The sequence below is a fragment of the Pseudomonas sp. Q11 genome (assembly GCF_024494355.1).
Lineage (GTDB): Bacteria > Pseudomonadota > Gammaproteobacteria > Pseudomonadales > Pseudomonadaceae > Aquipseudomonas > Aquipseudomonas hefeiensis.
Window position 1 is genome coordinate 1 of sequence record NZ_JAKNQY010000027.1, and the last position, 83,733, is coordinate 83,733.

Below are 83,733 nucleotides of genomic sequence, written 5' to 3' on the forward strand. Positions count from 1 at the left end.
GGTTAACCCTGAAAAACCGGTGTGGGAGCAAGGCTTGCCCGCGATGGCGGCGGCATATTCAGCATGGATGCAAGCTGATCCAGCGCTATCGCGAGCAGGCTCGCTCCCACAAGGGATTTGCGGTGAACACCGAGTCGGTTAGCCCTAAATAACCATCTAAGACAGTTGCTCCCACAGTGATTTGTTGTGAGCACAGGGTTTTTCCGGGCGAGTGCTCAGCCAGCCGGGGTCAACAGACGGATCGGCTTGCCGGCGGCCCAGGCCTGCAGGTCTTCGATCATCAGGGAATAGAACTTCTGATAATTGTGCCGGGTGACGTAGCCGACGTGCGGTGTGGCCAGTACGTTATCGAGCGTTCGGAATGGGTGCCCGGATGGCAAGGGTTCCTCGGCGAAGACGTCCAGGGCGGCACCGGCCAGGCGTTTGTCGCGCAGGGCATCGATCAGCGCGGCCTCATCGACGATTGGGCCGCGTGCGGTATTGACCAGCAGCGCCTCGGGCTTCATCCAGCCCAGCGCCTGGGTATCCACCAAACCGCGGGAGCGCTCGCTGAGTACCAGATGCACCGAGAGAATGTCCGCCTGTTCGAACAGTTCCTGTTTACTCACGTAGGTCACACCCACTTCGCCGGCCCGTTCGGCGGTGAGGTTCTGACTCCAGGCGATCACCTGCATGCCGAAGACCTGGCCAAACTGAGCTACCCGGGTGCCGATACTGCCCAGGCCCAGGATGGCCAGCGTCTTGCCATGCAGATCGCCGCCCAAGCCTTGTTGCCATAGGCCGGCGCGCAAGGCATTGGCTTCCTGCACCAGGTTGCGGGTCAGGGCCATGATCAGCGCCCAGGTCAGTTCGGGGGCGGCGTGCTTGTAGCTTTCGGTGCCGCATACCTGGATACCCAGCTCGGCGGCTGTCTTGAGATCCAGGGCGGCATTGCGCATACCGCCAGTGAGCAACAGCTTGAGGTTAGGCAGGCGGCGCAGCAGGGCTTCATCGAATGGTGTGCGTTCACGCATCACGCAGATCACCTCGTAGCGTTGCAGGCGCGCGGCGAGGGTGTCGCGGTCGGCAGGGTACTCATGAATAAATGTCACCTGGCCGATGCTATCGAGCACCGACCAGTCCACCACATCCCGCGCTACGTCCTGCCAATCATCGATGACTGCTATTTGCACCGCCATGGAACACCTCGTCAGGGAATGGGTTTGTTCAGCCAGCCCAGCAAGGCCTGGTGGAAGCGGTCCGGTTCTTCCATCTGAGGGGCATGCCCCAGATGAGCGAACTCCACCAGGGTCGACTGGGGAATCAGTTGAGCCACCTGCTTGCCCAGCACTTCATACCGACCCAGTTTGGCTTTCACAGCCGGCGGTGCGATGTCGCTGCCGATGGCGGTGGTGTCGGAAGTGCCAATCAGCAGGAGCGTCGGTACTTTCAGGTCCTTGAATTCGTAATAGACCGGCTGGGTGAAGATCATGTCGTAGATCAGCGCCGAATTCCACGCGACTTGCGTATGCCCCGGCCCTTTGTTCAGCCCGGCGAGCATGTCCACCCAGCGTTCGAACTCCGGCTTCCAGCGGCCACCATAGTAGGTCTTGCGCTCGTAGTTGCGAATACCGTCGGCGCTGAGTTTCAGCTCGCGCTCGTACCACTGGTCCACAGTGCGGTAGGGCACGCCAAGGGCTTTCCAGTCCTCCAGACCGATAGGGTTGACCATCGCCAGCCGCTCGACCTGATCGGGAAACTGCAGCGCATAACGGGTGGCGAGCATGCCACCGGTGGAGTGGCCGAGCACGATGCTTTTCTGCACCCCGAGGGCCTTGAGCAAGGCCTGGGTGTTGGTTGCCAACTGGTGAAAGCTGTACTGGTAATGATCCGGCTTGCTGGACGTGCAGAAACCGATCTGATCCGGAGCGATCACCCGGTAACCGCCCTCGCTGAGCGCCTTGATCGAATCGCCCCAGGTGGCGGCGCAAAAGTTCTTGCCGTGCATCAGCACCACCGTGCGACCATTGACCTCGCCCTGGGCCGGCACGTCCATGTAGCCCATCTGCAAGGATTTGCCTTGGGACTGGAGGGGGAAATGCTTGAGCGTGTAGGGGTACTCGAAGCCTTGGAGTTCTGGGCCGTAGGCCGGGCCTTCAGGAGGGTTTTGGGCCTGGGCGAACAACGGCAGGGCGGCGGTCAGAAACAGGCTGGGTAACCAGCGAGCGGTGGAACGCGACATGGGCAATCTCCTGTGGGCATCCAGCCGATCCTGGCGCGGCCCGATTATGGCGACATTAACCACAGGCAACCCAAAGGCCCGAACGTTCAACCCATCCAGCCGAGAGTCGCGAGGGCGAGCACGCCATAACGCAGCCCTTTGGCAAGGGTCACGATCAGTATGAAGCGACGCCACGGCTCACCCATCACGCCCGCCACGAGGGTCAGTGGATCGCCGATGATGGGCATCCAACTGAGCAGCAGCGACCAACGTCCATAACGCTGGTAATGCACGCGGGCCTTGTCCAGATGGGCCGGGCTGACCGGAAACCAGCGTCGATCCTTGAACTGTTCCAGGCGTGTGCCCAGCCACCAGTTCACCAGCGAGCCCAGTACATTGCCCAGGGTGGCGACCCCCAGCAACAGCCAGGTTTCATGGCGCTCGCTGAGCAACAGCCCAACCAACAGCGCTTCGGATTGCAGCGGTAACAAGGTGGCGGCACCGAATGCCGCCAGGAACAACCCAATGTAAGCCTCGCCCATCAGTGGGCCGGGTAATCTGCCACCACGGTTTGAGTGCCGTCTTTTTCCAGGCCGATCACCTGATACGCATCACTCATGCCGTCCGTTTCCATGCCGGGCGAACCCATGGGCATGCCAGGCGCGGCGACACCGAGCAGGTCGTCCCGTTTGCTCAACGCCAGGACCTGGTCGGCCGGGACATGACCCTCAACGAATTTGCCATTGATTTGGGCGGTGTGGCAGGAGCGCAGGTTCGGCGCCACGCCCAGGCGCTGCTTGACTGAACTCATGTCGGTTTCAACATGGTCGTTGACCTTGAAGCCGTTTTCTTGAAGATGCGAAATCCACTTTTTACAGCAACCGCAATTGGCATCGCGGTGTACGTCAATGGTGATCGGTTCGGCGGCCTGGGCCAGGGTGGTGACAAAAAGCGCGCTCAGGGCGAGCAGGTGCAGGGGATTGGCCATGGGGGCAGTCTCGTGTCGAACGGTTTGGGAGGAGGATACCAGAGTAGCGAGCGCGAGCTGACAATGGGCTGAGGGGCGGATTACAGAACTGTCAGGTTGGGAGCGGTGCCGACTCGAAGTCCGGCGCAAATTCGCCAGCCACTGCTGAACCCTGTGGGAGCGAGCCTGCTCGCGATCGCGATGGGTCAGCTTGGCCAGTGTCGACCTTGCCGCCGTCGTCGCGAGCAGGCTCGCTCCCACAGGTTTTGCGCAAGCAGCCTGGGGCGTTTCAGCGCACCTTGAACCGCCCCATGATTGCATTCACCCGGCTGTTGGCGTCCAGCAACTGGCGAGTGTTGTTCTCGCTGGCCAGGCCGCTTTCCACCAGCTCTTCCACCATATGGCGGATCTGCACCATGCTGCGATTGATTTCCTCGGTCACGGCGCTCTGCTGTTCGGCAGCGGTGGCGATCTGAGTGCTGAGGCTGTTGATCTGGCTGACGGAGCCGGCCATTTCATCCAGCCCCGAGTTGACCCGGGAAGTGGCGTCGGCGGCCGACTGGCAGCTGGCCTGGGTATTTTCCATGGCTGAAACCGATGAGCTCACGCCCTGGGTCAAGCGGGTCAGCATTTCGTTGATTTCCGAGGTGCTGGCCTGGGTGCGGGCGGCAAGGGCACGTACCTCGTCGGCCACCACGGCAAAGCCACGCCCCTGCTCACCGGCCCGGGCCGCTTCGATGGCAGCGTTAAGGGCCAGCAGGTTGGTCTGCCCGGCAATGGCGCCGATCACGCCGAGAATCTCGGTGATGCGTTGAGCGTCTTGCTGCATGCTTTCGACTTTGCGGGTGGCGCTGGCCACCTCGTCGATCAAGGCCACCACGCTATTGGAGGCCTCTGCGACCACAACACGAGAATGATCGGCATGTTCGTTGGCGCGCTGGGTGAACGCAGCGGTTTCGGCGGCGTTCTGTGCGACGCTTTCGGCGGTGGAGCTCATCTCGGTGATGGCCGTGACGGTCTGGTCGGTTTCCGAGGCGTGGCGCATCAGGATTTCACTGGTGTGGGCCGAGGTTCGCTGCAGGTTGTCCAGGCTTGTCGCCATGGCGCCGGTCGCCTGGGTGACTTCACCGATCATGTTTTGCAGGTAAGCGATGAAGCCGTTGACCGAGTGACCGATCGCCCCCAATTCGTCTTCGGCACGGATGGTGATGCGCCGGGTCAGGTCGGCATCACCGGTGGACAACGCATCGATGTTGCTCTTGAGATTCTTCATGCGGTGGGTCAACTGACGGATCGCGTACAACTGCATCAGCACCAGCAGAATGACCATCGGGATCTGAAGCAGGCTCAGCGAACTCAGGACGTCGTCACGCTGGGCGGTGATGAGGCGGGTTGGCAAGGCGGTAGCCAGGAACCACGGCGAGCCTTCGATGGGGCGCATGAAAAACGTACTGGCCTCGCCCTTGTTATCAAACTCGACCCGCTGCAGCGGTTGGTCTCGTTGGGCCAGGGCAGCCTTGACCTGTGCGGCGAAGGGTGAGGTTGCCGCCAGTTCGCTGATGTTCTTGAGCACGATCGGGCCGCTGATGCGCGAACTGTTGCTGATGATCTTGCCGTCGCCTTCCACGATCAGCATCTCGGCGCTCAGGTCGGCTTCCTTGCGTGCCACCAGCTCATTGAAAAAGCCCAGGGTCACGTCGATGGTGGAAACGCCATAAGGTGCGCCGTTTTTCTGGATGGCCATGGCGCAGTTGGTCCGCGGCTCTGCGCTGGCATCGTCCTTATAGGCGGCAGCCCAGGCACACTTTCCGGCAGGCGTGGCCATGCCGCCCTTGTGCCAGGGTTGGTCGTAGTAGTTCGGCGCGGCGTCGCTGTTCCAGAAAGTATTGACCGTCAGTTTGCCCGAGGCGTCGCGGTGCCAGAATGTGCTGAATTTGCTACGCCCCTCGGCCCGTTGATTAGGTAGTGGCCAGATGCCGCCACCAAAGACTTTCAGCTCGCCGTACTGATCCACCAAACCGGGCAGGACCCTGTCTATGGCATCGCTGTCGAGCAGCGGGATGGTCTGGGTGATGCTGCGTTGCTGCGCCTGCACCTTGTTCAGTTCGCCTTGGATCTGTTCGGCCACCTCGCCAATGCGATTAAGCACCACTTGCTCTTCGGTGTGGCGCAATTTGGGTGCGACCAGATAGCTGATACCCACGACAGTCAGGATGGACAACAGCAGGATGAATAGAATCAGGAACAGCGTGTAGCGAGCCTGAATGGTTCGAAATGCGGGCATGTGGGTGTTCCTTGCTCGAAGGCGTCTTTCGGGAGCTGGCGCAATGGCCTGACTTTTTTTTATCGGCCCTTCGCGGGACAGCTTTAGGGACGCACACCTAGCGAGCATTACCGCTGATCGGGAAAGATCGCAGCGTGAAGGCCGCGATCTGCCAGCATTTCGAGGCAATGTTTTGTGTGGGTGCAAGTCAGGCAGCCGTCCTCAAGCCGCCGAGCCTGCCCCTGCGCACCGCCAGATGTGCGCTTGGGCTTGCACGTGTTCGTGGAGCCGTTGCATCGGTTCCGAGTGCAAGGTGAGTGGGTGATCCAGGGCGCCACGGTGAAACAGCGCCTGCCAGCCGGGGTTGCCTTCGGCAGGCATGATCCCGGTGAAAGTGAATCCGGCGTCGATCAACCGCTGATAATCGTCGGCAAATTGCTGGCGCAGTCCGAGTCGCACCGAAAGTGACCAATGGGCCGGCAAGCGCAGCAGTTGTCCGGCCAGGCGAAGGCCTATGTGCCCGGCGACAATGTCGACCCTTCCGGGCAGTTGTCTGATTTGAAAAGGTTGTGCCGAAGGTAAGGGCACATCGGGCGAGGTGCCAAACAGCGATGCCAATGGCTGCATCAGCCATTGGCATGCCGCGGGCCACTGAAGGTGCGGCAGGGGACGATGATTGTCGCTGATCACTTGGCTGCCGACTACGATGGTTTCGGCGTGGACAGTGGCAAAGGGCGAGGGTACATGGTCAGGCAACAGCCCGGTGTCATGGAAACCCAGTCGTTGTGCCAACCGCTGGCTGTAGAAGTGGCTGGTGACTTGCTTGATCGACAGCCTGGCAAGCCCAAGGTCCTGGCAGCTGTCCAGTAACCGCTGGGCCAGGCGCGTCGCAATCTGGCCGCCTTGCACCGCCGGATCTACTGCGATCAGCGCCAACTCCGCGTCTTCACCCTCGGCTGGCTGCTGGCACAATGCAGCATGGCCGACCACGCGATCGTTCACCACGGCGACCATGGAGTGCCAACGGTTCAGTAGGTTGTGCTGGCCAATCATGTGGGGCAGGTAGACGTCTGGCGAGACGTAGCGATCGCCGTAAACCCGGCGGAACAATTCGCTCGCCCCGACGCCATCCGTGGGCCGGAACGGCCGGATGACCACGCCGCTCATCCGGCGTGCCTCGCTGTCAGCGGAGCATAGATGCGGCGGTCGATGATCGACAAGTGCTTGCCGGAGCGTGGATGGCGTTCCAATTCTTGTAGACCGCAGGCCTGAACGTGCAGGTCGAGTTGCTCGATACCCGGATACTGTTGGGTCAGCGCGGCTTTCAATGTCGTGGAGAGTGATTGGCAAGCCTGCGTTTGCCCTCCAGGCACCCATTTGAGTAATACGCGGTCGTTGTTTTGTGCGTGCTCAATGATCAATTGCCATTGAAGGTCTCCGCCAACGCCGCGGATGATGTCGCTGATTTCCTGCGAAAACAACGAGAAGACGCCTACCCGCACCCGCTGGCTTTTCGCGCTGCGGCCTTGAAGCGCGAACTTGCGCCGCGGGGTGCCGACCGGCTCGCGCCAGCACGCCCGGTCACCCACCGGATAGCGCACGATGGGCATCAGGGTCCGGGTGAAGTTGGTCACCACCAGATTGCCGGGCCGATCACATGTCTGGATGACCTCACCGCTCAGTTCATCGATGATCTCCACCCTTATCTGCTCGTCGAACAGGCGGTATTCGCCGAGGTTGCAGTCCGGTGCACTGGCGCCCACCAGCCCTGCGTCCACGCTGGCATAGCCGATGGAGGCGAAGCGTGCCTGCGGGAAGGCGCGTTGCAACGCAGGCAATTGACGCTCGAACAGGTTTTCCCCACCGAACAGTACCGTAGTGATGCCTGACAGCGTGCGCCCCTGTTGGTCCAAGTGGTCGGCAAACGCCAGCAGATGTGCGGGCACACCGGCCAGTACATTGATGCGGTGACCGGTCACGGCCTCGCTCAGCACGTCGAGATCCACCGAGCCGGTGAAGGGGAATTCGGTGATGGCTACATCGACTTTGCCAAGTGCACCATGAATAAACAGGAAACTGGCGTACAGGTCTCCGGAAAAAAACAGGTTGGCGATTCGATCACCTGCCTTCAGTTGTGTTGACAGGCTCTGACCGAAGCAGTCGAGCATCCGCTGCCATTCCGTGTGGGTGTACACCGACAGTTTTCCCTGGCTGGTCGTGCCGCCGGTTTTGTAGATCAGCGCGTCTTCTATTTTGTCGGTCAGTACATCCCAGTTGTCCAGGTCATGACTGCCGGCCCAGTAGTCGGCGACGTCGACGATGGGAACATCCTCCAAAGCGCAATTGTGTGCTGGTAAATGCCGTAAGTACTTGCGGTAGAACTTCGAGTGCGTACGAATATGGCCGAGCCATTGTTCGAATGGTAAAGAGATGCTCATCAGGATTCTCTCGGACTTTAACGTCCGCTTATTCATTTACACGGGAAAAACAATCAGGCCGATACTCTGCAGTCAATCACCAGCGGAACTTTGCCGCTGTGTTTGTTATGTTCGAAACTTGCCGCCGGACAGGATTGAATATCCAGTACGAGCATTTCTGACTCCACCAGCGTGGACAGCAGTTCGAGGCCCATGACGTTGCGCCGAACCGTTTGTGCATCGCCATCGGCGCGAATCAGCAGGCGTTCGCAGCCGCTGCTGTGGTAATCAAGCACGATTTGAATAGCTGTTTGTGCCTGTTCGGCCAGCTCGTAGGTATTGATTAAGTACGTCACGATGCGTATCAGGGAGCCGTGGCGCTGGCGCAATTCGAACCGGGGTGACTCCAGGCCGCAGGGGCAAGGCTCGGGAAGCCAGCGCCCACAATCGCCGACTTCATAACGGTGAAGGGGTTGCGCATGGCGTATGCGAGACGTGAACAGCAACCGTCCGGTTTCCCCCGGGTCGACCGGAGCATCCTGTTCCAGCTGGACGATCTCCAAGTGTTGAATGTCTTCCATGAGATGGAAAACACCGTCGCCGCTGGCAGTGCAGGCATGGCCAAGGGGGCCCGCGTCGACACTGCCGTAGATGGCTGAACGGATACTTGTGGCGCCGCAGTCCTGAAGCAATTGACGGCAGCCTTGCCCCAGGCGCTCGCCGCCCAGCATGACTTTGCGCACACCGCCGTAGCTTTGAAGGGTTGTTCGCTGGCTGGAAAACAGGCGCTGCAAGGTACTTGGCATGCCGACCAGGGTGTTGACCTTGTGGGCGACGATCATCCGTGCGATCTCTTCAAAGTCCACGTCTGACGTAGCGCCCATGGGGTAATGCACAACATTCATGTGCTCCAGTATCTTCGAGAAACTGAAGAAACCGCCGTAGAGATTGCCACCATAAAACAGATTCATGACCCGATCTTTCGCCGGATCCAGGCCGGCTGCGCGTAGTCCATCGGCGGCGGCGCGCATGTGGCGATCAAAATCGCGGTAACTGTAGGGCGACAGCACCGGTGCGCCGCTGCTACCACCTGAGCGGAAGAACAACTGTGCCTGGGGTGCGGCAGGCAGCGCCAGGAATGCCGCTTTGTCCATGATCGGCGTCGAGGGCGAAATGGGCATTGTTGCCGGCGGTGCGTCCAGTGTCACACGATGAGTTGCGACCTCGGATTCAAGACCGACCGACACTCGGCGACTCAATCGTTGCAGCGCGTAGACACCGTCATGAGGCTCGCCGTCGTAGCCTTGCTGGATGTCTGCGGTTGCCGAGAGGCGGGTCACGCCGGCGGCTAATACGCGACGCGCCAGTTCAGGTGCCCGTTCCGGCTCACAGATCAGCACGCAACTCTGCAAAACGTTACGCCAGGGCAGCAGGGTTGCGGTGATCAGCCCATGGGGTACCGGCCGTAACAAAAGTGTGCGAAACAGCGGCGATGGCAACAGGTCGCGGTGATGCTCCCAAACAATGCGCCAGCCGTGTCCTTCCCAAATCTGGCCGGTTTGTTCCGCAAAGCTATGGTCAAGTCGGGCAAGTGCCGTGCGGGTGGTGATTTCACACGCTTCGGCTGCAGTGGTTTGCAACGCCGGCCATTGCCCGGTCCGTCGTTCGAAGGCGGCGGCCAGGGCGTTACCCAGTGCCTGCATCTGAGCCGGTTCGTCGCTGTCCACCAACAGCCATTGGGGGCTGGAGCAGGCTTGCTGATCGAGGCGACAGACCTCGTCCACCAGACTGTCCAGCGCCTGCGTGCTGGCGGCCTGTGGCGTGACATAAGCGAAGCTGATGCGATGCCCCCAATCGATCCAGCGGCAGCCGCTTGGAATTTGTTCGCGCATGGCCTTGAGTGCGGTCTCGCCACCCCAGGCGCTGACGCCTTGGGCCATTGCGAAGAGACGCCGGCACTCGTGGTAGGGCGCTGGCAGCACCGCAACGTAATCGCGCAACTGGCCACTTGGGTCGCAATTTAGAAACGCCGCTAGCACCTGCGCTGTAAGGTTTGCATCGCGTGTACTGGGTCGCAGCCAGTTGACGTTGCCCGCCAGCAGGCTTTCCAGCGCCGCGAAAAACCCCAGCAACGGTGCGTTGCCAGGGGTGACATGCACCACCAGCCCCAGGGGTTGCCAGCTTTCGAAAGGGCCATCGCAATAGTCGATTCGGCGCAACGAACGCGCGTCCGCCCCCAGCTCCCGTTCAAGTTTGCGGCTCAAGTGCCTGCGTTCGCAGAAGGTAATCAGCGCTTGGCGCTGCTCATCGTCCAGAAACGGAATTTGTGCTGCGTCCCGCAGCGTCTGTGCGAACGCCTGCGCACAATCGAGCACCCTATCGCTGGGCGGCGGTGCGCCCAGAAGCGTGGGCAGTTGCGTCTGCAAGCGTTCAAGGGCTGCGTCGAGTGGCAGCTCAGCGTGCAATTGGCCGTTGATGAGATACATATCAATTCTCCTTGATCATTTCGGCGGCGGCCATGGCGCAGCTTCGGCTGGCGCTGGTGCCGGCCCGACCGTGCAGTTCGAACCATTGAGTGTTCAAGCCGCACTCACAATTGGCCGGATGCAGGGTTGCCAGGTCGCTCATCACCACGGCATGGGCGGGACTGGAAGAGATGTAAGGCGAGACGAATGACAACAATCCCGCTTCGCCGAAGGGCTGGACGCTGAAATTCGAGGGGTGACGAACGAAAGCTTTCGAATAGACCGGTACATGAAACCTGTGGTGCGCACATTCGATGTACGGCACTGCGTGCTCAACTGCACCGTAACCGTCGCGGCAGCGGTGGGCCTCAATGCCCAGTTGCCGGGTGATGTGCTCATAGACCTCGTGGCGGGGGATCTCTTGGGCGGCCTGTTTTTTCCAGCCGCCTCCCAGAAACACCAGGGAGTCGGGGGCAAGCTTGAGGTTCGGCGTTGCGGTTTCGCGCATGCGCTCAAGTGCATGACAGAGCAGCGCCGGGAAGCCGAAAATCCTCACCGGCAAGCCTTCCTCGGCGAAATCCTGAAGGGCCCGGATCGCGCCAAAGACATCGAATTCATGACCTTTTCCGGTGCGCCGCAGCGCATGGAAAACCTGATTGACCGGCGCGAAGCTGCATAAGAACTGGTCCGTATGGGCGGTGCCGACGCGATTGACCTTCTCGGGTTCGTGACTGAACAACAGGTAGTTGCAGGGCGAGTCCGGTGTGGACCAGCCGTAATGCTCAAAGATGCGCGCCACCATGCCCTGGGCCGCTGCCATGCTGCGTTCGTCATAGCGCATGCGGCTTTTCTGGCCGCTGGTGCCGGAGGATGTCAGCTCCAGCGCGTTCTCGCCCGTGGGGCTGAGCAGCAAGCGCTGTTTGAAGTAGTTGGCGTAGATGGGCGGCAAGCGCGACCAGTCAGTCAAGTGCTCCAGGTCCTCGGCAGCCAGGCCGTTGGCATTGAGCCAGTGTTCGTAGCCGGGGGTGTGGTGGCAATGGAACAGGCTGATCTGGGCCATGGCCCGATCAAACAGACCAGGAGGTACTGAGTCGGGATCGTAAGGCTGCGCCAATGCGCACAGCGCATCGGCGTGGGGGAAATGAATCATGGGTAACGTTCCTCAGGGAGGGGATTTTCAGACGTGAGCGGGCGGTCGCGACAGGAACAGGCGCAACGCCACAAGGCAACTGAGCCCGGCAACGCCGACCATCAAGGCAAAGGCGTTCAGGCTCGTTCCGGCGCCCAGTAGCGCAAGCAGCGAGCCGGCTGCGCTCATCACGGCGATGGAAATCATCCCGACCATGGCCGAGACCAGCCCTTTGCTGTCGTCGCTGGCGAACAGGGCCAATCGATACAATGCCGCATTGCCCATGCCGAGCCCCAGGGCATAGAGCGCCAGGCCGCTGACCAGCGCGGGTAGACACAGGTTGAACTGGCTGGCAATCACCAGTGCGATGAGGCCGGTAGACAAGGGCCACAGGCTGTAGCGCAATACCCCGCGCACGCCCAGCCGCTCCACCAGGCGGTTCAGCAGGAGATTGCCAAGGATCACGGCCGAGAACACCGGGATCTGCCACAGGCCGTACACCAAGGGCGACAGGCCCTGACCCTGGATCAGTAGCAGCGGGGACAGGCCGATCCAGGCAATCAGCGGCAGGCTCATCAGCCCCAGCGCCACGCAGGCGGCCATGAATCCGGCATGACTCAGCAGCGCGCCATACCGCCCGATGAGCGTGCGCAGCTCGAACGATTCCAGCGCAGGCTGCCTGGCGTTGGGGGTTGCCAGGGCAGGGTTTCGGGGCATGAACGCCCATAAGGCCAACCAGCTCACTGCGCCAAGGCCCGCCAGCAGCACAAACAGCTCGCGCCAGGACAGCCATTGCAGCAGCAACCCACCCAGCAGCGGCCCCAGCAAGGGTGAGAGGAGCGCGAGGTTGCCCAGCAACGCCATGACTTTCACGGCGTTCGATTCGTTGAAGACTTCCTGTATGGCGGGGTAACTGACCGCAATCACGAAGCCCAGGCCCATACCCTGGATCAGACGAAGCCCATTGAATCCCTGCATATGGGTGACCAGAGTGATCGCCGCGCACGCCAACACAAAGCCGGCACACCCGGCGAGCATGAATGAGCGACGTCCATAGCGATCCGACAGTGGACCGATCAGCCACGGCAGCAAGACGCCGCCCAATAGGTACAGATTGAAGGCGTAGGGAATTTGATCTGCGGGCGCATTCAGTTCCTGGGTCACCGTGAGCATGGCGGGCATGACCAGGTCGCTGGCCATGTAAGTCAATAGTTCGAAAAGAGCGATAGCCAGGCAAAAGCCTGTCAATCGTATTGGCGAAAGAGTTGTCAGCAAGTTTTGCATGATTTCCAACGTTAATTTTCGGTAAGGAGGTAAGCGCCTCTTATTCGAGAATACGTTGGTGAAACTAAGGGTCGAAAGAAGCCTTTCCCTTTGTTTATGAGGGAAGTGTGAGTTAAATCTGTAAGAAAGATGTCCGCTAGGGGCGGACATTTGTTCGTGATGTGACTCATTAATCTGATAGGTGTCAGTTCACCAATGCGCAGGCGCCTCAGGTCTAAAGCGGGAAGTCCCTAGCGGTGCATGTCCAAACCTGGGCCGCCACGGTGTTCATGATGGTCCCCGTGACCGCGGTCATGTGGGAAGAAGAGGCAACCATCCAGGGTCAGGATGGACAACAGGGGAAGCAGCAGGGTTATACGTCGAAACATACAGAATTCCTCATGATAAACACCTCGGTTGCGCGAATACGCCCCTTCGGCTGTACCATGAGACCCCGTCTGCCGCCCGCCATCCCCAAAACACGGTATGAGCCTGGCAAGCATTCGGATACAGAACGGATACATTCAGGAAGTTGGCAATGACTCAATCGCAACGTTTGAAATACTCGATTCTGGTGGTCCTCGTCGTCCTGGCGATCATGCTGGGACTGTCCTGGATGCAGAACAACGGGATGATCAGCGAGAAGCTGTTTCAATACATCGCCATTGCCGTGGCGGTCATCGTGGTAGTGATCAACGGAGTGATGCGGCGCAAGGTCAAGCCTTGAGCGCCAGCGTCACCCCCTGGCCTCGAGTACGTCCATGGCCTTGCGGTGCAGGCTGTAGCTTTTATCGGGATTGAGGGTGACGACACCCTCGCTGCACAGGCGCTTCAACACCTCGCGCACGCTGAGGAAGGACAACGGAATGTCCAGCCCCAGCAATTGACTGTGTACACCCCGTACGCCCAGGCTGCGGTTTTCATCGGCGGCCTTGAGCAATGCATCGATGATTTTGAGGCGAATCAGGCTGGTCCTGAGACCGAAGCTCTTGAGCAAAAGCCTGATATGTTCATTGCTGCCTCGTTCTGCCGGCCTGTCAAACACGTTGTTGGTGGCTGTCGCCGGGACGCCGGTTAGCCTGGGCTTACCCTCCATGGGCAGATGCGCGTCATGCATGTGGAAACTCCTTACCAGCCTGATTAGAAAAGATCACGGGATACTCTCCTGTAATAGGACGAACGAACGTGGCCAATCATGAAGGCGATAAGCTGAAAAATTTGCCTGGATATGATCAAACCCCGTAGTCAGGCGGTTGCCAGGCGATTAATTTTTTTTCATCCGGTTCGTTTTCAAGGGAGGCACATTCCGGTCAGGCACGCGGTATGTGCGTTCCCAGGCCGGGCCAAGTGTTTTTTACTGCCTTAGCGGTAGCCGTCCTGGTTTTGAAAGTTTTCGATCAGGAGTGAACGTGAGAATGTCCGGGCAGTTATCGAGGTTTTGCCTTGCAGGCGTGTTTTTAGGGATGAGCCTGGGGCTCAGCTCCGTTGCCAGCGCTCAAGGCGATGGAGAACTGGCCAGCGCCGAAATCCGTCGCACCAGTTTCGGCGTGCCACATATCCGGGCTCAAGATGAGCGCGGGTTGGGTTATGGCATCGGGTATGCGTACGCTCAGGATAATTTATGCCTGCTGGCCAATGAGATTGTCACGGTCAATGGCCAGCGCTCGCGTTACTTCGGCCCGGAGCAGGTCACGCTCGAACAGCGGGGGAACCGTGTCAGCGATTTGTTTTTCAGCTGGCTCAACACGCCGCAAGCTGTCTCTGGTTTCTGGCAAGCCCAGACGCCTCAAGTACAGCAACTGGTCCAAGGCTATGTGGCGGGTTACAACCGCGCGCTGGCTGAACGCAAAGCCACGGGCCTGCCCGAACAATGCGCAAGCGAGTGGGTGCGGCCGATCACGACGTTGGACCTGATCAAACTGACTCGTCGACTGTTGGTGGAAGGTGGCGTTGGCCAGTTCGCTGAAGCTCTGGCGGGTGCGCAGCCGCCTCAGGCGACGGCGGTCGCTGGCGCCCTGAGGTCCGATTTTGCAGTCGCAGCAACCCGGCAGCAGCGTTTCGCCCTGGAGCGCGGCAGTAACGCGGTCGCCATCGGCAGTGAACGCTCCTTCAACGGGCGTGGGATGTTACTGGCGAACCCGCATTTCCCATGGCTGGGGGGCATGCGTTTTTACCAGATGCACCTGACCATCCCCGGCAAGCTGGATGTGATGGGCGCTGCCTTGCCAGGGCTGCCGCTGATCAACATCGGCTTCAGCCAACACCTGGCCTGGACCCACACCGTCGACACCTCCAAACATTTCACTCTGCACCGTCTGCAACTCGACCCAAAAGACCCGACTCGCTACCTGCTCGATGGTCAATCCGTACCGATGAGCCAACAGACGATCGCGGTGGACATCAAACAACCCGATGGTCAGGTGAAGGCAGTTTCGCGGGTGGTCTACGGCTCGCAGTTCGGCCCGATCGTGCAATGGCCTGGCCGTCTGGACTGGGATGACAAGTTCGCCTACAGCCTGCGCGATGCGAACCTGGAAAATGATCGGGTGCTGGCCCAGTGGTACGCCATGAACAAGGCCGTCACCCTCAAGGATTTGCAGAATGCGGTCCATAAGATTCAGGGCATTCCATGGGTCAACACCCTGGCGGTGGACGATCAGGGGCAAAGCCTCTACATGAATGTGTCGGTGGTGCCAAATGTTGACGCCGACAAGTTGGCCCGCTGCAGCGACCCTCGGGCAGGGCTGCAACTCATCGTACTGGACGGCTCGCGTGGCGAATGCGCCTGGGACATCGATCCCGCGGCCGTGCAGAAAGGCATTTATCCCGCCGACAAGCTACCGCAGTTGTTGCGCCGCGATTATGTGCAAAACTCCAACGATTCGGCCTGGATGGTCAACCCCGCACAACCGTTGTCCGGTTATTCGCCCGTGATCAGCCAGCAGGACCAGCCGTTGGGCCTGCGGGCGCGTTTTGCCCTGCAACGGCTGGGACAACTGGCCAAGGACGGGCCGGTAAAGGTCGGTGACTTGCAGCGCATGGTCATGGACGACCAGGTCTACCTTGCTGATCAGGTGATGCCGGACCTGCTTGGCTTTTGTGCCGGTGACTTGGGGGGCGATGCCGTGGCATTGACCCAGGTGTGCAACGGCCTCAAGACCTGGGACCGAACAGCCGGTCTGAACAGCGGATTGGGCTTCATTCATTTCCAGCACATTATGGAGCAGGTGCAGGGTGTGCCTGATGTGTGGCGTGTCCCGTTCGATCCGCGAGACCCGCGACATACTCCACGCGGCTTGGCGATTGAGCGTGCCCCGGTGCATAAGGCTGTGCGTCAGGCCATGCTGGCCTCGCAGGCCTCTGTGAAGGCAGCCGGATTGCCGAAGGGCAGTCGCTGGCAAGATGTTCAGGTTGCCAGCAGTGGCAGCCGGCAGACGCCAATCCACGGCGGCTCCGGAGAGCTGGGAATCTATAACGCGATCCAGAGCGTGCCGGGTGCCAACGGCAAGCGGGAGGTGGTCAGCGGCACCAGCTACCTGCAAGTGGTGACGTTTGACGGCAAAGGACCCCAGGCTCAAGGTCTGTTGGCATTTTCCATTTCCAGCGACCCTGCATCGCCGTATTCGGCAGATCAGACCCAGGCATTTTCGAAGAAGCAATGGAGTGCGCTGCCATTCACCGAGCAGCAGATCAAAGCCGATCGGCACTATCAGGCAGTGATCATCCGTGAGGGTGATGAGGCGGGCAGGGTGGTCGCGCAATAATCGCTGGTGTTTTGCACAAAAGCCGCGACCTGACCAGGTGGCGGCTTTTTCAGTTGGACGGTCGTTGACCGATGGAGTTGAGGACTGGATTGCCGTCCTTGTTCTGCGTCAGGTAAACCGGCAGGACTTTTGGTAACGAGGGCACCAGGTTCTTCACTTCGTTGAGGTTGTAGATACCACCGATACGTAGCGCGCCCGTGCTGTTGTCGGCCAGCATGACGGGATGCTCGAGATAACGATTGATCAGCGGGAGCGCATCGCTGAGGGCAAGGTTGTCCAGGACCAGCTTGCCGCTGCGCCACGCCAGTGAGCTGTCGTTGACGTCGACTTCCCGGACTTGCGGTTGGTAGTCGCCGGCTTTGTAGCTGGCCTGCATGCCCGGCGACAGTTGCGAGCCGTTACCGGCAAGCGCCTGGTTGCTGGTCACCCATACGGAGCCTTCCACCAGCGTGACCCGTACCTGATCCTGATACATCCATACATTGAAGCGGGTGCCGGTCACGCGCACCTGGCCCTGGCCCGCCCGAACAACGAACGGGTGCCGTGTGTCATGGCTGACGTCGAAAAACGCCTCACCCTTTTTCAGCGTCACCCGACGCTCATTCTTGTAATTGGCAAACACCAGTTCACTGCCCAGGTTAAGTTCTACCTGGCTACCGTCACCCAAGGTGATGTGACGTACGCTTGCATCGGCTTCGAATCTCTCGTAGGAGTTGGCAACCCAACCCAGGTTCCAGCCCGTGTAGGCGGCCAGGGGCACGCCCAGCACAAGCACCGCGGCTGCGACAGCCAAGCGACTCCAGCGGGATCGGGGGTGCGGTATCGGAGCGGGAGATGGTGGTGCTTCGACACGCGGAAGATGATCGGCTACGGCCCAGATATCCAGCATGGCTTGGTATTCGAAGGCGTGCAGGGGATCAGCATCGCGCCATTGCTTGAACGCCAACCGTTCGGCGTCGGTGCAGTCGACGGCGTGCAAGCGCATGCACCAATGCGCGGCTGCATCGGTAATGGCGTCGTATTCGGCTTCCGAGAGTGTGTGTTCGGTCATTGACTCTTCCTGGTTTGCCGCATTCTAACCTTCGGCATGTCCTGCCGAGAACAGCCATCATGGCGTTTGCACATCAAAATGAGCCTGTTTTTCTCCCGGTCAAAGGCTCGGGCACCGTTATGTCGTGGTTATAGCGTGGCATACATCTCGTAAAAAAAAGATCAATACCGTCCGCGCACTGTTGGCAAAGCCTGTTTAAGACGTGGCAGCCGGACTCATTGGCGGGAGTCGAGTTGACGTCCCAGCTCACAGATGAGCAGCGTCATGGAATCGGCGTTTCGCAAGATAACGTCGATGCGTCCTGCCGGTGAGTCTGGATCCAGAAAGATGCTGCGTGCCTCGCTCATGGGGAAATAATAACGGCGTGATTGCAGTGGTCATCGTTGCTTCTCGCCCAAGGCGCCGCGAGGCGGCACATTCGTGGATGAGCGGCCAGACTAGGCAACGATCAATGAGCCAAGGTGGTACATAGTTACCGCACGCACGCGCGGTGATCAGCGTAATCCTGCGCCAGCCCGCTTTGCTGCGACGGTGAAGCGGTGTTTAATCAGCCTGCTGGTCCCACTTACGCTGTTGCTACCTCCAACAATCATTCTGGAGCTTCAGATGTCTGCGCTATCCGATCATGCCGGTTCAAGCACTCTGTCTTTTGCCGCTTTGGTGACCTTGCTGGAGAAGGTTTTTCTGCGACACGGCACGTCGGCCGAGGTTGCTCGGGCCCTGGCCGAAAACTGCGCCGGGGCTGAACGCGACGGAGCCCACAGTCATGGGGTGTTTCGCATTCCCGGTTATGTCTCGACACTGCAAAGTGGGTGGGTCAATGGTCAGGCAGTGCCAACGGTCGAAGACGTGGCATCGGGGTTTGTGCGAGTGGACGCCGGTAACGGGTTCGCCCAGCCGGCCCTGGCCGCCGCGCGTCCGTTGCTGGTGGCCAAGGCCCGCAGTGCCGGAATTGCAGTGTTGGCGATTCGTAACTCCCACCATTTCGCTGCCCTTTGGCCAGATGTCGAGCCATTTGCCTATGAAGGCCTGGTGGCCTTGAGCGTGGTCAACAGCATGACGTGTGTAGTGCCTCACGGTGCTGACCGGCCACTCTTTGGTACCAATCCCATTGCCTTCGCAGCGCCACGGGCGGACGGTGAGCCGATTGTCTTCGACCTGGCCACCAGCGCCATCGCCCACGGTGATGTGCAGATTGCTGCACGCAAGGGCGAATCGTTACCGCCCGGAATGGGCGTGGACAGCCTCGGTCAGCCGACTTGCGATCCGAAGGCGATTCTCGAGGGCGGGGCGCTCCTGCCTTTTGGCGGACACAAGGGGTCGGCGTTGTCGATGATGGTCGAGCTATTGGCGGCCGCCCTGACCGGTGGCAACTTTTCCTTCGAGTTCGATTGGCATAACCATCCTGGGGCCAAGACGCCCTGGACCGGTCAGTTGTTGATCGTGATCGACCCGAGCAAGGCCGCCGGGCAGAACTTCGCCGAGCGCAGCCAGGAGTTGGTCAGACAGATGCATGGTGTCGGGTTACGCCGGCTGCCAGGCGACCGTCGGCACCGCGAGCGCAGCAAATCCGATGAACAAGGGATTGCGTTCGAAGAGCAGACATTGGCGCAGTTGCGGGAGTTGGCGGGTTTGTAGGCCGGTTTAGCATGAGGGCGTGGCGATCACACATCAGTGGCGAGAGGATAAATCCCCTCGCCGCGCTATCGGTGATCATTCAAACAAGTTTTTGCCAATCGATTAACGCCGTCCCAGCAACAACCCCACCACCAGCCCGAACCCGGCGGAAATCGCCACGGTCTGCCATGGATGTCCGCCGATATAGACTTCGGTGGCATCAACCATCGGGCGGGTCCGCTCCCGTGCGCTGGCAACCGAATCCAGGGCTTGTTGCAGTTTCTGGGAGATCTGGTCACGCAGGTTTTCAGCGTCTTCACCGACCAGCGAAGCGCTGCTTTTGAGCAGCTTTTCCGACTCTTCAATCAATGCCTTCAGTTCACTGAAGGCTTGATCCTTGATTTGCTCTCCATTCCCTTGCCGCGTGCTTTTGCGAACCATTGAGGTACTCCTTGCTGATGATGGCAGTGAACAATGGAGTGCTGCGCTTGGGCAAAAGTTGCAGCGTCTGGTATCGGCAGCACGGTCCATCATAAATCGAGGTTAAGACGTTTCCCTGCAAGGTGTAAGATGACGCCTATTTACGTAACAGGTAATTCCCATGAGTTTCAATCTGGCTGACAAGCCCCTGGCCGAGCGCGCCGCGCTGGAAGACGAGAAATCCCGACTCTTCGAACTGTGGCAAAACAATCTGGGCAAGGCCAAGGGCGACGCCGCCCGGTTGTTCGGCGAGCGTTCCAAGCGCAAGGGCAAGTGGTCGGAGTGGGTGCGTGCTGAACTGGACGGCATGTCACCACCGGAATACGCCAACATGGTGCGCAGTGAAATCAATCGTCTGATGGCCAACAAGTAAGCCTTATGCAAAGGTTGCGGCAATGGCCTCGCGAACCTTGACCACTGCCGGATCCATTTGTGTATGGGTTCGCCACCCCATCTCAATGGGGTAGCGGGGCAAGCCCAGGGGACAGGGCAACAACGCCAGGCCACTGAGCGAGGCGATGGCCCGGGCCGCATGCTCGGGAATGGTCGCCACGGCCTGGCTGCCCTTGAGCAAGAACGGCAGGGCGGCAAAGTGGGTGGTCGAGGCACACACCCGCCGGCTCAGGCCAAGCCCGGCCAGCCCTTCGTCGGTGATGCCGATGAAACCACCCGAAGACACGAGCAGATGCTCGCGGGCCACGAAGGCCTCCAGGGTGAGGGTCTGCTGGTCTTGCGTCAGGCTGGTCGAATCGACGCGACAGGCGTAGTCGCCTTCGCCCAATACCTGGCGGCTGAGCAAACGTTCTGTGAACCCTCCCGCCGTGATCGCCAGATCAAGGCTACGCTCCATCAGGGCCCGGCCGACGATCTGGCTATGGGTCTGGCGAAAAATCAATCGCAGCCCCGGTGCATGTCGTGCCACTTCCTCGATCAAGCGTCGGCCATAGGCAATTTCGAAATCATCGGACAGCCCGACGATGACCGAGCGGCCCTCGTAATGACTGGCGCCGGGGTCAACCATTGCCAAGCTCTGGCGACATTTATTCAGTGCGTCGCTGATCACCGGTTTGAGCTGATTGGCCCGTAAGGTCGGCGCCAGGCCGCGGCCGGTGCGCACAAACAACTGATCGTCGTACAGGTTTCGAAGCCTGCGCAGGGCCGCGCTGATGGCCGACTGGGTCACGCCCAGGCGCAGCGCAGCGCGGCTGGCGCTGGATTCGTCGTGCAGGGCTTCGAAGGTCTTGAGCAGGTTAAGGTCGACATCCACGATATTCATAAGGCTCATATCATTTAGCAGCGTATGGGGCTTTATTCATCATCGACCGCCGCCTGAGAATCAGCAACACCTGATGATCAAGGAGTTCAAAACCATGCCCAAATCCATTGTGGCCGCCCTGCAGATCGGTTCCTTGCCCGGCGGCAAAGCTGACACCCTGGCACAGATCCTTTCCTATGAAGACGCCATACGCCAGGCCGCTGCTCGTCTGGTGGTGATGCCCGAAGCGCTGCTGGGCGGGTATCCCAAGGGCGAGAGTTTCGGCACCCAACTGGGTTACCGGTTGCCCGAGGGGCGCGAGGCCTTTGCCCGCTATTTTGCCAACGCTATCGACGTGCCAGGCAATGAAACCGAGGCGTTGGCCGGGCTTTCGGCACGCACGGGGGCAAGTCTGGTATTGGGCGTCATTGAGCGCGACGGCAGTACCTTGTACTGCACCGCCCTGTACTTCGAGCCTGATGCAGGCCTGGTGGCCAAGCATCGCAAGCTGATGCCCACCGGCACCGAGCGTCTGATTTGGGGCAAGGGCGACGGCTCGACTTTACCGGTGATCGACAGCCAGGTCGGTCGCGTGGGCGCTGCGGTGTGTTGGGAGAACATGATGCCGCTGTTGCGTACCGCGATGTACGCAAAAGGGGTGCAGGTCTGGTGTGCGCCGACGGTGGATGAGCGGGAGATGTGGCAGGTGACCATGCGCCATATCGCCCACGAAGGTCGCTGTTTTGTGGTCAGTGCCTGTCAAGTTCAGGCCTCGCCTCAGGCGCTGGGCATTGACATGGCGAACTGGCCTGCCGAGCGTGCGTTGATTGCCGGTGGCAGCGTGATTGTCGGGCCCATGGGGGATGTGCTGGCCGGGCCGCTGAAAGGCACGGCCGGGTTATTGACCGCCGAAATCGATACCGATGAACTGGTGCCGGCGCGCTACGACTATGATGTGGTCGGGCATTACGCCCGGCCGGATGTGTTCGAATTGGTGGTGGACGAACGGGCCAAGCCCGGCGTGCGTTTCACCCGTTGATTACCAAGTGGCTGCGGTACCCGGCAAATCCAGGGTGCCGCGGTCAACGAAGCGCAGGGTGCCGAACAGTCCACCCGCCAGTTTGCCTTTGAGTACGTAAGGCAGGTTGTCCAGGCTTTGGGTCTGGCTCAGGCCCAGTGTCTGGCGCAGCACGGAAAAAGCCGAGATGCTCACCGGCACACTCAACACCGCTTCGGAGAACCGAGGGATGGAACCGGTCTGATCGCTGACCCCCGATGCCAGTGTCCGGCCGTTAACTTCGAGGTCCAGCGCGACGCCGTTGTAGTCGATGGCGGTTTCGTTGGGGTTCTGCAATCGCAGTTTCACGGCGAAGCGCATCTCCAGCTCTTGGCTGGGCAACGGTTCAATGCCCACCACGGTGATATTCAGCGGATCGCGGTGCGGGAAGAGGGCGCAGGCGCTCAGACTGAGCAACATCAGGAAAAGGGACAAACCGAGGGCTCTGCGCATGGATCAACTCTCACGATAATAGGTGGGGCAAACTGGCGAACTGTTGAGCACGATAACCCACATCCCGCGCAAACCACCGCACCTCACGCTGTTTCCAGTCCAGAGAGGGCGCATGGCTCCTGACAGTTTCTGACACCAGGCTCTGCTAATCTGCGTCAATCTTTTTCCGGATCGCCCATCGTGTCGCGTACCACTCGGCTGCTCACATTGTTGCAAGTCTTGCGAGGCAAGCGCTGCCCGGTTACCGCCGCGACATTGGCGGCCGAGCTGAAAGTGTCCGAGCGCACGCTCTACCGTGATATCGCCGAACTCTCGGCCCTGGGCGCGCCGATCCAGGGCGAGGCGGGTATTGGCTATGTGTTGCGCAGCGGCCTGTTTCTACCACCCCTGATGTTCACGGCTGATGAAATCGAAGCCATTGTGCTGGGCTTGCGCTACGTTGATCAGCGTGGCGACGAGGTGCTGGGCAAGGCCGCGGCTGATGCATTGGCCAAGGTTGCCGCAGTGCTGGCCCCTGAAGTCCGGGACGCCTTGCGCAATCCCACGGTTTTGCCCGGGCCGCCAGGCTATGGCTATCCGCAGAATAGGGTGGAGCTGAATGTGTACCGACAGGCCATTCGTGCTCAAGCCAAGCTGCACATCGATTATGCCGACGTGAATAAAATCCCCAGCCAGCGTCTGATCTGGCCGTTGGCCCTGGGCTTTTTCAATGAGGCGCGGGTAGTGGTTGCCTGGTGTGAATTACGCGGCGCCTATCGAACCTTTCGCACCGACCGGATTGCCTCTGCCACCGAGCAGGGCGAGCGCTATCCCGGTAGGCGCAGCGATTTGTTGCGTGCCTGGTTCAAGCTGATGGAACTGGACGAAACGGGGCGTTTCACTCCTGACAAAAACTGACACAAGGCTGTTCTAGCATAGCGTCAGATCGATTAAACAAGGAGCCGTACCATGTCCAATCCCGTCTCTTCCCTGGCCCCGGCCATCGCTGGATACATTGCGGCCGCCAATGCCCGTGACAGTTCGGCGGTGACGCGTTTTTTCGCCGAAGATGCCAATGTGTTCGATGAAGGCCAGCACCGCGTCGGTCCCCAGGCCATCGCTCAATGGATGGAAGACACCGCCCGGCGTTTTCAGCCTCGCGTTGAGGTGCTTGACGTGCAGCAACGCACCGGCAAGGTCTTGGTGCACAACCGGATCTCGGGAACCTTCCCCGGCAGCCCGCTGGAGTTGCGCTACACCTTCCGACTCGACGAGCAGGGGAAGATCAGCAGGCTGGATATCTCGATCTAGATGTTTGCACGTTGGTTCGTCAACACCTGTGGCGAGGGGATAAATCGCCCTCGCCACAGGGTTTTGCTTGGATTTACAGGCAGGTGAGGTCACTCACTCAAAGCCGCCGACATGGCATACTCCCGGACCTCGTTTTCCGGATCCGGGCTGTATGACTTTCGACTCCCCCTTGAGCGCCTGGCAGCATGCCATCGAACACCATGGTTTCGTCCAGGATGAAGCCCAGGAACTGGCCATCATGGCTCTGCAACAGTGCCACCAGGCATTGCACGAGGGGCGAAAGTCGATCCAGGGCGTTTATCTCTGGGGGCCGGTCGGACGCGGCAAGACCTGGTTGATGGACCGCTTCTACGAAAGCCTGAGGGTGCCGGCCCGTCGTCAGCATTTTCATCATTTCATGGCTTGGGTGCATCAGCGCTCGTTCCAGCTTACGGGCACGCCGGACCCTTTGCAGGCATTGGCTGCAGAACTGAGCCAAGCGGTCAGGGTGTTGTGTTTCGACGAATTGTTCGTCACCGACATCGGCGATGCCATCATTCTGTCCCGTCTGTTTCAGGTCATGTTCGAACGGGGCATGGTGGTGGTCAGCACGTCCAACCTGCCGCCCGAGGAGCTTTATGCCAACGGGCACAACCGCGAACGATTCCTGCCGACCATCACGGCGATCAAGCAGCACATGCAGGTCGTACCGGTGAACGGATGGCAAGACCATCGCCAGCATCCGGGGGCATTGCAGCAGCGCTATTGGCTACGCGACCCTGGGCAACCCGATCCATTGGCGGCTGTTTTCGCCCAGTTGACTGCTGGGCAGGCGCCCAACAGTTTGCCGATTGAAGTCGGTCATCGTCTGCTCGAGCCCGTGCGGGCGAGCGATACGGTGCTCTGGAGTCGTTACGCGGATATGTGTGAGCAGCCGTTCTCGGCCATGGATTTCATGGCCCTGTGCGACCGTTTCAAGGCCATCCTGGTCAGCGACATACCCAGTCTCAGCGCCGAGCAGCGCGAGGGGCGCATTGCCCGTGGAACCGAAGACGGCGTTGAACGGGTCAAGGCCGGCGATCGCGAGCTGCCGCAGTTGTCCATCCATGATGACGGCGTGCGGCGTTTCATCGCCCTGGTCGATGAATGCTACGACCGCAAGGTGCCGTTGTATCTTTCGGCACAGGTGCCGATGGAGCGGTTGTACACCGAAGGCTATCTGCAGTTCCCGTTTCGTCGTACGCTCAGTCGCCTGCAGGAAATGCAAATGCAGCGTTTTGGTCAGCCTGCCTGATCGTATCCCGCCGACGGCATCGGAGCCGCCGGTACTACCGAAGTGAGATGGAACGCCGTGGAAGAAACCAGGGACATTCTTGTATTGCAAGCCAGCTATACCAATGCAGTCCACGCCGAAGCAATCTGTTATGTGCTAAATGGCTATGCCGAAGATCCGATGGGCGGTGGTCAGTCGCTGCCGGCCGAAGTGCTGCTGCATCTACCCGAGGAACTGGCCAAGCGCCCGCATGCCTTCAGCGTATTGGCTTTCGTCAATGGCGAACCGGCGGGCCTGGTCAATTGTTTCGAAGGTTTTTCGACCTTCGCCTGCAGACCGCTGGTCAATGTCCACGATGTGGTGGTGATGGAGCCGTTTCGCGGGCTGGGGTTGAGCCAGAAGATGCTGCAGAAGGTCGAGGATATCGCCCGCCAGCGTGGTTGCTGCAAGATCACCCTGGAGGTGCTTGAAGGCAATGCCATCGCCCAGGCCAGCTATACCCGGTTCGGCTTTGCCCCAGGCATGTTCGACCCGGCCCACGGCCGTATGCTGTTCTGGACAAAGCCCCTGTAGAGCCTGCTTCCGGCGTGGTTTTCCTTGGGTAGCCGTACAAGTTCATGCTTCAAGCTTCTCCAGGCCACCGGCAAGCGTGCCGGCACGCAGCGTATGCCTGCCCAGCGGATAGCCGACCACGGCCATCACCATCGCGCTTTGGCGAAGGAGGCTTTTCCGTGGCGAGGGGATTTATCCCCGATGGTTGCGTCGCAACCTCTCGAGCTGACACACCGCGCACCAGCGGCAGGACCGCTACCCGCTCCAGCAGGGTCAAATGCCCTTGGCGTGAATGGGGCACCATGGAAATGACACCGGTTTGTCCGGTGTCACTTCCGGCGCCGCGCCTCTGCTCGGGTTACCGAGCCAGGGCCTGGCTCTGATGGGACAGCTGTGAGTGTTGCAACTGCATGCGCAATTGCGTCACCTCATCGAGCAGCAGATCACGCTCTTCTTTAAGCAGGCGTAATTCGTCGCGACGAATGGTCACGTAAAGGGTTTGGGGAGGACGTGCGGTAACTACGGAGTCCATTGCTCACCTCGCAAATGGCGTACATCAACTATAGAGATGTCGCCAGTATTTGGTCGACACCTCTACTATCGGCGCCGATTCTGATTTCTTTTGCTTGTGATTGGAACTTTTTTATTTTTCATGGTCGCTGTGTCTTCAGCCGGGTTTGGAGCGTTATCCCTTGTGATCGCGCGAATTACCCGGAAACTATGTAGCCATGCTCTGGACTAACCTCCACGCGTCGTATCGAGCTTATCGATCTAAACCTTTGGCATACCTTTATTTGTAGTAGGGAGCATCAGCACATGCAACTCGGGATCATCGGACTGGGCCGCATGGGCGGCAATATTGCACGGCGCCTGATGCTCAATGGGCACACCACCGTCGTCTACGACCGCAACGCCGCTTTTGTCGAAAACCTGAGCCAGGAGGGCGCCACGGGCGTCGCGGATCTGCCGGCACTGGTCGCCGGCCTGGAAAAACCACGGGCGGTCTGGGTCATGCTGCCGGCCGGCGCACCCACTGAAGACACGATTAACGCCCTCAGCGAGCTGCTGGAGCCTGGCGATGTCATCATTGATGGCGGTAATACGTACTACAAGGATGACATCCGTCGTGCTCAGGCCTTGTCGGAAAACGGCTTGAGCTACATCGATGTCGGCACTTCCGGCGGTGTCTGGGGCCTGGAGCGCGGTTATTGCATGATGATTGGCGGTGACGCCGAAGTGGTGAAGCGCCTGGACCCCTTGTTTGACAGTCTGGCGCCAGGGATGGGCGATATCCCGCGCACCCGCGACCGCAAGTCCGAGGATGATCGTGCCGAACGCGGTTACATCCACGCGGGCCCGGCCGGTTCCGGGCATTTCGTGAAGATGATCCACAACGGCATCGAATACGGAATGATGCAGGCCTTCGCCGAGGGCTTTGACATCCTCAAGACCAAATCCAGCGAAAGCCTGCCGCCTGAACAGCGCTTCGACTTGAATGTCGCTGATATCGCCGAGGTCTGGCGTCGCGGCAGCGTGGTTTCGTCCTGGTTGCTGGACTTGACCGCCGACGCCCTGGCCAGCGATCCGAAGCTGGACGGCTTTTCCGGTGAAGTCGCCGACAGCGGTGAAGGGCGCTGGACCATTGAAGCGGCCATCGAACAAGCGGTGCCGGTGCCGGTGCTGTCCAGCTCATTGTTCGCCCGTTTCCGCTCGCGCCAGCAGAGCACTTACGGCGACAAAATACTCTCGGCCATGCGCTTTGGCTTCGGTGGCCATGTGGAGGCACCGAAAAAATGACCTCGATCGGCAGGAAATCCAAAGCAGAACCCGCGCCGCCGACCACGCTGTTTCTGTTCGGCGCCCATGGTGATCTGGTCAAGCGACTGCTGATGCCTGCGCTTTACCACCTGAGTCGCGACGGGCTGCTGGGGGATGGCCTGCGGATCATTGGTGTCGACCATAACGCTATCAGTGATGTGGACTTCGCCAAGAAACTCGAGGAGTTCATCCGTCACCAAGCGGCGAGCAAGGGCGGCGATGCCGACCGGGCGCTCGACCCTGAGCTGTGGGCCAGCCTGGCCCAGGGTATCAGCTACGTTCAGGGTGATTTCCTCGATGACAGTACCTACGAAGCGCTGGCGGCGAAAATCGCCGCCAGCGGCACCGGCAACGCGGTTTTCTATCTGGCTACCGCACCGCGTTTTTTCAGTGAAGTTGTCCGCCGCCTCGGTGCGGCCGGGCTACTTCAGGAGCAGGATGATGCCTTCCGGCGTGTGGTGATCGAGAAACCGTTCGGTTCCGACCTGCAAACCGCCGAAGCGCTCAATGCCTGCCTGCTCAAAGTCATGAGCGAGAAGCAGATCTACCGGATCGACCATTACCTGGGCAAGGAAACGGTGCAGAACATTCTGGTCAGCCGTTTTTCAAACAGTCTGTTCGAGGCCTTCTGGAACAATCACTACATCGACCATGTGCAAATCACCGCCGCTGAAACCGTCGGCGTGGAAACCCGTGGCAGCTTTTACGAACACACCGGCGCCCTGCGGGACATGGTGCCTAACCATCTGTTCCAGTTGCTGGCGATGGTAGCCATGGAGCCGCCAGCCGCGTTCGGGGCCGATGCGGTACGTGGTGAAAAGGCCAAGGTGGTAGGGGCCATTCGGCCCTGGTCGGTGGAGCAGGCCCGCGCCAACTCGGTGCGTGGCCAGTACACCGCAGGCCAAGTCGGCGGTGGGGCGGTCACCGGTTACCGCGAAGAAGCGAATGTCGCGCCCGACAGCAGCACCGAAACCTACGTCGCCCTCAAGGTCATGATCGATAACTGGCGATGGGTCGGCGTGCCGTTTTACTTGCGCACGGGCAAACGCATGAGTGTGCGGGACACAGAAATCGTCATCTGTTTCAAGCCGGCGCCTTACGCACAGTTTCGCGATACCGAAGTCGATGAGCTGCAACCGACGTACTTGAGGATCCAGATTCAGCCCAATGAAGGTATGTGGTTCGACCTGCTGGCCAAACGGCCAGGTCCGGCCCTCGACATGGCAAATATTGAACTGGGATTTGCCTACAAGGACTTCTTCGAAATGCAGCCGTCTACGGGCTATGAAACCCTGATCTACGATTGCCTGACCGGCGATCAGACCTTGTTCCAGCGGGCCGACAACATTGAAAACGGCTGGCGCGCGGTGCAACCGTTCCTTGATGCCTGGCAACAGGACGCCGCGGTCCAACCCTATAAGGCGGGTGAAGATGGCCCGTCGGCCGCAAATGACCTGCTGACGCGCGACGGTCGCGTTTGGCATGGCCTCGGATGAGTGATCAGGTGAAACACCCCATCCGTTTTTTACTCAGTGACATGGACGGCACGCTGCTGCTGCCCGACCACAGTCTCAACCAGCGCACCATCGAGGCCGTTCGCTCATTACGTGAGGCTGGCGTGATGTTCAGCCTCGCCACCGGACGGCCGCCCCGAGCGATGTTGCAGCAGATCGAGGCCTTGGGCGTCGACTTGCCCACTGCCGCGTTCAATGGCGGCACGTTGGTTCACCCGGACGGCAGTTTCCTCGCCGTGCACTACCTGCCGCCCGAGGCGGCTTTGGCGACGCTGGCCTTGTACGCCGATCAGCCTGGCATCGAGGTTTGGGTGTTTGCCGACGGTGACTGGCTGGTGCGAGACGCCAATGGTCCGATGGTACCCGTGGAGACGCGCGGCCTGGGCTATCCACCGGTGCAGGTCGAGAGTTTCGAGCCTTATCTGGAGCGTATCGACAAGATCGTCGCGACCAGCGCCAATACGCAGCTACTGGTTGAGCTGGAGGCTCGGTTGCATCCTCTGCTCAAGGGCCAGGCTCAAGTCTCGCGTTCGCAACCGATCTATCTGGACGTGACGGCGATGCGGGCTAACAAGGGGGAGGCACTGGCGACTCTGGCAGAGTTCCTCGGGGTGCCGTTGGAGCAGACCGCCGCCATGGGCGACGGTGGCAACGATCCGGCGATGTTTCACCGCGCGGGGTTGTCGATTGCCATGGGACAGGCGGAGGTGGCGATTCAGCGCCAAGCCGATGTCATCACTGCAGCTAACACCGAAGACGGCGCCGCGCTGGCAATCGAGCGATTCATTCTGGCGCGATAAACCACGCAAATCCTCAGGCCCAGTACCGCGCCACCACCGCACGAGAGTTGCCATGCAGGGAGTAGCCACCCACCAGGATCTTCCCGTCTGCCTGGAGAGCCAGGGATGTGGCGGTGTCGAGGCTATAGCCGAGTCGCGTGCGGACCCAACCCTGGCCCTGACCGAAATCCGGGTCGAGGCTGGCGTCCGGCAAGTGCCGGGCCAGAACGAAGTCGGCCTCGATACCACCGATCGTAGCCCCGGCGGTCACCAGTTTTGCGTCAGATTGAACCTGGACTGCGGTCCATTGACTGGCATTGTTTCCAATTTCCAGGAGCCGACACTGCCCTTGATTGCAATGAGGGTCCGGTTTGCCGTCCTTGTCCACTCTTAACGACAGGCAATGCATCGGGTCGCGGCTGCTGCCGAATGCCTGTAGATCACCATTTTCATGTTCAGCGATCTGACTGACCATCACGCTGCGCTGTTGCGTCGTGATGGATAGAAAACCGTCCTCACCAAAGCTTTCATCGAGTTTGCCATTGGGGTCATAGCGCGCCATCAAGCCTTGTTGGGGCAGGTCGATGGCGCCGCCCACCACGATATTGCCGTCGGCCTGAAGCGTCAGACAGCTTAACCAGGTGTTTTTTAATAAGCGCCGGACCATTACGAAGCCGTGGCTGTTGAACGAGGTGTCCAATGCACCGTCCGGCAGCAGCCGGATCAGAATGCCGACATGGTCAGATAATTGGTAATGATGGTTGGCGAGGATGAGAATCCGGCCATCGGCCTGCACCCGCATATCACAGGCTTCAAGACCCGGTACGCCGGGCGGTAGCCAGGGATCGCGCAGCCCTTGGGAGAGATTGCCGCAGAGCCGTATGACCTGCTGCCCGGCTATGCCGAAGCTTTGGACGGCACGGCCCTGCTGATCGAACAGCGCCAAGGCGGGAAGGGTGCGTTCGGTGTTTTCGTAGTGCAGGCCGGAGAGCAGGATATGTCCGTCGGGTAACACGACGACTTTGCCCGCCGTGGCTTCGAAGCCGCGCTCAAAGGAGCCGATCACACAGCCGTGATTTGCGAAGCCCGGATCGGTAGAGCCGTCGTGGTTGAGTCGTGCAAGCCCGAATCGACTGCCCTGTGCCGTGTCGATCCTGGCTGCGACCAGGATCCGTCCGGCATGATCGAGTGTCAGCCCCGTGGTCAGGCTTGTGCGGCTACCGGAAAAATCAACCCAGGCTTTGCCGGAGTCAGCAAAGCCTGGGTCAAGTTGTCCGGCATAAGTTGCAGCAGTCGGAATCGCAAACGCGGATTGATCGAGCATGCATGCCTCTCCTTGCGCGTCGATAGGCCCGGAGGGGCGACGACTGCATGAGGGCAACATTCAATCCCTGAATGTGACAATGCACAACTGTCAGACTCTGCAGATACACCAGCGAATCGTGCCAGAACATTGGCTTTTCGACCCACTGCAAAGCCTGCAATCCATCATCAGCTTTACCGGTAAGGATTTACTCAGGCATGGACCAGGATTGCAGCGTGTAGCCTTCCTGGCTTAATTCGGCGCGGGCCTGCTTCAACAGGTCGGCCAACTGGGCCGGGTCGGTATAGGCGCTGCTTGGAATCTGAGTGCGGCCAATATGAGTATTGGTGCGGTCGATGACGGTCAGGCTCAGTTCACCATTACCGTCTTGAGGAGCCCAGGCCACGCATTGGAATGGACGAAAGGCGCGGTCGGCAATCAAAAGAGCTTCGTTGATACGGAGCGGGGCGTTCATGGCGTTATCTCTTAAGTGTGCCCAATCAAATGATGTGCCGTCGGTTGGGCGTACCGTGCGGCTGGTTACTTGTACTGATGTCCCCAATGGGGGCACAGGTCACACATTCCTTAAATAAATTTCGATTTTCTTTCAGACAGGGCTTTTGGACTTTTGTTTGAAAGCTTGATGAAAGAATTCAGCTGTGCGGTAACTAACGAAACGCTCGCTTATAACCACTTTAGAGTCGGCTCGATAATCAATTGATACAAGGACGTGTCAACTTCTTGCTACTGTTACATGCAGGTTCGCCAAACGACTGTTTTTCCTCATATTCCTAATTTTGGCGCCAAGGATCAGTCATGATCGAAGCCAGTACGTCGCGTCGTCTGCTCGTGGTTGATCCCTGCGATGATTGTCATCGCTTATTGCCCGGGTTACGCAGCATTGGCTGGGATGTGGACAGTTGTTCTCTGGAGCATGCAGGCGATCGAACATGCGATGTCGGTCTTCTGCGGCTACAACCTTTTCACTTGGAACGACCGGAAGCTGTCAAGGAACTGATCAGCCGCAGCGGCACCGAATGGATCGCCGTGCTTAATCAGGAAGTATTGCGCCTGAAGAATGTGGGAGATTTCGTCTGCGAGTGGTTTTTTGATTTCCATACCTTGCCATTCGATGTGTCCCGGGTGCAGGTAACCCTGGGCCGGGCGTTCGGCATGGCGCGTTTGCGGGGGCAGGGTTCGATTCACATTAATCAGCCCGAGCATGAATTATTGGGCGACAGCAAACCCATTCGGGAGCTGCGCAAATTGTTGAGCAAACTGGCACCTGCAGAATCGCCGGTGTTGATTCGCGGTGAAAGCGGCACCGGCAAGGAGTTGGTGGCGCGCACGCTGCATTGCCAGTCCCATCGTCGCAATAAGCCGTTCATTGCCATTAATTGCGGCGCGATACCGGAGCACTTGATCCAGTCGGAGCTGTTCGGTCATGAGAAGGGCGCTTTTACTGGCGCCCATCAGCGCAAGGTCGGACGGATCGAAGCAGCCCACGGCGGCACGCTGTTCCTGGATGAGATTGGCGATCTGCCGTTGGAGTTACAGGCCAATTTGCTGCGTTTCCTCCAGGAAAAACACATCGAGCGGGTCGGTGGCAGCCAGCCGATTGCTGTGGATGTGCGGGTTTTGGCGGCCACCCATGTGGATCTGGAGGCAGCTATCGAGCACAAGCTTTTTCGCGAGGACTTGTATTATCGCTTGAACGTGCTGCAGGTGTTGATGGCGCCTTTGCGTGAGCGCCATGGCGATTTGTCGATGCTGGCCAGCCACTTCTCTCATTTCTACAGCCAGGAAACCGGTCGTCGCCCCCGCAGTTTCAGTGAGGATGCGCTGCTAGCAATGGCCAAGCACGATTGGCCGGGCAATGTGCGGGAGTTGGCCAACCGTGTACGTCGCGGTCTGGTGCTGGCCGAGGGGCGGCAGATCGAAGCCCTGGATCTTGGCCTGGTCAGTCATCAAGGACCGGCTGCGCCAATGGGCACGCTCGAAGACTACAAAACCCGTGCGGAACGCCAGGCATTGAGCGATGTGCTCAACCGTCATAGTGACAACCTGAGTGTCGCAGCCCGAGTGCTGGGTGTATCCCGGCCGACGTTCTATCGGCTTCTGCACAAGCATCAAATTCGCTGAATCAAGCCTGCACCATTCAATGAGGGAGCGAGCCTGCTCGCGATAGTGGTGTGTCAGTCACTGACAGGTCACTGATCTACCGCTATCGCGAGCAGGCCCGCTCCCACAGGGGGGACAGCACCTAGAAGTAATACGGGAATTTAAGGCTGAAGGTGAAGTCCGGCGCATCGTCGGTCAGCCCGATGGACAGGTTGGGCACGATGGTCAGGTTGTCGCTGGCCGCTACGGTCATGCCGATGTTGAAGTAGCCGGCATTGGCATCGCTGGAGACCACCGATTCCCAGTCTCCGCCATCCTGCTTGAGCTTGCTTTTCTTTTGTATGAGGTCGGAAACCGAGAACGACATACTCATCTTCTCGTTCAGCGCGAAGGCAATGCCCGCGCCGATCTGGAAGCTGTCGCCGATCCGTACCTTGCCCGGTATCCTCTGGTTGACGGTGGAGCTGATGTCGTCGAATGATTCTTCGAAGTTGTGGGTGTAGGAAAGGCTGCCGAACAGCACCGCTGGATCGAACGTCTTGACCAGCGAGATCCCGGGCGTGATCGACCAGACGCCGTTGCCGGTGGGCAGGTCTTCAGGTACGAACAGGTTGGTGTTGGCCTGGGACTGGCGCAGCTTGATGCCGAACGGTTCCTCGCCGGTGGGCGCCTTGACGCGCAGGGTGAGCACCGCGTCCGGGCTGTTGATCGATTCATCCATGAACTTGTAGGCGATGCCGAAGTTAACGTCGCCGATGGTGGGGTCGCGGGTAACGGTTTCTTCGCTGGTCACCCCGGCCGCCCCTTGATTGGCACCGCCGGACTGGTAGGTGGACTCGCGGTAGATCACCGGTACGTTGAGGTCGAACTGCCAGCGATTGTTGAAGTTGTAGCGACCGGTGAGGTCCAGCGTCCAGGTGTCGGCCTTGATCCGGTCCAGGTTGATGTTGCCCAGGAAAATCGAGTCCAGGGCCAGGAAGCCGTTGAGGATCAGTTGCCGCGTGTCGTAGCGCGAATAAGTCACACCGGTTTCGAAGCTGAATTTGCCACCGCCGAAAAAACCGCTGGCCTCGTCATAGAGGTTAGAGACGCTCTGGGCTGGCTGTGAATCATCGGCCAGGGACTGCCCATAACCGCTGCCACCGGCCGCCGCACCGCCGCCGGCGACGGTCTGGTTGCCTTTCATGTCGGCCGGGGATTTGGCCAGGCGCTTGGGCGCGGGGACCGCGGGTTGATCCTCGACTTGGCGAACCCGCTGTTCGAGTACCGCCAGGGCTCTTTGTTGAACCTCGTATCGTTGCCTGAGCTCGAGAAGCTCCTGCTTCAGAGCCTCAATGTCGGCGTCCGGCGCTGCTTGCAGCAGGGGCGCCGGTAAAAGAGTGCTTACACACATTACAGCGCGCAACGATACGGATCGATACATGAAATATGCCGTCCCTATTTGCCCAGTGGTCGCAAGGCAGCGTAGTTCAATATCCGAGATTGCGCAGGCCACGCAGCTGGGTCAGGTTGCAGTCCAGCGCTCCGGCACTGGGGCCGTTGTTGTTCAAAACCACGTTGAGCTGCGTCATGTTGTTGACCAGATTGCTGTTGCCCAGCAACCGGGTGTTTTGCAGCAAACCACCTTGGGCGACTTGTTGCAGAGCGTTACCCTGGTTGTGGTTGGCCTGGATCGCCATTTGCACGCCGCTGCCGGTGGCCGTGACCGCGACACTGCCGGCGGCGTTGCTGCCGCTGATGGTCTGGCCTCTGCTCAGCAACTGGCCTTGAGCAGGCTCCAGCGCAGGGGCCTGGCTGCTTTCCCTGACGTTGATGCTGACGTTGTTATAGGCGGAGTTGCCATCGCCGGCAGCGCGTACGCTCTGGGTCACGCCCTGGCTGGTAGCCAGGCCCGAGCCCCCGACAATATTGCCGCGGCCCTGTTGCGGGGCGTAACCATTGCCGGTCTGCTTGATGGTTGAGACATAGAATTGCGGTTTGACGGTGGCGGCCTGTATTTGCATCGAGCTGCTGGCGCCGATCAGGTCACCGCTGGCGTTGCGCCAGGTGCTGCTCATGACGATACCGAAGCTGATGACCCGCCCGGGCATGACATAGCGCCCACGCAGTTCGGCAAGCTCCTGATCCTTGACTTCGATGGGTTTGAATCCGGCGTGGGCGTGGCCCGACACAGCCGCGGCAAGGCTGGCAAACACCAGCCAGCGTGAAGTTTTCATGTGCTGCTCCCGGAGCTTCCTGCTCCTTTTTGTACTTATCGTTGGCGATTGGTCGGCGATTAGAAAAAGTCGCTCTGTATGAAACCGAAATCCATCAGTTCTGCATCCTTGACCGGATTGAACCCGTCCAGCTTGTTGCGCGCTGTCAGCGGTTGCGGAGGAGTGCGCAGTGCGTTGGTCTTGTCATAACCCGGACCGACGATGGCAAAAACGATGCCGTTCCAGCCTTTGACGAAGTCATCATGGGCGTAGCGCTTGTGCCCCAGCACGGGGTCGGCGATGTAGACCCATTGCTGGTCGGCTCGCTGCAATACCACGAAGTGCTTGTAGCCACGGATGTCCATCAGGACCACCACCGGAATCGTCACCGCCTCGAGCTTTTCCGGCGGTATCCGGTAGCCCCGGGCGCGCATGCCGATGCTTTCCACGTAGCGCTTCATGTCGAGCATGGAAAATCCCTGGGTGCGGACCAGATCATGGTCGGCTTTGACCAGCATGCCCTTGATGACGTGCTCTTCATCCACATCAAGCCAATAGGCCTGGCGCAGTACCGTGGCCAGCGCGGCGGCGCCGCAACTGAAATCGGTTTTCTGTTCGACGATGTCGCTGAACTTGCGCTCGCGCACGCTCTGCACCGGCTTGTAGACCAGCATGCCGCCGGGTAGGGCGGCGACTGGCATCTGCGCCGCTTCAGCCACGCAGGCGAAGCAAAGGAGCAGGGAAAGGGCTGCCGCTCGCATGATCGATACGCCTTATGCAAACCTGGGAAAGAAGCCCCGTTCCCGGGGCTTCGTTTCGATCGCGCTTACATGCAAGCCCTGCAACCGGCCGAAATGGACAGCGAGTTGCTTTGCTGGTTGCCCACGCCCGCCGACACGTTGGCGCCGCCGTTACCGGAGAAGCCGTTCATGGAGTTGGTCATGGTGGCGTTGTTGATGACAGGGTTTTTCCAGCCATCGCGGGTCAGCACTTGTTGAGTGTTGCTGCCGGCCAGTTCGAAAGTACCCACGGCGGAGAACTTGAACTTGTCGTCATCGTGACCGCCGCCGTAGCCGCCTCTGTTGCCCCAGCCGCCATGATCGTCGTCTTCGGCGGTGCCAGTGCCTTTGGCTTTGAACGTACCGGAAGCGGCGTAGGTGCTGGTGAGGGTGTCGGTCTTGTAGGTCCGCACGCCTTTGTTGTCGACCACCAGGCCTGTGGAAGACTGATCGGCCGAGGCTGCGGCTTCTGCGACACGTCCACCCGATACAGCAATGGCCAGGTTGTTTTTCTGTTGGTTGAAGTTGCCGGCAGTCACGTTGATGCCGATGTTGCCGGAGCCATTGTTGCCCGCATTGGTGAGCGAGGCGTTGTTTCGGGTCGAGTTGTTTTTGACGTAGTTATTGTTATTGACCTGCATGGCGCTGGAGGTAGCGACCGCCGAGCCGAAGATGAATGCTTCGTCAGCGGTGGCAATGGCTGCGGCGTTGTCCTGCTGGTTGCCATCGCCAGCGGCGATGTTGGCGCCCATATTGCCGTTGCTGCCATTGAGCGAGTCAGCGGCTTCTGCGGTGTTGCGGGTGGCCTGATTGGTCACCACGTTGCCGTCGCTGTTCTGCTCATCCATTACGGCCGCGCTAGCCCCGGCGGTGATCGAGAGCAGTTGCTCAAACGACGGACCTTGCGGACCGTGATTGCCATGCCCGTTGCCGTGCCCGTTGCCACGTCCGTTTCCTTCAGCCTGTGCGGCCATTGCCATGACAGCGGCGAGAGCGAAAACCAATGGTTTGAGTGCCATTGTAGGTTTCATGGTGTTTCTCCTTGCGTGTCGTTGGTTAAGTGTCAGTACTTTCTTATGCCCACTGTTTCCGGGTCAGTCAGCGACCCGGATGCTCAGGGTGTTAGCCATGCGGTTCCCCACCCCGGCACTCTGGTTCACCTGGATGACCCCTCGGCTGCCGGTGAAGGCCTGGTCGCTGGTGACGACCTGGCGACTGCCGGTTGGGGAGCCAGTTGCTCCTGAGTTTGGTAACAGCGCCACGTTCTGTTGAGAAAGGGCGCTATCGTCGATGCTCTGCGGCCGGGCGCTGATGCCCACCCGCATGACATTGGCCATCTGGTTGTTGGCGCCGGCGGACTGGTTCACGCCCAGCACTCCGTTGCCGTTGCTGAATGAGCTGCCGCCGATGCGGGCCGTTGCGTTCATGGAAGGGTTGGCCGCTGTGTCCAGCCGCTGGCGCACATCGGTAGTGGCCTGGGCGTGGGTGCCGATAGCGATGGCCCGGGTGTTGGTCTGCTGGGTCTGGTCCCCGGCGGCCTGATTGACATTGAAGTTGCCGGTATAGCGGCTGCCGGAGTCCTGCAGGCTGGCGTTGCTGATCACCGCCACGCCTGGATCGGCGACCACAATGGACGAGCCGAGCAGGGCAAACAGAAACAAGGCTGGCTTCATGTCACTGACCTCCGGCCAGCCGGCCCAGTGGGGCCAGGCCGGAACTCAGCGAGCGATTGATCGTGCCGGAGATCCCGCCACCGCTGCCGCCACCGTGACCGGCGCGCATGCCCGGCAGGCCGTTGGGGTTGGTCACGATGTTCAGGCCTTGTACGCTGGTGTTGCTCGGGTTGACGGTGTTGCGGATCGTTGAGCCGCTGGCGACGCTGGCGAATTCGCCGTCGCTCAGCTCGATGCTGGCGGTCGCCTGATTGATTCGATCGGATGGGTTGGCGTTGACGGTCGTCGGATAGGGGTCTTTGCCACCGTTGCGACCGATGTGAATGGGTTGTACGTCACGGGTGAGCACAATGACGCCGTTGCCCTCGGCCTGCACGGGTAGGCTGAACGTCGCGCCAGCGGCGCAGCCGATCAACAGCAGACAGGTCAAACTTTTATCGAAAGTCCCCACGGTATCGGTTCCTTCTTCTGTGGGCTGGCCTTGGTCCAGCGTTGCGAAGAGGAAAGAGCAGGTGTTGTGCCGGTTTTAGAAAATATAAAGAAATCAATTGGTTGGCGTTTCACCCATGAACCACGCACCGCGACTGTTTCATCCGTGAGACGCACGGATAAAGACTAATGGCCGCGCGCTATCGCTTGGCTCGGGGTTAAGGCATTGCTGGCAGGTGTTTCAAGAAACTGACAGAGATGATGAAAATTGCATCAAGGCGCTCTGGGGGCGGGTTTGGCGCGGGAAGGGTGTTTCAACAATGCAACAGAACAGGCAGCTTGTGAGGAAGGTTCAGGCTTGGAGCAGTCGGGTTACGGCTGCGAACACCTGCTCCCGACGTTGTGCCCAATCGCCTTCAATGACCTGGAAGGGTTGTCGATGCCGAACCAGCCATTGCTCGATCGCTTCGAAAAACTTCATCCGGTCTCCCAGTTCGGGTTGGCACCGCAGGCCGTCACCGGTCCATTCGACCTGCTCCGGGCTCAGCAGCAGGTGCAAGTCGTAATGGCGTGCCAGCAAGGCCGGCTCCAGCCAGCTTGGGCAGTCGCCGAACAGGGTTTGGCTCCAGAGGATATTGCTCAACAGATGGGTGTCGAGGATCAACAACGGTGGTTTACAGGCGCGGGCAGCGTCTTCCCAAGCCAATTGTCCGGCGGCGATATCGGTGATGTCCGACAGGCGGGTCTCACGCGGGTTCTGCTCCATGAAGTGGCGCACGTATTCGTCCACCCGCAGGCCTGCGAAGTGTTCCTGCAGTTGCGCCGCGAGCCAGCTCTTGCCGCTGGACTCCGGGCCGGTCAGCACCATCACCTTCATGTGCGCAGGACCGGGTCGGCACGCCATTCGCGCCAGCCCTGTACGGCCAACAGGGTGAACAGGGCGTAGAGCGCGGCGGTCAGGTACAGATCCTTGTAGATGAACAAGCCCACGAAGATGATGTCCAGGGCGATCCACAGCGGCCAGCATTGCACGCGTTTTTGCGCCATCCACCACTGGGCCACCAGGCTGAAACCGGTGAGCGCCGCGTCGAGCCAGGGTTGGGCGGCGTCGGTCCAGTGTGCCATGGCTGCGCCCAGCATCAGGCTGCCTGCCGCACCCACGGCCAGGCCAAGCAGCACCGAAGGTCCACCCAGGCGTGTGATGCTTCGACCCTCATGATGCTGCCCGGCACGGGTCCATTGGTACCAGCCATAGAGTTGCAGCACGGCGTAGACCAGTTGCAGCAACATGTCCGAGTACAGCTTCACTTCGAAGAAGATCCAGCTGTAGAGCAGCACCATGACCAGGCCTATCGGCCAGCACCAGGGGTTCTGCTTGACGGTCAACCAGACAGCAATGACGCCGAGGGCTGCGGCAAACAGTTCAAGCCCGGACATGGCGGTTCCTTGGGAAGTAAGAAGAGGGCGGCGATTGTAAACGCTGGCGCCAGTTTTTCTATGGCTGGTAAACCTTCTTGAGCAGGCGCAGCAATTCTTCCCGTTCGGCACCCGAAAGCGTTGAGGTGGAATCCAAGTCGCTCTGTGCGGCGATTTGCTTGAGTTCCTTGAGCAGCGTTTCGCCGGTTTTGCTCAGGAATATCCCATAGGAGCGTTTGTCGGGCTTGCACCGAACTCGCACGGCCAGCGCTCGGCTTTCCAGCTTGTTCAACAGCGGGACGACTTGCGGCGGTTCGATTGCCAGGGCCTTGGCCAGATCGGTCTGCATCAGGCCGGGGTTCTGGTCGATGATCGCCAGGGCCGAAAATTGGGCGGGCCGCAGATCGTGGATGGCGAGTCGACCGATCAGGTTCTGGAACAGTTTCAACTGGGCGCGACGCAGGGCGTAACCGATCAGATCATCCAGCGCGGAGTCCAGCGGGGCCTGTGCGTCGGTACCGCTGGCCTGGGGCTCGACGGGTTCGGCAAGCTTGGAAGACTTGGCCATCGAAGGGAGCATCCTCAAGGTGAGTGATTAACAAGGCTATCCATTTTGCCGAGGTTCAAGCGCGATGGCTATGGTGGATATCGAATTCATGATCTGCCGCTCCGTCATGTCCGCGGGGAGAAATACAGATAAATCGATTAATAGTTAATTGACATAACTAGTTTTCGAGTTTAATTTTTGCTCATCTTCAGTCAAGAACAAGAGAGCACTCCCGCCATGAGCAATTACGAAGGTCGCTGGAAAACGGTCAAGGTCGATATCGAGGAAGGCATTGCCTGGGTCACCCTCAATCGCCCGGAAAAACGCAACGCGATGAGTCCGACGCTCAATCGCGAGATGATCGACGTGCTGGAGACCCTGGAACAGGATCCGGCCGCCGGTGTGCTGGTGCTGACCGGGGCGGGTGATGCCTGGACGGCCGGCATGGACCTCAAGGAATATTTCCGCGAAGTGGATGCCGGGCCTGAAATCCTCCAGGAAAAAATCCGCCGCGAAGCCTCGCAGTGGCAGTGGAAACTGCTGCGCATGTACGCCAAGCCGACCATTGCCATGGTCAATGGCTGGTGCTTCGGTGGCGGCTTCAGCCCGCTGGTGGCGTGTGATCTGGCGATCTGCGCTGACGAAGCGACCTTCGGCCTTTCGGAAATCAACTGGGGCATCCCGCCCGGCAACCTGGTAAGCAAGGCCATGGCCGACACCGTGGGCCATCGCCAGTCGCTGTACTACATCATGACCGGCAAGACCTTTGGCGGGCAGAAAGCCGCCGAGATGGGACTGGTCAACGAAAGCGTGCCTCTGGCGCAACTGCGTGAAGTCACCGTTGAGCTGGCGCGTAACCTGCTGGAGAAAAACCCGGTGGTGCTGCGAGCGGCCAAGCATGGGTTCAAACGCTGCCGCGAGCTGACCTGGGAGCAGAACGAGGATTACCTGTACGCCAAGCTCGATCAGTCGCGCCTGCTCGACACCGAGGGCGGTCGCGAGCAGGGGATGAAGCAGTTCCTCGACGACAAGAGCATCAAGCCGGGGTTGCAGACCTACAAGCGCTGAGACGACGGCGCGGCGGGTGTCTATCCTGCGCCCGCAGGCTGTTGTTCAAAGGCCCTTGGCGCTACTGTGAATGTGTTCCCTATAAAGACAATAAAGAGGAATCACCATGCTGGACGTGCCCCTGTTGATCGGCGGCCAGTCGTGCCCCGCCCGTGACGGTCGGACTTTCGAACGTTGCAATCCGGTAACCGGCGAAGTGGTGTCCCGTGTGGCTGCTGCCACGCTGGAGGACGCCGACGCCGCTGTGGCCGCCGCGCAAGCCGCGTTTCCCACCTGGGCAGCGCTGGCGCCCAATGAGCGACGCACGCGTCTGCTGCGTGCCGCCGAGCAGTTGCAGGCTCGCACGGGCGAGTTCATCGCCGCTGCCGGCGAGACGGGGGCCATGGCCAATTGGTACGGTTTCAACGTGCATCTGGCGGCTAATATGCTGCGCGAAGCCGCGTCCATGACCACCCAGATTAACGGCGAAATCATTCCTTCGGATGTGCCCGGCAGTTTTGCCATGGCCCTGCGTCAGCCTTGCGGCGTGGTGCTGGGTATCGCGCCGTGGAATGCCCCGGTGATCCTCGCGACCCGCGCTATCGCCATGCCCCTGGCCTGCGGCAACACCGTGGTGCTCAAGGCTTCCGAAATCAGCCCGGCGGTGCACCGCTTGATTGGCCAGGTGTTGCAGGACGCCGGGCTGGGAGATGGCGTGGTTAATGTCATCTGCAATGCCCCGGCAGATGCGCCGGCCATCGTCGCGCGGCTGATCGCCAACCCGGCGGTACGCCGTGTCAATTTCACCGGCTCGACTCATGTCGGGCGCATCGTCGGCGAGCTGTCGGCGCGTCACCTCAAGCCAGCATTGCTGGAACTGGGCGGCAAGGCTCCGTTGCTGGTACTGGATGACGCTGACCTGGACGCAGCGGTAGAAGCCGCAGCCTTCGGCGCGTACTTCAATCAGGGGCAGATCTGCATGTCCACCGAGCGGCTGGTCGTCGATGCCAGCGTGGCCGATGCCTTTATTTCTCGACTGACCGCCAAGATTGCCACCTTGCGTGCCGGTGATCCTGCGGCGGGTGATTCGGTCCTGGGTTCGCTGGTAGACGTCAGTGCCGGCCAGCGCATCAAAAGTTTGATCGACGATGCCTTGGCCAAAGGCGCGACGCTGGTGGCGGGAGGGCAATTGCACGGCAGCATTTTGCAGCCGACCTTGCTCGACGGCGTCACCCCAGACATGCGTCTGTACCGCGAAGAGTCTTTCGGTCCGGTAGCGGTGTTGCTGCGCGGCGAAGGCGACGAAGCACTGTTGCGCCTGGCCAACGATTCCGAATTCGGCCTTTCGGCAGCCATTTTCAGCCGCGATACCACTCGGGCGTTGGCCTTGGCTCAACGGGTTGAGTCGGGCATCTGCCACATCAATGGTCCGACCGTGCACGACGAGGCGCAGATGCCCTTCGGTGGGGTCAAGTCCAGCGGTTATGGCAGTTTTGGCGGCAAGGCGTCCATCGAACATTTCACTCAGTTGCGCTGGGTGACAATGCAGAACGGCGCCCGGCATTACCCGATCTGATATCCGTCGCATCGCGGGCGGCGGCGAGTGGAAATCGCCGACCCGATGCGGGCCAGACATAACAATAACAAGGCCGCAGCCAGTCGCTGCCACGCTCCGCTCGCTTCGCGCGGGTTTGGCGTGCCTTGATGGAGGAAATGTACGTGAGTTTTGAGTCCAGACCGTCCTCCCGACCAGACTCCGGGCGCTATCGCCAGGTGTCGATTGGTCATCCAACCGTCGAAGTCAAGGAAGAGCAGGGCATCCTGCACATGCGTTCCCTGGAACCCTTGGCTGAGCTGCCGACGCGCTTGCTCGATCGCCTGGTGCATTGGGCGCAGGTGCGACCAGACCAGACTTTCATTGCTGCTCGCGAAGACAAGGGCGAATGGCGTCACGTCAGCTATGCCCAGATGCTCGACAGCGTGCGGGCCATCGCTCAAGGCTTGTTGAGCTATGGTTTGTCGGCTGAAAGGCCCTTGGCGCTGTTGTCGGGCAACGACATCGAGCATCTGCAGATGGCCCTTGGCGCGATGTACGCCGGGATTCCCTATTGCCCGGTGTCGCCGGCCTATTCGTTGCTGTCCCAGGATTTCGCCAAGCTGCGGCACGTTTGCGATTTGTTGCAGCCGGGGCTGATCTTTGTCAGCGAGGCTGCGCCGTTTGAGCGGGCGATCAACGCCGTGCTACCGGCGGACATTCCCTTGATCACGGTGCGTGGCGAAATGGCCGCAAGGTTCGGGGCAAGCTTTGCCAGCCTGCTGGCGCAACCCGGTGGTATTGACGCCGAGCGCGCCTTTGCCGCCACCGGGCCGGACAGTATCGCCAAATTTCTCTTCACCTCGGGCTCCACCAAGCTGCCCAAGGCTGTGATTACCACCCAACGCATGCTCTGCGCCAACCAGCAAATGTTGTTACAGACCTTTCCAGTGTTCGGTGAGGCTCCGCCGGTATTGGTGGACTGGTTACCGTGGAATCACACGTTCGGTGGCAGTCACAACGTCGGCATCGTGTTGTACAACGGCGGCACGTTTTACCTGGACGACGGCAAGCCCACCGCCCAGGGCTTCGCCGAAACCTTGCGCAATCTCAAGGAGATTTCGCCCACTGCGTACCTGACGGTGCCCAAAGGGTGGGAAGAATTGGTCAGTGCCCTGGAGCAGGACGGCGAGTTGCGCGAGCGTTTCTTCGAGCGTATCAGTCTGTTCTTTTTTGCGGCGGCGGGACTGTCCCAAAGTACGTGGGACCGGCTCGACAAGGTCGCCGAACAGCATTGTGGCGAACGCATCCGCATGATGGCCGGGCTCGGCATGACCGAGGCATCGCCGTCCTGCACCTTCACCACCGGGCCGTTGTCCATGGCCGGTTATATCGGCTTGCCGGCACCCGGCTGCGAGGTGCGGCTGGTGCCGGTGGATGGCAAGTTCGAAGGGCGCTTCCGCGGGCCGCACATCATGCCCGGCTATTGGCGTTCGCCGCAGCAAACCGCCGAGGTGTTTGACGAAGACGGTTTTTATTGTTCGGGCGATGCGATCAAGTTGGCCGATCCCAGCGACCCGCAACTGGGCCTGATGTTTGACGGGCGGATTGCCGAGGACTTCAAGCTGTCCTCCGGCGTATTCGTCAGTGTCGGGCCACTGCGCAACCGGGCGGTGCTGGAAGGCACGCCCTACCTTCAGGACCTGGTAGTGACCGCGCCGGATCGCGAATGCCTGGGCGCGCTGGTGTTTCCACGGCTTGCTGAATGCCGGCGTCTGGCAGGTCTGGCTTCGGACGCCAGCGATGCCCAGGTCTTGGCCAGCCCGCCGGTACGCCAGTGGTTCGCCGACTGGCTACAGCGCCTTAACCGCGAGGCTGGCGGCAACGCCAGCCGCGTGGAGTGGATTGCCTTGCTTGATGAGCCAGCATCGATCGATCGTGGCGAAATCACGGACAAGGGCTCGATCAACCAACGGGCGGTGCTGCAGTGGCGCGCGGCGAAAGTCGAGGCGCTGTACCGCGGCGAAGATGCGTCGATCCTGCGGGCGAACTAGTCGGTCCAGACTCAAAACCCGTGACAGCAAGGCTTGCCATCAATGTTGGCTGGTCTGCCGCCATCGCGAGCCTGCTCGCGATAGCGGTCTGAAGTGCGCCGCTGATTTTGCTGACCCACCGCCATAGCCTTGCTGCCACAGCATTTTCCTGTAACCGATTGCTCTTGCGTTTGCTCCATACTCCGCCGTGACACACCGTCCCAAGCCTTCTACTATGACGACTCTGTTTTCTCTGGAAGAACCTGGATGAGTAAGCCCGGCCAAACGGTGCTGGTCGCATTGCGCAGGATGATCGCCTCAGGCGAGCTGGCGGGCGGTGAGCGCTTGATGGAAATTCCCACGGCCGAGTTGTTCGGTGTTTCGCGAATGCCGGTGCGTATGGCGTTTCGTACCCTGGAGCAGGAAGGGCTGCTGGTGCGTTTCGGTGGTCGCGGATTCCAGGTACGCTCAGTCAGTGCCGAGGAAATCGCCGGGGCCGTGGAAGTGCGTGGTGTGCTCGAAGGCCTGGCCGCGCGGCAAACGGCCGAGCACGGCTTATCCGAAGCGGGTCGAGCGGCGCTTGAACAATGCCTGGTGCAGGGCGACGAACTGTTTGCCAAGGGCTATGTGACCGAGGACGACCTTGAGGTCTATCACGACTTGAACATGCGCTTCCATCAGGTGATCGTCGAGGGTAGCCACAACCCGGCGATTGCCGATGCCCTGGCTCGCAACGATCACCTGCCATTTGCCTCAGTCACCGCCCTGGCGGTGGATCGTCAGAACATGGCCGGCGAATTTCGCCGCTTCAACTACGCCCACATGCAGCACCACTCGGTGTTCGACGCGCTGATCCATCGCCAGGCTGCCCGTGCCGAGGCGATCATGCGCGAACATGCCAATGCGACTTTGCGTTATGCCGAGGTGTTCGGCTCGACGCTGGCTGATGAGCGGATGACGGTGATTCTTCGTTCGGAGTGAGCGCGCGTACGGTTGTGGGAGCTAAGCTTGCTTGCGATCGCAGTCTGTCAGCCGATAGCAATGCTGACTGAGTCGCGGCCATCGCGAGCAAGCTTTGCTCCCACAAAGCTCTCCCACAGGGTATTGGTCAGATATCCAACACCAAAAGTGGCGTCTTCGAGCGGGAGCAGCACGGCGTGAACTGATCGTTGCAAGCCTGTTCAGCCTCGGTCAGAAACATGTCCCGGTGCTCCGGCACGCCTTCGAGCACGCGGGTCAGGCAGGTGCCGCACACGCCTTGTTCACACGAGATCGGAATCTCGATGCCATGACTCTCCAGCACCTGCACCACGCTTCGGTCGGCGGGTACTTCGAAGACCTGGCCGCTGCTGGCGACTTTCACCGAGAAGCTGCCGTCCGCGCGAGTGTCGGTGGGCACAGCGGCAAAGTACTCGCGGTGCAAGCAGGTTTCCTGCCAGCTCTGGACCTTGGCGGTGTCGAGTACATGCTGCATGAAACCGCCGGGGCCGCACACATAGAGGTGCAGGTCGTCACTGGGGGCGGCCAGGAGCCTGGCAGCGTCCAGCATTGTAGCCGGCTCTTCATCGAAATGCAGAAACACCCGGTCGGCATAAGGCGACTGGCGCAAGCGTTCGATAAAGGCCGCACGCTCCCTGGACCTGGCGCAGTAATGCAGCTCGAACGCCGCACCGCTCTGGGCCAGGTGTTCGGCCATGCACAGGATCGGCGTAATGCCGATACCGCCGGCAAACAGCAGGCTGCGCCGAGCCTCCGGGGCAAGGGGGAACAAGTTGCGCGGTTCGCTGATCAGCAGGCGTGCGCCTGGCAGAATCTGTTCATGTAAATTGCGCGAACCGCCTCGGGACGCTGCATCCTTGAGCACCCCGATGAGGTAGCGATGTCGTTCCTCGGGATGATTGCACAGCGAATACTGGCGAATCATGCCGTTGGGCAAGTGCACGTCGATATGGGCACCGGCGGTGAACGCCGGTAATGGCTGGCCGTCGACACTCGTCAGCTCGTAGCTGCAAATGTCCTGGGCTTCGTTGTGCCGAGCCGTGACCTGGACTTCAATCATGCTCGCTGCTCCCCTTGATCGGTGCTGGCAATCAATCCCGCTTGCGGCTCGCGCTCACGGGCAATCAAACGCTCCAGCACCCGACGCGACTGCACGCCGCCGGCATCGATATTGAGCTTGAGCAGGCTGCGTTGCGGATGGTCCAGCAGGTTGTGTTGCTGGCGTTCGAGCATCTCCAGGTCTTCGCTGAAAATCTTGCCCTGGCCTTCGCGAATGCTGGCAGTCAGCGCCTCGTCCTGCGGCTGAAAGTGCCGGGCCATGCCCCAGAAGTACCAGATGGACGTCTCGGTTTCCGGGGTGATGAAGTCCACCACGATGCTTGACGCCTTGAACTGCGGCGCGGCGTGGTACCCGCCGTTACCGGCATGGGCCACGCCGACTTCGATCAGCACGTGGCTGGGCGGGGTGAAACGGCAGATCTGCCAGCGGTCCACCGGCACGTCGTCGGCGAGGTTGTTGCCGCGCAAGGCCATGCGCCAGAAGGGCGGGGGCATGATGTTTTCCATGTGCCGGGCGGTGACCACTTCATCACCTTCGACCGTGGTCACCGGCGGCGCCTCGTCGATTTCCTTCTGGCCGATGCTGGAGGCGTGCACGTAGGTTTCGTGGGTCAGGTCCATCAGGTTGTCGATCATCAGGCGATAATCGCACTGGATATGGAACAGGCCGCCACCGTAGGCCCACTCGTCGCTTTCGGCCCATTCAAGCGGGTGGATCAACGTCGGGTCGGCCAGGGCCTGATCACCGGGCCAAACCCAGATAAAACCATGACGCTCCTGTACCGCAAAGGTCTTGTTGCAAGGGAATCCGCGTACCCGTTGCCCTGGCATTTCGACGGTCTTGCCGTCGCAACCCATCACCAGACCGTGATAGCCGCACACCAGGTTACCGTTTTCGACATAGCCCAAAGAGAGCGGGGCGCCGCGATGAGGGCAGAAGTTCTCGACGGCCGCGACCTTGCCTTCATGCCCACGATAAAAAACCATCTTCTCGCCGCAGATCTGGCGGCCTAGAGGTTTGTCGGTGATTTCATCGGGGGTGCAGGCTACGTACCAGGTGTTCTTGGGATACATGACGGATCTCCGGACGGATGTTGTTGTGCTTATGGATCCATTAACTCTCTTAACTATTTCAGTTGTCAATATTTTTGGCGTTCTGGTGGACGGTCGGTGGTCTTTAATGGATCCATTTGTTTTCGTTGCTGCACAAAAAAACTGCACAAATCTTCCAGACACCCTCGCCGCCAGCGGTTAACCTGCTCGTGCTGATGACACAAAACGGGACTGCCCATGACGGCGCGCAACTGGATCGATCTCAAGCAGGACGCCGCGTCCGGTATCGAGACCGTGCGCGCGCATTTCGAGGGGCATGCCTACGATCCCCATTGGCACGACGCCTATCTGGTGGGCGTGACCGAACAGGGCGTGCAGCAGTTCCATTGTCGCCGCCAGCAACACAACAGCACGCCGGGCAAGGTGTTCCTGCTTGAGCCCGGCGAGTTGCATGACGGCAATGCGCCCCACGACCACGGGTTTACCTACCGCACCTTGTACCTGGAACCCCAATGGCTGGAGCGCGAGTTGCGCTCCTTGTTCGACGTAGCCCCGGACAACGCCCAGTTGGGGTTCGCCGCCACCCTGACCGACGATGCGCGGCTGGCGAGTGCCACGGCCTTGGCTTTCCAGAGCCTGCATGAGCAGGAGATTCGCATCGTGCGCCAGACGGCCCTCGATACCCTGTTGGCCAACCTGACTCAACACTTGCAATGGCGGGCACGGATCAACCCGGACCCGCGGCTGCCGTTGGTGGCGCAGCAGGCCCGGGATTATCTGCACAGCCACCTGAGCGACGACATCGGTCTGGATGACCTGGCACGGGTTACCGGCGTGGATCGTTTTCGCCTGACCCGTGCGTTCAAGGCTGCTTTCGGCCTGGCGCCCCATGCCTATCTGATCCAGTTGCGCCTGGCCCGTGCCCGGCGCTTGCTGGCCTCTGGCGAGAGCGCCGGGGCGGTGGCGGCCATGCTCGGTTTTGCCGACCAGAGCCACATGGGCCGCTGGTTCCAGCGTGCCTATCGCCTGAGCCCGGCGGACTACCGCAAGCGCTGCTCAATTGTTCCAGACTGACCGCGACTTCGCAGGGATGATCAAGCGATCGATCCTTACCGAGAAGCCGCTCCATGGACCAGTTACTGCCGTTTGCCTTGTTCGCGTTTGTCGCCTCCATCACTCCGGGCCCGACCAATATCCTGGTGCTGAGCCATAGCTCGCGCTTCGGCTTGGCAACCACCGTGCCGATCATCCTCGGCGCCTGTGCGGCAGCGGCCTTGCTGGTGCTCTTGGTTGGCACCGGGCTGGGGGACATGCTTGCGCGCCATGCCACGCTTCAAACGTTGCTCTCATGGGCGGGCATCGCCTGGCTGACTTGGATGGCCTGGCAGATTTTCCGCGCGCCGGCCCAGGCCATCGACCCGGACCGCCCGGCCGAAGGCCCGCGCCTGGGCTTGGCGGGGGCGGCCGGGTTGCAGTTGGTGAACCCGAAAACCTGGATGATGGCGTTGGCGGTGGTCAGCGTCTTCGCGGGGGGCGAGGCCGACCGGACCGTGCGGGTCCTCTGGCTGTCCCTGGCGTTCTTCGCCATTTCGATCCCGTGCATGACCGTCTGGGCTTATCTGGGCCGCGGCGCCGCACGGTTCTGCCGGTCCGCCGTGGCGATGGGGCGGTTCAACCGGGTCATGGCGGTGATGCTGCTGGTGTCGGCGTGGTTGACGTTAGTGATGTAGCAGCGATCTACCTGCTCCCGGGGCACCGCAATCCCTTGCAACGGTTGGACGGTATCAAAACACTGTTGATTTGGAGAGCATCGGCCACGCCAGAACTAACGTGCTTTAGCGCTCGAACGAACACACGACCCCAAGGAAGGAGGTCCATCATGTCCACTCAAGATACCCCTATCGATTTTATCCGCGCCAGGCTACCCGCCTGGTTGAAGCGGACCACACGACACCGGCAGACGCGTTTCAAAGTGCTCACCCGGCAATTGCAGCGCGACAGTGATGCGCTCAATGCACTGCTCAGCGACCTGCCGGGGCCCTATGCGTTCACCCTTGATCAGCTCAAGACCCAGCCAGAAGTACAGGATTGGCACCGGATGATTGGCTCCGGCACGGTGGCGGACGCAGTACGCCGGGCCAGGGTCAGGCGAAGTTCCTTCGTCACCGATCCCTCGCTGTCGGTGGTCGAAGCGGTCATGCGCAATTACCCTCCCGCCGACGCGGTCGCTGGCAGTGATTTCGATAACAAGGGCGAACTGTTCATCCAGGGGCGGCGAGGAGAGTTTTCCCTGGGGGACACCCCGTCAGACAGGGCGACACTGGCCACGACCCCGGCCAGTTTCGCCAGCCTGTGTCGCCGCATGGATGTGGGCGGGGCCTATCGGCAGTTGCTCGAACAGAAAATGCCGCGTATTGCCGATGAGGTGCCCGCGATTGCCAAGGCCTACATGGCGTACGCCCGCAGCCAGCTCGCCTATGACGCCTACGAGGCCAAGCTGGATGGGCGCCTGGATGAAACCGGTGAGCGGTTGCTGGCCCATGTGGGCGTTCATCTCGAAGACCGGGCCGTCGCCCCCCTGGCCTGCGAGGTCAAGGTGCTGGAGTTGCTGTCGGCGCCCTTGTTTGGCGTCCGGGTGTATTGGGGGGTGAAGGGCGATGCCCAGGGTGTTCGCCCGATTGTCTTGCACATGCCCCATGACACCGTGGCGCCGCTCAAGCAGTTTCCAAGCTTGCAGGCGCTGTCGGCGGAGCTCACCGAACGGCTGCGCAAACGCCGCTATCGCCAGGGCCTGATGCATTACCTCCCGTTGCGTCTGCAGGCCAGCCTGGGCACGGTGCTGCACGATCAAGTGGAGTGGAAGGTGACGGACAACCTCAATCTCTTCCAGGAAATTCATGCGCGCATCAGCGGTTGGCGCGAGGGCGAGCCGGGTGAGGATGGCGATCAACGGCACATCCGGATACCCACGCCCAAGGTGGCCTGGGATCTGAAAGACCTGCGCGAGGATCATTGGCACGCTTGCTACCACGAATGGCGTGGCCATGCCTTGGCCAATGCTTCGGCGCTGATGGTCCCGACCAAGGACCAGGACTGGCGCGCGCTGCTGGCGCGCCTCGACTACTGGGAAAAGCTCGTTGAAAGTTCGCTAATGGTTGCCGCGACCTTCTTCCCGTTTTTCGCGCCCATCGGCATGACCGCCGCGGCGGTCGGTGGCGTGCGCCTGGTGTACGAAATCTTCGAAGGTATCCAGGCGTTCAACGAAGGTCACGCACAAGAAGGTATCGAGCATATCTTCAACGTGTTGTTCGGGGTCGCTCAGGGCGCCTACCTGGGCTTCGTCGGTGGATCCGTTGAACCCATGCCGGTACGTGACGGCACCACGCGTCTGTGGAATGGCGACGTCAGCGCCTTCGAAGCGCAACGCTTGCCCCCCGTGGAGGCCGAGCAGGACGCCTGGGGTGTCTGGCGCACGACCGACGCGGCGTGGGTGCGTATCGAAGATCGCTACTTCGAAGTCCAGGGCGCGGAGGACGCCTTGAACCTGCGTCTGCCGACCGGGCACCGAGGTGTGACGCCGCCGCTGGAATGGAGCCGTGCCCGCGGCTGGCAATGGGTCCATCGCAATCCGTTGCAGCGCGATAACCTGGCGTTGTTGCGGACCTTTGCCGAGACGCCCGCCGAGCTGGATGATACGGCGCTCCTGGCCGTGCAACGGCAGGTCGGCATCAGCGAGGCGCATTTGCGTTATCTGCAAGTCCAGGGGCGGCCGATGCCGGCGATACTGGCTGATGCCTTGGATGAAGCACGGAGCTGGCAGTGGGTGCGGCACACCATTGAACGCCTGCGCCGTGGCGAAGCGCCGGGGGGCTCGCATTTTCGCATCGTCCAGACCCTCGTCGATCTACCGGGATGGCCCGAGGGCTTGACGTTGCGCTACCACGATGGCGTGAGGCTCTACCCGGTGGGTGACATCGCCGACACGCGCTTTCTATGGTTGAGCAAAGCGGATCTGGAGCACGACGCCTGGGCGGCCCGCATTCTGGGAAACCTGAGCATGGACGAGCAGAATGTGCTGCTCGGGCAACGCAGTTTCGGCCTGCGCCCGCTGGAGCGCAGCCGCTTGTTGGCCGGACGCTGGGCCGGGTACCTGGAACGCAATGCCTCGCGAGTGAACGCGGCCATGGCCCGTCACGTCGGGCGTGATCCCTTGGCTGCCCCGGTGATGCGGACGTTCCCGAACCTGCCCGAATCCATCGCCAACGAGCTGGTCCACGGGATCGCAGGTCGTGACCGGTTGCGCTTGCTGGAAGGCAAGGTGAACGAGAACCTCGGCAAGCAGTGCGCCGAAGCCTTGCGCGAGCTGCGCCTGACCCGTGCCTTGCGTGCCCTGGAGCGGGGCGAAGGCACCGTGGATCGTGACCGCATCGTCATGGGCCTGCTGGGCAATGCGCCCCGGTTGCAAGGACGCGTGCATCTGCGCCTTTGGTTGCGCGAGCTGCAAGACCCGATAACGGTGGGGGAGGACGGCCCCTTGAAAACCCTTCGCCAGGAAGGTGACAAGTACCGCCCCTTTGACGAAACCGGCGAAGAATTGGCAAACCCCATGAATCTCGAGGATGCGCTGCTGCGGGCGCTATCGGACGACGCCCGCCAGGCGCTGGGTTTGAATATCTGGGAGGCGGACAAGCTTCGGTCCCAGTTGCTTGCACAGGCCCTGGAGGACCGGCAAGGCCTGCGCCCCTACCTGTTGATGAGGCGCCTGGGCAGTGTCGGATCGCGGCCGCAATGGTTGAACGGCCACTTGGTGTACCCCCTCAGCGGCCGTGGCAGGCTGTCGCTGCAAGACTGGCGCGGCAGCCTGGAGCAACGTCTTGAGCGGCTCTATCCCAGCCATGCGGGGCAGCGTCTCATGCAGCTACAGACAAACCTGACGGAACAGGCCGGGCACCAAGGCATCAGCCTGGGCGAGCTGGTCGACCGGCTGGAAAACGAATGGACCACGCTGGACGATGGGCTGCGCCAGTGGGTGGATCATGAGGGTTTCCACCACCCTAACGAACAGCAGTACAACCGTGAGACCCTGCTTGGGCAACGCAATGCCATCGCCAGTGAACTGCGTCGTGCCTGGCGGAGCGAGGCTGAACCGGGGCTGGAGGGTAGTGAGGTGGCATTGCGCTTGGGGGCTTTGGACGTCGGTCGGTTGCCACCCATCAGTGCACGTTTCGAGCACATCCGCTTGGTGGCGCTGAGCCATATGGGCCTTAGCGAGGACCCTTCAGACTTCCTGAGATTGTTCCCCAACATTGATACGTTGAACCTGCCGGGCAATTATCTCACCACGATTCCGGTGGCGGCAGGTGAGTTACGTTCGCTGGTGGAACTGTCAATGGAAGGCAATCCGCTCCATCTGCACGCAAATGTCTTCGCGCCATTGACCGGTGCTGAACCCACTAGAATAGGGGCCCTGGACCTGACGGGGATCAGTAGCGGTCCGGAGGCGGGAACCAGTGCGGACGTGATTGCTGCCATTGACAGCCTGGCCGCACTGCCGGCGTTGCGTGAGGTGGTGTGGGCCGAAAACTTGGATTTCACCCCCGATCAGTTGCAGGCGCTGACTCGGTTGCCGGGCTTGCGGACGCTGGATCTGTCGCGCTGTGGCCTGCGCCTGGATGAGGAGGGCAGTGCATTCCTGCGTACCGCGACGGCTTTGGAGGAACTGCGCCTGAACGGAAACAATTGCAGGGACCTACCCGATTTGCCAGAGCTGACGAGCCTGTACGAGCTGGGAGTGGCCAGGAGCGGGCTTGATCGGGTGCCCGCGCTGGCCTTGGCGGTGCTGACCAGGCATTCGTCCGATCTGTACGTCCTCGATCTTCGAGGCAACCGCATCACCAATATCCAGGTTGACTTGCTGCCCTCGCTCGACCGCTTGCCCGATCGGGGCTCGCTGGCCTTATGGCTCGATGACAATCCATTACCCAGTCTTCAGATCCAGGCCCTGCGCGCCATATATCCCGATTCTTTCCAGTACACCGTCGATGATTGGCTCTACATTTCCTCGGCTCTCAAGAGAGCACTGGAGGTTGCCCGCGACGATCCTGGGATGCGAGATTTCATCGACTGGTTCTCTGTTGGCATCCGCAACGCCGATAAGCAGACGCCTGCCGGGTTGTCTTTCAACGATCGCCAGAGGGCGGCCGCCGTCTTGAAGCACTACATCGGCTACCAGAACACTCACGACCCGCTGCCGATGCTGATTGGCGATTTCGACCAGCAACTGCAACAACTGCGCACGCGCCTGCAAGCCCGTATCCTGGATCGACAAACGCCAGACCTTGCTGAGCTGGAAATGCATTTCCACTTTTTCGAATCGGTGATGCGCGCGCGCCTCGTTCGAGGCGGCGTGCCCTTTTCAGCGTTTCTGGTCGAGCATTCCGCCTATTGGAACCATACGCTGACGGAGCGTTACCCCAACTTTGAGCAGCGCCAGGTGCACCTGACCCGCGAGGCGTTCGTCGACTGGCTCAGCGATGCCCAGGACACCTTCAACAGCAATGACCAAACCCCGCGTGTGGGAGAAATGGCCTGGCGGCCTTACCTGGGGTTGATGTCCCGCGACTGGTCCGAAGGGCTGGCCTTCTGGGAAACGCTGGATGACGATCTGGTGGATGCCTTCAGCGAGCCGGTGAATCCGTCCCGTTGGCCGCAAGTGATGCTGGATAACCTGGTGCAGCCGGACGCCAGCCTGCCCAGCCCGCTGGAGCCCGTTACCCAAGGCGACCGGATCGTCTGGCGCCGCGCGGGGCTCGAGGCCGTGACGGATGTGGATTGGAGCGCACGCCAGCCGGTGATGCTCACCGAAGACCAACTGCGGCGGACCATGGCGATCTACCGTTCGGTCAAGAGCCGGGAGGTCGAGTCGCTGGTGCGGCGGATCACCACGGAGCTGGTCAATGCATGGTGGCCGGTGCCGTAGGCGCTGTCGCCCTGAAGACCATGGCCTTCAGGCCACACTCCGGGTCGATGTCTGGAAATTCCGGCGGGTTGTCCAGGCGCGCTTCGAACACCAGCCCGGGCGCTTCGCGGGTGACGCCGTCGATGAGGAAGTCTGGACCGGTGGCCGGGTCGTTGCTGCAGGCCAGCACCGTACCGTGGGCGACCAGCAATTCCGGCAGGCGGCGCAGGACCCGTTGGTAATCCTTGGTCAACAGGAAGCTGCCTTTCTGGAAGGTGGGTGGGTCGATGATCACCAGGTCGTACGGCCCGCTGTTGATCACCTTGCCCCAGGACTTGAACAGATCGTGGCCGAGGAAACTCACCAGGCTGAGGTCGTGGCCGTTCAGGCGATGGTTGTCGCGGCCACGGCTCAGGGCTGCACGGGACATGTCCAGATTGACCACATGCTGCGCGCCGCCGGCAATGGCTGCCACGGAGAAGCCGCAGGTATAGGCGAACAGGTTCAGCACCCGTTTGCCATCGGCGTTGGCCCGCACCCAGTCGCGCCCGTAGCGCATGTCGAGGAACAGGCCGTTGTTCTGCTTCTTGCCCAGGTCGATCCGATAGCGCAGGCCGCCTTCGGTCAGGGTCCATTCGTCGATCGGCTCGCCTACCAGCCATTGGGTGAGGCTTTGCGGCAGGTAGCGGTGTTGCACGGCGAGTGTATGAGCCTTGCTGTGCTGCCAGGCCGGCGACGTCGTCAACGCCAACAGCGTGGCGATCAAGTCGTCCAACTGCGTGGGTTCCGGTTCCTTGAACAGCGAGACCAGCACCACCCCTTGCAACCAGTCGACAGTGACCTGTTCCAGGCCCGGCCAGCAGCGCCCGCGGCCATGGAACAGGCGACGGGTTTCTTCTGGCACCGATGCCAGGGCTGCCAGCAAATGGTCGTGAAGGGTTTGAAGGGCTACGCAATTCATTCAGGCAACGCCAGGGATTCGAAAGGCCGGCATTTTAACCATAGGTGAACCCGACGCAATCCCTGTGGTGAGAGCGCTTGTGTGGCGAGGGAGCTTGCTCCCGCTCAGTTGCGCAGCAACTGCCTGTTCAACCTCCGCTGGTAGCCAAAATGCTCGCAACCTGCTGAGGCTGGCAGTTGAGATAGGCCGAACGCTTGAGCCAGCTCGGGTCCGGATACCAGGAAAACATGAATTGCCCGCCCTTGAGCTTGTCGATCACCTTGCGCGCCACCTGCGGGCGGACGGCAGGGCAGCCCAGGCTGCGGCCGATGCGCCCCTGACGCACGCTCCACAGCGGATTCACATAGTCGGCGGCGTGGATCACGATCGCGCGATCGCGGGCCAGGTCATTGAAGCCCGGCTCCAGACCGTCCATGCGCAACGAATATCCGTGGGCGCCCTGATAACTTTCCTGAGTGCGAAACAGTCCCAGGCTCGACTGGAAACTGCCCAGGCGATTGGAAAATTGCGTGGCGAAGTTTTCCCCGGATTTTTGCCCGTGGGCCACCAGATCGCGCAATACCAGCTTCTTCTGGCGCAGGTCGAAGATCCACAGGCGGCGGGCCGTGGACGGTTGCGAGTAGTCGATGACTGCCAGATGGCGGGCCGGGCGAGCACCGTTGGCGACAGCGCATTGCATGGCGCTCAAGGCACTTTTGAGCGCCTGGGGATTGAGTTCCGGCGCCGCGTGGGTGAGGCTGTTGTAAAGCGGTTGAGAATTTCCTTTGTCGGCCAACGCCGGGCTGCACATGACGCCAAGGCCGGTGATGAGCAGGCAGAGTCGGCGCAAAAGGCTTGCTGAAGATGGAAAAATCCCACGGTGGTGTTCGTTTGCGGCATCCCGTCCGATTTGGTTTGTTTGCATGATGGCGGGTCGTACCTGTCGCAAAGTTGACCGTCAACGGGACGGCCATGGATTGGAGTAAAGCAGTTGTTCAAAAAGTCCGCATGTTACCTGAGCCTTTTATTGCTCACTGCGCCATTGGTCGCCACAGCCGAGCAAAGCGATCCGGCACTGGTGCAAACCACCCTGGCACAGCTGTCGGTCGACTGTCCCGAACTGGCCGCAGGCGTCGACTTTCCGACGATGATGAGTCTGCAGGCGTTCTATGAGCAAAACGCAGGCCAGGCTGTCTGGTCAGACGACGAGCGACGGATGGCACTGCGGGAACAGTTGCAGCAACTGGCCGATGACGGACTGGACCCGGCACGTTACAGCATGCCCGCTGAAGGAACGGTCGATAACGCCCATTGTGTCGACATCGCTATCAGCCAGCGCTACTTGCAAGCCCTGTATGAGCTGCGTTTCGGCTACCTGCCTCAGGATCGCCTGGAGCCGGTGTGGCAGGCCGACCCGCTGCCGCAGGATCGTCAGGCTGCGGTGTTGGCCATCGCCGGGGCGGGCCTGCAGGACCTGGGCGAGGCCTTCGAACAGGCCCGGCCGCGCCTGGCGCTGTATCGCAACTTGCGTGAGCTCTACGCCCGGCAACGGCAACAACCCTTACCCGAATGGCAACCGGTCCCCGGCGGCCCCTTGTTGCACCCGGACAAGCGGGACGCCCGAGTACCGGCCCTGGCCCAGCGATTGTTCAGCGAAGGCTATTTCAGCGCACCCCCGGTGATCATCGACGATCACTACAACCCTGACCTGGTGGCGGCGATGAAAAGCTTCCAGCTTCATCATTCGCTGCAAGCCGATGGAGTGGTGGGGCCTTGGACGGTGACGGAACTGAACATCAGCCCGTTCATGCGACGCGAGCAGTTGCGCGTCAATCTGGAGCGCATGCGTTGGTTGGCCCGGGACCTGGAGCCGGACAGCGTGCTGGTCAATGTGGCGGCAGCCCGGTTGACGGTCTACCAGGATGGCGCACCGGTCTGGCAAACCCGTACCCAGGTGGGCCGCGCGGACCGGGAGACGCCATTGCTCAAGTCTCGGGTGACACGACTGACACTCAACCCGACCTGGACCATCCCTCCGACTATCATGCGCGAAGACAAACTGCCCGAGATTCGTCGTGACCCAGAGTTCTTGAGTCGACATAACCTGAGGGTGATCGATCGAAATGGCTTGCCGTTACTGGCCCAGGACATCGATTGGGAGCATCCCGGCGGTCTCATGCTGCGCCAGGACCCCGGTCCGAAGAACCCACTGGGCAAGATGGCGATTCGTTTTCCCAACCCGTTTTCCGTGTACCTGCATGACACGCCCAGCCAGTCACTGTTCAGCAAGGAACCGCGGGCGTTCAGTTCGGGGTGTGTGCGAGTCGAACAGGCGCTGCACTTGCGCGACTGGTTGGTGAACCCGGCTGAACGCCTGCGCACCGACACGCTGCTGGCCAGCGGACTGACTCATGAATTCAGGCTGGCCAGGCCGGTGCCGATTCTGTTGGGCTACTGGACCGTGCAAGCCGACAGCCAGGGGCAGGCAGTCTACATCCCGGATATCTACAAGCGTGATCAGGTCCTCTCCGCCGCCAAGGGCCGCGCGCTCTGATGGCGGTCAGGCGCACTCGGTGCTTGCTTGAACCTGCGCTGTCTCCTGGCACAGCGGGAACAGCCGCTGGCCTATGTGATAGGCAGCGTCCAGATGACGCGCCGGTTCGAGGGTTTCCGATTCGAGCAAACGTTGGGAACTGACCACCCGGGCGCCGCAGTAATCAAAGATGCCGTGGTCGATTTGCGCGGTCATCGCCTGGCCATAACCGTGGCGCAGGAACGTATCATCATCAGCCCCGCCCACGGCCACCAGATGCACCTGCAAACGCTGCAGTTTTTTGATAAAGGGTTTATCGAGGCTGAAATCGAACGCCCAGCCGTTGGAAAACACCCGGTCGATCCAGCCCTTGAGCAATGCTGGCATCGACCACCAGTAGATGGGATACACCAGCACCAGTGCATCTGCACGGTCGATTCTGGCTTGTTCGGCCAAAACGTCCATGGGCGGTGAAGCCTCGCGGTGGTGTACCGCATGGTCGGCGAAACTGAACCGCGGATCGAAGCCTTCGGCCGCCAGGTCAGCAATTTCAAACGTCGCGGCGGGATTGGCTTGGGTCAGGCCTTCGACGATTTTTTTGGCCAGGCCGTGGGTAAGGGAGTGGGGATCGTGATGAGCGACAACGATGAGTGCGTGCATGGCAAAACTCCTCATGGCAATGACCGGCGTCAAGCAGGTATGCTTGGTTAAGTTACCTTTAGTAAGTTACGGTTGGTAAAGTTAGCATGTCAAGCCTTGATGAAAATTTGCGATCCTCTGCTACTCCCCGCCGACGCTTGTCCCGCGAGGATCGGCAACGGCAGCTGTTGGATGTCGCCTGGCGGCTGGTGCGGGAGGAGGGCAGCGAAGCGCTGACCCTGGCCCGGCTCGCCGAGCAGGCGGGGGTGACCAAGCCCATCGTGTATGACCATTTCACCACTCGGTCCGGGCTGCTCGCGGCGCTCTATCAGGATTTCGATGCTCGTCAGACGGCGCTGATGGACGCGGCCCTGGAAGCGAGTGAGCCGACACTGGAAAGCCGCGCCGAGGTGATTGCCTCTTCGTTTGTCGAATGCGTTCTTTTGCAAGGCCGGGAGATCCCGGGGGTCATTGCGGCGCTGACAAGTTCGCCAGAACTGGAGCGCATCAAGCGCGAATATGAGGCCATTTTTCTGGATAAATGCCGAGCGGTGCTGGAGCCGTTCGCTGGCAAGAAACGCATCCCCCAGGCCGGGTTGCGGGCGATGCTGGGGGCGGCGGAAGCACTGTCCAATGCCGCCGCCTCTGGGGAGATCAGCGCTGGCGAGGCGAAGGACGAGTTGCTGGTCAGTATTGTTGCGATGGTGACCAGGACCGTTGACACCTCTTCAAGCTGAGCCACCGCTATCGCGAGCAAGCTTTGCTCCCACAGTTGTTTTGTATTGAAGTATCTGCGCAACAATCCAATCTTTTGTGGGAGCGGGCTTGCTCGCGAAGGCGGCCTTACAGCCGACCTGTCTCTCCGGCCGTGCCCCGATCCCACTGTGGGAGCGAGCCTGCTCGCGATAGCGGCAGTCCATTCGACTGAATTTCAATGGCTTTGGCTATCGTTGGTGGCGCCACTCTGGATCAGAATAGTAGCAGCACCACGACAGGCGGGCTTTGCTCATCCATTGCGCTCGCTCCGCAGCTCCATGGGATGGATCAGTGAGGCCGCGCGACGCCACGCAGCAGGTTGGCGCTGAGCTTGTCGGCATTGCAACTGGCGACATTGGCCAGCGAGACCATGCCCACCAGGCGTTTGTCGCGATTGACCACCGGCAGGCGGCGTTTTTCGATCTGGGCCATGTTCTTGGCCACATGGTCGATCTCTTCGTCATCGAAGCAGTAGCGCACCTCATCGCTCATGATCCGACTGACCGGGGTGTTCATGTCCATGCCATCCGCCATGGCCCGAACCACGAGGTCGCGGTCGGTGATCATCCCGGCCATGCGGTCGTCCTGATTGATGATCAGCGCGCCGATATCGGCCTCGCGCATCACTTGCGCGACTTCGTGCAGAGGGGTATCGGGGGAGATCGTACGTACTTCCCGACTCATGATTTCATTGATTTTCATCGTTGAATCTCCTTTCTCTCCGGTTTGATAGCAAGCCACGGCCTGGGCTTCGTGAGTGGTTTTACGGCGGCCGGACGGGCTCCTCACTTATTGTGAAAATCCGGGTTGGCGATGGTTCAGGATTTTTTGCCGGCGGGTTTGAAAAGCTGCACTTTTATGAGGCCACAGGAGGAGTGATCGCACCATCGCAAGGCAGTTGGTGGTGCTTGCGCAGCGGTGGCGGCTGCCCGTCGGCCTGCGGTGGCTGAGCTGGATTTTTCGCGGGCAAGCCCGCTCCCACAGGGGGTTGTCGATGAATGCGCGACCGTGAATAGGGGCTGGACGAGGTTTGGCACGCTCGCTGCAAGAGGCTACTCAGGCCCGCCGCGAACACAGTCGAGTGGGCAACCCCGTCGGTCAACGTAGATCGAGAGCCAGCAGGCCGGGGATAACGGTAGATCGGGGCGCAGTCGCCGGATCGATACCGCACAGAACAGGCAAAGACGCCTGGAACCGCAAGGTTTCAGGCGTCTTTTTTTTGCTTTCAAAACCGTGATGGGCTTTTGTCGGGTGCTTTTATGAATTCCAACGTTGCTTCCCTGAACAAGCTGCAAACACTGATCGTGATCGGCAATGGCATGGTCGGCCATCATTGCATCGAGCAACTGATCGAGCGTGGTGCGCTCAACCATTACCACCTGCATGTGTTCAGCGAAGAGCCGATGCGCGCCTATGATCGCGTGCATCTGTCGGAGTATTTCTCAGGCCGTGACGCCGAGTCCCTGGCGCTTGGCGAAGCTTCGTTGTACCAGACGCCCGGTGTCACGTTGCACTTGGGTGTACCGGTGCTGGAAATCGACCGCCAGGCCCGCCAAGTGGTTACCACCCAGGACCGCATCAGCTACGACAAACTGGTGCTCGCCACTGGTTCCTACCCGTTCGTGCCACCGATCCAGGGCGCCGAAGGCGATTCCTGTCTGGTCTATCGCACCCTCGAAGACCTGGACGCCATCCGGTCCGCCGCAAGCAATGCCCGCCGTGGCGTGGTGGTCGGCGGTGGCCTGCTCGGCCTGGAAGCGGCCAATGCCCTCAAGACCCTCGGCCTGGAAGCCCATGTGGTGGAATTCGCCCCACGACTGATGCCGGTGCAACTGGACGAGCAGGGCGGTTTGGCCCTCAAGGCGCGCATCGAGAAGCTGGGTGTGGGTGTGCACCTGTCCAAGGGCACCCAGTCCATCAGCGCCGGTGAGCAGTACCGTTATCGGATGAACTTCGGCGATGACGATTTCCTGGAAACCGACCTGATCGTGTTTTCCGCCGGCATCCGCGCCCAGGATGCCCTCGCTCGCCAGAGCGAGCTGCAGATCGGCCCGCGCGGTGGCGTGGTGATCGATGACCATTGCCTGAGCAGCGACCCGGACATCTATGCCATTGGCGAATGCGCAGCCTGGAACGGCAGCATCTTCGGCCTGGTCGCTCCGGGTTACCAGATGGCTCGTAACGTCGCGGCTCGCCTGTGCGGTGAAAACACCGAGCCGTTCACTGGCGCGGACATGTCCACCAAGCTCAAGTTGCTGGGCGTGGACGTGGGTTCCATCGGTGACGCCCACGGCAATACACCGGGTTCGCGCAGCTTCCAGTTCATCGACCAAACCAGCGCCAGCTACCGGCGACTGGTGGTGGATGCCGACGGCAAGCGGGTGATCGGCGCGGTGCTGGTGGGCGACAACAGCTACTACGACACCCTGCTGCAATACATGCAGAATGGCATCGCGTTGCCCAAGGACGCTGCCAGCCTGATCCTGCCGACCTCCGAAGGCGCACCGACGTTGGGCCCGGCAGCGCTGCCCGCGGCGGCGACTATTTGCTCGTGCCACAACGTCACCAAAGGTTCGATCTGTTCGGCCATCGACAGCGGCTGCACCGACCTCGGGCAACTGAAATGCGATACCAAGGCCGGCACCGGTTGCGGTGGCTGCGCCGCCCTGGTCAAGCAGGTGTTCGAGCACGAATTGATTGCTCGTGGCGTTAGCGTCGACAAGAGCCTGTGCGAACACTTCGCCTATACCCGCCAGGAGCTTTATGCCCTGGTGCGGGTTGAAGGCATCATCAGCTTCGATGAGCTACTGGCCAAGCACGGCCGCGGGCAAACCGGTTGCGACTTGTGTAAGCCAGCGGTGGGCTCGATCCTGGCGTCGTGCTGGAACCAGCCGATCATGGACCCGTCCCTGGTGCCGTTGCAGGACACTAACGACACCTTCATGGCCAACATGCAGAAAAACGGCACCTATTCGGTGGTGCCACGCATCGCTGGCGGGGAAATCACCGCCGACAAGCTGATCGCCATCGGCGTGGTCGCCAAGAAATACGACCTCTACACCAAGATTACCGGCGGCCAGCGCATCGACCTGTTCGGCGCCCAGTTGCACCAGTTGCCGGATATCTGGGCCGAACTGATCGACGCGGGTTTCGAAACCGGGCACGCCTACGGCAAGTCGACCCGCACGGTGAAGTCCTGCGTGGGCAGCACCTGGTGCCGTTACGGTGTGCAGGACAGCGTGCAAATGGCCCTGACCCTCGAGGATCGCTACAAGGGTTTGCGCTCGCCCCACAAGCTCAAGTTCGCGGTGTCCGGTTGCACCCGTGAGTGCGCCGAGGCCCAGAGCAAGGACGTCGGCGTGATCGCCACCGAGAAGGGCTGGAACCTCTACGTGGCCGGTAATGGCGGCATGCGTCCGCGTCACGCCGAGCTGTTCGCCACTGACCTGGATGACGCGACCCTGATCCGCTACATCGACCGCTTCCTGATGTTCTACATCCGCACCGCCGACAAATTGCAGCGCACCTCGGTCTGGCGCGAAAGCCTGGAGGGCGGCCTGGACTACCTCAAGGACGTGATCATCGACGACAGCCTGGGCCTGGGGGGCGAACTCGAAGCCCAGATGCAGCTGGTGGTCGACCGTTATGAATGCGAATGGGCCAACGCTCTTAAAGACCCGGACAAGCTCAAGCGCTTCCGCACCTTCGTCAACGACGGTCGCGGCGATCCGGATGTTCATTTTGTCAGGGAACGCGGCCAGCGCCGGCCGGTTCACGCCCACGAGCTTCACCTGATTCCCGTCACCGAGGAGGTGCTCTGATGAGCCAGTCAAACGTCGTTCGTATCCCCACCCGCGACGCGGCCCAAAGTCCGGTGCAATGGCGTGCCCTGTGCAGCCGCGAGGATCTGGTGCCCAACTCCGGCGTCGTCGCCTGGCACGACGGCAGCCAGGTGGCACTGTTGTACCTGCCCGAGCAGCAGGACAAGCCGCTGTACGCCATCGACAACCGCGACCCCAAGTCCGGCGCGAACGTGATCGGTCGTGGCCTGCTGGGCAGTATCAAGGGTGACCTGGTGATTGCCTCGCCCATGTACAAACAGCATTTTCGCCTGGACGACGGTCAATGCCTGGAATACCCGGAGCAGCGCCTGCGGGTGTGGCCGGTGCGTTTGAATGGTGATGTGGTGGAGATTGGCGAAGACTGATCCGCACCTGAGCGCGGTGACACCGCTGTTGTGGCGAGGGAGCTTGCTCCCGCTCGGTCGCGCAGCGATCGTAAGATTTCAGGGCTGGCTTCGCACCCCAGCGGGAGCAAGCTCCCTCGCCACAATGAGTCAGGCGATTTTAAGTGCATTGGCTTGCCATTAACTGAAGTTGGGAATCATCAATGAAAACAGCCGCTCAACTGGTAAGACTCAAGAGTGTGCAGAACCAGCAAGTCCACAGCATCGCGCCGGAGCAAACCGTGCTCGAAGCGCTGCAGATCATGGCCGAGAAAAACGTCGGCGCGTTGCCGGTGATCGAAGCCGGTCAGGTGGTCGGCGTGTTCAGCGAACGCGACTATGCGCGCAAGCTGGTGTTGCAGGGACGCTCCTCGGTGGGCACTTCGGTACGCACTGTCATGAGCGCCCCGGTGGTCACCGCCGATAGCCAGCAGAGCATCGACCGTTGCATGGAAGTCATGACCGACAGCCACCTGCGGCACCTGCCAGTGCTGGATAACGGCCAGTTGATGGGGCTGTTGTCCATTGGTGATTTGGTGAAGGAAGCGATTGTCGAACAGGCGGATCTGATCCGGCAGTTGGAGCATTACATTCGCGGACACTGAACATTCGCAGGCACTGAACCCACAGGCAATTTATCAGTTATCTGTGGGAGCAAGGCTTGCCCGCGATGCAGGCGCCTAGGTTCACCAAGGACCGCGTCGTCTGCATCGCGGGCAAGCCTTGCTCCCACAGTGGTGCTCACCCCAACATCAGCAACTGCCGGATCAGATTCGGCGTACTGCCGGTCCAGCGCTTGAACGAACGGCGAAAATTCGCCGTGTCATTGAAGTTCAGGTACTGCGCTACTTCCTCGTTGCTGAACCCCTTGACCTGATACAAGTACAACGCCACATGGGTGTGCACCCGGTCCACCTGTTGCTGGAATCCGGTGTGGTGCTTGTGCAGTTTGCGCTTGAGGGTCGCCGGGCTCATGGCGAAAGCCTGGGCGGTCTGTTCCAGACTGGGTGTCTGCTGCACGTGGGTGTGCAGGTAGTCGTAGATGCAGTCCAGAAAGCTTGCCGCGAAACCCAGTTGCTCAAGCTGTTCCCGGGCTTGGCCCCGCGCCACCTGGCCGGCGGTGGCCGAAACGTTGGGCCAGGGTTGTGCCAGACAGTGGCGAGGCAGGCGCATCAGGTCCAGCGGCCGATTGAATTGCGTCTGCTCACCCAAATGCACCCAGTACTGCTCGACGTAACGCGGTTCCTCATGGCGAAAGCTGCATTGCCAGGGCAGGCGTTCGCCGCTCAGCCATGCACTCATGGCAACCATCGAAGTCATGCTTGCTTCCAGTACGAAGCGCCATTGTTGATCGGCACCGCAACTGTCCAGCCAATGGACGTAGGCGTAGTGCTCGTCCAATAGCAGGCGCGGCGCGGCCAGGGGGCTGAGCAGGGCTTGTTGGTCGATCAGGGTTTCCAGGGCCTGATGCAGATTCTGCGCGTGGCGCAAGGCGTGACTGGCTGGCCCGTAATGCCCCGGCAGCAGTCGCTGGCCGAACAGGAAACTGCTGTCACTGGCATCGAGCAGGCGTCGGCTGTTGTCGATCAGGCCAAGAAACTGTTGCGGGCTGATGCGGCTCTGGCCGGCCAGGATATCGTCGTGGAACAGTCCGGTGCCACGTAACAGGCGATGGCTGTCGATGTCACGCGACAGTGCCAGATCGATCAGCGCGGCAGGCTGATAGTGCCCCGGAATGAAGCGGCTGTCGGTTTCATACCAGCAGGTCTTGAGGGTCATGGGCCGGCCTCAGGCACTTTTCGCCAACGTGGAGCGGGATCGGGCCAGCGTCAGGTTGAGGCGTTTGAGCAAGGCCTCCGGCGACTCGTCGAATGCCATCACCACGGCGGTGCTGGCGGTCAGTTGCAAGCGCTCGCCATGTTGCCGGGTCTTGTGGGCCAGGCTGCAAACCGCGTGGGCAAGCTCTGCGGCCAGATGTCGGGCCTGGCTCTCGCCAGTGTCGGGCAACAGGACCACAAAGCGATCACCGGCCAGGCGGCAAAGCAGATCCTGACGGCGCAGGTTCAACACCAGTAACTGACTGACGGCTTGCAGCACCGCGTCGCCCTCGCCATGACCGAAGCGCTGGTTGATGGCGGTGAAATTGTCCAGGTCCAGAGCCAGTAACGACAAGGGCTGCTGGCGGCGCCGGCTGTCCTCCAGGCTGCTCGTCAGTTCATGTTTGAAAAAATCCGCGCCTCCCAGCGGCGTGAGTTTGTCGAACAGGCGGTGCTCGCGGAACAACCGTTCGCGTTTCTCCATTTGCCCATTGATTGCCAGTTGTTCCCGGTGCCAGTGATAGATGCCAAGGGTCAGCAGAATCATGCCCACCGGCATCGGCCCAGACTCCAGCCAGTGGTCCCAGGTGATGGAGTCGGGCAAGCGGATGAACTCGTCGAGGCTGTCGATCCACCAGGAAAAAAAGATGCAGCCAAGGCCCAAGACGAGATAGTTGGTTACCCGACCGGCCGGGCGACTCTTGAGCACCAGGCCGAGCCAGACCAGCGCCAGCAACGCCGAACCCCCTTCGCCGAGGATATCCAGCCAGACCCACTCACTCAGCGGTTTGAGCTCGCCACTGGCCAGGTGCAGCATCAGCCCGAGGTTGGCCGCAAGCACAAGCAGGGCGAGTTTGAGGCGGTGCGGGCGCAGCACGGAGAACATGGCCGGAATCCTTTACCAGAAGCGGAATGTGGCTCAGCACAGCAGATGGATATGACAGTGCGGTGACGGTGGGTGAATGGATGGGGGAGGTCGAATCAGCTCATGGGTTGTCCGGATTTTTATTCATGAGATCGCCCTTATCTCATTGTGGCGAGGGGATTTTGTGGGAGCAAAGCTTGCTCGCGACGAAGACGACGCGGTTTTTCAGGGGATCGAGGCGCCTGCATCGCGAGCAAGCTTTGCTCCCACAGCGGTGTGGTGCGACGGTTCGCTAAAAGTGATCGGCTGCTGAAGGCCTGTGCGGCTCGGAAACAGGTCATTTCAGCTCATTCCGGCTCGCCAGCCCCCCTAAATCAGCCGATTGCAGCCCCTCCAGCCAAACCCTGTCACAGAACCGTCACCACCCACCCCTAGCGTGCCCTCCCAGTTGCCGGGCCGTTGCCTGGCGGATTTTCGGATTCCTGGGGGAGACCACCATGCATCACCGCACAAGCACTGCCGGGCTCGTCGGTTTTACGTTCACCGCGTTGGCGATGGCCATTGCCAGTGAACGGCTGAGCGCTGCCGAGCAGACGACCACTGAACACGTCCAAGTGGTCGGCCAGGCAGCCAGCATCGATCAGGCCCTGAAGGAGCAGCGCAGCGCCGACAGCATCAAGAGCGTGGTGCATGCCGATGGCGTGGCTCAGTTGCCGGATGAAAACGTCGCCGAAGCGGTGCAGCGCCTGCCGGGCATCAGCGTCGAACGTGACCAGGGCGAAGGTCGCTTTGTCAGCGTGCGGGGCCTGGGGCCGGACCTCAACAGCGTGACCATCAACGGCACGCTGGTGCCAGCGCCGGAAAGCGAGCGCCGGGCCGTTGCCCTGGACGTGCTGCCTTCGGAGCTGGTGCAGTCGCTTTCAGTGATCAAGACCCTGACGCCGGACATGGACGCCAATTCTCTGGGCGGCACGGTCGACGTGAAAAGCCTCTCGGCTTTCGACCACAAGGGCTTGTTCTATACCGGCAGCAGCGAAGCCAGCTATGACAAGAATACCGGCCAGACGAGTCCGAAATTTTCTGGCGCCGTCAGCGACCGTTTCAGCTTGGGTGACGGCATTGATAACTTCGGCGTTGCAGCGGCGCTGAGCTGGCAGAAGCGCGACTTTGGCTCGGACAACGTTGAAACCGGCGGCGCCTGGGATTTTGAGCAAGGCTCGCGGCTCGAAGAGTTCGAACAACGCGACTATGACATTCGTCGGGAACGCGCCGGCGGCGGGCTGAACTTCGACTACAAGCCGGATGACTTGAGCAGCTACTACCTGCGCACGCTTTACAGTCGTTACAAAGACAGCGAAACCCGCAATGCCGCCAGCCTGGCTTTCGAGGACCCACAAGCGGCCGGCGAGTTGGGCGCCGCAGAGGGCGAGCGCAAGATCAAACAGCGTGAAGAAACCCAGGAGATCCAATCCTACGTACTGGGCGGGGAGCGCATGTTCGGTCTCTGGACCCTCAGCGGCCAGGGCGGCTATAGCAAGTCCAGCGAGGACAGCCCCGGCCACATCGCTGGTGCCACATTCGAAGGCATTGACGGTTTTGAGGGCGGCTTCCACGGCAACGACAAGCCGCGGCCGATCATTGGTTCGGGGTTCTACGATCCCGCCAACTTCAGCCTGGACAAGGTCGACTGGGAACAGCAGAACACCACCGACACCGAGAAAAACCTGCGCCTGGACCTGGCCCGGGACTATGACGTCAGTGGCTACGCCTCCCAGGTCAAATTCGGTGGCAAAGTCAGCCGCCGCGACAAGGACAACGACCTCGATGCCTGGGTCTATGAGGATTTCGACGACCTGGGGTTCACCGACGACCAGTTGAACCTCGGACAATTCCAAAAGGGCAACGTCGATTACAGTCTCGGCCAGTACGGTCCAGGCATCAGCGCCGGTGCCATTGAACAATTGTTGGGTGGTCTGGACCGCGACGCCTTCTTTGATGAGCAGGAGTCGCGGGTCAATGACTTCCAGATGAGCGAAGATATCAACGCCGCTTACCTGATGAACACTGTGGACATCGACGATTGGCGCTTGATCGCCGGCATGCGTTATGAGGGCACGGAGTTCGAAGCCAAAGGCAGCGGCGTGACCGACGGCGCGTTCACCGACACCCAAGCCCGGCGCAAATATCACCACTGGCTGCCGGGCCTGCACGCGCGTTATCAGTTGGACAAGAACACCCAGGTGCGTGCGGCCTGGACCAAATCCGTGGTGCGCCCGACCTTCGGGCAACTGGCCCCGGGTTTTGTCATTGACGATGACGAGGCGACCTTCGGCAACCCGGACCTCAAACCCCTGGAGTCGAGCAACCTGGACCTGGGTATCGAACATTTCATGGGCCGGGCCGGCACTGTTTCGGCTTTCGTGTTCTACAAGGACATCAAGAACTTCGTCTACAACACCGACCTGGCGGGCACGGGCGCCTGGGCCGACTTCTCCGAAGCCCATAGCTTTGCCAATGGTGACAGCGCCAAGCTTTATGGCCTGGAACTGGCCTACTCACAAAAATTCGACTGGCTGCCGGCCCCCTGGAATGGCTTGCTGCTAGGGGCCAACACCACCTTCAGTCGTTCGGACGCCGAGATCGAGGGGTTCGATCAGGCCAGCGGAACACAGCGCAAACGCAGCATCGACCTGCCAAACCAGTCGGACACCGTGGGCAATCTGATGCTGGGCTGGGAGAACGACAAGCTGAGCCTGCGCCTGTCGGCCAACTACAAGTCGGCCTACCTGTATGAACTGGCGTCCATCAGCGACCGCGACCATGACTTGCACGTCGACGCCCAAACCTTTGTCGACTTCAGCGCCCGCTACTCCCTGACCAAGAACCTGCAAGTGAGCCTGGAAGCCCAGAACCTCACCGACGAGTCGTATTTCGTCTACACCGGCCACCGCTCCTTTAACGGTCAGTACGAAGAGTACGGCCCGACTTACAAGCTGGGGTTGACGTTCACCCATTTCTAGATCGCGCCGCCGATCAGCCGGGGCGAGGGGATCAATCCCTTCGCCCAGCAGGTGAACAACCGACCCGTTTGAACCCGGCTTAATGACAAGGATTTTTCCGTTGAACACAGCTTTGTTTTTACCCAAGCAGTACCTGTTGGCAATGCTCATCAGCCTGACAAGCGTTCCAGCCCTGGCGGCTTCCCCAACCCTGAAGCTGCAACCCTGGCCTCAGGCACAGGCTCTCTCGATCAACGCCCTGGGATTTGTGCCCGGCCATTCGACGACCATGCGACTGGCCAGTGCCCGTGAGGGCTTGTTGTTGCTCGATGCCCAAGGCCGCGAACTGTCACGCCTGGAGGGCGCCTTCGAAGGTCTCGACAGCCGAACCCTCGGGGCGAAGGCTCTGGTCGCCAGCCTCGACAGCACTCGCCAGCAAGCACTGTTGGTCAGCCTCGATCCGGATAAGCGCCAGTGGGGAAAACCGCTGTACCTGCCAGCGCGAGATTTCCCGGTGAACGGGCTGTGCCTATACCGCGACGAAGCGAACAACCTGTTTGTATTTCTCGTGGGCGAAGAGGGCAAGGGCGAGCAGTGGCTGGTGGGCAATGGCGAGCGCCTGAGCGCCAGCGCCCAGCGCGTACGCGGCCTGCCACTGCCGCCCGATGCCCAGACCTGTCAGGTGCAGGACAGCGCCAATCAACTGTTCGTCAACGAGGAACAGGTAGGCTGGTGGGCCTATCCGGCATCCTCCGAAGCCGATGCCGTGCGTATACCCGTGGCGATGCGCACACCGTTCGGTGACATCCAGCAAGCGGCGGGTGCCATGGCTGCGTTACCAGGAGGATTGCTGGGCCTGGACCCACAAGCGGGGCAGTTGCATCTGTATCAGCAAGAGGGCAAGGGGTGGACCGCAAAAGCCAGTTTGGCGCTGCCAGGCCTGAACGAGCCGGAAAGCCTGGCGATACGTTCGACCCAAACCGGTCTTGAGCTGCTGCTGCGCGACGATGACAACGGGCGCTTATACCAAGGCCAACTCAATTGGCAGCCCACGGCTGTGTCGCTGCCGCCGGTGCTGCCCACTGTGGCTGCCATTGGCCAGAGTGAACCGGTGGCGCGCCAGGGCGATGCGGCGGATGATCCGGCGATCTGGGTACATCCCACAACGCCTGCCTTGAGCCGGGTGCTGGGGACCAACAAGAAGCAAGGCCTGTTGACGTATGACCTGCAAGGCAAGCTGCTGCAGGAACTGCCGGTGGGCCGCCTCAACAACGTCGATGTGCGTGGCAACTTCAAGCTGGGCACGCAAACCGTCGATCTCGCCGTCGCCAGCAACCGCGATCGCAACAGCCTCAGCCTGTTTCGCATCGACCGCGCCAGCGGTGAGTTGAGCGAGGCCGGCGAGATTGCCACGCCGCTCAAGGAAATCTACGGCATCTGCCTGTTCCAGCCGGTTGAGGGTGAACTGTATGCCTTCGCCAATGGCAAGGACGGGCGCTATTTGCAATACCGCCTCAGCGCCCCGGACGGTGTGGTGAAGGGGGAGTTGGTGCGCCAGTTCAGCGTCGACAGCCAGCCTGAAGGTTGCGTCGCCGATGACCAGCGCCAGCGGCTGTTCCTCGGTGAAGAAGACGTCGGTGTCTGGGCGGTGGATGCCCGGGCCGAGCGGCCGGCGACATTGAACAGCGTGATCAAGGTCGGACCTCAGTTGCATGCCGACGTTGAGGGCATCGCCCTGTACCAAGGCGCTGGCCACGATTACCTGGTGATCTCAAGCCAAGGCAACGACAGCTATCTGCTGCTTGATGCCGAGCCGCCTTATGCCGTGCGCGGCGCATTCCGCGTCGGTTTGAACGGCACTGCCGGCATCGACGGTGCCTCGGAAACCGATGGGCTGGAAGTCACTTCGGCCAACCTTGGCGGGCCTTGGAGCGCCGGCATGCTGGTGGTCCAGGACGGCCGCAAGCGTATGCCCGAGCAAGCGCAGAACTTCAAGTTCGTACCCTGGAGCGAAGTGGCCAAAGCCTTGCGCCTGCCTTGAGCGGTGCTGTCATCAACCGGTCACGAACATTTCATCGAATAGCAGCCAGACAGGAGTTCTACCCATGCAAGCCACTCTGGAACACATGACAATCTGGGGCCTGATCAGTGACGCGAGCCTTTTGGTCAAGGCCGTCATGCTCACGCTGCTGCTGGCCTCGCTGTTGAGCTGGTACCTGATCATCCAGCGCAGTGCCGTGCTGCAACGCAACGAGCGCCAGTTCAAGGGTTTCATGCAGCGTTTTCGCAGCACCAGCGATTTGCCGGCGTTGTTGCGCGAGACTGCCCAGGTGCGCGAAGAAGAGGGCGGCGTGGAGCCGATCTTTCACGCCGGCTTCCAGGCTTTCACCCAGCTCAACGTACCTTCCGGCAGCCCGCAGGTGGTGCTCGAGGGGGTGGAGCGTTCGCTGCAAGTGGCAATCAGCGAACAGGAGGTGCAGTTGGAGAAAGGCTTGCAGTTTCTTGCCACCGTCGGTTCGGTCAGCCCTTACATCGGTTTGTTCGGCACGGTCTGGGGAATCATGAACGCCTTCCTGGGGTTGTCCCAGGTGCAACAGGCCAGCCTCTCCACCGTGGCGCCGGGCATCGCCGAAGCGTTGATCGCCACCGCCATCGGCCTGTTCGCGGCGATTCCCGCTGTGATCGCCTACAACCGGTTTTCCGCCCGCGGCCAGACCTTGCTGACGCGTTACTACGCGTTCGGCAACGAGTTGCAGGCACGCCTGCACCGCAAGCTGCACGGCGCCCCGGTGAACCTGGCCGCGGCTGCTTGAGAGGAGAGGGCAGATGCTAGTCAAGCCGCAACGCAAGCACGGGCCCAAGGCCGAAATGAACGTGGTGCCTTACATCGATGTGATGCTGGTGCTGCTGGTGATCTTCATGGTCACTGCTCCAATGCTGACCCAAGGCGTGAAAGTCGAGCTGCCCAAGGTCGCTAGCCAGGCATTGGCCAACGATAGCCGCCAACAGATCCTGACCCTGTCTGTTAAGGCCGAGGGCGGTTACTACTGGAATCTGGGCGCCGAACTGGACACCCAAAGCCAGACCGACAGCGCCGTGGACCTGGATCAGATGCGCGCCAAGGTGGCCCGGGTTGTCGCCGAGCGCAGCGACACCCAGGTGTATATCCGGGCCGACGACCACGCCGACTACGGTCGTGTCGTGGCCGCCATGGCCGCCTTGCAGCAGGGCGGGGTGAGCAACCTTGGGCTGGTGACCGAGGCACCCCGATGACGGCGATGATCATGCACAGTCCATCCTTGGGTTTGTCCCCGTTGTCCGGCCGTAGTTTTTGGAGGAACAGTCTGGCGGCGGGGCTCGCCGTGGCCTTGCACGCGGCTGTCGCCGCATTGCTGGTGCTGGGCTGGACCGCGGAGAAACCGGCTGTCGAGGCGCCTCGGGTACTGCGCACGCAACTGGTGATGTTGTCTCCGGCGCCGGTGCCCGAAGCGTCCGCGCCGGCCCCCGTGGCAGAGGTCGCACCACAACCGGTCGAAGCCGCGCCGGCTCCGGTGGAAGCGCCACGCCCGCCACCGAGTAAACCGGTGGTTGAGCCAAGGCTTCAGGCCCAGAAACTGGAGCAGGCAACCCTGGCGCGCAAACGGATCGAGGAGCAAAAGCGCGAGCAGCAGGCCCAGCAGCAACGCGAGCGCCAGGAGAACCAGCGACGCCAGCAGGAAGCCGAGCAGCAGGTCGCCGAACAACAGCGCCAGGCGGCTCAACAGGCCCAGGCGCTTGCCCGGCAACGCCAAGCCGAACAGGCGCGCCTGGCCGCCGCCGACAGCCGCCACTATCAACCCCTGAGCAAAGAGGCCCCGGATTATCCGCAGCGGGCTTTGGACAAAGGGCTGCAAGGCGACTGCACGGTGGAGTACAGCGTCAAGCCGGACGGGCGCATCGATAACCCCAAGGTGCTGGACGGCTGCCACCCGATGTTTATCCGTCCCTCGCTGACCGCCGCCAGGACCTTCCGTTATCAGCCGCGAATCGTCGACGGCCAGGCCGTGACGGTGCCGGCGGTGCGCAATACTTTTCACTACCGGATCGAATAGAACCCGAGCCATTGCGGCCCGGCGCAATAGGACTAAACCGCGTCGACGGCTGGCCGGTGCTGGCGCAACAGTTCGATCTGACGTGATGGAACCAGCTCGCGCAACGCCTTATAGAGCGCCCGTGTTTCCAGCAGGTTCCAGATGCGCAGCATGGTTTCCAGCGCATCCAGGGGTTTGCTGATGAAGTCCCTGGCGCCCAGAGCCAGGGCGCGCAGGCGGGTGTCGCGGGTGGCGTCGGCAGTCAGCACCAGGATCGGCAGGTAGTCGTTTGCCGGGATGCGCCGGTTGAGTTGCTCCAGCACGGCAAAGCCATCGAATGCCGGCATGTGCAGGTCCAGGATCACCAGGTCAGGCTCAAAACTGTTGAACAGGTCGAGGGTGCGCAAAGGCTCGGTGCTGCTCAATACGTTGTGCAGCCCTTCGCGAGCCAGCAACTGCTCCATCAGGTCCAGGTTGGGGCGCTGATCGTCAATGATCAGGATGCGCAAATCGCGATTCATGCGGGCTCCGGTAAATAGCGTTCAAGGTGGCCCAGAAAGGCCTGGATATGAATGGGCTTGGTCAGGATCGCTGTGGCTCCGGCGTCGTGCAGGGCACGGTGGGTCAGGTCACTGGCATCGGCGGTGATCATCAGTACCGGTGTGGCCGCCGTCGCCGCCGATTGACGCAAGCGGCGCAGCACCTCCAGGCCTGTCAGGTCCGGCAGGGTGACGTCCAGCAGGATCAACTGCGGGGCGTGCTGGCGAGCCAGGTCCAGACCCAACTGGCCTTGCATGCTCGACAGCAGTTGAATACCCGGACGACGCTGCATCAGGGTCTCGATCAGTGCCAGGCTCGACAGGTTGTCTTCGATGCACAATATCTTGCCGTGATATTCGACTGACGGACACGGTACTTTCAGCGTGACGATGGGGGGCAAGCGGGCGTGTTCCACCCGGGCACCGGGCAATTGCAGGGTAAAACAACAACCTTGCCCCGGCTCGCTGTGGACCTGAAGGCTGCCTTGCATCATTTCCAGCAGGCTCTTGCTCAAGGCCAGCCCAAGACCGGTGCCCTCGACCTGTGGATCGGCGCCCAGGCGCTCGAACGGCTTGAACAACCGGTCAAGCTGCTCGGGGGCAATGCCATGCCCGGTGTCGCTGACAGCAATGCTGACTCGCGGCCCCTGGGCCATCACTTCAATGCGTACTTCACCGCCGGGCCGGTTGTACTTGATGGCGTTGGACAACAGGTTGAGCAGCACCTGCACCAGGCGTTGACGGTCGGCCAGCACACCGATGCTGTCGGGTAGTGGCGCCAGCTCGGCCAACTGAATCCCGGCGTCGGCCGCCATGGGGGAAACCAGCGTCAGGGCTTCGTGCAACACCGTCGTCAAGGCAATCGGCTCAATGTTGAGCGGCAGACGACCGGCCTCGATCCGGGCAATGTCCAGCACCTCGTTGATCAATGCCAGCAGGTGCTGGCCGGCGCGCAGGATGTGACTGACCTGTGGGCGCTGGCCGGAGCTGGAGTCCATGTCCAGCAGTTGTGCGAAGCCGAGTATGGCGTTCAGTGGTGTGCGCAGTTCGTGGCTCATGCGCGAAAGAAATTCGCTCTTGGCCCGGCTGGCGCTTTCGGCTTCTTCACGGGCGGTGCGCAGGGCGATCTCGGCGGCGCGGCGGTCAGTGATGTCGCGGGTGATCTTGGAAAACCCGCGCAGGGTGCCGGTACTGTCGTACTGGGCAGTGATGACCACACTGGCCCAGAAGCGGCTGCCGTCCTTGCGACAGCGCCAGCCTTCTTCCATGTAGTGACCGTCACGTGCGGCTTCGTGCAGCGCCATGTCCGGGTGCGCCGGGCATTCCTCGGTCAGATAGAACAACGAAAAATGCCGGCCGAGGATTTCCTGTTCGCTGTAACCCTTGATCCGTTCGGCGCCGGCGTTCCAGGTAATGACATGGCCTTGGGCGTCCAGCGCAAAGATTCCGTAGTCCTTCACCCCATCGATGATCAGTCGCAAACGTTCTTCGTTATCGCGCAGAGCCCGCTCGCGTTCGGCAAGCAACTGTCCGGCCTCTACCAGACGGGTGCCCAACTGGCCGATTTCGTCCTGCTCCGGCGGTTGCGGCAACAACGGTTGACCCAAGGCCAGGCGCTGAGCGTTGCCCTGCACCTGTTGCACGCGGGCGACAATGCCCTTGGACAGGAACAGCACCGCCACGATGGCGCCAAGCAGCCCGCACAGCGCCGCCAGCAGCGTGGCGAACAACAAGCGCATGCGCGTGGCCGAAGCGGCGGCGCTGCGGTCGGCGAGCAGGGCGTCCTCACGTATACGCATGGCGTTGATCTGTTCGCGCAGCACGTCCAGGACTTGTTTGTTTTCGATCAGAATCGTGGTGATGGCCGCTGTGTCATCGGCCTTGCCGTTGCGCAAGGCATCCAGCCCATCGAGTTTTTCTGCGATCAGTGGGGTGATGGTCTTGAGGCGCTCGCGCATCCTGGCGTCGCGGATGTTGTGGTCCAACCGCTGCAACGCGGCCTTGATCAGCGGCGTGGCCTGTTCGTAGCTAGGCAGGAAGTCTTCGCGCCGGGTCAGCAGATAACCGCGCACGCTGGCCGCAGCTTCGGCCAGCAGGGTATGCACCGTCTGGATATCGCCCTGGACCAGCAGCACCCGGCGCACGTCTTCTTCGGCCCGGGCAGTCTGGCGTTCGGTGATGTAGATCAGCACCAGCGACAGCAGCAGAACCACCAGCGGCAGGGAAATGACCACCAATGCTTTGCCCCGCAATGGCAGGTTGGCCCAGCGGCGGGCGGCGAGGAATCTCATGGCCATTGCCCGCTGGGTTGTGCCACCAACCCCAGGGCAACACCGCGCACGGCGGCCTGCGTTCGGTCGGCGGCCCCCAACTTGCCGATGACTCGCTCCACGTGGGCCTTGGCGGTGCCGGGGGCGATGCCGAGCTTTTCGCCGATTTCACGGTTGCTGAAGCCGCCAGCCACCAGCCCCAGCACCTGGCGCTCGCGGGCTGTCAGGGCCTGGACCTGGGTGGCGCCACTGGCACCGCGCTCGGCCATGCGCCGCAGCAGGCGCGCACTGACGGAACTGTTCAGGGCCTCTTCGCCCTGGGCGACTCGCGTGAGGGCGTCCAGCACTTCACCGCGGCTGGCATCCTTGAGCAGATAACCGACCGCGCCCGCGCCGATGGCGGCTTCAAGGTGATCAGGGCTGTCGTCCATGGTGAAGATCACCACTTTGATCCCCGGCTGGCGTTGCTGCAGGATACGCGCCGCACCCAGGCCGTTGAGCACCGGCATGCGAATGTCGAGAATGGCGATGTCCGGTTGCAGCCGCTCGCACAGATCGAGGGCTTCCTGGCCGTTGCTGGCCTGACCGACGACTTCGAACCCCGGGCTGCCGGCCAGCATGCTGATAAAACCGGTGCGGGTCACTTCGTGATCATCGGCCAAAAGCAGACGTAAAGGGGACGTCATGAGTGCGTTCCGTGGGTGGGTAGTGGAACGCTGGCCAGCAAACGGGTGCCGCTATCGGGCTGACTGAAACAGCTCAAATGGCCGCCCAGCAGACTGGCACGTTCCTGCATGGCCGCGAGACCCAGATGGCAGGTGCCATTGGTCTCAATGGGTTGTTCCAGAGCAAAGCCCCGGCCATTGTCTTCGACCCGCAGCGAGGCCCGGTCGTCGCTCACCACCAGTTCCAGGCGCACATGGCTGGCCCGGGCGTGCTTGAGAATGTTGTTGATGCCTTCCTGGGCAATGCGGAACAGGGCGATTTCGGCGTTGCCCGGCAGGCGAGCGGCGCTGTGCTCGGCCCAGTCCACCGACAGGCCTGCATCCCGCAGGCGGTCGGCTTCCTTGTCGACGGCTTTGTACAGGCCGAAGTCATCCAGCGCATGGGGACGCAGGCCGCCGATCAACTGTCGGCCTTCGCCGACACAGCCCCGGGCGAGATCGAGGATGGCCTGCAAGTCGTTCGCCAGATCCGACGGGAGAGGCGGGCAGCGACCGGCGAACCCCTGCAGGCGCTGATGCAGGCCGGCCAGGTTCTGTGCCAGGCCATCATGCAGGTCGTAGGCCACGCGCTTGCGTTCGTCTTCCTGGGCACTGAACAGTCGATGGACCAGTTCAGACATGGTGCGTTCGCGGGCCTGCAACGCTTCGAGCAGGCGACTGTTTTCCAGATGGGCAGCCAGCAAGGTCGCCAGCAATTGCAGCGACTCAATATCCTCATTGTCCGGCGTGCCCAGGGTCACGCCGTTGCCCAGCAATAAAGCCCCGAACACCACACCGTCGGAGCCACGCAACGGAACGCGCAAGACCTGGGGCAGGGCGCTGCCAGGGTACTCCAGCCATTGTGGCTCGGCTGACGGCGACTGAGCCAGGTTGGCAAGCAGGTCGAGCCGTTCGTGGCTGCCATGGCTGGCGATGGTGCGAAAAGTGCTGTCCGCCGCCCACTCCAGCAGCAGGCCATGGTCCATGGCCATGAATGCGCACGCCCGTTGCACTGCGCGCTGGCGCATCTGCGACAGGGGCAATTGCGTCAGTTCATGGCCGGTGCCCAACAGCAGACGCAGGCGTGCGGCACGACTTTGCGACTGGCGATATTGAGTTCGGATGGCCAGGGCACTGCCAGGGTCATGGGGTGGGCTTTGCATGATAGGGCTCCAGCGTGGATGGGACCGGGCAGCGTGGCGGTATTAGAGCGCGTCATCAGCACCGGGCCTATCTGCCAAACGGCATAGGCGATCGGCACCGGTTGGCCGATGGCGAAGGCCGCCAGGCTCGGCAAAGTCGGTTCATTGAAACCCACAGGAACGTTACGATGAAACTGAAAACCTTCGCCACTGCCGCTTTTTTCATGTTGACCACTCCCTTGGCCCTGGCACTTGAAACAACGCCATACGTTTACCGCACCGTAGCCGAGCAGCCGCAGAATCAGAATGACCGTGAAATCGCCGCATTGTTCGACCGCTGGAACGCAGCCCTCAAAACCGGCAGCGCTGCTGCGGTAACCAGCCTGTATGCGCCGGATGCGATATTGCAGCCCACCGTTTCCAACCAGGTGCGCAACACTGCGGCACTGATTCAGGATTACTTTGAACACTTCCTGACCGGCAAGCCGGTGGGGCAGATCAACTACCGGGAAATCCGTCACCTGGGACCTGACGCGGCGATGGACAGTGGTGTCTACACCTTTGCCCTGACCAACGCCGACGGCTCCAAACGCGAGGTTCAGGCGCGCTACACCTTCATCTATGAACGCATTGACGGTCAATGGAAGATCCTTAACCACCATTCCTCGGCCATGCCGCAAGTCCAGAAGCAATTGCATGCCAGTCACTGAGGTCTCTTGAACAAGTGAATTCGCCCCCCCGGCAGCGCGGGGGCGAACCATCAGGTCGGGTAACCCTCCGTCGTGCATTTAACAGAGCGGTCGATAAAGAAGTTGGATTCGCGGGGAAACATTAATTAGAATCACTCTCATTTAATGTATCCCTTGCACAAGGCTCCTTCACATGTCTGATGCAGCTACGCCAACGGAGCGTTCTTTGCACGCGCTGTACCGAGACCATGGTGGCTGGCTGGAAGGCTGGTTGAGACGGCGCATGGGCAATGCCTGGGATGCCGCGGACCTGCGTCAGGATACCTTCCTGCGGGTGCTGTCCAGCGCTCAGCCATTGGCCGAACTGCACGAACCACGCGCTTATCTGCTGACGGTCGGCAAGCGCCTGCTGAGCAATTTCTACACGCGCCGCAACCTGGAACAGGCCTATCTTGATGCCTTGGCGAGCCTGCCCGAAGCGTGTGTGCCGTCCCCGGAGCAGCGTTGGCTGCTACTGGAAACGCTGCAAGCCCTGGATGAGTTGCTCGATGGCCTGCCACCGCTGGTGAGGCGGGCTTTTTTGTGGAGCCAGCTCGACGGCCTGGGCTACCGTGAAATCGCCGAACGCATGCAGGTGTCCGAGCGCACCATCAAGCGCTACATGGCCCAGGCTTATGAGCATTGTCTGTTGGTGGACTTTTGATGCGCCAGGCCCCTTCACCGGAAGCTCGCGAAGTCGCCAGAGCGGCGGCTCGCTGGCTGGCCATGATGGAGTTTGACGGGGATGACTTCGATTGCGCCGCGTTGCAACGCTGGCGCGACAGCAGTGCCCACCACGAGGCCGCCTGGCAAAAAGCCCAGCGATTGCGCCAGCGTTTCGCCGGAGTACCGCCATCGTTGGGGATGGCGACGCTGGATCGTCCGGCATTGTCCCGCCGTGTTGTGCTCAAGCGCGCGTTAGGCGTCGCTGCGTTGGTGCCCGCTGCCTGGTGGCTGGGACGCGAGTTGCCGCTGGAGGCCTGGCGCGCCGACCTGCACACGGCCACCGGTGAACAGCGGCGCTGGTCGCTGGCCGACGGTAGCGCCTTGCAGTTGAACACCGACAGCGCCCTGGACCTGGACCTCAAGGCCCGACGCCTGGTGCTGGTGCAAGGGGAGATAGCTCTCAACGTCAAGGGGGGCACGCCGTTGGCCATCCAGGCGCCGTTCGGCCTGATCTCCGTCAGCCGAAGCGAGGTCTGCGTACGCTTGAGCGAGCACAGTTGCCGGGTGTCAGTAATCAGTGGGTCGGTGCAACTGCAGCCGCTGCGCGGCCCAATGCTGACGCTGAAGGAGGGCGAACAAGTCAACCTCCAGACCTCAGGCGCCGGGCCGGTGGGGGCCTTCGACGCGGCGCAGTTGGGCTGGCGTGACGGGGTCCTTGTGGCGCAGAACCAGCCGCTGGGGGATTTTCTCCGTGAACTGGGCCGTTATCGTCCAGGTGTGTTGCGGTGGGACCAAGCCCTGGAACCCCTTCGGGTGACCGGCAGCTTCCGTCTGGAAAACACCGATCGAATCCTCGCGTTGCTCTCGGCCAGCCTGCCGGTGCACGTGCAAATGCGCACCCGATATTGGGTCACATTGACGCTTCGTAAAAAAATCGCCTGACGCCTGTCCCCTTTTTTTGTCCCGCTTGTCATTCAAGGCAACTGAACAAAAATGAGAGCTCCTTCCAATGTCCGCAGTAGTACCTTTGCGTCTTCGCCCGGCCCTTGCCGGCTGGCGTCCGCTGTTGAACCTGAGTCTCTTGCTAAGCCTGAGCGCCAGTCCATTGTTCATGTCCTCCAGCCAGGCCGAAGAAGCTGCCCGACGCAGCTATCAGGTGCCCGCTGGCAGCCTCAGCGCAGCGCTCACCCGGTTCGCCGGGCTGGCGGGTGTCAACCTGTCGGTCGACCCGGCCCTGGTAAGCGGGCGTAACAGCGCCGGGCTCGCGGGCGAGTATGCCGTGGAGGAGGGCTTTGCCCGACTGCTGCAGGGCTCCGGTCTGCAACTGCAACCGGTGGGCGAGCAGGCTTACATCCTGACCCCGGCCCCGGAAGACAGCAGCTTGCAACTGGCTCCCACCTCGATCATGGGGGCCACGAGCCTGGCCCAGGGCGAGCCCTATGCCGGCGGTCAGGTCGCGCGTCGTGGTTCGCAAGGCTTGCTGGGGTCGCGGGACTTCATGGAAACCCCGTTCAGCATGACCACCTATACCAGCGAAGTGGTCAAGAACCAGCAGGCGCGTACCCTGGGCGACCTGATCGCCAGCGATCCCTCGGTTCGCGCCACCAATCCGGCGGGCGGGCGTTTTGAGCAGTTCACCATTCGCGGTTTCAGCCTGTTCAACAGTGATGTCGCCTACAACGGCCTCTACGGCATCCTGCCGACCTATTCGATCGACATGGAGATGGCCGACCGCGTTGACATCATCAAGGGCCCGACCCAGCTCATCAACGGCGTCTCGCCACGTGGCAGCGTGGGTGGCGGGATCAACGTGGTGCCCAAGCGCGCCACCGACAAGCCCATCACTTCGTTTACGGGCAGCTACGCCTCCAACAACCAGCTCGGCGGCGCCGTGGATGTCGCTCGGCGTTTTGGTGAAGACAACAAGTTCGGCGTTCGTTTCAACGGCGTGAAGCAGTCCGGCGATACCGAGTGGGATCACCAGAGTGTCGACCGCGACATGGCGGTGCTGGGCCTGGATTTTCGTGGCGAACGTCTGCGCCTCTCGACGGACATCGGGCGCACCGAACGCGATACCGACGCGCCACAGGAGCGCGTACTGGTAGGTGCCAACGCACAGGTCCCGCATGCCAGCGACGTGCGTCGCAACTACGCCCAGCGCTGGAGCAAGGCGCGTACCCAGGACACCTTCGGCACGGTGAACGCGCAATACGATGTCAACGATTCCGTGATGCTGTACGGCGGTGCAGGGGCGCGCAAAAGTAATCATGACTTCCTGCGGCATAACGTTTCGGTCAGCAACGACGCTGGCGATTTCAGCGTCCAGCCCCGCGACTTTACCCGGGATGAAAATGTCCGCACGGCCACGGCCGGGGTGCGCAACTGGCTCCATACCGGCCCGGTGAGCCATGAGATCAACCTGGCCGCCAGCTATTTCTACATGGACTTCACCAATGGCGGCGCTCGTTATGCTTCGTCCCCAAGCAACCTGTATGACCCGGTGCAAACGCCGAATCCGAGCGACCCCACGCGCCAGGACAACAAGGTCTATACCGAAAACCGCTCCACTGGCGTGGCGTTGTCCGACACCCTGGGTTTTTTCGATGATCGGTTGCTGCTGACCCTCGGCACCCGCTGGCAGCGGATCAAGGTTGACGACTGGACGAATAACGTCAAAGGCGCCACCGCGTACGATGAGGAAAAGATGTCGCCGTCGGGCGGGATCCTGTTCAAGGCAACCGATAAGCTGTCGCTGTATGCCAACTACATGGAAGGCTTGAGCCAGGGCAAGATCGCGCCGTCGACCTCGATAAACGAGGACGAAATATTCCCGCCGTTCATCAGCCGTCAGGTCGAGGTCGGTGCCAAATATGACGCCGGTGCGCTTGCCGTCACCGCTGCCGTGTTCCGGATCAAGCAACCGGCCTACGCCACCGACGCCACCACCCGCGTCTTCGGCCCCAACGGCAAACGTGAAAACACCGGTGTTGAAGTGAGTGTGTTCGGTGAGCCGCTCAAAGGTTTGCGTTTGCTCGGCGGTGTCATGTACATCGACAGCGAGTTGACTGACACCACCGATGGCACCTTTGATGGCAATCGGGCGCCTGCCACGCCCAAATACAACGTCAACCTGGGGGCCGAGTGGGATGTGCCGACTGTACAGGGCCTGACCTTGACCAGCCGCGCCATTCACTCCAGTTCGCAGTACCTGGACCAGTCCAACACCAAGGAAATCGATTCGTGGGAGCGTTTCGACGTGGGCGCGCGCTACGCGTTCAAGGTCGATCAGAAGAACATCACGCTGCGTGCCAATATCGAGAACGTCGCGGACAAGCGTTACTGGAGTTCGGCCGGGGCCTCGGATGACAGTGAGGCGGGCTTGACGTTGGCGACGCCACGCACCTATCTCCTGTCGGCCACTGTGGACTTCTAAACCGATGTGCAGCTCCAGGGAGGGAGCTGTTTTTCAGGCGTCGCGGAACAGGTCGTGGGCATCGAGCAGTCGCCAGGCGATTTCAGGACGTTTTTCCAACCCGCGCCGGATGGCAGTGGGGATCGACTGGCGAATCTTGCGGCACAGGCCAGGTTGCGCCTGGAACTCGATGGCGATGCCACGCATGGTGCGTACTTCGTTGGAGCCGGGTTCGACGCTCAGGCGGATTCCGAGGTTTTCGTACATACGTTGCTGCAACCGTTGGAGTTCGTCCAGGCTCTGGATATTTTCCAGCCGTTCGAGCAGGCGTTTTTCTTCCTGGCGGTTGAAGCAAAGGATGCGCAGGTCACTGCCTGGGGTTTGCAGCAACGCATCACGCCCGCAGTCACAGACACCAGGCGGGCAGGGGGGACGGATCGGAATTGACGCGGTCATGGGCTCCACAGGTCAGCAACACTCAAACCGCCACTGAGTATATCGGCGGTCCAGGCAATGTGATGCCTGGCGGCATGTCGGTCAACCCTGCTGAGTGGCCGCTTGTCTAGCGCCGTTGTGAGCGGGCGCTGGGCCGAGCCCGCAGCACCCATGTGGGAGCGGGCTTGCTCGCGATAGCGCTGGGCCAGCTTGCATCCATGCTGAATGTGCCGCCGTCATCGCGGGCAAGCCTTGCTCCCA

The 83,733-nt window shown here is 61.1% G+C and carries 73 protein-coding genes and 2 pseudogenes; 34 read left to right on the forward strand and 41 right to left on the reverse strand.

The window, feature by feature from the left end; translation table 11 throughout:
- Window positions 1-215: 215 nt before the first annotated feature.
- From MA884_RS22855 to MA884_RS22900, 11 genes and pseudogenes are all read right to left on the reverse strand, one after another.
- Window positions 216-1,178 (reverse strand): D-2-hydroxyacid dehydrogenase family protein, encoded by a 963-nt coding sequence (locus tag MA884_RS22855; protein WP_256232636.1) that lies wholly within the window; start codon window positions 1,176-1,178, stop codon window positions 216-218.
- 11 nt (window positions 1,179-1,189) lie between these two features.
- Window positions 1,190-2,221: an alpha/beta fold hydrolase gene (locus MA884_RS22860; RefSeq protein WP_256232637.1), complete on the reverse strand. Its 1,032-nt coding sequence runs from the start codon at window positions 2,219-2,221 to the stop codon at window positions 1,190-1,192.
- An 86-nt stretch (window positions 2,222-2,307) separates the two neighbouring features.
- Window positions 2,308-2,742, reverse strand: coding sequence for a YqaA family protein (locus MA884_RS22865; protein WP_256232638.1), 435 nt, complete (start codon window positions 2,740-2,742; stop codon window positions 2,308-2,310).
- Complete coding sequence (locus MA884_RS22870) at window positions 2,742-3,188, reverse strand: DUF411 domain-containing protein (RefSeq protein WP_256232639.1); 447 nt, start codon at window positions 3,186-3,188, stop codon at window positions 2,742-2,744. The genes MA884_RS22865 and MA884_RS22870 overlap by 1 nt, the downstream gene beginning before the upstream one ends.
- A 268-nt stretch (window positions 3,189-3,456) precedes the next feature.
- Window positions 3,457-3,984: pseudogene (locus MA884_RS28105) on the reverse strand (methyl-accepting chemotaxis protein); the annotation flags it as partial.
- 333 nt (window positions 3,985-4,317) lie between these two features.
- A pseudogene (locus tag MA884_RS28110) lies at window positions 4,318-5,559 on the reverse strand (HAMP domain-containing protein); the annotation flags it as partial.
- Between the two features lie 93 nt (window positions 5,560-5,652).
- Complete coding sequence (locus MA884_RS22880) at window positions 5,653-6,597, reverse strand: GNAT family N-acetyltransferase (RefSeq protein ID WP_256232641.1); 945 nt, start codon at window positions 6,595-6,597, stop codon at window positions 5,653-5,655.
- On the reverse strand, window positions 6,594-7,868 hold the full coding sequence (locus MA884_RS22885; RefSeq protein ID WP_256232642.1) for a phenylacetate--CoA ligase family protein: 1,275 nt from the start codon (window positions 7,866-7,868) through the stop codon (window positions 6,594-6,596). Before MA884_RS22885 ends, MA884_RS22880 begins: the two co-directional genes overlap by 4 nt.
- Window positions 7,869-7,921: 53 nt before the next feature.
- Window positions 7,922-10,333: an acyl-CoA reductase gene (locus MA884_RS22890; RefSeq protein WP_256232643.1), complete on the reverse strand. Its 2,412-nt coding sequence runs from the start codon at window positions 10,331-10,333 to the stop codon at window positions 7,922-7,924.
- Between the two features lies 1 nt (window position 10,334).
- On the reverse strand, window positions 10,335-11,462 hold the full coding sequence (locus MA884_RS22895; protein ID WP_256232644.1) for an acyl-protein synthase: 1,128 nt from the start codon (window positions 11,460-11,462) through the stop codon (window positions 10,335-10,337).
- A gap of 27 nt (window positions 11,463-11,489) precedes the next feature.
- Window positions 11,490-12,725 carry an MFS transporter gene (locus MA884_RS22900; RefSeq protein WP_256232645.1) on the reverse strand — a complete coding sequence of 412 codons (1,236 nt, stop codon included), beginning with the start codon at window positions 12,723-12,725 and terminating at the stop codon, window positions 11,490-11,492.
- Between the two features lie 517 nt (window positions 12,726-13,242).
- On the opposite strand from MA884_RS22900, the gene MA884_RS22905 reads away from it, so the two are divergent.
- On the forward strand, window positions 13,243-13,431 hold the full coding sequence (locus tag MA884_RS22905; protein ID WP_256232646.1) for a hypothetical protein: 189 nt from the start codon (window positions 13,243-13,245) through the stop codon (window positions 13,429-13,431).
- A 9-nt stretch (window positions 13,432-13,440) separates the two neighbouring features.
- On the opposite strand, the gene MA884_RS22910 is transcribed toward MA884_RS22905, so the two are convergent.
- Window positions 13,441-13,821: a fe2+ zn2+ uptake regulation protein gene (locus tag MA884_RS22910; RefSeq protein WP_256232647.1), complete on the reverse strand. Its 381-nt coding sequence runs from the start codon at window positions 13,819-13,821 to the stop codon at window positions 13,441-13,443.
- A 298-nt stretch (window positions 13,822-14,119) separates the two neighbouring features.
- On the opposite strand from MA884_RS22910, the gene MA884_RS22915 reads away from it, so the two are divergent.
- Window positions 14,120-16,468: an acylase gene (locus tag MA884_RS22915; RefSeq protein WP_256232648.1), complete on the forward strand. Its 2,349-nt coding sequence runs from the start codon at window positions 14,120-14,122 to the stop codon at window positions 16,466-16,468.
- A 49-nt stretch (window positions 16,469-16,517) separates the two neighbouring features.
- Here the strand turns inward: MA884_RS22915 and MA884_RS22920 are convergent, their stop codons facing one another.
- Entirely contained in the window at window positions 16,518-17,519 is a 1,002-nt protein-coding gene (locus tag MA884_RS22920) for a FecR family protein (protein ID WP_256232649.1), read from the reverse strand.
- A gap of 606 nt (window positions 17,520-18,125) precedes the next feature.
- Here MA884_RS22920 and MA884_RS22925 point away from each other — a divergent pair.
- Window positions 18,126-19,157, forward strand: a complete 1,032-nt coding sequence (locus MA884_RS22925) for an Ldh family oxidoreductase (RefSeq protein WP_256232650.1) — start codon at window positions 18,126-18,128, stop codon at window positions 19,155-19,157.
- Window positions 19,158-19,259: 102 nt separating this feature from the next.
- Here MA884_RS22925 and MA884_RS22930 read toward each other — a convergent pair whose 3' ends face one another.
- Window positions 19,260-19,577 carry a YqjD family protein gene (locus tag MA884_RS22930; protein ID WP_256232651.1) on the reverse strand — a complete coding sequence of 106 codons (318 nt, stop codon included), beginning with the start codon at window positions 19,575-19,577 and terminating at the stop codon, window positions 19,260-19,262.
- Window positions 19,578-19,737: 160 nt separating this feature from the next.
- Between MA884_RS22930 and MA884_RS22935 the strand changes: the two genes are divergently transcribed.
- Window positions 19,738-19,989, forward strand: coding sequence for a hypothetical protein (locus MA884_RS22935; RefSeq protein WP_256232652.1), 252 nt, complete (start codon window positions 19,738-19,740; stop codon window positions 19,987-19,989).
- A gap of 3 nt (window positions 19,990-19,992) precedes the next feature.
- Here MA884_RS22935 and MA884_RS22940 read toward each other — a convergent pair whose 3' ends face one another.
- Complete coding sequence (locus MA884_RS22940; RefSeq protein ID WP_256232653.1) at window positions 19,993-20,892, reverse strand: LysR family transcriptional regulator; 900 nt, start codon at window positions 20,890-20,892, stop codon at window positions 19,993-19,995.
- A 94-nt stretch (window positions 20,893-20,986) separates the two neighbouring features.
- Here MA884_RS22940 and MA884_RS22945 point away from each other — a divergent pair, with 94 nt between their 5' ends.
- Window positions 20,987-21,910 (forward strand): carbon-nitrogen hydrolase family protein, encoded by a 924-nt coding sequence (locus tag MA884_RS22945; RefSeq protein ID WP_256232654.1) that lies wholly within the window; start codon window positions 20,987-20,989, stop codon window positions 21,908-21,910.
- Here the strand turns inward: MA884_RS22945 and MA884_RS22950 are convergent, their stop codons facing one another.
- Window positions 21,911-22,381, reverse strand: a complete 471-nt coding sequence (locus MA884_RS22950; protein WP_256232655.1) for an LEA type 2 family protein — start codon at window positions 22,379-22,381, stop codon at window positions 21,911-21,913.
- Between the two features lie 180 nt (window positions 22,382-22,561).
- Between MA884_RS22950 and MA884_RS22955 the strand changes: the two genes are divergently transcribed.
- From MA884_RS22955 to MA884_RS22970, 4 genes are all read left to right on the forward strand, one after another.
- Window positions 22,562-23,278 carry a YafY family protein gene (locus MA884_RS22955; RefSeq protein WP_256232656.1) on the forward strand — a complete coding sequence of 239 codons (717 nt, stop codon included), beginning with the start codon at window positions 22,562-22,564 and terminating at the stop codon, window positions 23,276-23,278.
- A gap of 51 nt (window positions 23,279-23,329) precedes the next feature.
- Window positions 23,330-23,671 (forward strand): nuclear transport factor 2 family protein, encoded by a 342-nt coding sequence (locus MA884_RS22960; RefSeq protein ID WP_256232657.1) that lies wholly within the window; start codon window positions 23,330-23,332, stop codon window positions 23,669-23,671.
- A gap of 151 nt (window positions 23,672-23,822) precedes the next feature.
- Window positions 23,823-24,944 carry a cell division protein ZapE gene (zapE, locus tag MA884_RS22965; RefSeq protein WP_256232658.1) on the forward strand — a complete coding sequence of 374 codons (1,122 nt, stop codon included), beginning with the start codon at window positions 23,823-23,825 and terminating at the stop codon, window positions 24,942-24,944.
- A gap of 57 nt (window positions 24,945-25,001) precedes the next feature.
- Window positions 25,002-25,496, forward strand: coding sequence for a GNAT family N-acetyltransferase (locus tag MA884_RS22970; protein WP_256232659.1), 495 nt, complete (start codon window positions 25,002-25,004; stop codon window positions 25,494-25,496).
- A gap of 337 nt (window positions 25,497-25,833) precedes the next feature.
- Here the strand turns inward: MA884_RS22970 and MA884_RS22975 are convergent, their stop codons facing one another.
- Window positions 25,834-26,007: a DUF6026 family protein gene (locus tag MA884_RS22975; RefSeq protein ID WP_171061379.1), complete on the reverse strand. Its 174-nt coding sequence runs from the start codon at window positions 26,005-26,007 to the stop codon at window positions 25,834-25,836.
- A 260-nt stretch (window positions 26,008-26,267) separates the two neighbouring features.
- Between MA884_RS22975 and gnd the strand changes: the two genes are divergently transcribed.
- The 3 genes from gnd to MA884_RS22990 are packed head-to-tail and all read left to right on the forward strand — an operon-like array spanning window position 26,268 to window position 29,607.
- Window positions 26,268-27,272 carry a phosphogluconate dehydrogenase (NAD(+)-dependent, decarboxylating) gene (gene gnd, locus MA884_RS22980; protein ID WP_256232705.1) on the forward strand — a complete coding sequence of 335 codons (1,005 nt, stop codon included), beginning with the start codon at window positions 26,268-26,270 and terminating at the stop codon, window positions 27,270-27,272.
- Entirely contained in the window at window positions 27,269-28,789 is a 1,521-nt protein-coding gene (gene zwf / locus MA884_RS22985; protein WP_256232660.1) for a glucose-6-phosphate dehydrogenase, read from the forward strand. The genes gnd and zwf overlap by 4 nt, the downstream gene beginning before the upstream one ends.
- Complete coding sequence (locus MA884_RS22990) at window positions 28,786-29,607, forward strand: HAD family hydrolase (protein WP_256232661.1); 822 nt, start codon at window positions 28,786-28,788, stop codon at window positions 29,605-29,607. Before zwf ends, MA884_RS22990 begins: the two co-directional genes overlap by 4 nt.
- Before the next feature lie 13 nt (window positions 29,608-29,620).
- Here the strand turns inward: MA884_RS22990 and MA884_RS22995 are convergent, their stop codons facing one another.
- Window positions 29,621-30,910 (reverse strand): hypothetical protein, encoded by a 1,290-nt coding sequence (locus MA884_RS22995; protein ID WP_256232662.1) that lies wholly within the window; start codon window positions 30,908-30,910, stop codon window positions 29,621-29,623.
- 187 nt (window positions 30,911-31,097) lie between these two features.
- Entirely contained in the window at window positions 31,098-31,364 is a 267-nt protein-coding gene (locus MA884_RS23000; protein ID WP_249875030.1) for a hypothetical protein, read from the reverse strand.
- Between the two features lie 341 nt (window positions 31,365-31,705).
- On the opposite strand from MA884_RS23000, the gene MA884_RS23005 reads away from it, so the two are divergent.
- Window positions 31,706-33,031 (forward strand): sigma-54 dependent transcriptional regulator, encoded by a 1,326-nt coding sequence (locus MA884_RS23005; RefSeq protein WP_256232663.1) that lies wholly within the window; start codon window positions 31,706-31,708, stop codon window positions 33,029-33,031.
- A 121-nt stretch (window positions 33,032-33,152) separates the two neighbouring features.
- On the opposite strand, the gene MA884_RS23010 is transcribed toward MA884_RS23005, so the two are convergent.
- The 9 genes from MA884_RS23010 to MA884_RS23050 form a co-directional block, all read right to left on the reverse strand.
- Window positions 33,153-34,433 (reverse strand): hypothetical protein, encoded by a 1,281-nt coding sequence (locus MA884_RS23010; protein ID WP_256232664.1) that lies wholly within the window; start codon window positions 34,431-34,433, stop codon window positions 33,153-33,155.
- A 46-nt stretch (window positions 34,434-34,479) separates the two neighbouring features.
- Window positions 34,480-35,226 (reverse strand): hypothetical protein, encoded by a 747-nt coding sequence (locus MA884_RS23015; protein WP_256232665.1) that lies wholly within the window; start codon window positions 35,224-35,226, stop codon window positions 34,480-34,482.
- Window positions 35,227-35,285: 59 nt separating this feature from the next.
- Window positions 35,286-35,966 (reverse strand): C39 family peptidase, encoded by a 681-nt coding sequence (locus MA884_RS23020; RefSeq protein ID WP_256232666.1) that lies wholly within the window; start codon window positions 35,964-35,966, stop codon window positions 35,286-35,288.
- Window positions 35,967-36,031: 65 nt separating this feature from the next.
- A complete protein-coding gene (locus tag MA884_RS23025; protein ID WP_256232667.1) occupies window positions 36,032-37,015 on the reverse strand; it encodes a heme utilization protein in 984 nt (327 codons plus the stop codon).
- 63 nt (window positions 37,016-37,078) lie between these two features.
- Window positions 37,079-37,657, reverse strand: coding sequence for an adhesin (locus MA884_RS23030; RefSeq protein WP_256232668.1), 579 nt, complete (start codon window positions 37,655-37,657; stop codon window positions 37,079-37,081).
- A 1-nt stretch (window position 37,658) separates the two neighbouring features.
- Window positions 37,659-38,108, reverse strand: coding sequence for a hypothetical protein (locus MA884_RS23035; RefSeq protein WP_256232669.1), 450 nt, complete (start codon window positions 38,106-38,108; stop codon window positions 37,659-37,661).
- A gap of 330 nt (window positions 38,109-38,438) precedes the next feature.
- Complete coding sequence (locus MA884_RS23040; RefSeq protein WP_256232670.1) at window positions 38,439-38,963, reverse strand: AAA family ATPase; 525 nt, start codon at window positions 38,961-38,963, stop codon at window positions 38,439-38,441.
- Window positions 38,960-39,523, reverse strand: coding sequence for a nicotinamide riboside transporter PnuC (pnuC, locus tag MA884_RS23045; RefSeq protein ID WP_256232671.1), 564 nt, complete (start codon window positions 39,521-39,523; stop codon window positions 38,960-38,962). The genes MA884_RS23040 and pnuC overlap by 4 nt, the downstream gene beginning before the upstream one ends.
- 58 nt (window positions 39,524-39,581) lie before the next feature.
- The gene (locus MA884_RS23050; protein WP_256232672.1) at window positions 39,582-40,070 is read right to left on the reverse strand and encodes a MarR family winged helix-turn-helix transcriptional regulator; all 489 of its coding nucleotides are present in this window, start codon (window positions 40,068-40,070) and stop codon (window positions 39,582-39,584) included.
- Window positions 40,071-40,286: 216 nt separating this feature from the next.
- Between MA884_RS23050 and MA884_RS23055 the strand changes: the two genes are divergently transcribed.
- The 4 genes from MA884_RS23055 (at window position 40,287) to MA884_RS23070 (ending at window position 45,644) form a co-directional block, all read left to right on the forward strand.
- Window positions 40,287-41,117 carry a p-hydroxycinnamoyl CoA hydratase/lyase gene (locus tag MA884_RS23055; protein ID WP_003202420.1) on the forward strand — a complete coding sequence of 277 codons (831 nt, stop codon included), beginning with the start codon at window positions 40,287-40,289 and terminating at the stop codon, window positions 41,115-41,117.
- 106 nt (window positions 41,118-41,223) lie between these two features.
- On the forward strand, window positions 41,224-42,672 hold the full coding sequence (locus MA884_RS23060; RefSeq protein ID WP_256232673.1) for an aldehyde dehydrogenase: 1,449 nt from the start codon (window positions 41,224-41,226) through the stop codon (window positions 42,670-42,672).
- 143 nt (window positions 42,673-42,815) lie between these two features.
- The gene (locus MA884_RS23065; protein ID WP_371134806.1) at window positions 42,816-44,684 is read left to right on the forward strand and encodes a feruloyl-CoA synthase; all 1,869 of its coding nucleotides are present in this window, start codon (window positions 42,816-42,818) and stop codon (window positions 44,682-44,684) included.
- Between the two features lie 246 nt (window positions 44,685-44,930).
- A complete protein-coding gene (locus MA884_RS23070) occupies window positions 44,931-45,644 on the forward strand; it encodes a GntR family transcriptional regulator (RefSeq protein WP_256232675.1) in 714 nt (237 codons plus the stop codon).
- Between the two features lie 127 nt (window positions 45,645-45,771).
- Here the strand turns inward: MA884_RS23070 and MA884_RS23075 are convergent, their stop codons facing one another.
- Window positions 45,772-46,722, reverse strand: coding sequence for a PDR/VanB family oxidoreductase (locus MA884_RS23075; protein ID WP_256232676.1), 951 nt, complete (start codon window positions 46,720-46,722; stop codon window positions 45,772-45,774).
- Window positions 46,719-47,795: an aromatic ring-hydroxylating dioxygenase subunit alpha gene (locus tag MA884_RS23080; protein ID WP_256232677.1), complete on the reverse strand. Its 1,077-nt coding sequence runs from the start codon at window positions 47,793-47,795 to the stop codon at window positions 46,719-46,721. The genes MA884_RS23075 and MA884_RS23080 overlap by 4 nt, the downstream gene beginning before the upstream one ends.
- A gap of 216 nt (window positions 47,796-48,011) precedes the next feature.
- Between MA884_RS23080 and MA884_RS23085 the strand changes: the two genes are divergently transcribed.
- From MA884_RS23085 to MA884_RS23095, 3 genes are all read left to right on the forward strand, one after another.
- On the forward strand, window positions 48,012-48,848 hold the full coding sequence (locus MA884_RS23085; RefSeq protein ID WP_256232678.1) for an AraC family transcriptional regulator: 837 nt from the start codon (window positions 48,012-48,014) through the stop codon (window positions 48,846-48,848).
- A gap of 53 nt (window positions 48,849-48,901) precedes the next feature.
- Complete coding sequence (locus MA884_RS23090) at window positions 48,902-49,504, forward strand: LysE family translocator (protein ID WP_256232679.1); 603 nt, start codon at window positions 48,902-48,904, stop codon at window positions 49,502-49,504.
- Between the two features lie 149 nt (window positions 49,505-49,653).
- Entirely contained in the window at window positions 49,654-54,753 is a 5,100-nt protein-coding gene (locus MA884_RS23095) for a dermonecrotic toxin domain-containing protein (protein ID WP_256232680.1), read from the forward strand.
- Here MA884_RS23095 and MA884_RS23100 read toward each other — a convergent pair.
- Window positions 54,728-55,693 (reverse strand): class I SAM-dependent methyltransferase, encoded by a 966-nt coding sequence (locus MA884_RS23100; RefSeq protein WP_256232681.1) that lies wholly within the window; start codon window positions 55,691-55,693, stop codon window positions 54,728-54,730. The two genes, MA884_RS23095 and MA884_RS23100, sit on opposite strands and share 26 nt — an antisense overlap.
- A 127-nt stretch (window positions 55,694-55,820) precedes the next feature.
- Window positions 55,821-56,483, reverse strand: coding sequence for a murein L,D-transpeptidase catalytic domain family protein (locus MA884_RS23105; RefSeq protein ID WP_256232706.1), 663 nt, complete (start codon window positions 56,481-56,483; stop codon window positions 55,821-55,823).
- A gap of 180 nt (window positions 56,484-56,663) precedes the next feature.
- Between MA884_RS23105 and MA884_RS23110 the strand changes: the two genes are divergently transcribed.
- The gene (locus MA884_RS23110) at window positions 56,664-58,226 is read left to right on the forward strand and encodes a murein L,D-transpeptidase (protein ID WP_256232682.1); all 1,563 of its coding nucleotides are present in this window, start codon (window positions 56,664-56,666) and stop codon (window positions 58,224-58,226) included.
- A gap of 6 nt (window positions 58,227-58,232) precedes the next feature.
- Here MA884_RS23110 and MA884_RS23115 read toward each other — a convergent pair whose 3' ends face one another.
- On the reverse strand, window positions 58,233-58,865 hold the full coding sequence (locus tag MA884_RS23115; protein WP_256232683.1) for an NAD(P)H-dependent oxidoreductase: 633 nt from the start codon (window positions 58,863-58,865) through the stop codon (window positions 58,233-58,235).
- Window positions 58,866-58,951: 86 nt separating this feature from the next.
- Between MA884_RS23115 and MA884_RS23120 the strand changes: the two genes are divergently transcribed.
- Window positions 58,952-59,581: a TetR/AcrR family transcriptional regulator gene (locus tag MA884_RS23120; protein ID WP_256232684.1), complete on the forward strand. Its 630-nt coding sequence runs from the start codon at window positions 58,952-58,954 to the stop codon at window positions 59,579-59,581.
- Between the two features lie 307 nt (window positions 59,582-59,888).
- Here the strand turns inward: MA884_RS23120 and MA884_RS23125 are convergent, their stop codons facing one another.
- Entirely contained in the window at window positions 59,889-60,302 is a 414-nt protein-coding gene (locus tag MA884_RS23125) for a CBS domain-containing protein (protein WP_256232685.1), read from the reverse strand.
- A 557-nt stretch (window positions 60,303-60,859) separates the two neighbouring features.
- On the opposite strand from MA884_RS23125, the gene nirB reads away from it, so the two are divergent.
- From nirB to MA884_RS23140, 3 genes are all read left to right on the forward strand, one after another.
- Window positions 60,860-63,421 carry a nitrite reductase large subunit NirB gene (nirB, locus tag MA884_RS23130; protein ID WP_256232686.1) on the forward strand — a complete coding sequence of 854 codons (2,562 nt, stop codon included), beginning with the start codon at window positions 60,860-60,862 and terminating at the stop codon, window positions 63,419-63,421.
- A complete protein-coding gene (nirD, locus tag MA884_RS23135) occupies window positions 63,421-63,807 on the forward strand; it encodes a nitrite reductase small subunit NirD (RefSeq protein WP_256232687.1) in 387 nt (128 codons plus the stop codon). Before nirB ends, nirD begins: the two co-directional genes overlap by 1 nt.
- Window positions 63,808-63,989: 182 nt before the next feature.
- The gene (locus MA884_RS23140; RefSeq protein WP_256232688.1) at window positions 63,990-64,430 is read left to right on the forward strand and encodes a CBS domain-containing protein; all 441 of its coding nucleotides are present in this window, start codon (window positions 63,990-63,992) and stop codon (window positions 64,428-64,430) included.
- A 136-nt stretch (window positions 64,431-64,566) separates the two neighbouring features.
- On the opposite strand, the gene MA884_RS23145 is transcribed toward MA884_RS23140, so the two are convergent.
- Both MA884_RS23145 and MA884_RS23150 read right to left on the reverse strand, forming a co-directional pair.
- On the reverse strand, window positions 64,567-65,604 hold the full coding sequence (locus MA884_RS23145) for an AraC family transcriptional regulator (RefSeq protein WP_256232689.1): 1,038 nt from the start codon (window positions 65,602-65,604) through the stop codon (window positions 64,567-64,569).
- A gap of 9 nt (window positions 65,605-65,613) precedes the next feature.
- Complete coding sequence (locus tag MA884_RS23150; protein ID WP_256232690.1) at window positions 65,614-66,528, reverse strand: GGDEF domain-containing protein; 915 nt, start codon at window positions 66,526-66,528, stop codon at window positions 65,614-65,616.
- 476 nt (window positions 66,529-67,004) lie between these two features.
- Here MA884_RS23150 and MA884_RS23155 point away from each other — a divergent pair, with 476 nt between their 5' ends.
- The 5 genes from MA884_RS23155 (at window position 67,005) to MA884_RS23175 (ending at window position 73,597) form a co-directional block, all read left to right on the forward strand.
- Complete coding sequence (locus MA884_RS23155) at window positions 67,005-69,527, forward strand: TonB-dependent receptor (RefSeq protein ID WP_256232691.1); 2,523 nt, start codon at window positions 67,005-67,007, stop codon at window positions 69,525-69,527.
- An 82-nt stretch (window positions 69,528-69,609) separates the two neighbouring features.
- Window positions 69,610-71,547, forward strand: coding sequence for a phytase (locus tag MA884_RS23160; protein ID WP_256232692.1), 1,938 nt, complete (start codon window positions 69,610-69,612; stop codon window positions 71,545-71,547).
- A gap of 64 nt (window positions 71,548-71,611) precedes the next feature.
- On the forward strand, window positions 71,612-72,319 hold the full coding sequence (gene tolQ / locus MA884_RS23165; protein ID WP_256232693.1) for a protein TolQ: 708 nt from the start codon (window positions 71,612-71,614) through the stop codon (window positions 72,317-72,319).
- Window positions 72,320-72,332: 13 nt separating this feature from the next.
- A complete protein-coding gene (gene tolR / locus MA884_RS23170; protein ID WP_256232694.1) occupies window positions 72,333-72,779 on the forward strand; it encodes a protein TolR in 447 nt (148 codons plus the stop codon).
- Entirely contained in the window at window positions 72,776-73,597 is an 822-nt protein-coding gene (locus MA884_RS23175) for an energy transducer TonB (RefSeq protein ID WP_256232695.1), read from the forward strand. Before tolR ends, MA884_RS23175 begins: the two co-directional genes overlap by 4 nt.
- Before the next feature lie 32 nt (window positions 73,598-73,629).
- Here the strand turns inward: MA884_RS23175 and MA884_RS23180 are convergent, their stop codons facing one another.
- The 4 genes from MA884_RS23180 to MA884_RS23195 are packed head-to-tail and all read right to left on the reverse strand — an operon-like array spanning window position 73,630 to window position 78,252.
- The gene (locus MA884_RS23180) at window positions 73,630-74,097 is read right to left on the reverse strand and encodes a response regulator (protein WP_256232696.1); all 468 of its coding nucleotides are present in this window, start codon (window positions 74,095-74,097) and stop codon (window positions 73,630-73,632) included.
- Window positions 74,094-76,406 carry an ATP-binding protein gene (locus MA884_RS23185; protein WP_256232697.1) on the reverse strand — a complete coding sequence of 771 codons (2,313 nt, stop codon included), beginning with the start codon at window positions 76,404-76,406 and terminating at the stop codon, window positions 74,094-74,096. The genes MA884_RS23180 and MA884_RS23185 overlap by 4 nt, the downstream gene beginning before the upstream one ends.
- Window positions 76,403-77,071 carry a response regulator transcription factor gene (locus MA884_RS23190; RefSeq protein WP_256232698.1) on the reverse strand — a complete coding sequence of 223 codons (669 nt, stop codon included), beginning with the start codon at window positions 77,069-77,071 and terminating at the stop codon, window positions 76,403-76,405. The genes MA884_RS23185 and MA884_RS23190 overlap by 4 nt, the downstream gene beginning before the upstream one ends.
- On the reverse strand, window positions 77,068-78,252 hold the full coding sequence (locus tag MA884_RS23195) for a sensor histidine kinase (RefSeq protein ID WP_256232699.1): 1,185 nt from the start codon (window positions 78,250-78,252) through the stop codon (window positions 77,068-77,070). The genes MA884_RS23190 and MA884_RS23195 overlap by 4 nt, the downstream gene beginning before the upstream one ends.
- Before the next feature lie 167 nt (window positions 78,253-78,419).
- Between MA884_RS23195 and MA884_RS23200 the strand changes: the two genes are divergently transcribed.
- The 4 genes from MA884_RS23200 to MA884_RS23215 all read left to right on the forward strand — a co-directional run bounded on the left by MA884_RS23200 (window position 78,420) and on the right by MA884_RS23215 (window position 83,058).
- Window positions 78,420-78,941 carry an SgcJ/EcaC family oxidoreductase gene (locus MA884_RS23200; RefSeq protein ID WP_256232700.1) on the forward strand — a complete coding sequence of 174 codons (522 nt, stop codon included), beginning with the start codon at window positions 78,420-78,422 and terminating at the stop codon, window positions 78,939-78,941.
- Between the two features lie 172 nt (window positions 78,942-79,113).
- Entirely contained in the window at window positions 79,114-79,623 is a 510-nt protein-coding gene (locus tag MA884_RS23205) for a sigma-70 family RNA polymerase sigma factor (protein WP_256232701.1), read from the forward strand.
- Window positions 79,620-80,567 (forward strand): FecR domain-containing protein, encoded by a 948-nt coding sequence (locus MA884_RS23210; RefSeq protein ID WP_256232702.1) that lies wholly within the window; start codon window positions 79,620-79,622, stop codon window positions 80,565-80,567. The genes MA884_RS23205 and MA884_RS23210 overlap by 4 nt, the downstream gene beginning before the upstream one ends.
- A gap of 67 nt (window positions 80,568-80,634) precedes the next feature.
- Window positions 80,635-83,058, forward strand: a complete 2,424-nt coding sequence (locus MA884_RS23215; protein ID WP_256232703.1) for a TonB-dependent receptor — start codon at window positions 80,635-80,637, stop codon at window positions 83,056-83,058.
- A 33-nt stretch (window positions 83,059-83,091) separates the two neighbouring features.
- Here the strand turns inward: MA884_RS23215 and MA884_RS23220 are convergent, their stop codons facing one another.
- Window positions 83,092-83,493: a hypothetical protein gene (locus MA884_RS23220; protein ID WP_256232704.1), complete on the reverse strand. Its 402-nt coding sequence runs from the start codon at window positions 83,491-83,493 to the stop codon at window positions 83,092-83,094.
- Window positions 83,494-83,733: the final 240 nt, after the last annotated feature.

Excerpts from the sequence above, each read along its gene's own strand:
- MA884_RS23000 (WP_249875030.1), bottom strand. The coding sequence starts at position 31,364 with ATGAACGCCCCGCTCCGTATCAACGAAGCTCTTTTGATTGCCGACCGC.
- zapE (WP_256232658.1), top strand. The coding sequence starts at position 23,823 with ATGACTTTCGACTCCCCCTTGAGCGCCTGGCAGCATGCCATCGAACAC.
- MA884_RS22960 (WP_256232657.1), top strand. The coding sequence starts at position 23,330 with ATGTCCAATCCCGTCTCTTCCCTGGCCCCGGCCATCGCTGGATACATT.
- MA884_RS23020 (WP_256232666.1), bottom strand. The coding sequence starts at position 35,966 with ATGCGAGCGGCAGCCCTTTCCCTGCTCCTTTGCTTCGCCTGCGTGGCT.
- MA884_RS23190 (WP_256232698.1), bottom strand. The coding sequence starts at position 77,071 with ATGACGTCCCCTTTACGTCTGCTTTTGGCCGATGATCACGAAGTGACC.
- MA884_RS23125 (WP_256232685.1), bottom strand. The coding sequence starts at position 60,302 with ATGAAAATCAATGAAATCATGAGTCGGGAAGTACGTACGATCTCCCCC.
- MA884_RS23185 (WP_256232697.1), bottom strand. The coding sequence starts at position 76,406 with ATGAGATTCCTCGCCGCCCGCCGCTGGGCCAACCTGCCATTGCGGGGC.
- MA884_RS22855 (WP_256232636.1), bottom strand. The coding sequence starts at position 1,178 with ATGGCGGTGCAAATAGCAGTCATCGATGATTGGCAGGACGTAGCGCGG.
- MA884_RS23150 (WP_256232690.1), bottom strand. The coding sequence starts at position 66,528 with ATGTTCTCCGTGCTGCGCCCGCACCGCCTCAAACTCGCCCTGCTTGTG.
- tolQ (WP_256232693.1), top strand. The coding sequence starts at position 71,612 with ATGCAAGCCACTCTGGAACACATGACAATCTGGGGCCTGATCAGTGAC.
- MA884_RS22860 (WP_256232637.1), bottom strand. The coding sequence starts at position 2,221 with ATGTCGCGTTCCACCGCTCGCTGGTTACCCAGCCTGTTTCTGACCGCC.
- MA884_RS22910 (WP_256232647.1), bottom strand. The coding sequence starts at position 13,821 with ATGCATGACGCGCATCTGCCCATGGAGGGTAAGCCCAGGCTAACCGGC.
- MA884_RS23215 (WP_256232703.1), top strand. The coding sequence starts at position 80,635 with ATGTCCGCAGTAGTACCTTTGCGTCTTCGCCCGGCCCTTGCCGGCTGG.
- nirD (WP_256232687.1), top strand. The coding sequence starts at position 63,421 with ATGAGCCAGTCAAACGTCGTTCGTATCCCCACCCGCGACGCGGCCCAA.
- MA884_RS22870 (WP_256232639.1), bottom strand. The coding sequence starts at position 3,188 with ATGGCCAATCCCCTGCACCTGCTCGCCCTGAGCGCGCTTTTTGTCACC.
- MA884_RS22890 (WP_256232643.1), bottom strand. The coding sequence starts at position 10,333 with ATGTATCTCATCAACGGCCAATTGCACGCTGAGCTGCCACTCGACGCA.
- MA884_RS23070 (WP_256232675.1), top strand. The coding sequence starts at position 44,931 with ATGAGTAAGCCCGGCCAAACGGTGCTGGTCGCATTGCGCAGGATGATC.
- MA884_RS23025 (WP_256232667.1), bottom strand. The coding sequence starts at position 37,015 with ATGAAACCTACAATGGCACTCAAACCATTGGTTTTCGCTCTCGCCGCT.
- MA884_RS23010 (WP_256232664.1), bottom strand. The coding sequence starts at position 34,433 with ATGTATCGATCCGTATCGTTGCGCGCTGTAATGTGTGTAAGCACTCTT.
- MA884_RS23120 (WP_256232684.1), top strand. The coding sequence starts at position 58,952 with ATGTCAAGCCTTGATGAAAATTTGCGATCCTCTGCTACTCCCCGCCGA.
- MA884_RS22920 (WP_256232649.1), bottom strand. The coding sequence starts at position 17,519 with ATGACCGAACACACACTCTCGGAAGCCGAATACGACGCCATTACCGAT.
- MA884_RS22935 (WP_256232652.1), top strand. The coding sequence starts at position 19,738 with ATGAGTTTCAATCTGGCTGACAAGCCCCTGGCCGAGCGCGCCGCGCTG.
- MA884_RS22975 (WP_171061379.1), bottom strand. The coding sequence starts at position 26,007 with ATGGACTCCGTAGTTACCGCACGTCCTCCCCAAACCCTTTACGTGACC.
- MA884_RS23005 (WP_256232663.1), top strand. The coding sequence starts at position 31,706 with ATGATCGAAGCCAGTACGTCGCGTCGTCTGCTCGTGGTTGATCCCTGC.
- MA884_RS23145 (WP_256232689.1), bottom strand. The coding sequence starts at position 65,604 with ATGACCCTCAAGACCTGCTGGTATGAAACCGACAGCCGCTTCATTCCG.
- MA884_RS23050 (WP_256232672.1), bottom strand. The coding sequence starts at position 40,070 with ATGGCCAAGTCTTCCAAGCTTGCCGAACCCGTCGAGCCCCAGGCCAGC.
- MA884_RS22865 (WP_256232638.1), bottom strand. The coding sequence starts at position 2,742 with ATGGGCGAGGCTTACATTGGGTTGTTCCTGGCGGCATTCGGTGCCGCC.
- MA884_RS23155 (WP_256232691.1), top strand. The coding sequence starts at position 67,005 with ATGCATCACCGCACAAGCACTGCCGGGCTCGTCGGTTTTACGTTCACC.
- MA884_RS22990 (WP_256232661.1), top strand. The coding sequence starts at position 28,786 with ATGAGTGATCAGGTGAAACACCCCATCCGTTTTTTACTCAGTGACATG.
- pnuC (WP_256232671.1), bottom strand. The coding sequence starts at position 39,523 with ATGTCCGGGCTTGAACTGTTTGCCGCAGCCCTCGGCGTCATTGCTGTC.
- MA884_RS23090 (WP_256232679.1), top strand. The coding sequence starts at position 48,902 with ATGGACCAGTTACTGCCGTTTGCCTTGTTCGCGTTTGTCGCCTCCATC.
- MA884_RS23085 (WP_256232678.1), top strand. The coding sequence starts at position 48,012 with ATGACGGCGCGCAACTGGATCGATCTCAAGCAGGACGCCGCGTCCGGT.
- MA884_RS22930 (WP_256232651.1), bottom strand. The coding sequence starts at position 19,577 with ATGGTTCGCAAAAGCACGCGGCAAGGGAATGGAGAGCAAATCAAGGAT.
- MA884_RS23040 (WP_256232670.1), bottom strand. The coding sequence starts at position 38,963 with ATGAAGGTGATGGTGCTGACCGGCCCGGAGTCCAGCGGCAAGAGCTGG.
- tolR (WP_256232694.1), top strand. The coding sequence starts at position 72,333 with ATGCTAGTCAAGCCGCAACGCAAGCACGGGCCCAAGGCCGAAATGAAC.
- MA884_RS22925 (WP_256232650.1), top strand. The coding sequence starts at position 18,126 with ATGTCTGCGCTATCCGATCATGCCGGTTCAAGCACTCTGTCTTTTGCC.
- MA884_RS23060 (WP_256232673.1), top strand. The coding sequence starts at position 41,224 with ATGCTGGACGTGCCCCTGTTGATCGGCGGCCAGTCGTGCCCCGCCCGT.
- MA884_RS23205 (WP_256232701.1), top strand. The coding sequence starts at position 79,114 with ATGTCTGATGCAGCTACGCCAACGGAGCGTTCTTTGCACGCGCTGTAC.
- MA884_RS23115 (WP_256232683.1), bottom strand. The coding sequence starts at position 58,865 with ATGCACGCACTCATCGTTGTCGCTCATCACGATCCCCACTCCCTTACC.
- MA884_RS23030 (WP_256232668.1), bottom strand. The coding sequence starts at position 37,657 with ATGAAGCCAGCCTTGTTTCTGTTTGCCCTGCTCGGCTCGTCCATTGTG.
- MA884_RS22900 (WP_256232645.1), bottom strand. The coding sequence starts at position 12,725 with ATGCAAAACTTGCTGACAACTCTTTCGCCAATACGATTGACAGGCTTT.
- MA884_RS23140 (WP_256232688.1), top strand. The coding sequence starts at position 63,990 with ATGAAAACAGCCGCTCAACTGGTAAGACTCAAGAGTGTGCAGAACCAG.
- MA884_RS22940 (WP_256232653.1), bottom strand. The coding sequence starts at position 20,892 with ATGAATATCGTGGATGTCGACCTTAACCTGCTCAAGACCTTCGAAGCC.
- MA884_RS22880 (WP_256232641.1), bottom strand. The coding sequence starts at position 6,597 with ATGAGCGGCGTGGTCATCCGGCCGTTCCGGCCCACGGATGGCGTCGGG.
- MA884_RS22995 (WP_256232662.1), bottom strand. The coding sequence starts at position 30,910 with ATGCTCGATCAATCCGCGTTTGCGATTCCGACTGCTGCAACTTATGCC.
- MA884_RS22950 (WP_256232655.1), bottom strand. The coding sequence starts at position 22,381 with ATGCGCAGAGCCCTCGGTTTGTCCCTTTTCCTGATGTTGCTCAGTCTG.
- MA884_RS22905 (WP_256232646.1), top strand. The coding sequence starts at position 13,243 with ATGACTCAATCGCAACGTTTGAAATACTCGATTCTGGTGGTCCTCGTC.
- nirB (WP_256232686.1), top strand. The coding sequence starts at position 60,860 with ATGAATTCCAACGTTGCTTCCCTGAACAAGCTGCAAACACTGATCGTG.
- MA884_RS22895 (WP_256232644.1), bottom strand. The coding sequence starts at position 11,462 with ATGATTCATTTCCCCCACGCCGATGCGCTGTGCGCATTGGCGCAGCCT.
- MA884_RS23160 (WP_256232692.1), top strand. The coding sequence starts at position 69,610 with ATGACAAGGATTTTTCCGTTGAACACAGCTTTGTTTTTACCCAAGCAG.
- zwf (WP_256232660.1), top strand. The coding sequence starts at position 27,269 with ATGACCTCGATCGGCAGGAAATCCAAAGCAGAACCCGCGCCGCCGACC.
- MA884_RS23105 (WP_256232706.1), bottom strand. The coding sequence starts at position 56,483 with ATGTGCAGCCCGGCGTTGGCCGACAAAGGAAATTCTCAACCGCTTTAC.
- MA884_RS23175 (WP_256232695.1), top strand. The coding sequence starts at position 72,776 with ATGACGGCGATGATCATGCACAGTCCATCCTTGGGTTTGTCCCCGTTG.
- MA884_RS23195 (WP_256232699.1), bottom strand. The coding sequence starts at position 78,252 with ATGCAAAGCCCACCCCATGACCCTGGCAGTGCCCTGGCCATCCGAACT.
- MA884_RS23095 (WP_256232680.1), top strand. The coding sequence starts at position 49,654 with ATGTCCACTCAAGATACCCCTATCGATTTTATCCGCGCCAGGCTACCC.
- MA884_RS23220 (WP_256232704.1), bottom strand. The coding sequence starts at position 83,493 with ATGACCGCGTCAATTCCGATCCGTCCCCCCTGCCCGCCTGGTGTCTGT.
- MA884_RS22945 (WP_256232654.1), top strand. The coding sequence starts at position 20,987 with ATGCCCAAATCCATTGTGGCCGCCCTGCAGATCGGTTCCTTGCCCGGC.
- MA884_RS22915 (WP_256232648.1), top strand. The coding sequence starts at position 14,120 with ATGTCCGGGCAGTTATCGAGGTTTTGCCTTGCAGGCGTGTTTTTAGGG.
- MA884_RS22885 (WP_256232642.1), bottom strand. The coding sequence starts at position 7,868 with ATGAGCATCTCTTTACCATTCGAACAATGGCTCGGCCATATTCGTACG.
- MA884_RS23015 (WP_256232665.1), bottom strand. The coding sequence starts at position 35,226 with ATGAAAACTTCACGCTGGCTGGTGTTTGCCAGCCTTGCCGCGGCTGTG.
- MA884_RS23180 (WP_256232696.1), bottom strand. The coding sequence starts at position 74,097 with ATGAATCGCGATTTGCGCATCCTGATCATTGACGATCAGCGCCCCAAC.
- MA884_RS23080 (WP_256232677.1), bottom strand. The coding sequence starts at position 47,795 with ATGTATCCCAAGAACACCTGGTACGTAGCCTGCACCCCCGATGAAATC.
- MA884_RS23200 (WP_256232700.1), top strand. The coding sequence starts at position 78,420 with ATGAAACTGAAAACCTTCGCCACTGCCGCTTTTTTCATGTTGACCACT.
- MA884_RS23100 (WP_256232681.1), bottom strand. The coding sequence starts at position 55,693 with ATGAATTGCGTAGCCCTTCAAACCCTTCACGACCATTTGCTGGCAGCC.
- MA884_RS23075 (WP_256232676.1), bottom strand. The coding sequence starts at position 46,722 with ATGATTGAAGTCCAGGTCACGGCTCGGCACAACGAAGCCCAGGACATT.
- MA884_RS23055 (WP_003202420.1), top strand. The coding sequence starts at position 40,287 with ATGAGCAATTACGAAGGTCGCTGGAAAACGGTCAAGGTCGATATCGAG.